The sequence below is a fragment of the Methylobacter tundripaludum genome, assembly GCF_002934365.1.
GTDB classification, from domain to species: domain Bacteria; phylum Pseudomonadota; class Gammaproteobacteria; order Methylococcales; family Methylomonadaceae; genus Methylobacter_A; species Methylobacter_A tundripaludum_A.
The window spans coordinates 1-115343 of record NZ_PTIY01000003.1 but is presented as its reverse complement, the minus strand read 5'-3'; the positions used below and the strand labels follow the sequence as shown (position 1 = coordinate 115343).

Annotated in this window: 116 protein-coding genes, 3 tRNA genes and 1 pseudogene (1 of these 120 running past the window's edge); 68 read left to right on the top strand and 52 right to left on the bottom strand. The window is 50.2% G+C overall.

What is annotated here, in order from left to right; genetic code table 11:
* A protein-coding gene (locus B0F88_RS04640; protein ID WP_104422785.1) for a phage tail tape measure protein crosses the window boundary here: on the bottom strand, positions 1–1263 show its 5' portion. It extends 1041 nt beyond the left edge of the window; only the first 1263 of its 2304 coding nucleotides appear in the window; the start codon lies at positions 1261–1263; the stop codon falls past the left edge of the window.
* 50 nt (positions 1264–1313) lie between these two features.
* Between B0F88_RS04640 and B0F88_RS04635 the strand changes: the two genes are divergently transcribed.
* Positions 1314–1592, top strand: a complete 279-nt coding sequence (locus tag B0F88_RS04635) for a hypothetical protein (protein ID WP_104422784.1) — start codon at positions 1314–1316, stop codon at positions 1590–1592.
* A 21-nt stretch (positions 1593–1613) separates the two neighbouring features.
* Here B0F88_RS04635 and B0F88_RS04630 read toward each other — a convergent pair whose 3' ends face one another.
* The 32 genes from B0F88_RS04630 to B0F88_RS19165 all read right to left on the bottom strand — a co-directional run bounded on the left by B0F88_RS04630 (position 1614) and on the right by B0F88_RS19165 (position 25094).
* The gene (locus B0F88_RS04630) at positions 1614–1913 is read right to left on the bottom strand and encodes a phage tail assembly protein (protein WP_104422783.1); all 300 of its coding nucleotides are present in this window, start codon (positions 1911–1913) and stop codon (positions 1614–1616) included.
* Positions 1914–2060, bottom strand: coding sequence for a hypothetical protein (locus B0F88_RS19310; RefSeq protein WP_181049835.1), 147 nt, complete (start codon positions 2058–2060; stop codon positions 1914–1916).
* Positions 2061–2567, bottom strand: a complete 507-nt coding sequence (locus B0F88_RS04625; protein ID WP_104422782.1) for a phage major tail tube protein — start codon at positions 2565–2567, stop codon at positions 2061–2063. It lies immediately after the preceding gene.
* Positions 2567–4066: a phage tail sheath subtilisin-like domain-containing protein gene (locus B0F88_RS04620; protein WP_104422781.1), complete on the bottom strand. Its 1500-nt coding sequence runs from the start codon at positions 4064–4066 to the stop codon at positions 2567–2569. The genes B0F88_RS04625 and B0F88_RS04620 overlap by 1 nt, the downstream gene beginning before the upstream one ends.
* 56 nt (positions 4067–4122) lie before the next feature.
* Positions 4123–4620 carry a DUF4376 domain-containing protein gene (locus tag B0F88_RS04615; protein ID WP_104422780.1) on the bottom strand — a complete coding sequence of 166 codons (498 nt, stop codon included), beginning with the start codon at positions 4618–4620 and terminating at the stop codon, positions 4123–4125.
* A 10-nt stretch (positions 4621–4630) separates the two neighbouring features.
* Positions 4631–5734 carry a hypothetical protein gene (locus tag B0F88_RS04610; RefSeq protein WP_104422779.1) on the bottom strand — a complete coding sequence of 368 codons (1104 nt, stop codon included), beginning with the start codon at positions 5732–5734 and terminating at the stop codon, positions 4631–4633.
* Complete coding sequence (locus B0F88_RS04605) at positions 5734–6297, bottom strand: phage tail protein I (RefSeq protein WP_104422778.1); 564 nt, start codon at positions 6295–6297, stop codon at positions 5734–5736. Before B0F88_RS04605 ends, B0F88_RS04610 begins: the two co-directional genes overlap by 1 nt.
* Positions 6290–7252, bottom strand: a complete 963-nt coding sequence (locus B0F88_RS04600) for a baseplate assembly protein (protein WP_104422777.1) — start codon at positions 7250–7252, stop codon at positions 6290–6292. Before B0F88_RS04600 ends, B0F88_RS04605 begins: the two co-directional genes overlap by 8 nt.
* Positions 7249–7587 (bottom strand): GPW/gp25 family protein, encoded by a 339-nt coding sequence (locus tag B0F88_RS04595; protein ID WP_104422776.1) that lies wholly within the window; start codon positions 7585–7587, stop codon positions 7249–7251. Before B0F88_RS04595 ends, B0F88_RS04600 begins: the two co-directional genes overlap by 4 nt.
* Positions 7584–7850 (bottom strand): hypothetical protein, encoded by a 267-nt coding sequence (locus B0F88_RS04590; RefSeq protein WP_104422775.1) that lies wholly within the window; start codon positions 7848–7850, stop codon positions 7584–7586. Before B0F88_RS04590 ends, B0F88_RS04595 begins: the two co-directional genes overlap by 4 nt.
* A complete protein-coding gene (locus B0F88_RS04585) occupies positions 7847–8338 on the bottom strand; it encodes a phage baseplate assembly protein V (RefSeq protein ID WP_104422774.1) in 492 nt (163 codons plus the stop codon). Before B0F88_RS04585 ends, B0F88_RS04590 begins: the two co-directional genes overlap by 4 nt.
* Positions 8335–8880 carry a hypothetical protein gene (locus B0F88_RS04580; RefSeq protein WP_104422773.1) on the bottom strand — a complete coding sequence of 182 codons (546 nt, stop codon included), beginning with the start codon at positions 8878–8880 and terminating at the stop codon, positions 8335–8337. Before B0F88_RS04580 ends, B0F88_RS04585 begins: the two co-directional genes overlap by 4 nt.
* On the bottom strand, positions 8877–9440 hold the full coding sequence (locus B0F88_RS04575; protein WP_104422772.1) for a hypothetical protein: 564 nt from the start codon (positions 9438–9440) through the stop codon (positions 8877–8879). Before B0F88_RS04575 ends, B0F88_RS04580 begins: the two co-directional genes overlap by 4 nt.
* 1 nt (position 9441) lies before the next feature.
* Positions 9442–9807, bottom strand: a complete 366-nt coding sequence (locus B0F88_RS04570; protein ID WP_104422771.1) for a head-tail joining protein — start codon at positions 9805–9807, stop codon at positions 9442–9444.
* The gene (locus B0F88_RS04565) at positions 9804–10001 is read right to left on the bottom strand and encodes a conjugal transfer protein TraR (protein ID WP_104422770.1); all 198 of its coding nucleotides are present in this window, start codon (positions 9999–10001) and stop codon (positions 9804–9806) included. Before B0F88_RS04565 ends, B0F88_RS04570 begins: the two co-directional genes overlap by 4 nt.
* Positions 9998–10330, bottom strand: coding sequence for a phage holin family protein (locus tag B0F88_RS04560; RefSeq protein ID WP_258076558.1), 333 nt, complete (start codon positions 10328–10330; stop codon positions 9998–10000). The genes B0F88_RS04565 and B0F88_RS04560 overlap by 4 nt, the downstream gene beginning before the upstream one ends.
* 22 nt (positions 10331–10352) lie before the next feature.
* Positions 10353–10766 carry a 3TM-type holin gene (locus B0F88_RS04555; protein ID WP_104422769.1) on the bottom strand — a complete coding sequence of 138 codons (414 nt, stop codon included), beginning with the start codon at positions 10764–10766 and terminating at the stop codon, positions 10353–10355.
* Positions 10767–10769: 3 nt separating this feature from the next.
* On the bottom strand, positions 10770–11441 hold the full coding sequence (locus B0F88_RS04550; protein ID WP_104422768.1) for a DUF2190 family protein: 672 nt from the start codon (positions 11439–11441) through the stop codon (positions 10770–10772).
* A 71-nt stretch (positions 11442–11512) separates the two neighbouring features.
* Positions 11513–13447: a prohead protease/major capsid protein fusion protein gene (locus B0F88_RS04545; protein ID WP_146083315.1), complete on the bottom strand. Its 1935-nt coding sequence runs from the start codon at positions 13445–13447 to the stop codon at positions 11513–11515.
* Positions 13419–14819 (bottom strand): phage portal protein, encoded by a 1401-nt coding sequence (locus B0F88_RS04540; protein WP_104422766.1) that lies wholly within the window; start codon positions 14817–14819, stop codon positions 13419–13421. The genes B0F88_RS04545 and B0F88_RS04540 overlap by 29 nt, the downstream gene beginning before the upstream one ends.
* The gene (locus tag B0F88_RS04535; protein WP_104422765.1) at positions 14816–15025 is read right to left on the bottom strand and encodes a phage head-tail joining protein; all 210 of its coding nucleotides are present in this window, start codon (positions 15023–15025) and stop codon (positions 14816–14818) included. The genes B0F88_RS04540 and B0F88_RS04535 overlap by 4 nt, the downstream gene beginning before the upstream one ends.
* A 130-nt stretch (positions 15026–15155) precedes the next feature.
* Positions 15156–15905: a hypothetical protein gene (locus tag B0F88_RS04530; protein WP_104422764.1), complete on the bottom strand. Its 750-nt coding sequence runs from the start codon at positions 15903–15905 to the stop codon at positions 15156–15158.
* Between the two features lie 140 nt (positions 15906–16045).
* Entirely contained in the window at positions 16046–16927 is an 882-nt protein-coding gene (locus tag B0F88_RS04525) for a BRO-N domain-containing protein (protein WP_104422763.1), read from the bottom strand.
* A 10-nt stretch (positions 16928–16937) separates the two neighbouring features.
* Positions 16938–17753 carry a RadC family protein gene (gene radC / locus B0F88_RS04520; protein WP_374953570.1) on the bottom strand — a complete coding sequence of 272 codons (816 nt, stop codon included), beginning with the start codon at positions 17751–17753 and terminating at the stop codon, positions 16938–16940.
* Between the two features lie 21 nt (positions 17754–17774).
* Entirely contained in the window at positions 17775–18020 is a 246-nt protein-coding gene (locus tag B0F88_RS04515; RefSeq protein ID WP_104422761.1) for a Mor transcription activator family protein, read from the bottom strand.
* On the bottom strand, positions 18017–19945 hold the full coding sequence (locus B0F88_RS04510; RefSeq protein ID WP_104422760.1) for a phage terminase large subunit family protein: 1929 nt from the start codon (positions 19943–19945) through the stop codon (positions 18017–18019). Before B0F88_RS04510 ends, B0F88_RS04515 begins: the two co-directional genes overlap by 4 nt.
* Before the next feature lie 8 nt (positions 19946–19953).
* Entirely contained in the window at positions 19954–20193 is a 240-nt protein-coding gene (locus B0F88_RS04505; RefSeq protein WP_104422759.1) for a hypothetical protein, read from the bottom strand.
* Positions 20190–20726, bottom strand: a complete 537-nt coding sequence (locus B0F88_RS04500) for a terminase small subunit (RefSeq protein WP_104422758.1) — start codon at positions 20724–20726, stop codon at positions 20190–20192. Before B0F88_RS04500 ends, B0F88_RS04505 begins: the two co-directional genes overlap by 4 nt.
* Positions 20726–21064, bottom strand: a complete 339-nt coding sequence (locus B0F88_RS04495) for a hypothetical protein (protein WP_104422757.1) — start codon at positions 21062–21064, stop codon at positions 20726–20728. The genes B0F88_RS04500 and B0F88_RS04495 overlap by 1 nt, the downstream gene beginning before the upstream one ends.
* Positions 21065–21337: 273 nt before the next feature.
* Positions 21338–23746 (bottom strand): DUF5906 domain-containing protein, encoded by a 2409-nt coding sequence (locus B0F88_RS04490; protein WP_104422756.1) that lies wholly within the window; start codon positions 23744–23746, stop codon positions 21338–21340.
* 209 nt (positions 23747–23955) lie between these two features.
* The gene (locus B0F88_RS04480) at positions 23956–24561 is read right to left on the bottom strand and encodes a hypothetical protein (RefSeq protein WP_104422754.1); all 606 of its coding nucleotides are present in this window, start codon (positions 24559–24561) and stop codon (positions 23956–23958) included.
* A 44-nt stretch (positions 24562–24605) separates the two neighbouring features.
* Positions 24606–25094 (bottom strand): hypothetical protein, encoded by a 489-nt coding sequence (locus tag B0F88_RS19165; protein WP_146083314.1) that lies wholly within the window; start codon positions 25092–25094, stop codon positions 24606–24608.
* Between the two features lie 243 nt (positions 25095–25337).
* Here B0F88_RS19165 and B0F88_RS04470 point away from each other — a divergent pair, with 243 nt between their 5' ends.
* A complete protein-coding gene (locus B0F88_RS04470; protein ID WP_104422752.1) occupies positions 25338–26003 on the top strand; it encodes a DUF2026 family protein in 666 nt (221 codons plus the stop codon).
* A gap of 67 nt (positions 26004–26070) precedes the next feature.
* Here the strand turns inward: B0F88_RS04470 and B0F88_RS04465 are convergent, their stop codons facing one another.
* Positions 26071–26358: a transcriptional regulator gene (locus tag B0F88_RS04465; protein WP_104422751.1), complete on the bottom strand. Its 288-nt coding sequence runs from the start codon at positions 26356–26358 to the stop codon at positions 26071–26073.
* 36 nt (positions 26359–26394) lie between these two features.
* Here B0F88_RS04465 and B0F88_RS04460 point away from each other — a divergent pair, with 36 nt between their 5' ends.
* From B0F88_RS04460 to B0F88_RS04390, 15 genes are all read left to right on the top strand, one after another.
* The gene (locus tag B0F88_RS04460) at positions 26395–26838 is read left to right on the top strand and encodes a helix-turn-helix domain-containing protein (RefSeq protein WP_104422750.1); all 444 of its coding nucleotides are present in this window, start codon (positions 26395–26397) and stop codon (positions 26836–26838) included.
* Positions 26839–26929: 91 nt separating this feature from the next.
* Positions 26930–27241 (top strand): hypothetical protein, encoded by a 312-nt coding sequence (locus B0F88_RS04455; protein WP_104422749.1) that lies wholly within the window; start codon positions 26930–26932, stop codon positions 27239–27241.
* A 4-nt stretch (positions 27242–27245) separates the two neighbouring features.
* Complete coding sequence (locus B0F88_RS04450) at positions 27246–27572, top strand: hypothetical protein (protein WP_104422748.1); 327 nt, start codon at positions 27246–27248, stop codon at positions 27570–27572.
* A 36-nt stretch (positions 27573–27608) separates the two neighbouring features.
* A complete protein-coding gene (locus B0F88_RS04445) occupies positions 27609–28181 on the top strand; it encodes a hypothetical protein (protein WP_104422747.1) in 573 nt (190 codons plus the stop codon).
* A gap of 227 nt (positions 28182–28408) precedes the next feature.
* On the top strand, positions 28409–28654 hold the full coding sequence (locus B0F88_RS04440) for a hypothetical protein (protein WP_104422746.1): 246 nt from the start codon (positions 28409–28411) through the stop codon (positions 28652–28654).
* A 645-nt stretch (positions 28655–29299) separates the two neighbouring features.
* Positions 29300–29653 carry a hypothetical protein gene (locus tag B0F88_RS04435; protein ID WP_146083312.1) on the top strand — a complete coding sequence of 118 codons (354 nt, stop codon included), beginning with the start codon at positions 29300–29302 and terminating at the stop codon, positions 29651–29653.
* Between the two features lie 8 nt (positions 29654–29661).
* Complete coding sequence (locus B0F88_RS04430; RefSeq protein WP_181049834.1) at positions 29662–30495, top strand: DUF2303 family protein; 834 nt, start codon at positions 29662–29664, stop codon at positions 30493–30495.
* 68 nt (positions 30496–30563) lie between these two features.
* Positions 30564–30797, top strand: a complete 234-nt coding sequence (locus tag B0F88_RS04425) for a hypothetical protein (protein ID WP_104422743.1) — start codon at positions 30564–30566, stop codon at positions 30795–30797.
* Between the two features lie 2 nt (positions 30798–30799).
* Complete coding sequence (locus B0F88_RS04420) at positions 30800–31036, top strand: hypothetical protein (RefSeq protein ID WP_104422742.1); 237 nt, start codon at positions 30800–30802, stop codon at positions 31034–31036.
* 14 nt (positions 31037–31050) lie between these two features.
* Positions 31051–31602 (top strand): hypothetical protein, encoded by a 552-nt coding sequence (locus B0F88_RS04415; RefSeq protein ID WP_146083311.1) that lies wholly within the window; start codon positions 31051–31053, stop codon positions 31600–31602.
* Positions 31599–32024: a M15 family metallopeptidase gene (locus B0F88_RS04410; protein WP_104422740.1), complete on the top strand. Its 426-nt coding sequence runs from the start codon at positions 31599–31601 to the stop codon at positions 32022–32024. Before B0F88_RS04415 ends, B0F88_RS04410 begins: the two co-directional genes overlap by 4 nt.
* Positions 32025–32126: 102 nt before the next feature.
* Positions 32127–32588 carry a hypothetical protein gene (locus tag B0F88_RS04405; RefSeq protein WP_104422739.1) on the top strand — a complete coding sequence of 154 codons (462 nt, stop codon included), beginning with the start codon at positions 32127–32129 and terminating at the stop codon, positions 32586–32588.
* Positions 32588–32995 carry a hypothetical protein gene (locus B0F88_RS04400; RefSeq protein WP_104422738.1) on the top strand — a complete coding sequence of 136 codons (408 nt, stop codon included), beginning with the start codon at positions 32588–32590 and terminating at the stop codon, positions 32993–32995. The genes B0F88_RS04405 and B0F88_RS04400 overlap by 1 nt, the downstream gene beginning before the upstream one ends.
* 3 nt (positions 32996–32998) lie before the next feature.
* Positions 32999–33256, top strand: a complete 258-nt coding sequence (locus B0F88_RS04395) for a pyocin activator PrtN family protein (RefSeq protein WP_104422737.1) — start codon at positions 32999–33001, stop codon at positions 33254–33256.
* 520 nt (positions 33257–33776) lie between these two features.
* Complete coding sequence (locus B0F88_RS04390) at positions 33777–34262, top strand: YchJ family protein (RefSeq protein WP_104422736.1); 486 nt, start codon at positions 33777–33779, stop codon at positions 34260–34262.
* 63 nt (positions 34263–34325) lie between these two features.
* Here B0F88_RS04390 and B0F88_RS04385 read toward each other — a convergent pair whose 3' ends face one another.
* From B0F88_RS04385 to glyQ, 5 genes and pseudogenes are all read right to left on the bottom strand, one after another.
* Entirely contained in the window at positions 34326–34742 is a 417-nt protein-coding gene (locus tag B0F88_RS04385) for a hypothetical protein (RefSeq protein ID WP_104422735.1), read from the bottom strand.
* A 133-nt stretch (positions 34743–34875) separates the two neighbouring features.
* On the bottom strand, positions 34876–35622 hold the full coding sequence (locus B0F88_RS04380; protein WP_104422734.1) for a lysophospholipid acyltransferase family protein: 747 nt from the start codon (positions 35620–35622) through the stop codon (positions 34876–34878).
* Positions 35588–36120 (bottom strand): annotated as a pseudogene (gene gmhB, locus B0F88_RS04375) (D-glycero-beta-D-manno-heptose 1,7-bisphosphate 7-phosphatase). The gene B0F88_RS04380 and the pseudogene gmhB overlap by 35 nt, the downstream one beginning before the upstream one ends.
* Positions 36121–36210: 90 nt before the next feature.
* Complete coding sequence (gene glyS / locus B0F88_RS04370) at positions 36211–38286, bottom strand: glycine--tRNA ligase subunit beta (RefSeq protein WP_104422733.1); 2076 nt, start codon at positions 38284–38286, stop codon at positions 36211–36213.
* 1 nt (position 38287) lies between these two features.
* A complete protein-coding gene (gene glyQ / locus B0F88_RS04365; protein ID WP_104422732.1) occupies positions 38288–39202 on the bottom strand; it encodes a glycine--tRNA ligase subunit alpha in 915 nt (304 codons plus the stop codon).
* A gap of 259 nt (positions 39203–39461) precedes the next feature.
* Here glyQ and B0F88_RS04360 point away from each other — a divergent pair, with 259 nt between their 5' ends.
* Positions 39462–39917 carry a ferritin-like domain-containing protein gene (locus tag B0F88_RS04360; protein ID WP_104422999.1) on the top strand — a complete coding sequence of 152 codons (456 nt, stop codon included), beginning with the start codon at positions 39462–39464 and terminating at the stop codon, positions 39915–39917.
* A 61-nt stretch (positions 39918–39978) separates the two neighbouring features.
* On the opposite strand, the gene B0F88_RS04355 is transcribed toward B0F88_RS04360, so the two are convergent.
* The 6 genes from B0F88_RS04355 to B0F88_RS04330 are packed head-to-tail and all read right to left on the bottom strand — an operon-like array spanning position 39979 to position 47249.
* Positions 39979–41133, bottom strand: a complete 1155-nt coding sequence (locus B0F88_RS04355; RefSeq protein ID WP_104422731.1) for an ABC transporter permease — start codon at positions 41131–41133, stop codon at positions 39979–39981.
* Positions 41130–42284, bottom strand: coding sequence for an ABC transporter permease (locus B0F88_RS04350; RefSeq protein ID WP_104422730.1), 1155 nt, complete (start codon positions 42282–42284; stop codon positions 41130–41132). The genes B0F88_RS04355 and B0F88_RS04350 overlap by 4 nt, the downstream gene beginning before the upstream one ends.
* On the bottom strand, positions 42281–44242 hold the full coding sequence (locus tag B0F88_RS04345; protein ID WP_104422729.1) for an ATP-binding cassette domain-containing protein: 1962 nt from the start codon (positions 44240–44242) through the stop codon (positions 42281–42283). The genes B0F88_RS04350 and B0F88_RS04345 overlap by 4 nt, the downstream gene beginning before the upstream one ends.
* Positions 44221–45330 (bottom strand): HlyD family secretion protein, encoded by a 1110-nt coding sequence (locus tag B0F88_RS04340; RefSeq protein ID WP_104422728.1) that lies wholly within the window; start codon positions 45328–45330, stop codon positions 44221–44223. Before B0F88_RS04340 ends, B0F88_RS04345 begins: the two co-directional genes overlap by 22 nt.
* A gap of 40 nt (positions 45331–45370) precedes the next feature.
* Positions 45371–46648: a TolC family protein gene (locus B0F88_RS04335; protein ID WP_104422727.1), complete on the bottom strand. Its 1278-nt coding sequence runs from the start codon at positions 46646–46648 to the stop codon at positions 45371–45373.
* Positions 46635–47249, bottom strand: a complete 615-nt coding sequence (locus tag B0F88_RS04330) for a TetR/AcrR family transcriptional regulator (RefSeq protein ID WP_104422726.1) — start codon at positions 47247–47249, stop codon at positions 46635–46637. Before B0F88_RS04330 ends, B0F88_RS04335 begins: the two co-directional genes overlap by 14 nt.
* Positions 47250–47320: 71 nt before the next feature.
* Between B0F88_RS04330 and B0F88_RS04325 the strand changes: the two genes are divergently transcribed.
* The 11 genes from B0F88_RS04325 to B0F88_RS04270 all read left to right on the top strand — a co-directional run bounded on the left by B0F88_RS04325 (position 47321) and on the right by B0F88_RS04270 (position 60947).
* Complete coding sequence (locus B0F88_RS04325) at positions 47321–48337, top strand: HlyD family secretion protein (RefSeq protein ID WP_104422725.1); 1017 nt, start codon at positions 47321–47323, stop codon at positions 48335–48337.
* A 73-nt stretch (positions 48338–48410) separates the two neighbouring features.
* The gene (locus B0F88_RS04320) at positions 48411–49907 is read left to right on the top strand and encodes a DHA2 family efflux MFS transporter permease subunit (protein WP_104422998.1); all 1497 of its coding nucleotides are present in this window, start codon (positions 48411–48413) and stop codon (positions 49905–49907) included.
* Positions 49908–50108: 201 nt separating this feature from the next.
* Positions 50109–50717, top strand: coding sequence for a glutathione transferase GstA (gstA, locus tag B0F88_RS04315; RefSeq protein WP_104422724.1), 609 nt, complete (start codon positions 50109–50111; stop codon positions 50715–50717).
* 164 nt (positions 50718–50881) lie between these two features.
* Complete coding sequence (locus tag B0F88_RS04310; RefSeq protein ID WP_104422723.1) at positions 50882–51082, top strand: hypothetical protein; 201 nt, start codon at positions 50882–50884, stop codon at positions 51080–51082.
* Positions 51083–51277: 195 nt separating this feature from the next.
* Complete coding sequence (locus tag B0F88_RS04305; protein ID WP_104422722.1) at positions 51278–52114, top strand: metallophosphoesterase; 837 nt, start codon at positions 51278–51280, stop codon at positions 52112–52114.
* Between the two features lie 54 nt (positions 52115–52168).
* The gene (locus tag B0F88_RS04300; protein WP_104422721.1) at positions 52169–52954 is read left to right on the top strand and encodes a glycerophosphodiester phosphodiesterase; all 786 of its coding nucleotides are present in this window, start codon (positions 52169–52171) and stop codon (positions 52952–52954) included.
* Entirely contained in the window at positions 52951–54507 is a 1557-nt protein-coding gene (locus B0F88_RS04295) for a glycerol-3-phosphate dehydrogenase/oxidase (protein WP_104422720.1), read from the top strand. The genes B0F88_RS04300 and B0F88_RS04295 overlap by 4 nt, the downstream gene beginning before the upstream one ends.
* Before the next feature lie 315 nt (positions 54508–54822).
* Positions 54823–56853: a carbamoyltransferase family protein gene (locus B0F88_RS04285; RefSeq protein ID WP_104422718.1), complete on the top strand. Its 2031-nt coding sequence runs from the start codon at positions 54823–54825 to the stop codon at positions 56851–56853.
* A gap of 309 nt (positions 56854–57162) precedes the next feature.
* The gene (locus B0F88_RS04280) at positions 57163–57951 is read left to right on the top strand and encodes a hypothetical protein (RefSeq protein WP_104422717.1); all 789 of its coding nucleotides are present in this window, start codon (positions 57163–57165) and stop codon (positions 57949–57951) included.
* Between the two features lie 49 nt (positions 57952–58000).
* Entirely contained in the window at positions 58001–58942 is a 942-nt protein-coding gene (locus B0F88_RS04275) for an ABC transporter substrate-binding protein (RefSeq protein ID WP_104422716.1), read from the top strand.
* Positions 58943–59081: 139 nt separating this feature from the next.
* Positions 59082–60947: a TonB-dependent receptor plug domain-containing protein gene (locus B0F88_RS04270; protein WP_258076557.1), complete on the top strand. Its 1866-nt coding sequence runs from the start codon at positions 59082–59084 to the stop codon at positions 60945–60947.
* 190 nt (positions 60948–61137) lie between these two features.
* On the opposite strand, the gene B0F88_RS04265 is transcribed toward B0F88_RS04270, so the two are convergent.
* A complete protein-coding gene (locus B0F88_RS04265) occupies positions 61138–62451 on the bottom strand; it encodes an S-methyl thiohydantoin desulfurase domain-containing protein (protein ID WP_104422714.1) in 1314 nt (437 codons plus the stop codon).
* Between the two features lie 430 nt (positions 62452–62881).
* Here B0F88_RS04265 and B0F88_RS04260 point away from each other — a divergent pair, with 430 nt between their 5' ends.
* From B0F88_RS04260 to B0F88_RS04205, 11 genes are all read left to right on the top strand, one after another.
* Positions 62882–65284 (top strand): alpha/beta fold hydrolase, encoded by a 2403-nt coding sequence (locus tag B0F88_RS04260; protein WP_104422713.1) that lies wholly within the window; start codon positions 62882–62884, stop codon positions 65282–65284.
* 65 nt (positions 65285–65349) lie between these two features.
* Positions 65350–66489 carry a thiolase family protein gene (locus B0F88_RS04255; RefSeq protein WP_104422712.1) on the top strand — a complete coding sequence of 380 codons (1140 nt, stop codon included), beginning with the start codon at positions 65350–65352 and terminating at the stop codon, positions 66487–66489.
* Positions 66489–68804: a 3-hydroxyacyl-CoA dehydrogenase/enoyl-CoA hydratase family protein gene (locus tag B0F88_RS04250; protein ID WP_104422711.1), complete on the top strand. Its 2316-nt coding sequence runs from the start codon at positions 66489–66491 to the stop codon at positions 68802–68804. Before B0F88_RS04255 ends, B0F88_RS04250 begins: the two co-directional genes overlap by 1 nt.
* Before the next feature lie 333 nt (positions 68805–69137).
* Positions 69138–71576, top strand: coding sequence for an acyl-CoA dehydrogenase (locus tag B0F88_RS04245; protein WP_104422710.1), 2439 nt, complete (start codon positions 69138–69140; stop codon positions 71574–71576).
* A gap of 225 nt (positions 71577–71801) precedes the next feature.
* The gene (locus B0F88_RS04240) at positions 71802–73061 is read left to right on the top strand and encodes a formylmethanofuran dehydrogenase subunit B (protein WP_104422709.1); all 1260 of its coding nucleotides are present in this window, start codon (positions 71802–71804) and stop codon (positions 73059–73061) included.
* A 9-nt stretch (positions 73062–73070) separates the two neighbouring features.
* Positions 73071–74738, top strand: a complete 1668-nt coding sequence (locus B0F88_RS04235; protein WP_104422708.1) for a formylmethanofuran dehydrogenase subunit A — start codon at positions 73071–73073, stop codon at positions 74736–74738.
* A 257-nt stretch (positions 74739–74995) separates the two neighbouring features.
* Positions 74996–75841, top strand: coding sequence for a hypothetical protein (locus B0F88_RS04225; protein ID WP_104422707.1), 846 nt, complete (start codon positions 74996–74998; stop codon positions 75839–75841).
* 30 nt (positions 75842–75871) lie between these two features.
* A complete protein-coding gene (locus B0F88_RS04220) occupies positions 75872–76102 on the top strand; it encodes a type II toxin-antitoxin system VapB family antitoxin (RefSeq protein WP_104422706.1) in 231 nt (76 codons plus the stop codon).
* Positions 76090–76494 (top strand): type II toxin-antitoxin system VapC family toxin, encoded by a 405-nt coding sequence (locus B0F88_RS04215; RefSeq protein ID WP_104422705.1) that lies wholly within the window; start codon positions 76090–76092, stop codon positions 76492–76494. The genes B0F88_RS04220 and B0F88_RS04215 overlap by 13 nt, the downstream gene beginning before the upstream one ends.
* A 61-nt stretch (positions 76495–76555) precedes the next feature.
* Positions 76556–77452, top strand: coding sequence for a formylmethanofuran--tetrahydromethanopterin N-formyltransferase (gene fhcD, locus B0F88_RS04210; RefSeq protein WP_104422704.1), 897 nt, complete (start codon positions 76556–76558; stop codon positions 77450–77452).
* Positions 77449–78264 carry a formylmethanofuran dehydrogenase subunit C gene (locus B0F88_RS04205; protein ID WP_104422703.1) on the top strand — a complete coding sequence of 272 codons (816 nt, stop codon included), beginning with the start codon at positions 77449–77451 and terminating at the stop codon, positions 78262–78264. The genes fhcD and B0F88_RS04205 overlap by 4 nt, the downstream gene beginning before the upstream one ends.
* 71 nt (positions 78265–78335) lie before the next feature.
* On the opposite strand, the gene fae is transcribed toward B0F88_RS04205, so the two are convergent.
* Positions 78336–78884 carry a formaldehyde-activating enzyme gene (gene fae / locus B0F88_RS04200; protein WP_104422702.1) on the bottom strand — a complete coding sequence of 183 codons (549 nt, stop codon included), beginning with the start codon at positions 78882–78884 and terminating at the stop codon, positions 78336–78338.
* Between the two features lie 73 nt (positions 78885–78957).
* Here fae and B0F88_RS04195 point away from each other — a divergent pair, with 73 nt between their 5' ends.
* Positions 78958–79812 (top strand): radical SAM protein, encoded by an 855-nt coding sequence (locus B0F88_RS04195; protein WP_104422701.1) that lies wholly within the window; start codon positions 78958–78960, stop codon positions 79810–79812.
* 8 nt (positions 79813–79820) lie between these two features.
* Here B0F88_RS04195 and B0F88_RS04190 read toward each other — a convergent pair whose 3' ends face one another.
* Complete coding sequence (locus B0F88_RS04190) at positions 79821–80072, bottom strand: hypothetical protein (RefSeq protein WP_104422700.1); 252 nt, start codon at positions 80070–80072, stop codon at positions 79821–79823.
* A gap of 207 nt (positions 80073–80279) precedes the next feature.
* Here B0F88_RS04190 and B0F88_RS04185 point away from each other — a divergent pair.
* The 9 genes from B0F88_RS04185 to B0F88_RS04145 all read left to right on the top strand — a co-directional run bounded on the left by B0F88_RS04185 (position 80280) and on the right by B0F88_RS04145 (position 88955).
* Positions 80280–80364, top strand: a tRNA-Leu gene (locus tag B0F88_RS04185).
* Positions 80365–80469: 105 nt separating this feature from the next.
* The gene (gene tig / locus B0F88_RS04180; RefSeq protein WP_104422699.1) at positions 80470–81765 is read left to right on the top strand and encodes a trigger factor; all 1296 of its coding nucleotides are present in this window, start codon (positions 80470–80472) and stop codon (positions 81763–81765) included.
* 39 nt (positions 81766–81804) lie between these two features.
* The gene (clpP, locus tag B0F88_RS04175) at positions 81805–82422 is read left to right on the top strand and encodes an ATP-dependent Clp endopeptidase proteolytic subunit ClpP (protein WP_104422997.1); all 618 of its coding nucleotides are present in this window, start codon (positions 81805–81807) and stop codon (positions 82420–82422) included.
* 87 nt (positions 82423–82509) lie between these two features.
* The gene (gene clpX, locus B0F88_RS04170) at positions 82510–83784 is read left to right on the top strand and encodes an ATP-dependent Clp protease ATP-binding subunit ClpX (protein WP_104422698.1); all 1275 of its coding nucleotides are present in this window, start codon (positions 82510–82512) and stop codon (positions 83782–83784) included.
* A 163-nt stretch (positions 83785–83947) separates the two neighbouring features.
* Complete coding sequence (gene lon, locus B0F88_RS04165) at positions 83948–86380, top strand: endopeptidase La (RefSeq protein WP_104422697.1); 2433 nt, start codon at positions 83948–83950, stop codon at positions 86378–86380.
* A 194-nt stretch (positions 86381–86574) separates the two neighbouring features.
* The gene (locus B0F88_RS04160) at positions 86575–86847 is read left to right on the top strand and encodes an HU family DNA-binding protein (RefSeq protein WP_104422696.1); all 273 of its coding nucleotides are present in this window, start codon (positions 86575–86577) and stop codon (positions 86845–86847) included.
* 13 nt (positions 86848–86860) lie between these two features.
* Positions 86861–86936, top strand: a tRNA-Val gene (locus B0F88_RS04155).
* Positions 86937–86942: 6 nt separating this feature from the next.
* Positions 86943–87019, top strand: a tRNA-Asp gene (locus B0F88_RS04150).
* A 79-nt stretch (positions 87020–87098) separates the two neighbouring features.
* Entirely contained in the window at positions 87099–88955 is a 1857-nt protein-coding gene (locus B0F88_RS04145; protein WP_104422695.1) for a SurA N-terminal domain-containing protein, read from the top strand.
* 103 nt (positions 88956–89058) lie between these two features.
* Here B0F88_RS04145 and B0F88_RS04140 read toward each other — a convergent pair whose 3' ends face one another.
* Positions 89059–89841: an enoyl-ACP reductase FabI gene (locus tag B0F88_RS04140; protein WP_104422694.1), complete on the bottom strand. Its 783-nt coding sequence runs from the start codon at positions 89839–89841 to the stop codon at positions 89059–89061.
* 47 nt (positions 89842–89888) lie between these two features.
* On the opposite strand from B0F88_RS04140, the gene B0F88_RS04135 reads away from it, so the two are divergent.
* The 5 genes from B0F88_RS04135 to B0F88_RS04115 are packed head-to-tail and all read left to right on the top strand — an operon-like array spanning position 89889 to position 96600.
* Entirely contained in the window at positions 89889–92123 is a 2235-nt protein-coding gene (locus B0F88_RS04135; protein WP_104422693.1) for an ABC transporter substrate-binding protein, read from the top strand.
* The gene (locus B0F88_RS04130; protein WP_104422692.1) at positions 92120–93148 is read left to right on the top strand and encodes an ABC transporter permease; all 1029 of its coding nucleotides are present in this window, start codon (positions 92120–92122) and stop codon (positions 93146–93148) included. Before B0F88_RS04135 ends, B0F88_RS04130 begins: the two co-directional genes overlap by 4 nt.
* A complete protein-coding gene (locus B0F88_RS04125) occupies positions 93148–94491 on the top strand; it encodes an ABC transporter permease (RefSeq protein WP_104422691.1) in 1344 nt (447 codons plus the stop codon). Before B0F88_RS04130 ends, B0F88_RS04125 begins: the two co-directional genes overlap by 1 nt.
* Entirely contained in the window at positions 94484–96088 is a 1605-nt protein-coding gene (locus B0F88_RS04120) for an ABC transporter ATP-binding protein (protein ID WP_104422690.1), read from the top strand. The genes B0F88_RS04125 and B0F88_RS04120 overlap by 8 nt, the downstream gene beginning before the upstream one ends.
* A 44-nt stretch (positions 96089–96132) precedes the next feature.
* Positions 96133–96600 carry a CreA family protein gene (locus B0F88_RS04115; RefSeq protein ID WP_104422689.1) on the top strand — a complete coding sequence of 156 codons (468 nt, stop codon included), beginning with the start codon at positions 96133–96135 and terminating at the stop codon, positions 96598–96600.
* Positions 96601–96681: 81 nt separating this feature from the next.
* Here B0F88_RS04115 and B0F88_RS04110 read toward each other — a convergent pair whose 3' ends face one another.
* Both B0F88_RS04110 and B0F88_RS04105 read right to left on the bottom strand, forming a co-directional pair.
* On the bottom strand, positions 96682–97269 hold the full coding sequence (locus tag B0F88_RS04110) for a hypothetical protein (protein WP_104422688.1): 588 nt from the start codon (positions 97267–97269) through the stop codon (positions 96682–96684).
* Positions 97270–97631: 362 nt separating this feature from the next.
* Positions 97632–98945: a TRZ/ATZ family hydrolase gene (locus B0F88_RS04105; protein WP_104422687.1), complete on the bottom strand. Its 1314-nt coding sequence runs from the start codon at positions 98943–98945 to the stop codon at positions 97632–97634.
* 73 nt (positions 98946–99018) lie between these two features.
* Here B0F88_RS04105 and mtnA point away from each other — a divergent pair, with 73 nt between their 5' ends.
* The 12 genes from mtnA (at position 99019) to tusC (ending at position 111752) form a co-directional block, all read left to right on the top strand.
* Complete coding sequence (gene mtnA / locus B0F88_RS04100) at positions 99019–100059, top strand: S-methyl-5-thioribose-1-phosphate isomerase (RefSeq protein WP_104422686.1); 1041 nt, start codon at positions 99019–99021, stop codon at positions 100057–100059.
* Positions 100049–100768, top strand: a complete 720-nt coding sequence (gene cysZ / locus B0F88_RS04095) for a sulfate transporter CysZ (RefSeq protein WP_104422685.1) — start codon at positions 100049–100051, stop codon at positions 100766–100768. Before mtnA ends, cysZ begins: the two co-directional genes overlap by 11 nt.
* Before the next feature lie 333 nt (positions 100769–101101).
* On the top strand, positions 101102–101485 hold the full coding sequence (locus B0F88_RS04090; protein ID WP_219820780.1) for a response regulator transcription factor: 384 nt from the start codon (positions 101102–101104) through the stop codon (positions 101483–101485).
* On the top strand, positions 101482–102723 hold the full coding sequence (locus tag B0F88_RS04085; protein ID WP_104422683.1) for a YaiO family outer membrane beta-barrel protein: 1242 nt from the start codon (positions 101482–101484) through the stop codon (positions 102721–102723). Before B0F88_RS04090 ends, B0F88_RS04085 begins: the two co-directional genes overlap by 4 nt.
* Positions 102713–103762, top strand: coding sequence for a HEAT repeat domain-containing protein (locus B0F88_RS04080; RefSeq protein ID WP_104422682.1), 1050 nt, complete (start codon positions 102713–102715; stop codon positions 103760–103762). Before B0F88_RS04085 ends, B0F88_RS04080 begins: the two co-directional genes overlap by 11 nt.
* Positions 103759–105180: a glycosyltransferase family 2 protein gene (locus tag B0F88_RS04075; protein ID WP_219820778.1), complete on the top strand. Its 1422-nt coding sequence runs from the start codon at positions 103759–103761 to the stop codon at positions 105178–105180. Before B0F88_RS04080 ends, B0F88_RS04075 begins: the two co-directional genes overlap by 4 nt.
* Positions 105177–106883 (top strand): hypothetical protein, encoded by a 1707-nt coding sequence (locus B0F88_RS04070; protein WP_146083310.1) that lies wholly within the window; start codon positions 105177–105179, stop codon positions 106881–106883. Before B0F88_RS04075 ends, B0F88_RS04070 begins: the two co-directional genes overlap by 4 nt.
* Positions 106884–107020: 137 nt before the next feature.
* On the top strand, positions 107021–109975 hold the full coding sequence (locus B0F88_RS04065; protein ID WP_104422680.1) for a PAS domain S-box protein: 2955 nt from the start codon (positions 107021–107023) through the stop codon (positions 109973–109975).
* A gap of 55 nt (positions 109976–110030) precedes the next feature.
* The gene (locus B0F88_RS04060) at positions 110031–110411 is read left to right on the top strand and encodes a response regulator (protein ID WP_104422679.1); all 381 of its coding nucleotides are present in this window, start codon (positions 110031–110033) and stop codon (positions 110409–110411) included.
* Positions 110401–110754: an Hpt domain-containing protein gene (locus tag B0F88_RS04055; RefSeq protein ID WP_104422678.1), complete on the top strand. Its 354-nt coding sequence runs from the start codon at positions 110401–110403 to the stop codon at positions 110752–110754. Before B0F88_RS04060 ends, B0F88_RS04055 begins: the two co-directional genes overlap by 11 nt.
* Before the next feature lie 140 nt (positions 110755–110894).
* Positions 110895–111284, top strand: a complete 390-nt coding sequence (tusD, locus tag B0F88_RS04045; protein WP_104422677.1) for a sulfurtransferase complex subunit TusD — start codon at positions 110895–110897, stop codon at positions 111282–111284.
* 111 nt (positions 111285–111395) lie between these two features.
* Positions 111396–111752: a sulfurtransferase complex subunit TusC gene (gene tusC, locus B0F88_RS04040; protein ID WP_104422676.1), complete on the top strand. Its 357-nt coding sequence runs from the start codon at positions 111396–111398 to the stop codon at positions 111750–111752.
* A 146-nt stretch (positions 111753–111898) separates the two neighbouring features.
* Here tusC and ettA read toward each other — a convergent pair whose 3' ends face one another.
* Positions 111899–113566 carry an energy-dependent translational throttle protein EttA gene (gene ettA / locus B0F88_RS04035; RefSeq protein WP_104422675.1) on the bottom strand — a complete coding sequence of 556 codons (1668 nt, stop codon included), beginning with the start codon at positions 113564–113566 and terminating at the stop codon, positions 111899–111901.
* 416 nt (positions 113567–113982) lie between these two features.
* Between ettA and B0F88_RS04030 the strand changes: the two genes are divergently transcribed.
* On the top strand, positions 113983–115343 hold a 1361-nt coding region (locus B0F88_RS04030; protein ID WP_445641276.1), incomplete at its 3' end, for a flagellin N-terminal helical domain-containing protein.

Below are 115343 nucleotides of genomic sequence, written 5' to 3'. Positions count from 1 at the left end.
GGCCGCTTCGCTATTCGCCATTTTGATTTGCGATCGATACTCCTCAATACCGCCGACCAATTTTGCCATAGTATCGGAATGCTCCATGCCAACAAGATCCGCCATAATCCCTAACCGCTGACCTTTAGGCATGCTGCGTATCGCTTCAAGCACTTTCAGGAACGTACCCTCTCCGTCAATTTGCATGCCTTTTTGCACATCATAAAGGCTTAGGCCAATGCTACCCATCGCCTCTTTAAAGTCCTTTGTGCCGCCCTCGGCATTTGCTAGCTTTTGGAACATCGCATTAGTCGCTGTGCCTGCCGTATCGGTAGTCTCGCCGAGGGTTAAAAGCGTTGAACCCAAAGCAGCCATGCTCTTGTCGCCAATTTTTACCGATGCCGCAACACCGCCGACCCGCGACAGAAAGCTGATAATATCCCCGCCTTTGGCGATAGCATTATCATCAAGATAGTTTATGGTATCGGCGAGGCCTTCAATGTTTTTGATGGGGATATTGTAAAGCTTGGCGATTTTCCCCATGTTATCGGCCAACTCACCCTCCGGCAGCTCGAACGCCGTTGCCATCATCCCCGTAACTTTTGCGAAGCCTATTAAATTCTCTTTTTCGACACCCATTCGAGCGCCGGCCGTCACCATATCGGCAATACCGTTCGTGGCGACAGGCATTTCACGGCCCAGCATTTGGATTTGCTTTCGCATATCCGCGTAGACGCCGGTCAACTGACCGGATGGATCGCGCGCGCCGCTAACTTGCTTTGAGACGCCTACCATTGCTGTTTCGAATTTGACGGCCTCACTAATCGGAGCTGATGCCGCATAGGCCATGCCGATAGTCCCGACCATTTGCCCGCCCAGCTCGCTACGCCGGTCGCGGTTGGCTTTTAGCGCATTGGTACGCGCCAGCTGCCTCGACAGCGCTTGCTCTGACTGTATCAGCTTGCGGTTTTCGCCAACGATGCTGCCGACATCGATGCCGTATTTTCTGGCCTTTTCCGATGCTTTGCCCAACGCCAATTCAGTTCTTGCAATCTGCCCGACCAGGTTCGTATTGCTTGAGCCAAACTGGTGCTGCGCAGCTGTCAGATTAGCCAGTTTTGTCCGATACTGCATCACATCATCAGACGCAGCACGGCCCAGCCGAACGCTTTGCAGACTCTTACCGAGCCCGACGGCTTTGGCATCCAGCGTCTGGAACGTGCGCCCCACGGTGCCGGACAGCGCAGCGCCGATAATGATGCCTAACGATATGTTATTTGCCATGACAATGTCCGGTATTATTGATTATACTTAAGGCTCACACAGGAGGTTTTATGCCTAAATCCATCTTCGACCGCATTATGAGTTGGCCGTATCATCCGCAGGCGATCATGGCGCTCAGTTTTTCCGGTTGCTTTATTGTCATGATCCAAGGCGATAATCCGGCGTGGGCGGCGCTGGTTGTTGCGGCTATTGCCGCACCCCTTGCCGCTCTGCTGTTATTACTGCCGTATCTTTGCGCGGTCATCCTATTAGCCGCCGTTCTCTCGCTTCTTTCACTGACTCATACCATTCAAGCAAATCATCACAAGTCCAATCCTGCATCTCGCTAAGCCGCCAACCGGTACTAGCGGCTACGACGATGCAGGCGATTCTGATGTCTTTTTCCGACCAGACAAAAAACTTTTATACACCTTCTGAATCGCGCCGTAATCAGCCATATCCATGTTGTTTATGTCTTCGGGCGCTACTTCGCATAGATTAGCGAACATAGCGATTTCCACCTCAACATCGCCCCCCTCAACCTTACTTGCTGCGCGTATGTCCCGGACTTTCGGGCGGCGCATGGTCAATTTGCTAAGGCCGTTTTCCAGCGGGAACAGCAGTTCTATCGCCTCACTGCCCGGTAATGTTTGTGCCGTTTCTGCGCTCATTTACTTAACCTCTGTTTTGGGCTTTTCAGCCGGTTTTAATTCAATGTGACCAGACAACAACAGGTATTTAGCCTGCCTGCTGTTCAGCTTGATAGTGTCGCCTTCGGCATTGCCTTCAATCGCTTTTTTTACAATGTATTCGCTCATTTACATCCCCAGGTTTTTACGCGTGACTGCTAATTGATCTACGCCGTTGACGATGCGGATCATGTTCGGCACGTCGATTTCATGTACCACCTCGTTGCCGATCGTATGTTTGTAATAGCGCAGTGCCAACGATCCCTTCAGGCTCGCCTTATCACCCGGTTTCCAGCTGCCAGGGTCCATTTCTTTCAACATGCCTTGCATCTGGATAATGACCGGCTTTTCTATGCCGTCCTCGCTGCTGAGGGAGCCACGGAAAGTCAGCGGCTTGATGTTGCCGGGAGCCAGTCCAAATATCTTTAACACCTCGGCATCGTATTTAGTCAGAGAGAAGCTCGCCTCCAGTTTGTCCATGCCCATTTCAACTTCAACCGGCGCATCCATGCCGCCGTTTCGGAATTCTTCGGTTTTCATGGTCAGTTTGGGCGGCGACAATTCTTCGACGTTACCGGCATAGCCGCGACCATCAACAAACAGGTTTAAATTCTTTAAAATATCGTTCAGTGCCATTAGAATAATTCCTTAATGTAATCGTTGACCAAATGACTGCGGAAAGTGACATGCTCAGCAGGATAAGGAGGGGTAAAGTCGAAATCGAAATACACCTTGCCCTGGCTGATTTGATCCGGCGTATTCAAAGCTTCATCAGCCCAGCAAGAACCGCCCAAAATAGCGCCGACAGTAACCAGGTGCCGTAAATAGGCGTTCACACCCTCAACGACATCCTCAATGTAGGTTTTAGTGATGTTGCGATCTACTGCCCACATGTGAGCAACTAACAACGATTCCTCGATCATGTCGGCAGTTCTTACCACTGACAAAAACGCCCACTTTGGATCGGCTGAACAAGTGCGGTTGCCCCATAAACGGTAGCCGTCCTTTTGAATGATGGTAGCTACTTCATTTTCGTTGAGATAATTAGCTCGAGAGTTAACATCGCCTAAAGTGAAGTCGATTGCCCGGCCCGTTCCAATAATACCGTAGACCTCCCGATTGGATGGGCTCCACCAAAAACCACGCTCGTTGTCCGATTTGGCTATTATCCCGGCCACACGGCCCGAATTTGGCCGACTTACTTCAGAGTTAGAAATGGTATCCCAGACCTTGACAGGAGGATCGACAACATACACTCGCTTGCTGCCGAAATTCTCGCGAAAACTAATCGCGGCGGCGTCATCCGTTCCAGGTCCCTCGGTAGGGACAACCGCTTTCATCCTGTCAGCAATGCCCAGCAATTCGGAAACCACTGCAACATCGTTGGTAAATCCAGGCGCAATCAGGATGCGAGGCCGCACCTTGACGACAGACTCGGCATTTAAAAACACCTGCACACCTGCATTGATGCCGCCAATAATGTTGGATTTGGTCGCGGCGGCATCAATGCCTTCCGCAACCCTGACCACAACAACCATTGCGCCGACCTGATCGAAAATATCGTCCATCGCATCAGGCAATGTGCCCTGCTTGTCACCTACCGTATCAAGCCCTGCGGCCTCGTTGCGGCTACCAGTTACCAGCACCGGAGTGTTGAGCGGGAAAGCCTCGTTTACGCCGCCCGACAACGGCTGCGCCTTAACCGATGCCCCTACCGCACTAGCGCCTGTCGATGCGCCGGTGTTCGCTGAAGTAACTAATAAAGCAGCCGCTGCACTGGCGGTAACTGCGGCAATAACTTGCGCTGCGGTTGATGTAATTGCCCCGGTAACGCCGGTGGCAAGATTAACCGTAATCACCGTGCCGCTGACAGATACGCTGAGCGCCTGACTGTTGCCCTTCGGGTCTTTATGATGCACAGTGATGTCGTTACCCGCTTTGCCGGGCGTAACGGCTGTGTATGTGATGGCGTTATTGCTTGCGACTACGCCGGTCAACAGACTGGCCGTCGCTGCCGGAGCGCTGTTGGGGGCCGTCCCAATCAATCCGATAACAGATGCTTTGACGGTACTAATGGGGCGCTGTCCATCGTCTACCTCAACGATTTCGACGCCGTGTAAGAATTGTTCGGACATCTTTTTAAACTCCGGGTGATAAAATTAAGTTATTACAATTAACGATCTCCGTGTCATTACCAGACAACACAGTCAAAATCGGTGTAAGCAGGTGACGGCGAATTAACTATGACGTCGATCTCTGCCAATTTGGTTTCATAGTGGTCGAACTGAGCGGAGATATGCGCCTCAATGTCGTGCGCCAGCGCCAGCAGCTGAGCGTGCGTATGCAGCCTACGGGCTTTAATCCCATCAACATCGGTGCAGGTGAATTTGCCGCCGTTGCCCAGCGAGATCAAGTTATTTAAGTAATTCCTGTTTTCCGCCTGCGTCCCGTAAGCATGTGGTGATCCAAGCGCGGCACTTGTTAAGCCGCTCCCCACCGCAGCATCCCGCGCGTTCTTTATTTCAGCTATTTTCGCTATTATGTGATCGGCGAACGGAAATCGAATCTCATCCGCCTCAGCTTTGGAGCAAGGGATCAGACCCGGCAGGATGAAATCATCTTGTGATCCATCCGCATCGTAGGCGTATATTTCCGTTCCAGCGGGATCTTTGAAATATTTATGTGTCATAAAAGCGATCCTAATAAAGTTCTGACCAATTGATTAACGAGGCCGTCCCTATATTCGTGAGCCCCCTATACGTGTGAAACGGCGGCACTATCGCCGATACCGTGCATGCCTGGTCATAGCCCAGGTAAGAGCCGCTGCCTATAATTTCACATATTTCGCCGGTGTACGGGTTCGTGACGCGTATAATCGCATGCGCCTGCACCGAGTTAGTGATCGACATTGTCACAGCTATGGGTGAATATGAGCTGTTGGTATACGTCGTATTCATAGCGCGTTCTGCTGTTTTGTCTCTGTTTGTTTGACCGACGCCGATCGCCAGTGTTAATCCACCGATGTTCCAGTTCTGTGCATCATTACCGCTGACAAAACATGATTCGCCTACCGCTAATATCAGCGTATTCCCGGCCCCTCGTGGGGATATAATTGTTTCATTTTCCCATCCTTTAAGCATAACGGGCTGACCGGAAATATTGCAAAGCCATAATCCGGGGGACATCGTTGCATCCAATGTGCTGGACAATCCCGGTAACGTATATATTTGATTGGGCGTGTTCCCCCCCAGATTTATGAAACCTCCCAAATGTGTTACCGATAATTCGGTCGAAGCGTCTAAATAATAATACCCGGAAAAATTACCCAGCACTTTTTTAACGAACGCCGTGCTGGCGACAGATCCGCCATTATTAAATAGAGATGGAGTTGGCGTCGTCGGATCTCCGGCAAACGCCGGGCTTGAAATCGGCGCTTTTAGCGCCAGCGCGTTAGCTACGTTTGCGGCAAAACTGGCATCGTTACCCAGCGCGGCGGCTAATTCGGACAGAGTATCAAGCACCGCAGGCGCCGAATTAACGACGCTCGCAACGGCTACATTAATCGCCTGCCTGACGCGTAGCGCATTCCACGCTCTCACTATTGTAGCCGTTCCGGCCTCCGCTTCGGCTTGAGGAACGATAGTCTCCAAAGAATCCAGATGCTGCTTTAGATATGCAGTACGATTTGCTAAATTTCTGATTCCCGCGTTCGCTTTCCCGTCGGGACCGCCCATTGCAATATCGTTAGTTTCTTTTTGATAGACACCTACATCATATGTAGCCGTTTCCGGTAGATCAGCCATTACAGTACTCCGCCATTGTATTTTTTTGTCCCATCATAAGCCCACGTTCCGTCATAAAATAAGTTCGCAAATATCAAATTACGCAGCACCGATCTGGCGTTTTTATAACGCATAATGCGGTCGCGTATTTTTTGAATCATAGCCTCATCGGGAGTCGACCCGATATTTAACACGACATCGAACATCGGCCACGCACTGTCAGCTCCATACGTCCAGCTGCCGTCATAGGTATGCGCACCGTTGTAGTAATTGACAGTGCCTTCATTGATCGTAACATTGTCATAACCCAGCGCCGATAATGCTGTGTGGATCGCAAACGGCGTACCTTTATGGCTATGCACTTCGTAGCTGACGGCAATCGTGTTGCGTTTTTGCGTTTCGGTCCAGGTTTCGTCCCACTCATCAACTGACAACGCCCAAGCCAGCCAGGGAAGAAACGCCACGGGACAAGTTTGAGGGTTCCATAATTTAACGATGTCCACAGGAACGCTGCCCACGCGGGAAATCGCATCATCCAGCGCATGCTCTTGCTGATTAGCATTGGGCGGTAGCAGATTAGACACTTACGCCGCCATTGGTGATTGTTATTCCCGTGCAATATCCAACTTGGTGCTTACTGATCACTACATCGGAAACAGGACTCGCCAAAACGACGTTTTGCACGCCAGGCTGCTTAAGCGCCGCATAGATGCCCGCTAATGTGATGTCATCGCCCACTTTACGGGCTGAGGCTTTATAGGCATTAAGCGCATCATCAGCAGCCTGCAATGCAGTCGCACTGCTGGGGCCGTCATAAAAGTACAGGGTAGCGTCAATGACGTAATCGATGACTTCCACGGAGCGCACGGTTAGCCTATCCGTCAACGGCCGAACTTTATCCGCCCTCAAGGCAGTATCGACTAACGCTAGCAGCGGCGCATCGGCAGAACCATTGCCCAGCCTGGATAATACGGTAATTGCCACCATGCCAGGCTCCGGCGTGATCAAATTGGCGGCATAATCAATCACGACTAAACCTGTGCCATCTAAATGGAACTCCACGGCATCAACGGCAATGTCCTCGACATCGCCGCTGGCGCTCAGTCCGTGGAAAATGTAACTGCCGATACTGCCGGCCGTGGTTATGCCTTCGAATGCCAGTTGAATGCGTCGACGAAATGGCTCATCTTGCTCGTAGACTGCGGCGACCGGAGGGATAGCATTCGGATCAGCCGGGGTTATTAATAACCGCTGAACGTTGTAAATAGGATTAGCCCCGAACTGATCCAATTGCGGGCCTTTAGCCTTAGCCAGCATCACAGCCAGCGCCGCATCGTTGACGCGCTGGCGCAACAGCAGTTCACGGTACGCTGCAATCTCCAAAATTTTATAGGCTGGGTCTGACTCCAATAAGGCGCTAAATGCACTGTCGCGCACCTGCAAATCGGCGAGCATATCGGCGACTATCGCCTCGAAACTCAGTGTCTCGACTATATCGGGGGCCGGTATCAGCGATAAATCAATCTGAGTAAAATTCATAAAATAATCCCATCTAACCGAATCTGGTTGCCTTCAGGTCTATATTTTCCGTACAGTGTCAACTCCACGCTACCTGTATCGGTTACGCCATTCAGCTCGACCCGCTCCAATTTTATGCGCGGTTCCCACTTATCCAGCGCCTCAGCGGTGGCCGCGACAATATCGATAATCGTTGTTCCGTTCAGAGGAGCATCGATCAGCTCGAACAATCGCGATCCGTAATCGCGGCGCATGACTCGTGTGCCGATAGGCGTTGTCAAAATGTCGCGGATGGACTGCTTGAGGTGATCAATGCCACCCAACGCCGTTCCGGTTTGGTTGTTGATTCCGATCATGAGATCAAAAACCAATTGCGCCCGCTGGACGCATGACCGCACGAAGCAAGATGCCCTTGCCTACATACAGGAACGCCGCCCAGCGTCATCCATGCCGAGCCCTCAGCCATAACCGGCGCAGCATGTGCGCCTGTGCCATGCCCCTGAACTGGATCGCCCAAAAGAATGACTTTTTGGGACTCGACAAAAAACCAGGACTGCCCACCGTTTAATTGTTCGCCACCGGCAGAATCTGTCGTATTTACCGCTATACCGAAACTCATGATTGTAGCCCCTCGAATTTCGGCGTTGTCAGCGTCGTTGCTCCGTCTTTTAGCTCCAGAGTTGTCCTGCCGACAGTGATAACAACTGACCCGTCGGAAGGAATATTTATTTTGTAGGCATGAGCAACCCGATCATATTCGACTACTGCGCCATCTTTGTAAGTGGTGTTGTGCTTGTCGGGTGACGTGACCGGGTAAGGGTGCGCGGTCTGGAATATCCCAGCCAACGCGACGCCCTGATTCATCTCGCCGCTGGGCGAGAAAATCATAACCTGCTCGCCTACGTCGAGCGGGTCGCAACTTCTATCCTCGCCCGCGCTCAGTCCAAACCACGGCAGCCATTCCGTTAAAAATCCACGCTCTTTAGAGTCCTCGCCTATCCAAATTCTGGCCTTGGGCGGGCTAATGCCATAATTAACCTGATCCACTTTGCCGATGCGAATCAGGTTACTGATGCGGCGGTCTATTTCAGTTACATCAAAGCTCATGGCGCTACCTGTATGTACTGATCTTCATTGCCAGTGCCGATCAATGGCGACTGCCCTAAATATACGGTAGACGGCACAATGCCTGACGGCGCCCAAATGCTGTCGCCTAAATAAAATGTCTGGTCCCACGACACGAACCACGACTCGTAGCCGTTTTTTTCAGGGTCGAACTTGCCAGGCCCAGCAGTAAAACTACTAGGGAAACTTGCATCACGCGCAAGGCCCCATTTATTATTCCTGGCGTTTGATAGAAATTGCGCCGCAAAGTTGCTAGTCTGTATCTGCAAATCGGGGGTTGACCTTCCAAGGATACAATTCGCCGTAATTTGACAGTCCAACGGCGTTCTGCCGTCGCCAACATCGTCGCCTGGACTAAATGACTCCAACTCCAGAATAATGGCCGGCGTTTTTATCGGTTTTGGCTGTCCGCTTGCCTCATCACCCTGCTCGTACCATTCAACCGTATTGACGTTAGCGCCGAAATGCGCGGCAATGGTGGCTTTGATAGCTGCATGAAAACTGGGAACTGTAAGCGCGGTCATCGCGTCGCCCTCTCTAACTCAAATCCGATTAAGCGCTGGGTCCGGCTGGATAGCTGCTGCTCAGCTTGGGGGATTAGGCGGCGGACGACTTCATTGGCAAAACTGTCGATCCTGACGTTTTGGCGTCTGATAGGCAACCGGGCCTTTGATTTGCGTGCAAAAATTCCGGTATGCCCGGATTTTGTCACAGCCTTAAATCCGCCCTTAAAATAAAAACCGCCCGCCATATAACCGCTATCGATTGCGCCTTCGTCTTTTAACGCCATCGCATCAATTGGCTTTATCCCTAGCCAGACTTTGCCGGTAATAATGGCATTCAGATTTGCCGAAGCCATACCTTGCCTTACCCTGCCTAATAAATTCTTTCTCGGGAGACCTGTTGCAGAGGGTAGCTCTCGCAGCAACCGGCTTTTTATCCATGCCGTAGTTTCATTAATAGCCCGCGACTGGATGCGTTTTATTGCGGCGGGCGATAAAACGCTTAGCTCTAACCGATCAAGGTCGCTGGTATTTAGCTCAACATCGAGCCAGCCAAAATCTGAGCCACCGGTGATCGCCATCTTATTTCCACCCGTTGGCTGTGGCCGTGGTGTTGCCCGGCTGATTTAAAATAACGACCAACACGCCATCGCCTTTTGGCAGGGCTTCTGAAACGTCATAGATTTTACCAAAATACAGCGCTGACCAACCCTTACAGATCCCTGGCACATCATTGTCTAGCACCTCAACGATCACGCTGTAAACATCCACTTTAGCAATGATGTTATCCAGCCACGAATAGCCGTCCTGATTGTTTTTTCCGGGACGGGATGCTAGCACGCACTTAACCGGCAGAGCCGCGCCAACAGGCGGCGTCAGCACGATGTCGTCACCCAGCGCTGACATAATCACAGCATCGGCCGAAGCAAAGGCGGTTGCAAAACTCATGATCTGCCCCCACGAGGCTGATACTTATCGCGGCACGGCACGCAAGCGCCATCGACAAGCCGCCCAAACCACTCGCCGCAGAAATCGCAGTCGCCAGGTTTGCCCGCATCCAGCGTAAACGGAATACGGTTAGCTATAGCGATTTCGCGCTCTTTCTCGGCGTAATCGTTGGCTTGGTCGATGATGTCGGTCATAACTTTCCTGTTGTTGTGAATCGTGCAAACGCGCGATCTGCCGCCGTCTCAAATATAAATATCGCCCGGCTACCCATGTGCGCTGAAATGCCGATAAAAGCCGCAGACAGCGGACCTGGGAGCTGCGCGTACTCGCACAAGTAAAAGGTGATTACCCCGACAAATGCACTGATCAACAATTCTCCCAACAATTCATGGATACTAAACCGGCTGATAATTCCGGCCTTAACCTTACGCAAGTATCCAACACACCCGCCGAATAACGACAGAGCGAATACCCAGGCATAGGTCAACAGCGTGTATGAAAGCGGGTCTTTTTCTGGCATCATCTTGTCCATAGTCAAAAGAAGATTAACGGGCGACGCCTTTTGTTTTCTCAAAAGACCGCATCCCTGATAGTCCCAACAACCCCATCAGGATTTGCAACGTAATATTAGTGTCAATAACCGGGAAAATACCGGCGTAACCAAAGGCAACTACTGCGACAAATCGCGCGAATGGCTCAATCAACGCCGAGTACGCCAATGCTGCCCCACATATCCAGCCAATCGCGGGACGCCAACCCGACACAAACACCGAGCTACTACCCGCCTCGATTTTATTAATGTCGAGCTGGCCCATAACCAAATTAAACTGGTTCTGCATCTCTTGTGATAGCTCTGCCAGTTTAGCTTTTTCAATTTCTGTGGCATCCGGCCAAATACGCTTAATTGCGCTATCGGCCAGCGTGGTTACAGCTGTTATGGCGTCATCAATACCGAGCATGGCTTAAGCTGCAATAACTGAATTAATCAACACCCAGGCCGCGCCGGTAGACACGAACTGGCCTAAATCATTAGCCGCATCAAGCGTGGCAAACGTGGCACCGCCTGCAATTGTTTCGGACGCGGCTGGATCGAGCGTCACTGCAAAAGCATCGGCTGAGGTCTTTTTTACAATCAACTTGGCGCCGGGCGGAATAGTTGCTACGCTGGGGATGTTGACCGTCTGCGCAGCGGTATTAGTTGCCAGCAAGGTCAAATCGCCGCTGCCGAAGTCGCCTACATTCAGGGTTTGTGCACCGGTTGCCGCCAGGGTTAAAGTACGCGGGCCTTCTTCGCTGAATTCTTCCAGATCGACATGCACGGTTGCTGTTGCGGCCAGCTCTGCTTTGTCTGCATAGCCGATAAAGTAGGAGTTAAGCGCCGGGGCGTTAACGACCTCGTTGGCCGTTGCGTCCCACCAGAGTTTCTGACCTTGCACGACTGCATCGCTGGTGTTTTTAGCCAGGACAAAAACGCCTTCCTTTTTTACCGTACCGGTTGCGCCGATGGCGATATTAACCAAGGCAATGCCAATTTGCGCGTTACCGATAACGATTGGATCGCCACTTTTAATGATGGCACCGGTGCCATTGACGTAATCAATATTTTCACCGGAATGTTTAAAATTTATAGCCATGTTGTTGCCTACTATTCTGTTTCAACTGGTAAGTAAAATGTTAGGTTCAGCTAACGCCAAACCCAACCATATTAAGCGCCGGCGTTTTTGTATGCGCCACGGTAGTCGTTTAACCCCACACCATAATCAAGGCGCACTTTCCATTGCAGACCATCAACTTCAAAGCCTTGCTCGCTTTCTAAAAACGGTTCTTGCTCGCCATTCAGGAAGGCGACTTCGATAACGGGAGACTCGGCAGGATCGGCGAATACATACCATTCATTTCCAGAAATGCGCGGTGAGTCGATTACATCTCTAAACAATCCGCGCACCCTGTTAGGGCTTTGCAGCTTGTTTGCGGTATCAGGATCATATTGCGCTTCGTTGACAACACGGGCGCTGCCGCCTGCACCCATTCCGCCAAGCCATAACGCTGGGCGCAAATCCAGGAAGTCATTACCGCTTACGTCCATTTGTTTCGCCATTGCGACCCGCGCGGCCTCAATAGATGCAACAGAAACAACCGCCGCAGTGCCTGCAAGGTTGTCATGCGCTGCGTCGAATAAAGCAATGCCGTCAGACATAAGCGGGTTGCTGGCAAGCAGAGCATAGACATCAGCCTCTATAGTCCTGCGCGCGGCACGTCCCAGCATTTTCGATAGGCCGATAAAAGCGGACAAGTCGTCATTGATGATGGTTTGGCGACTGATATTGATCACGTTGCCTTTAGTGGTCGCAGTGATGGTTGATTTTTCTCCATCCGGGATCGATTTATTCTTGAACTCTGAGTTTTCGCCCAGCGCATCCAGATTGCCAAATGACCCTAAGCGGTAACGGTTGTGAGCGCGAAAATCTGTCACTGACCCGACGGAGCAAAAGCGGCTCCAGGTATCAGGCGCTGTTGCATAAGCTCCTTGCAAGGTCTTATGCATGGCGTTTTCAAGCAATACCGGGAAGTCGCTGGTGCTGGTGGTGAATGCACGTTTTACCATTTCCAGTTCACCCATACCTCTGGACGACACGCCTGCACGATCAAGGCACAACTTGGCGATTTCCGTCATACGCATGCCACGGAATTCGTTGCCAGCATCCATCTTATCGACACCGGCACGGCCACGGATGGCGTTAACGCCCGCTTCGATAAATTTGTCTTTTTCGTCGGTGGTTACTGATGCATCGCCGCGAGTTGCTTCTGAGTCAACTTTTTCAGACCATTTTTTAAGCATTTGCTCTTTTGCAACTTCAAAGCTATCGCCGCGCTCAATGAAACCATTAACAACAGCATCATCAGCACGGGACATCTGGGCAAATTTACGAATGTCCACCTGACGCTGACGCTCTTGCTTTGCTGCATCTGCACGGATAGCAGATTCATCGATTCTGGCTTCTGGTTTAACCGATACAGCCGGAGCGTTATCCGCCCGTGTTTCGGTCGTTTTTTCTTCGACTGTTTTAGGCATTGCCTTAACCTCTTTGTTAATAATTGTTACGGAACTTGTATTCCCTTCGCTGCGGATTTTTGCACCGCCTTCAATAGGGATTGGAACTATTGATATTTCTTTAGGCTCCCAGTCAGTTGCCAGATAAATGGGCAGTCCGCTTTGCGTTTCTGTTTGCGGCTGCTTTTCCATCTTGTATATCTTGTAGCCAACGCTGATATTTTTTAAAATTCCCGCTTTTACGTCCTTAAAAATGACTTCAACATCATCACGCTCGCTAAACCTGACCACGGCATGACCGACGCCATCTTTAATCCACGCCCTTTCAACTACACCAATCACGCCGCCAAGGCCATAATTGTTGTGATCTGCCAGCAGCGGCGCCGATCCAGAGTTAAGAAAATCCATGCGGACATCAGCCGGATTCATACTCAGCTCTTCTATCCAGTCGTCCCAGTCGTCAAATCTTCTGGATTGTGCTCCAGTTGACCAGGTAAGCTCTACCGTTCTCGCTGCTTCGTTTAGCGTTGCTGGGGCGAAATCTGCCCGCGTATGTAAATCAGGCAGCTGTCTTGTTTGTTTTGGCATCACTAGCCCCTATTGTTTGTATTTGTCCTAATCCGGCGACATTTCGTGGATCGCTGTCAAGAATCAGCCCCAACTGATCCAGATAATCGTTACTGAGTTTTATCTCCTCCATCGTGGCATGAAAATCGTAGCCCAATGACCTGATCGCCTCTGGCAACGGACAAAGCCCCGCCCTGACCATCGCAATAATCGGCGGAATCTCGCGGGCTGGATCGACCATCATTCTTGCTGGCGGAGTCCATTCTTGCGATAGGTCGGGAATGCCAGCATAATCAGAAAACCAGCGGGCAACACCGCCGCAGACGCGCGGAATAAACAACTGCCAGCGCCAGGCATCAATGCTGCGGCCAAATTCTTGCCAGCCCATGCGCGCGGATGAAAAATTAACCTCGGATAAATTTCCGGTTAATGACTCGAAAGTGATGCCAAGACCGGCAGCAACGCCGCGCTGCACCTCGACCGTATAAGGGCCGTAATCGTCAGCTTTTGGCGGGATGGTAAATTCTATGCGCCGGTTTGGCTTCATGGTGTACATGGAGCCGGGGGTTAATTCTGAAACGTCGCTGAACTCTTCTTCTGTCTCGGCGGGTTCGTCGGTATAGATGAATGCCGCGAACAGGTTGGCGAGTTTCTGGCGGTTTAAATAGGCATCCTCGTAAATGTCCAGCTCTCGCAAGCGGATCATTACCGGAGCAAGCCACGATACCCCGCGCTCTTGTCCTGGGCGGTCGCTGCGGAATAAATGGATGACTTCATAAGCCGGGACGCGGGAATAACCGAAGCTAAAAGTGCCGTAAAAACGGCCTGTTGCGCCGGGATGGGCTTTATACAACAGATAGGCAACACGCCGACCGATAGCATCGTATTCGATGCCGCGCTGGACATAGCCACCGTTTTGCAAAGGGCCGTCGGCGAACTCGTAAAGATAATCTGCTTCAAGCAGCTGCAATTGAAACGGTACAGCCAACCCGTCAGAGGCAAGGCGAGGTCGCAGCCGGATAAAGCATTCGCCGGACTCAACCATCGCCCGCATAGCTAACTGCTGGATGCCGTAGAAGTCGGTCAGCCCATAGGCGTCGCACTGGGTTGATTCGGCCCAAGCCTTCCACAAATCCTGAGCGCGTTTGGTGTTGGCCTTAGTTTTTGCTTTCCACTGCGCCAGGATGCCGTAGCCGACCACGTTGTTAGTGATGACGGACACGCCCTTATTCGCCCACGGGTTGTTGCGAACTAAATCGCGCGCCCGGTTGCGGATAATGGAGGGATTTGAAATTGCCGAATTGGCGTCTGTTGCTGGCGTTAGCCAGTTGCTGGTGCGCGTAGTTTTGCTGGCGGCATCGTAGCGGCGTTTAAAAGGGACGACGTTGGTCATAGCCCCTTCCCTGTCGGAATATTGATAATGCGCGCTCTTGCAGTGGCAGGTGTTGCCACGCCCAACTCTGAACGCATAGTATTACGCAACCGTTCCATCTCAGCGAGAGAATGATAGGTGATGCGCCGCTCGCCGAATTGCACGGACAAAGCGCCCTGTGCGATTGCGGTTTCTAATGCGTTGAGTTGAGTTTGTGTGTATGCCATGGTGCTATCATGGCTGATATGTTGTGACAAAAACTAGGCAGAAAATGTCACTTTTTAAAAAAGTCTATAGGGTTGATTACCTAGTTAAGACATTGGGCAACGAAAAGCTGCTGCCCAACCTGGGAACTTACTAATCAATATCTGGCGCTTTAATGATTTCACCGTCATCAAACGCAATTGCTTCCGGCTCAAAAATAGCTGTCATTGAACTAAGCTCTGTTCTTGCAATTTTCTCAACATCCCCAGCAAGGAACGGATTAATCTTCCATCCAATGCCGGTTGTAGTGTTTAGAGTTTTTCCAGCCGCTACCGGTTCGTTAATATCAACATATAATTCCCCTATCTGATCTCCTGTAGCGTCTTTAAATACAGCTATTCCTTTGATTTGCTGGATAGCCTTAGTTGATTTATTTTCGATTACATATCTTAATGAGAGCATCTCACCAAAACGCTTTACCGAAAAATCCTCTGGCAGCACTTTCTTTTCAATAATAGTAACAACGGCACTCGACGAAATTTTATCAGCAATAATCTGGCGCTCAGCGACTATCTTTGCCCTTAGCGCTTCAGCTTCAGCCTCTCTCTTTTTCGCCTCTACTTCTCGGGCTTGCATTTTTTCTTTCCAGGCTTGCGCATCCGCAAGGACTTCACCGATCGTCATGCCGGTAACAGCTTTTGCTTGTCCGCCAAATAAATTACCTATTGCGTTTGCCGTGAGATACGCAGCTAAAAGCGTCCTTTCTTCCTCGGGCAATTTCTTGATCTGCTCCCCTTGATCTGCAAGTTGCTTTAAAGGCTCAGGGCCTAAAACAATATCTTTAGGATCGCTACACCCGAACAGTAAAAGCAACACAGCCGCCATCATTATTTTATTTTTCATATCACACCTCATTAGTTGACCCCTTACAATACCGTATATGCGTCGGTATGAATATTGGGAAAAAGCTTACAAGGTTTAAACAATACTGAGCAACAAAAAGACGCGGCCAGACCTGTAACACTCGGCGCTAGAGGTTTAGGTTAAGAAACCCCCATTTGCGTAAGCGCCATTTCCATTTCAGCAACGCAACCACCCAGCCAGTTGGTGTAATCAACATCATCAGGCGCTTTTAAACCGTCAATCATGAGCAGCGCTCTTGGCGCAGAGCCGCGCGATATTCTGACTCGCTTGCTGTATAGATCAGGATGACGAGCTAAAGCCGGAATAATGTGATTATCGCCCATGCGCAACGGGATATTTTTTCCATCTGCCCAGGCATGAAACAAGCGCAAGGCTTGTGTGCTTAAGCAGTGCGCATAAGGCGCAGCGATCACCATGCCAACGCCTTTCCAATCTTCAACGAAACGCTCCACCAAAACATCAAGGCTATTTGATGTTTTTTCACCATAGATGGCTGAATGATGGCCTACCTGACCGATCTGTTGTTGAACATAATCCGGCGTGATGCCGCATTCCAATAAGTAAGCTTGCGCCAGCGATCTTGACGTTTTTCGCAATGTGTCGAATTTTGCGGTATTGAGGCGCTGGAATGGCAGGTTGCCGGTGACTTCGTCAAGACCTGGGTTAGCCAAATCAGGGCTTAGGTAATAACCATGCTTTCTAATAGAAGGCAAAACTTCATGCGTTACCCAGCGCTTGAAGGTTTTTGCCTCTGGCTTGCTGCTACGGATAACTAGAGAGTAAAGTCCAGACTCATTAACACAGATATAATTGTTTGATTTAACTGGGATATACATATTTTGTATATCCTCATCATCAACATTTGTACGAATATCGCGAGCTGGATTCTGATAACCAAGAAATTCAGCTAATGGACTGGCAATAAACCAAGGCTCGCCTTCACTTTCTATAATTTCCAATGTGAAGGTGTAAAATTGAAATTGTTGCAATGCATTCGACATGGTACTACCTCTAAATAAGATTATGCTCTGAAAATGAAAAAACGCTTTTCTTGCCCAGGATAAAGTGATCAAGCGCCCGTATATCCAGCAATCCCAATGATTCTTTTAGCAAGCGGGTTATTTTTTCGTCTGCCGGGCTAGGTTCTGTAGCGCCTGACGGGTGATTATGAGCAAAGATGACCGCCCCGGCATTCAGTTGCAAAGCCCGCTTGACCACCTCTCGTGGGTAAACGCTGGCCCCGTCAATCGTGCCGCGAAACAAAACCTCATGAGAAATAACGCGGTTCCGGGTATCCAGGAAAACACAAACGAATACCTCGTGCTCCATATCTTGATAATGAACTTGTAGCCAGGTCTTGGCGTCGCCAGGGTTAACCAGTAATGTGCCAGGGCTAAAGCTGTTATCTAAAATAGACTTAGCGGCCTTGATGATTTGCTTATCGGTGAGAGGCTTTGAGGCGCGGTACTTGCCGCGTTCGTCGCAGACAAAGTGGGGTATTTTGGTTGTTTTTGCTGGGCGGATTTCGCCTGTAACTTGAGTGTTCATGATGTAACTCCAGAGCAGTAGCTTTAAACCACCAACCGAAGCGACCAAACTTAGGGTGGTGGATGATGTATCGGGTTGGTCGACCGGGCTCTGGGTCCGGCAGGCTTCGCAGCCTCCCAATACACCACCCACCATAACTGTGAGGGCATAAAAAAAGCCACGAACCTGACGGCGCGAAGCTTCTGCGCCAGAACCATACGGGCGACCAAACCCGCCTGCCCAATAAGGGGCAGTACGAGCAAGGATAAGGCCGTTTTCGTTATGAGTCAATAGGTTCATGGCTGTGCGGGGCTTATCTTCTTAGTCCAAAATTCTATAGACGGTTCTTGGCGATAGCCGGTAACGCCTAGCCAGCTGCTCAACCGTAGCGCCGGAATCGTGCAGGTCTTTTATTTCCTGATTGCGCTTATCATAATCATTAGCCGGCATGGTTAAGCGTTCGCCGCCAAAGTTTGTGATCAGTGCATAAACCACGTCGCTGGCCTTTTGGTCATCACCCACCACGCTGGCAACCACGCGGCGCATCTCTTGAATTATTCCGGTCATAATAGTTGGCTATTCCGTTTAGGTTTTTTGGTTATGGGTGCTTTGGGCAATACCGGCAATAGCGGTTGCCGGGCGGCTTTTGCCGCCTGGTCTTGCAATCGCCTATATTCATCGCTCGACACCGTCGCCAGTTTTGTGCCCAATTCATCCCACTTAGCAGCGGTATGCAGGTGCAGCCGCAATTCATGGTGATGAGCGGCGGCGTAGGCGTAAACCAGCGTGTCCAGCGATTCGTTACGTGCGCCTCGCTTGGTCTCGAAGCGGTTGGTGCGTGGGTTAAAGGTTTCCGAGACAATGCCGGTGAAGTATTCGCGCGGCAAATCTTCGGAAAAATGCAGCAGCCGGGAGGCGTTGTCTTTATCGCCGTCGGTGCTCATGCGGCCGAACAGGACGTTTTTAACCGCTACGGTGCCGACGTGCTGGATCATGACACCGCGTTTGTTGTATTGGCCTTTCCAGTTGACATCTTGGGCTTTGGGCCGGGACAGTACCGGGGCGTTGTTGGGTACAGCGCCGAAGATGACCATCGGGCGGCGGATCATGCGGCGGCGCACGAAGTCTTTGACGGCTTCGGTGCGGTGTCCGCCTGCGTCAATGGCGGTGGCTTGGATCGGCAGGGCGTGGCCGTTGATGTGTTCGATTGGGCGGTTGAGCAGGTCGGTTAAAGCTATCCAAACGGCATCATCGGCGGGATCACCCATCAGTTCGATGTAGTCCAGCACCCAGCAAGCCATACCCTTGCCCCAGCCGACAATTTGCACAGCCAGGCGGTTGTCTTGGGTATCGACTCCGGCGGTAACGGCGCAAACGCCAAGCGGGGCGACACGCAGGCGGTAGGGTTCGGCGCGGTCGGCGATGACGTTGAGCTTGACCGAGCGCATGGAGGGATCTTCCCAGGCTTCGGCCAAGCGGCTATTGATGAAGGTTTTTAGTTTGGCCGGGTCGTTGATGCATTTTAAAAACATCTTTACCAGGGATTTCCAGCTTGGGCCCAGGCCTATCTGATAATACAGGCAGTTGATGGTATAGCCGCGCACTTTTGACTCGGGGTTTTGCGGTACCCAGCGACCCGCTTTGATCATATCGGTTTTTTGATACTCTTCAATCTCGCAGGCGCATTCCGGGCAGACGTAGCGGACACGGTCGCCGCCTTTATCCCAGTGCAGTCCGGACCATTCGAAAGTGATCATGTCGCCGCAATGCGGACAAGGCATGTGGTATTTACGCTGATCGGATTCTTGATACGCTTCGTCTGTCCGGCAAATGCCTTTTATCCCCGGCGAGGAGATATAGAGTTTTTTGTAGGTGGATGGGTACGATGAGCAGCGATCCTCCAACATTTGCATAGGATCATCAAGGCCGAGCTGATTAGCGACTGCCGTTAATTCGTCGACCGCGATAAAGCGGGTACTGACCATCTTCAGGTTTGACGGCGTTGCGGCATGGCCGAGCCGCAATGAGCCGCCGATGAAGGATTTGAATTCTTTGGTGTTGCGCGAGTTCCGGCTGGACTGTGTTTTGAATGCGCCGGCAACGGTGGGGTTGCATTCGATTAACGGGTCCAGTTTGTCGTCGCTGAAAATATCTAACAGTTTTTCGGTCGGGAAAACCACCAATAAGCCGCCGTAGCCGTTGACGATGATGTAGGAGAGCCAATTCAGCAAAACTGCTGTTTTGCCGAATTGTACGGGGAACATCATAACAACGTCTTGGATCGGCGAGCGAATGCTGAGGCAGTCCATCGGCTCCTGGAGCGGCGGATTTCTGCTGGTGCGCCAGCGCCCGGCCTCGTTGTTGTTTGCCGCCGAGAGTTGGATGTTTTGATCGGAAAACTCGGACACGGTTTGCTTTTTGCGCGGGGCATAGGCTCGGGCGCGGGCGGCGTTGATGATGAGGGCGGCGTCTGGGTATTTTGTTGCCAGCATAGCTGCCTCTAATTTTTAGCTGCGAATGAATCAGTTATTGGGTTTTCAGTCGTTCTTGAGGCGCATGGAATATCCCCACCTCCTTTGTAATAGGGCTTACGATCTACCGAACAACCTAAAGCGAACTCAAGCGCCTGATAGTCCAGATCACCCCACATTTCATCACCCGGCCATGTACCTGTGAACAATTTGGCTAACGCTATTGATACTTGTGTGCGCGTAATTTCGTTATTATTCGAGGTGTTCATAGCTGTTCTTTCTCCTTACCTAGATCATAAAAACTGCGCGACAAGTCGCCGAGCAGGGATTCTATGTGATCCATCAGCATGGACCGGATTCTTTGTTCGTCGGTTTCAGCGGCCAATTGCGGGGCCAGGATGTCGGGCAGTGATTCCAGCCGGTTGCGGATGATGGTGTCGCCGTCGGCTACGGCCAGTCTGACTTCGTCGGCTACCAGTAATTGACCACGACGGGTTTGTAGTTCGATTTCGGTTAGTTCGGCGTTGGCTTCTTCGCGGCGGGCTTTGGCTGATTGGAAGCGGCTGCCGGTGCCTGACACGGGTTGCGCCTTGTCTGTTTGGCCCTGCCCTTTTTGGCTGCGCTCTTGCTGATGACGCTTTGCTACGCCTTCTTTAGCCGGGTCTTTGGTGTCTTCTATGCGTTTAATGGAGGCTTCGACGTCGACTTTGCCATCTTCCATAACCAAGCGGTCGGCGTTTTTAAGCTGGGTTACGTGGCTGCGATTGACGCCGATGTGAGCGGCAAAAGCGGATTGGCTCATTAACATCCCGCCCCCTCAAATTGCTTACAGGCATTTGCATTAAATTTCGTAGTCCTTGGATAACCTGACGTTACGAAACAGTGACCGGATTTAGAGGCCGGATACATACGATGCCAGCTAACGCACTCTTCGCAAAAGTGGCCTTCATGGGGCAATGGCAGCTGATCTTCAATCGCCTCTACGTCGATAATTGAAAAATCCAGGGTAGCACCAGCCAGACCGCGTATTAAGCCGGCAGCGTGGAGCTGTTTGGCAAAGTCATGAAATTCAGGCGCTAAGGCTTTCATTTGCCGGTTAAACTCTCTTACGTTTTCTGTACCACAAACTATCTTTTTCATTTTTTTTAATAAAATAAAGGTTGTGCAGGGTGTGCAGGCGCGAGTGCAGGGTACGAAAAATCGCGAGGCGTTGGCGTTCGTGATCTGTGCAGGGTGTGCAGGGTGTGCAGGGTGCCTATATACGCGAGGGCGGTTTTATTTTTGGTGGTGGCGGTGGTTTGTTTCTCGCGTGTCACGTAAAGGGCGGTACTGCACACCCTGCACAGGCCACGCACGGCGCGGCTTTGACTCTGCACAATACCCTGCACAACTGCCTGCACACCCTGCACAATGTTAAGCATTACTCGCCTCCCTATAGCTATCGACTGATTTTTTGAAGTCGCTGATACAAAATCCCAGCCATCCTGTCTCTGAATTGCCGGGCGACATTTCTTCGGCGTTAGCGGGGATGATGATGGTTTTCGGGTTTTCGACCATTGATACTCCGATCATGAAACGCTTTCGTTCTTTTCTGACGCCGGGGCGCTTGGCTATGGCGTCGATGGCTTTGTTTTTGGGTGCGGCTCTGACGCCTTCTCGTCTGCACCAGTGGACGTATAGGGTGTAGACGTCTTCCGACAGCGCCGGAATAGGCGGGACGCCGCTGATTTCTTTGGTATTCCACTCGTCGTAAAAGCGAATAATGCTGTCTTTGCTCAGATCCTGAAGGTCTTGTTTAGCAGTGGTCATCAGCGGTTTGGTATGCGGGTTGAAGTCGCCCAGCGGTAGGTTGACCAGGTAATAATGCAGGGCTTCCGCACCGCCGTTGTCGATTTCCAGCGCTATTTCTTTGTAAAAGTCGGGGCCGAGCTTGGCGGGCGTCCAGATGACTTGGTGCCGCCGGTCGTCTTGGTCGAGGACGACCGGCATTCGCTCATTGGATAGGAAAACGAGGTTGACGTGGTTGGCTTCTTCGTAGGCGGCCATGTTTTTCGGATTGATGCGGATGCGGTCGCCGGTGATCAGTCCCTTGAGTTTGTTTTTGATGTGGTAAAGGTCGGATCGTGCCACCACTTCATCGGCAAGCATGAACAGTTTGCCGCCGAAACAGTCGTTGAATTTATCTTCAATGGCCGACTGGTCGATGATGCGGCCGTATTTGCCGTAGATGCCGAGGATGACGTCGAAAAATAGGTTTTTGCCGGTGCCTTGCGGGCCGTGAATGACGATGGTGGTTTTCATCTTTGCGCCGGGATGTTGCAGCGGGTAGGCCAGCCAGCGCAGTACCCAGTTGTAAACGGCGTCGCTGTGTTTTTCTTCGGCGCACATGTACATGAGCAGGTCTAGCAGGCGCTCGCAGTTACCCTCAATCGGCGTGGTCGGGAAGCCGTCCCAGACGTTACAGGTGATGTTTTTGTCTTTTCCGGTGGGATCGAAGCCGACTTCGTCGGGGCGGACAATGCGCCGCTGTTTGCTTTCTTGCCAGCGCTTGGGTATGTCTGAGTGAATGCAAGCCTGTTTGAAGTCGTTGAGGGCTATGCGCATATGCTCCTGTCCGTCGAATAGCATGCCGCCCATGCCGTAGACGAGTGAGAATCGCCCCAATGCATGGTCGTAGCAGTCGATGGGTTTTAGTGCGGCTTTCTTATCTTCCCCGCCCCCCTGTAGTTGCGCTTCCCGCGCTTTGACCGCGGCGGTGAATCCTGCTTGCTTAATGGCTTGCTCGATCTGAATCCTTACCAGGTGGAGCCCATCGGTCTGGTGTAGGTCGTTAAAGTCGGTCAGTTTGCCTTGGTTTCGGCAGTAGTGGTCGAACCGGGCGGCTTCGTCTTCAAATTTTGGCGATACTACACGACCATTGACGGCTAGTGCCGCCAGTTCTGCGTATTCTTTGCCGGCGTTTTTCTTGCCGTGTGGCTCGTTGCAGTGGGGACAGGTCGCTGATAGGTTGACTTGTACCGGTTTTTGGCAGTGTTTGCAGCGGGAAAAAGCATCGTCGTCGGCACAGATTAGGATCTGTGCTTCGCGGTAGTATTTTTTAAGCGCTTGGGCGACGGATGGCAGGTTCCCGGCATCGAAAGCGATCGCTACCGGGAAGCCGGTGGCTTCGTATAAGGTCGCACCGGTGGCGTAGCCTTCGGCAACCAGTATCAGGGTGGTTGGGCTGTCGATCAAGTGGTAGTGGGCTTTTTTGATTGCGCCCGCTGGCCAGTATTGTTTGTCTCGGCCATGTTTTTCGATCAGGTCTTTTTGCTTGACCTTGTCGAGGATGAATTGCAGGCCGTGGATGCGGCCCATTGTGTCCAGCATCGGCACGGCCAATGCGCCTTTTTCGGTGAATCTTACGCCGTGGGCGATGACGCCTTTGCGGTGCAGGTAGTCGCAGTCGCCGTCTGTTTCGAGTTTGCGCCAGGCGGCGCTGGCTTTGGCGGCGGATTGTTCGGCTTTGCGTTTTTGCTCTGCATCCGCCCGCTTTTTATCATCGGCGATACGCTGCTTGATGGCGGCTTTTTGGTCGGCGCTGAGGTCGTTTCGGGTGATTTCTATCTTTTGTGCGTTGTTGTCCGCACCCTGCCAGATGCCATACGAGCCGATAAAGACGATGTCGCCGCCTGATAGGGTAATTTCATGCAGGATATACCAGCCGCGTTTCTCTCGATCGCCCTCAACCCGGCAGCGGATCATGCGCCCGGTCGTCAGTCGGTCTACTTGGAGACCGAACCCAATCAGCTGCAATCTTACATCATCGTAATTAGACGCCATTGTTTAGTAACTCACAACGCCACTACCTACACCAAAAACGAGGCCATTCATACCCGCAGGGGAGGATGCTAGGAAGTACCTTTTACCTGGCTGCTGACTGTTAATCGCTAACTTAACAAGTGATAGCACTTGCTTTAAAAACGCTTTACCCACTAAGGGGGAGCGGGGGCAAGCTATATGGCTCGGCTTGAGTAAGGGTGATACTTTCATCAGTCAACCGCCCTAAGATCAACACCAACGACGGGCGGCTGTCCAACGGCCCTAGATACATGAGCCTTCATCGCAAACAAAACAGCAATCGCCTCATCGACCTGAAGCATAAACTCGGGGGCCTTGTCCTTATCCCTACTATCGATCACCCCATCCTCCAGCAGAGTAGCACCTGCAATCAGCACATCACCAACCTCCTTGGCTACACTACCCAAAAACACACCATCATCAGACGGATAACCACTCGGCATGGGGAAGGTAACCATCCCCTGCCACGCAGCCAGCTCAATTTGCAAACGAAAACGAAGATCAGGCGGGAAAGCAGCGATGACCGATCCCAACAGATCAATAGACAAAGGCTTTAAAATATTATCTCCCAGCCATCGGTTTAACTGCGCCGCGTCACGCGTCATACGCGCATAAGCATCTGGCGCTTGGCTCCACTCAATAGCCCTTGATTGCGGCAAATGCGTACGCTCGTAATGCTCGCGCACTGTTGTGGCAAACGTCCCGTCAGTCACGCCCGTCTCCCGCTTATAAGTGTCGATGTACTTATTCAACAACTGCGTCGCCGAACAATGTTGCTGTTGCGTTTCGTTACGCATGCTATATCCCCTCAACCTCATTAAAATTTAACCGACTGCTATGATTAAGCATTTAACCAACCCTTAAACAAAGCCCATGACCGAGCCCGAAACCACAACACCGCTAACCATCGAAGACAGACTCCTAATCCAGGAATTCCTAATGCGCGCCGTAATCTGGGGGCCATATCTGGATGACCCTGCACACCGCCGCAATATTGCCGCCTGCTTAAATACAGAGATCGAAGCCGTTGAGCGGCATCAATCTCTCCCAGCGCATCTAGTAGCCGCACTAAAGCACCAAGCTGATTGTCTGGCAGATATTGATGCAATCCCGGATCGACTAAAGAGCTTAAAGCCGATCTTAAGGCCGTGACTGCCGACTGGCGGCATGCTTGACAATGATCAGCCTGAATCACCCTAATACTGACGTAAATATCCCGCATAGAAATCCGGTATTTTTGCATCAGCTCCCGGTGATTCATGCCGTTGAATTCTTGGGCGACCGCCTGCTTAATGGCGTCATCAATGTTATTGGAGGTATTAGCTTGCATCAGTAGCTACTTAAATAAAGACCCATTACAAAAACCTCAGCCACCCTAAAAACGAGCGACCAAGCCAAATAGCAAAACAATGAAACAACTACTATCCTTTTTAACGTCCACCCCTTCTTACAACCAGGCGGATAATAAAAAATTGCTCTTTTGCCAAAGATCAAACCAGCGACCTCATTACATGACGTATAAGAAATGACCGCCCCACCTAACAACCCCTTAAACCTAAGACCTAGAAAAACCATGACCTACACCTATAAAACCCGTGCTTTGAATATGACCCCATCTAAAACACCTCCTGTACCATTACGTGATTTCGAGAGAATCTCACAATCAATTCTCGGAATCCTTATCGCAGAGAATGCGAACATAACAGCCAGTTGCTTATTTTTTGGAATCATCGGCGAATCAATCCTCAATCGACATTACAAGCTAAAAGCGAGAGCCGTTGTTGGCACTGCCGCCTTTAACCTTACCGGGGCAGAAGCCATTGCGTTTGCAACCCCGGAAGAAGATTTCGTCGCCATCGACAAAACCAACTTTCACTGCTGGGTTGAGGCGAATGGTTGGTTCCTTGATTTTTCCTCGTTGGTATTCCCTGAAATCGTTGCCTCCCTTGGGCACCAGCCGTGTCCACGACTGATGTTTCAAAAGCCATTGTCGAAATCCGCGCTGTCCCTGCTTGAACTTCAATCGCAAGGTGCGTTCTACTGTCTTCCTAACGACATGCTCACCCTCGAAAAGATTGCCGGTTTTCGATCCTTGCAGGCATACGTTGATCTCATCGACATATGCACCAATTGGTACAGAAAACCCTCGAAACCTATGGCTCAAATCGGCTTGGAAGACCAACATGGGAACGCGAAACCGGCGTTCCTTTCTTCCAAAAAATTCAAGGGGGTCTGGTGAACCGCTGGCGTAAATTATCGTGTTCATAGGTAAACTCACTTAAGTATTAGTATTTACACCGCGGCGGTCATCGGAGCGCATTCTGCCCGGATGCCTGAGCGGTATCTGTGTTTGATTGGGTTGATTCAACGCCTTCTTTTTTCAGGAAGGCGCCGCTATCTATGGACGGAGACCAAATGTCTGGGCGCAATTCTTGCTTAGAGACTTTGCCGTTGGTTATGTTATCTACGAGCACGGCCAGAGCTGGCGAACATTTTCGTTTGCCACTCTTAATCATGCTGATGTAGCTGGGACTGACCCCGATTGCATTAGCCGCTTCAACACGTCCGCCAAAAAATAAAATAAGTTTATCCATGGGCGAGACAATAACAGTTTGTTACTTGGCGGTCAAATGATTTTAAAAACTGATTGTTACTCGCGTATCGGTCATGCTGTAAGCATGACTGACAAAGAAGCACTACTTATTGAATTCTCCCATCGCTTCAGGCGATTAATGAATGAAAAAGGATGGGCACAGGATCGGCGTGAAGACGTAGGTAAACGCCTAGGAGTTACAGGTCCCGCAGTAACCTACTGGTGGAACGGTGATCGCTTGCCCACTATGAACCAAGCCATTGTTATATCCTCAGAAATGGGCTGCTGTGTAGAATGGCTACTGACCGGTAGAGGGCCAATGCGCCCCCGTCCAAGTGACATGGATTGCCTTGATATATCGGAATTGCCAGATGTAGAAAAGGCAATTTTTAAAGCGCATGTTGACACGCGCACTCAGCAAATCATTAGAGAGAAAAAAGGATCTTACGACGCCTTACCAAAAACATCAAAAGGGACGTGATGATGAACAAAAGAAAAAATAGCGCATCAACTACGGCGTAAGTAATCACCTACAGAGTTAAAAACTATAAACTTAAGCATAAGGAGCCATCATGGCCGAACAAAAGAGCAGCGCATCACAATTCATCTTTAGCATTATATGTGCTGCGGCAGCAGTCTGGTATTTTTGGGGAGGCGGCATTGAAAACCAAGCGGCGAGTAACATGCAAGAAATTACCAACCAGGTCGCTAATGATGCGGTGACACAATACGGAATCGCCAAGCGTAACGGAACAGCAATAGATATTTGCGTACAAGCGGGCATGGTTACAGCTGCCTACCTGCAAGCGAAGGATGAAGCCAATTATCAAAAATGGAAGCAAACACAACAAGCCGACTGCGATAGCGCGGGTATGCCGGGGTAAGTGAATGGACTTCGACAAAATCAACCAACAAAACCTTACAAGCCCAGCGAAACACCTACTTGATAGTACTGGTAGCCCAATGGACTCAGCAACCTTATTCAAGGCTTTAAGTATAGCTGGGCTAGTTGAGCAACTAACCTATCTATCCTCGACCGGCAGCGGTGAAATAAAAAAATACTGGGCCTTCACGCCATCAGGATTGAAATACGGCGTAAACCAATCAACTATGAGCCCAACAAAAACAGAACTTCGATTTTACGATACACATTTCAGCAATGTACTCATCGCCGCAGCAGAAGCGATTATTAGTCATGCGCGTAATTTATCCTAGAGCTACCAACTACCAATATTTGTACTTTTAACTCTAATGGAAGATCAAGATAGCCATTATCAGAGAATGTGCCGGCTGGATTTTAATGACGGCGCTTTTTTATCGAGATCAATTGATGATATTGACTTTAAATCCATTAAGCACTCATTTAAACCCAGAGCCAAAGGCTTTCAGTTACCGCGTATCGCCTTTTTAGGACTATATTCGCATTTATCCATGACTGACCAACGGCACATCTGCAAAGCCTTGGGTTTTGAGTATATTCCTGAGATAAAGTTCGGCATCACGGATGAAGATGCCATGAATAAGTTGACCGCAAAATGGCGTGATATTACAAAGGAATACACTAAATTGATCGTGATTGGCAACGCCTCGGACGAGGATATAACTGAGTTGCTGTATAAACGCTATATAGACCTAACAATACCCAAAGACCCACAAATAGAACAAAGGCCAAGAAGACCATTGCCAATTTTCATTGAACATAAAATCCCTATATTGTTTGAGTCTGAATTAATAAAAACACATCCAGATTACCCCCTACTAAGTAACTCTACCTCTTGGGGAAACTTAGTTTTTAACCCCGCAAATGGTAAATTTTCCAGGTAAGTCTACCCAATAAACAATATTAAGCAACAACCCTATACATAACCCCCGACACTTAATTAAACCTGCGCATGCAGGTTTTTTTGTGCCTTACAAAAAATAAATAACAATTTGTTATTGACTTCAAAGTAACAAGTTGTTATTGTGTGTTCCAGTCAAGTAGCCAAGTAGGCCAGGCAAAATCTTTTAGTTGCCCGACATTAAAAACAACAAAAAAAAGGGGGCCGACCATGACCACAACATTAGACAAAAACCAACAATCATTTGATCAATCATCTGCACTACTCCATCAGGCAAATAAGTTGCATTTCAAACTGATTCAGTTAGAGCTAAAGCACGAAGATGATGGACAGGAATTTTGCTGGCGCTTATCAAACCTCATACAACGCGCTTACGCCCGTTGTAATAGGCGGTTTGAGAAAGCCATGCAGTACGCAAACGAGATATTAAAAGCAGCACGCCCGAGTGCAACATAAGATTTACCAAGCAGCGGCCTCTACCTCGCCCTGGCAACAGGGCATTTTTTGAGACCACCGCTTAACCGAATTTCGACAGCGAGAAATCGCCGAGAAAGATGAGTTGCCGGACTCCAAAACCGGATAGACCGAGAGTGTAGCCGTCCCGAACAGGACCAGTCAATAAACCAGCGCACTGACATGCTGGAAAGACAAGCATCAACCGGTGTGGTTACCGGTGCAACCAGACGCCTCTCCCTGGGACAGTAAGGAGAGGCAACAATAGTGGGTACTGGATTTAAAAGGTTAAATTCAGAACGGCCAATGGCGGCCAATGGCCGGTTATCCATCAGTGCCCACTATTGTGCAGCGGTGTTGAAAGTAGAAACACATGGGAACGGGGATCATATCCCAAAAGCCTAGACGGGGCCGATGCTGGTCTTACCTATCCTTGACCGGACGGGAAGCTGCGATTTAAACAGTCCGTCGAGCCGGATTAACGCCCGGCCTGCACAGCATTAACAAATACGAGCAGCCCAACTCGTCTCAAGCCGGGCAAAGATGCGGAAACGCCAACAACATCAGTCGCACGGACGCGGCTTTAAACCCTTTAAACCACTGGATGCGCCCCATGCGCACCTTTTTAAAACCAACCGGAGAGCCACAATGGCAAAACCAACCTTAGACGAAACACTCGGCGAACTAGACGCCGGGATATTTGCCCAAAAAACCCACGAAGCCCTAAAGCAAGTAGCCATGGGCGTAATCGCCACAGGCAAAAAAGGCCAAGTCAGCATCACGCTCGACCTTGATCGGATCGGCGACAGCAGCAGCGTGCAAATAAAACATACGCTGAAATTTTCCAGGCCGACCAAAAACGGAAAAACCAGTGAGGAAAACACCACCTCAACCCCAATGTACGCCGACAACCTCGGCTATTTAACCATCAGCCCGCAAACACAAGACGATCTTTTTAAAGAGTCTGAAAAGCGCGGCAACGTAACCAAAATAGGCGGCTAACAATGTCAATGGACAAATCAGCAATAGAAGCAATCGCAGGTCTATCTGCGGCCAAAGCGGCGCAACATGAAATAAGCCAACACCCACCCATAACCGCTATCGTTATTCCAAAAGACTACTCGGTCGAAAATCTGGAACGGCTGTTGCCGAATCCTGATCAGTTTCGCGGAACATTCAGAACCGCCGTATTGTCCGAATTCGTCGGCTACATAGACGGAAATGCCACCTCGGATACTGGTGTATTTATCGATCAGAACAAAATGACGGCGGCGGCCATTATCGATATGGGCAGTCACGAAGCGCCCAACTGGGGCAAGCATAAAGCCAACGTAGCTCTGGATAGAACACCCGCCTATGCCGCGTTAATCCGCCTTCACGACGAACGGATGAACCAGCAAAGCTTTATCGATTTTGCCGAAGATTGGCAAGATAACGTGTCTTTTTACTACGGATCTAGCGATCAAAATATTGCAGATTTCAAATCCACCATCAGAACCTTGCGCAAACTAAAAACTTCCGCAACGAACACATCGGAAACCGAAGTCGGCAACTTTGCCGCAAATCGCTCCGCAATGGAGTCAATCGAAGTCACTGCCGGGGCAGAGCAACCGCCTGCCGGGTTTCTCTTCAAAACCATCCCCCACGACGGCTTTGAAAAAGTCGTTTTCGACTGCCAACTTCGTGCCATGCCAGACACAAAAGAAGTGTTTCTGAAATATCGCATCGTTCAGCTGGCGCAACATCAAGAAAAAATCGCCGAGCAATTCCGCGACAAGATCCAAAGCAGCATTACTGTTGATGGTATCAGCATCTATATCGGCAATATGGAGTATCAATCATAACTGGAACCTAACCATGGCGCAGAAATGCGCCATGCAACCCGGATATTTTTACATCACGAGGCGACACCATGAAAATATTCATGTTTGATCAAATCCATTTGCATCGCAGATACCTTGAGCAAGAGCAGTCAGAAAACAAACGAGAAAAAATAGAAACCTGGCTGTGCATAATAGGACTCACCGTTGTTATATCTGCATTAATAGCCACAGTTATCGATGTTGTTTGCGCTCCAGATAACTCGCAGTTCGATAATTCGGCGTACTTGCATGATCCCGGCGACCACAACAACCCGGAGCAATAATTATGTGCAAAATAACACCACGCGACACGTCAGAAACCATCACGCACGGAAAAAACACGGTTGATGAGTGGAACCTAAAGCACCCCGTAGGCACATTAGTACAAGTATCCAACAGCCTCGGCGTTGTAACCAAAGCGCCGACATCGGCGCCGGCTATGCTGTTAATGAAATCGACGCCAATTATCTGGCTAAAGGGCATCCATAACTATATAGCGCTGTCCAGAGTGGAGGTGATCTAGTGGGCTGGAAAAACATGAAAGAGCATTACCGCATAGCGCACATCGTCCAGGTCACTGAAGAAGGCATCTGCATCGGATCGGCCTATTTCCACAACATTATCGTAATCGGACTCGATGGAACCATAAAAAAACGCATCCATAGCCTGAACAATGAAGACCTTAGCCGCTATCTGCGCGAAATGGATGCCGATCCAGCGATGCTACGCAAACTTATTCAGTCGCCTGACACGTTTACGGCATCGGTAATAGTCTATACCTACAACGGCGCCGACATCATCGAAAAGCAATGCGAAATGCCGGGCTGGCCGAACGTCACACACGACGGCTACATAATGTATGACAATACGTTTTCAACCGACATAAACACAGTCATCGCCTGGGCCAAGAATACCGCCGACTGCAAAATAATAGGACTTACCAGTAGGATAGCAGAACTCGAAGAGCAAATTAATAAAATGGAGTTGCAATTAATAAATCATAAGAACGATCGGGAGAAACTGGAGACCCGCGTATCCGAGTTCCCCTTCACCAGAATTAACAAATCTCCAATAGGAAAATCAACATGACCGTCTCACACAAAACCTGCCTTGCAAAATACGGACCAGCCGAAAAAGAAGCCGCAATGACACTATGGGATGTACCGCACCACCTTGAGATCGGCGCAATCCCTAAACGTTTATATTGCAACAGAGACATCATCCCGCCGTTAGAGCGGGCATTTGCCAATATCATCGACCGCGGACTGATCCAGCAGCTAAAAACCTTTGACGGCTGCTTCAACATCCGCAAAAAAGCGCAGGGCACAACACCGTCATTGCATTCGTGGGGTGTAGCTATTGACATAAACGCCGCCTGGAACGGCTATGGGAAAAAACCAACTATGCCGAAGGAATTGGTCGCCTGCTTCACCGACGCTGACTTCGATTGGGGCGGCAACTGGTCAATGCCGGACGGCATGCACTTTCAATTATCCCGCCTGCCGGAGTAATTCGCTGATGAAACCCAATAAACCAACGCCCTGGAAATCAAAACAACGCCTAAGCGAAGAACTGGCGCAACAACTGATGAGCAACCAACAGCAGGCCGCAGCATGAGCAAAGTAATTACAGCACCGATAGACCCGGAAACCGAAGTTACCCGTGAGGACATAGCCAAAATGGCAGGCTGCTCACTGGCAAAAGTCGGATTTGTCACCATTCGTGACAAATGGGGCTTTCCAAAACCCTCCAGGCCGGGGCCAAAAGGCAAGCTAATCTACCCGAGATTGGCCGTTCTGGAATGGCTACGACTTAATAACCTCAAATCGATGGTCTTTGTTGCAGCCGATCGCGCCCCCGTTGGGACATATAAACAGCCAATGGCTCGCCTCGACAGCAGCGCCATTTCGAAAATACACATTGGTATTAGGCCCGCTCATAAATTCACCGGCACCGGAAAATCAAAACGCGTTCATGTTCCCGTGCGTAATGAATGCGAACCGCAACAACTACGCCCAGAACTATCCAGATTCAGCAACAGCATATCGGAATATCCGATTGCAGTGAGCTACTGATGAATCCGATACGCGTATTAAGCCTGGGCGCTGGCGTTCAAAGTTCGACATTAGCGCCAATGGCCGCACACGGCGAGATCGATATGCCAGACTGCGCAATTTTTGCAGATACCCAATCGGAGCCGGATTCGGTGTACAAATGGCTACACTGGCTTGAACAGCAATTGCCGTACCCTATCCACCGAGTTACCACGGGTAATATTTCAGAAATCGCTTTGGTCGTGCGTACCTCGAAAAATGGCAATAATTATCAACAATCAGCCCCACCCGCCTGGATTACTGAAGGCGATGGACGGATAAACTTACTAAGAAGACAATGCACCGTTGACTTTAAAATAGACCCCATACGCCGAAAATTACGAGAATTGCCAGAACACCATCAACCAAAACTTAAAATCAAGGCGTGAAGAATGAAGACATCAACATTTTTTGCACTGATGGCCGAATACTCAACGGCCAGCGTTGAGCTTGACAAGGTTTGCGAGAAATATTTCGGCTTAAAGCCGCCGGAGGCTGCAAAACGGGCCAACCTAAACAGATTGCCCGTGCCGACGTTTCGCTGTGGAACGCAGAAATCCGCGTTTATGGTCCACGTTGAAGACCTAGCCAACCTTATCGACGCCCAGCGCGAAAAGGCGCTTGAGCAATGGCAAAAAATGAACGGCTGACCTACATATGTCCTACATGCATAATATAAATCATATAAGATGTTGTTATTTAATGCTTAAATTAAACAATGTATCCAATCGAGCATCGGCGCAATGCAGAATTTTCTGCTGGGATGATGGGCTTTAATTTTGTCAGAGATCAATGTGTTATCGGGGGCTGGTTAAGGGTTAGCGATGGGCGCGAACGTAACGGTTGAGCATTATAACCTATGGACATTTTTATGCAGTTAAGCCCAGATGGATGGGTTCTTTGCAATATCAGATGGAGCCGGCGCAAAATGAGGGCTGATTACAGAAATTGTCATTTATTTTTACCATGAAGACCATGAAGATTGCGCTCCTTATGGTATGAACGGGTAACTTCTCGTCCCTTCATTATCTTCATGCCCTTCATGGTGAAAAAACAAGCCATAAATAGTTATGCCGCATCAACATCAGCGTTTGTCTGTGAAAATCCGCGGCTAAGCAAATAAACAGGAATCAAGGTAAAATAAGCCAAAATTTTAACAAGGAATTTCTGTTGGATACCCCCGCCTTCTGTCGTTGCGGCTCGGGCGTTGCATACGCCCAATGCTGCGGTTTATTTCATTCCGGCGAAAAAAAGCCGCTAACTGCCGAAGCCTTGATGCGCTCGCGCTTTACCGCTTACGCCCTGCATAACGCCGAGTATTTGCTGGAGACTTGGGATGCCACTGTGCGCCCGGAGTCGATCGACTTTTCCAAGGAAAAAGTCGAGTGGCGACGTCTGGAAATCGGCAACACTAAAAAAGGCGGAGCCAAGGATACGAAAGGCGTGGTGGAGTTTAAGGCGTATTATTCGCAGGATGGCGAAGAGTACGTGATGAATGAAATCAGCCAGTTTGTTAAACGGGCGGGCGGCTGGCTTTATCTGGACGGGCTGGTTAAGTCCATCGGCAAGGTCGGATTACAGACCAATCAGGGCAAGAATGCGCCGTGTTCATGCGGTAGCGGCAAGAAATTTAAGCGCTGTTGCGGGGCTGGATGATGTTTATGTCGGCGGCGGCCGGAAAGAGGCCGCCGCCGGTTGCGTTGCCGAACGACAACAGCGTTATTTTGCTTCTTTTGCAGGCTCTATAGTTTCTTCCGATTCCGCAATCAGGACGGCTAAACAGTCCATCAGGCTTTCGGTATAGTTTGAATGAGCGTCTGCGAGTTCTTTTGGCGAGCCGAACTCAGTACGCAGTTCTTCAAGGGTTTTTTTAGGGTCTTGAGACGATGACAGCATCAACATTCTTGTATAGTTGCGGTAAGCGGTCAAGCGCTTGGGGTCCAGAACAAAAATGCCGGGCATGTTTTTTGAAGTTGTCTCAACAACGCATTTAGCCATGCGTTCGGGGGACAGCTTGTAATCCTTAATGTCTTTTTCCAGCTGCATTTGCTCCAGTACAGTCTGTTCGTATTGGGTTTTATCTGCGCAGGCAGGGAGCAATAATGCCGATAGGGAAATGAGCAGTAGTTTTTTCATGTGAGCGTTACCATTATTAAATTGAAATGCAATGTGCGGCATTATACGCATATGTGAAGAGTAAAAGGCGAAAGGCAAAGGGCAAAGGGCAAAAGAGAGCGTTTGCCCTTTGTCTTTCGCCATTGGCCTGCAATTAATCCATCTCCTTAATTGCCTGAGCTATCCAGGCTTCCGCGTCGGCGTTGATGTCGGCGGCTTTGCGTCCCTTAGTCGCTATCAGCGGACCGATTTTTACCTTGATGACGCCGGGATATTTTAAAAAGCTGTAGCGCGGCCAAAAATCGCCGGCGTTATGCGCGAGCGGCATGACCGGAACGCCGGTTTTTTGCGCCAGCATGGCCCCGCCTGCACTGAACTTTCTGACTTCGCCCGCTGCGGTCCGGGTGCCTTCAGGGAAAATAACTATCCATAAACCCTGGCTTAAATAAAGCGCCCCCTTTTCCAGCAAGATGCGCAATGCGGCGCGCTGGTTGTTCCTGTCTATGGCGATGGACTTGACGACGCCGAGCGCCCAGCCCCAAATCGGGAACATCAGCAACGAGCGTTTCAATAAAACGCTTTGCATCGGAAGAATATGCCGTAACGCCAGCGTTTCCCATGCGGATTGATGATTGCTTAACACAATCACAGCTTGTTGCGGATTAATCCGCTCGAGTCCTTCGACTTCATAACGGAGACCGCAAAAAGCCTTGGACATCCATAACACAACCGTACACCAGGCCTTTGAGATGTTGTAGCGGATTACAAACGGAAACGGCGTGGTCAACAGAATCAATAGCCCGGCAATGGTAGCGGTCGAGAAGATTCCGACAAATAACAGCGCCGAGCCTATATAGTTTTTAGGTCTATTGTCTGGTTGTGATGAATTTTGCTGCGTCATATAAGTTCTCAAAAACGGGGATGTTGAGATTAGGGTTTTCGTTCAGGGTTTTGCGGCCCTTGCCGGTTTTGACCGGTATCGGGCTGGCGCCGATTGCAGGTCGCGGAGCGAATCGCCGATAACCGCCATACCGGTTAAGCTGGCATGGTGCTCGGCTGCAAATGCTTCAAGCAATCCCGGCTTGGGTTTGCGGCAGTTGCAGCCGTCGTCCGGCCCGTGCGGGCAGAAATAGATCGCATCGATTTTTCCGCCTTTTTCAGCAGCCATGCGTTGCATTTTTGCATGGATTTTTTCCAGCGTGGCGGTATCGAACAAGCCGCGGGCTACGCCGGACTGGTTAGTGACCACCACGACTTTATAGTTATGCTCGTTGAATAGCGCAATGGCCTCAAGACGGCCTTCAATCGGCAGCCACTCTTCCGGGGATTTTATGAAATCATCGGAGTCGCGGTTAATGACGCCGTCACGATCCAGTAACACGTAGCGGTTTTCGGGCATGATTTATCGTGTGTTCCCGCACCGCTGGAGCGGTAGCATCCGCGTTCCCATGCCGGAGCGCGGGAACGATGAATCATGTGATCTGTTCATTTACGATTGCAATTTGGAAATGTCGGCACAAGTCAAAAACTGCTCGGACAACAGGTTCAGCAATGCCAGCCTGTTGGCGCGCAAGTCGAGATCGTCGGTCATCACCATCACATGATCGAAAAACGCATCGACGTCATTGCGCAAACCGGCCAGGCGGTTAAGCGTGGCTTGGTAATTGCGTTGCGCCAGCAGCGGTTGAATGTCGCTTTCGGATTGCAGTGCGGCTTGCAATAACTGTTTTTCTTGCGCTTCGACCAATGCGCCGACGCTGGCTGCCGGTTGGGTGTCCGACTTTTTCAGGATATTGCGGATGCGTTTATTCGCCGCGGCCAGGCTTTCGGCTTCCGGCAGTTGCCTGAAGGCTTTAACCGCCTGCAAACGCTGCATGAAATCCAAAGGTTCCGCCGGAATCACGGTAAGGACGGCGTCGAATTCATCGGCTGTGTAGCCGTGGTCGAGGCAATAGCCTTTCAAGCGGTCGAAAATGAAATCGATCACCCGGTCGGCCGTTTCGGCTTGATCGCGGGTTTGCCCGGAAACGGTTTTGATCTGGGCGCTGGCGAATTCGGTTAATTCGACAATGTTGATGTTGAGCTTGTTCTCTATGATGGTGCGGAGGATGCCTAATGCGGCGCGGCGCAATGCATAAGGGTCTTTGTCGCCGGTAGGGATTAGGCCGACCGCAAAAATGCCGACCAGGGTGTCTATTTTTTCGGCAATCGCCAGAATTTGCCCGATTGTGCTGCCGGCAGTCGGACTGCCTGATTGTTTGGGGAAATACTGTTCTTCAATCGCCAGCGCGACCGATTTCGGTTCATGCTCCGCCAGCGCATAGTAGCGTCCCATAATGCCTTGCAGGTTGCCGAATTCGCCGACCATTTCGGTCATCAGGTCGGTTTTGGCCAACAACGCGGCGCGTTCGGCCAGTTCAACATCGGCGCCCAGGTGTCCGGCAATGAATTTCGCGAGGTTTTTAACCCGCATGGTTTTGTCGTAAACCGTGCCCAAATTCTCCTGGAAAATAACGCTGGACAGGCTTTCCACTCGATCTTCCAGCATCTTTTTCCGGTCCTGGTTCCAGAAAAATTCCGCATCGGAAAGGCGCGGGGTCACCACGCGCTCATTACCCTGTTGTATGGACTTGGGGTTGCTGCTTTCGATATTGCTGAAGGTAATAAAGTTCGCCAGCAAACCGCCTTCGGCATTTTTAACCGGAAAATATTTTTGGTTGGTTTGCATTGTGGTGATCAGCACTTCCGGCGGCAGTTCCAGGTAGCGCGGGTCGAAAGTCCCGGTAATCGGCACCGGCCATTCGTTCAAGGCGGCGATTTCTTCGAGCAAATCGTCCTCGATGTGCGCAATACCGTTCACTGCGGCGGCGGCTTTCTGCGCCGCGTCGCGGATGATGGTTTTCCGTTGCTCAAAATCGGCAATGACATGGCCTTGTTTGTACAAGGCATCGGCGTAGTCTTCCGGCTTGGTCAGGGTGATTTTTTGCGGCGCGTGAAAGCGGTGGCCTTGTGTAGCCGCGCCGGTTTTGAGGCCCAGAATTTCGGTGTCGATGACGTTGTCGCCGAAAAGCAGGACGGCCCAGTGGACGGGTCTGACGAACTCGGTAGTGAAGCTGCCCCAGCGCATGCGCTTGGCAATCGGCAATCCGGCGATGCTCTGGCGGATGATGTCGGGAATCAGGCTTTCCGTCGCTTGGCCTTTGACGGCTTGAGTAAAGCTGAGCCATTCGCCCTTGTCGGTTTTCAGGCGTTCCAGTTGGTCGAAAGTAGTGCCGCAGCTGAGCGCAAAGCCTAAAGCCGCTTTGCTGGGGGTGCCGTCGGGCGCAAAAGCCGCTTGCAGCGCAGGGCCGCGCTTTTCTACGGTTTTGTCCGGTTGCGCGCTAGCTAGGTTTTCGATGAAAACGGCCAGACGTCTGGGGGTTGCGTAAGCCTTGCTGCCGGTAAAGCTTAACTCGGCGGCGTTAAGCCCCTGGATGATGTTATTCAACAGGGCATTGCTCAGTTTTAACAAGGTCTTGGGCGGCAGTTCTTCCGAACCCAGCTCGAATAGTAAATGTTTGCTCATGTTATGCTCCCTGCTCGGTTAACATCGGAAACCCTAGCGATTCACGGCGTTGGTAATAGGCTTCGGCAACGGACTTGGCCAAATTCCTGACTCTTAACAGATAGCGTTGGCGCTCGGTCACTGAAATGGCGTGGCGCGCATCCAGCAGATTGAACGCATGCGAGGCTTTCAGCACCATTTCATAGGCCGGTAGCGGCAAGTTCAATTCGATCAGCTTGGTGCATTCCTGCTCGTAGGTGTTGAAACACTCGAACATGAACTCGACGTTGGCGTGTTCGAAGTTGTAAGCGGACATTTCCACTTCGTTTTGATGGAACACGTCGCCGTAAGTGACCGTGCCGAACGGGCCGTTAGTCCAGACCAGGTCGTAAACGCTTTTAACGCCCTGCAGGTACATCGCGATGCGCTCCAGGCCGTAAGTGATTTCGCCGGTGATCGGCCTGCATTCAAGGCCGCCGACTTGCTGGAAGTAGGTGAACTGGGTCACTTCCATGCCGTTCAGCCAGACTTCCCAGCCCAAGCCCCATGCGCCGAGAGTGGGCGATTCCCAATTGTCTTCGACGAAGCGCACGTCGTGTTCGAGCAAATCCAGGCCTAAATGGCGTAACGAACCCAGGTACAGTTCCTGGATATTGTCCGGCGACGGTTTTAACACCACCTGGAACTGGTAGTAATGTTGCAGGCGGTTGGGGTTTTCGCCAAAGCGGCCGTCGGTCGGTCTGCGCGAAGGCTGCACATAGGCTGCATTCCAAGGCTCGGGGCCTATGGCGCGCAAGAATGTGGCGGGATGAAACGTCCCTGCGCCCACTTCCTGATCCAGCGGCTGCAATAAAATACAACCTTGATCTGACCAGTATTTCTGTAAGGCCAGGATGAGTCCCTGAAAAGTAGATAAGTCGTTGTTTATGCTGGACACGGTTTAATGCTCTTGGGCAATAAAAATGGGGGATTATAACTGAAAAGGCGGTATCAGGCATACCGTTAGATTGGGGATTTATGCCTGCGAATCCTGCAAGCGTTTGTACTAAGTAGTATTGCCGATTTTGCAGGATTGCTTATCTATCCGAAATAGATAGGTTTATACTCGAATATCAAGGATAAGCGGTGTCGTGTACATCGCTATCAGGGCTTTGATGATTAGGCGGCGTATTTTTTTCAACAAAAGGGGAATCGATATGAACGATCAACAAAAGCAACAGGCTGTAGACATTCTTAATAAAATTATGGAGCTTGAATTGGCGGGGGTTGTTCGCTACACGCATTACTCTCTGATGGTGTACGGCTATAACCGCATTCCGATTGTTTCCTGGCTTAAGGGCAATGCTGACGAGAGCCTCGCCCATGCGCATAAAGCGGGCGAGCTGGTGACCTTATTGGGTGGACATCCTTCGCTGAAGATCGGCCCATTATTGGAAACGGCCAAGCACGATATTGGCGATATTCTAAGGGAAAGTCTGGAGCACGAAAAAACGGCGATAGCGGCCTATTTTGAACTGCTGAAAGCGTCCGAGGGCGTTTCAGTGTTGCTGGAGGAATATGCCAGAGACATGATTGTCGGGGAAGAACTGCATCTTGACGAAGTGAATAAAATGCTGCGTAAGCCGGGCGATGTTCAGCCCTTTAACCCGTAAGGCCGATCGGCGGAGAAGTGCGCATCACGTAATTTATCTGCGTACTTCTCTCTCACGCGGATTATCCAAACTGCCGCCGGAAACGCCACACGCCGAAACTGAAGAAGGCAATGCCCAATAGCGTTAAACCCAACAGCAAATCCTTCAAAATATACATGTCCGCTCCTTTGAGCAAAATGGCATAGCTCATTTCGGTCAAGTAATACAACGGTGAAAAAGTCATGGCCCAGCGCAGACCTTGCGGCATGGCTTCCGGCGGCGTCCATACGCCGGAAAGCAGCAATATCGGCATCATCAGTAAAACCACCAGCATCGTCACCTGGCCCAAGGTACGGCTGGCGGTGGCTATGAACAAACCTATCCCCGAGGTGGCGAATACATACAAAGCCGTTACCGCAAAGAACAGCGGGATGCTGCCTTTAACCGGCAAATGGAAAGCCGGGATGATAATCAGAAATAAACATACCGCAGTGCCCAGAAGAATCACCAGACTCATCGCGATGACTTTGGGCAGCAGAATCTGTAACGGCGTCAGCGGAGACACCGCGAGCTGCTCAATGGTTCCGCGCTCCTTTTCCCGAACCGCAGCGGCAGCGGGCAGCAGCATCGACAGTATCGTGATCACGGTCAACAGCTCCGAGATCGACATAAACCAGCCGTCAATCTGGTTGGGGTTGTACAGCACTCGGTGCCGGTCCTCAATAACGGGCAGGTTATCCGTCTGCCCGGTGACCGGCCCAAGCTCTTGCATCGCAAAGTCCTGGCCGAAGTCCGCGGTAATTTGCGCTGCATACGAGGTTGCCAGTGTGCCCAGTACCGTATCGCTGGTATCCACCTGCAATTGAACAGCGACTTGCTTTCCCCGCAACAGGTTCCGTTGGAAATGTTCCGGTATATCCAGTACAGCCAGGACTTTTCCTTTATTTAACAAATTTTCAGCTTCTTTCTTGCCGGAAATTTCCCCCTTCAAATCAAAATAAGGCGGGCGAAAGCGGTAAATCAATTCACGGGACGCGGCGCTATGATCGTGATCGATGACCATCACCGATGCGTTGTGAAGATTCAGCTTGATGCCTTCGCCTGCGAGATAGACGTCGGCGGTAAAAAAATAAACAATGATCGCAAGCAGGACCGGATCGCGGAAAAGCTGTTTCAGCTCTTTAACGGTCATGGCTATCACGCGGTCCCACCATAACAGGAAACGGTTGCTGTTCATCGCCTCGGCCTTTTGTGGAAATTAAGGTAACCGACAACCCACAGGATAACCGCGTAGAGCATTAGCGCGGCCACCTCGAACCAAAGTTCGGCCCAGCCCAATCCTTTAAGAAAACTGCCCCATGAGATACGCAGATAATAAAGCGTCGGGAACAAATGCGCCTCGAATCGGGTTCCCGGCTCCATTGATTCAATAGGCACCAGCAGACCCGAGTACAGCATAGCCGGAACAAAGGAAATCACCATCGTCAGCGTTATCGCGGCAACCTGGGTTTGAACCAGCAACGATACCAGCAGGCCGACACCGGCCGTACAGATCACATAAATCACCGACGCGGCATAATAAAACAGCGGGTCGCCCTTGAATGGGGTGCCGAACACGTTCATGACCACCCACCAGAGAACAAGAATGTTCAAGCAGGAAATCAGCAGATAAGGCAGGAATTTACCCAGAATAAATTCGCTGCGGCTGATAGTGGAGGCGTAAATATTGTAAATGGAGCCGTTTTCCTTTTCCCGCACCACGCCCAACGCGGTAAGAAACGGCGGCGTCACCATCAACACCAGCATCATCAATCCTGACGCCATAGACCACTGACTGCGCAGGGCCTGGTTGTACAAATAACGGGGTTCAAGCAACACGGGGGCTACCCGGCTAAGGGCTTGTTCCTGGGAAAGGCCCCGGGCGCCGGTTAAATAACCGGCCAAAGACTGACGATTAAAATTGGCGATAATACCCGATACATAACTTCGGGTTACCTGTCCCCGGTAAGGGAAAACGCCATCGATAAGGCTTTGCACCGATGTCGATTGTCCGGCCAGCAGACGCTCCTGAAATTTGGGCGGGATGACAATCGCAAAGCGTATGTCGCTATGCGCGAGCAGCGCGTCGAATTCGCGTTCGCTGCGGACATCGCCTTTGTAGTTGAAATAACGGGAGTCGATAAACCGGTGCAGAAAGTCCCGGCTCATCGCCGTCCTATCCTGATCGAGTACGGCGAACGGGATCTTTTCCACGTCGAAGGAAATTCCCCAGCCCAGCACCAGAAAGATGCATAAAGGCAGCACAAAAGCCATGGTGAAAAACAGCCGGTCGCGCAAAACTTCACGCCATTCTTTATAGGCCACCGCCCAGACCCGGCTTAAGTTCATAACCGCTCCTTATTTTCCAGGGCCAGAACCCGGTAAACAAAAACATCCTCCAGCGTAGGTGCGTGGATCGTTGAATCAATCAGCCGGATAGCCTGCCGATCCAGCAACGCGCGAATCTGTTTTTCCGCGGCTGCAATATCCAGCGCCAGCAGATGGATATGTTTGCCGAATAAAGCGGCGCCGTTGAACCCGGCCTGTTTAAGCAAAGCCAGCGTTTCCAGCGGACGGTCGGTGGTGATTTCAAGCAATTGTCCCGCCTCCTGTTGCAAGGACTGGATCATGTTTGTCGGCGACTCATCGCTTATGACCCGGCCCGCATACATCAGCGCCAGATGATCGCAATGCTCGGCCTCGCTCATGTAATGCGTCGTCACCAAAATAGCGACCTGTTCCACGCGGGCAAGATGCACCAGAATATCCCAGAAACGGCGTCGCCCGACAGGATCGACGCCTGAGGTGGGCTCATCCAGAAAAAGCACGCCGGGCTGGTGGACCAACGCGCAACCCAATGCCAGCCGTTGGCGGATGCCCATCGGCAGACCGGCTGTCATCTGTCCGGTGACATCGGTTAACCCGGCAATATCGATGACCCAGGCTATGCGCTGCTTGATGATGTCTCTGTTGACGCCGTAAATGCGGGCATAAAGCCGGATGTTCTCGATCACCGTCAGGTCCAGATAAAGGGAAAACGCCTGCGACATATAACCGATGCGCTCCTTGATGGTCTGCCCGGCATAGCGCATATCGGCGCCCGCAACCTGGCCCTCGCCGCCGGTCGGCGGCAGTATGCCGGTCAGCATTTTAATCGCGGTCGTCTTGCCTGCGCCGTTGGCTCCGAGCAGGCCGAATATCTCGCCCTGCCGAACCGTGAAATCGATTTGATCGACCGCGCGAAACCGGCCGAAATCGCGGGTTAATTGCCGCGCCGCAATAGCGATGCCCTGATTTTCAAGCAAGGGCTTATCGAAGCGGGGAACGGTATGCGAGTTTGTCTTCTGCTCGGACAGCCGCTGCCTGCGCAACAAGGCGATAAAAGCATCTTCCAGCTCGGGTTGGGACGCGTGAATGGCTTTAATATCGACGCCAACCAGCAAGTTGGAGACGGTTTTTGCCGCCTGATCCGAAGATTGATTATCGATAAAAACCCGCAAGCGGGAGCCGATGGCTTCGACCTGCGAATAATGATTTTTAAGTTGGTCCAGCGCCTGAATCTGCGGTTCGGCCGACAGCTCCACCAGACTTCCTTGCGCCTGACGGCAAATGAATTCCGGTTCCCCTGCGGCCAGTATGTGCCCGTCATACATCAAGGAAAGTCGATGGAAACGGGCCGCTTCATCCATATATGCGGTCGCAACCAGGGCCGTAACGCCCTGTTCGCGCAGCAGTTCGGCCAGTATGGCCCAGAAGTCGCCGCGCGAAACCGGATCGACCCCGGTCGTGGGTTCATCAAGGATGATCAGTTCGGGTTCATGAATCAGCGTGCAGACCAGACCCAGTTTTTGCTTCATGCCGCCGGAGAGATTTTTCATCGGCCGGTCGCGAAACTTGTCCAGCCGGGTGATGCCGAGCAGTTTCCGTTTGCGCTGGTCAAGTTGGGCGGGCGTTACCTGGCGCAGTTGCGCGAAGAAGTCGATATTTTCCTCTACCGACAAGTCAGCGTAGAGATTGAGCCCCAGCCCCTGGGGCATGAATCCCAACCGGGCCTTTATAAGCTCGGCAGCCGATTCGGAATCAACCTTGATGCCGAATACTTCCAACTCGCCTTGTTCAAAGGACAGCACCCCGGCAATCGCTTTCATCAGGCTGCTTTTGCCGGAGCCGTCCGGCCCGATCAGTCCGTAAATTTCGCCGCGCTCGACGCTCAGGTCTATCCCTTTTACGGCGGGCTGTTTTTTATAGCTTTTGCAAAATCCCTGTATTTTGATGACAGGTTCTTTTACCAGCGCGGTTTCGCCCATGGCGCATTCTCCTGCCAGCGTATCACCGCGTCGGCGGGCAGACCGGGAGTCAAGCGGTGATCCGGGTTTTCATCCAGATAAAGTTTGACGGCGTACACCAGTTTGACCCGTTCATCGGGCGTTTGCACCTCTTTAGGCGTGAATTCCGCCTGGGAAGCGATATAACGCAGCGTCGCGGGGAAAGGCCGGTCAGGAAATGCGTCGGTATAAATCCGGGCGGGCAGCCCCAGGCGAACCTTGCCGATTTCTTTTTCCGGCACATAGACTTTCAGATACAGACGATCCAGATCGACAATATCGAACAGCGGACTGCCGGCCGCGACCACTTCGCCGGCATCGACGATACGGGTGGTTATCATGCCGCTTGCAGGGGCTCGGACAACAAGATCATCCAGCACGCTTTGCGCCTCGGCCAGCGCGGCTTCCGCCTGCGTCACCTGAGCTTCCAGCGCCGCGACTTCATCCTCCTGCGCTTTAACCTGCTCCCAACCCAGACTCGCTTCGGCCAGCAGTTTTTCCGCCTGGGTGACGGCGGTTTGAGTCGTGGTGTGTTGGGCGCGCGCCACTTTCCAGCTTAGCTCGGCCTGTTCGCTGCGATGTTGTTCTACCGTCTGTCTTTTTAACAGTTCGCGAAAGCGCTCGGCATCCTTGCGTTCCTGTTCTTCAGTCGCATCGGCGGAAACCCGGCTTGCATTGGCATGGGTAAGCCCCGCTTTAGCCGTTTCTATCTTTAACGGGACATTTTTCTTGAACACTGACAGCGAGGTCCGGGCGGCCGTGAGTTTTGCTTTAATCGCATCCACGCCCGATTTGGCCTGATCTAGTCGGGCGCGGGTCTGGACATCATCCAGTGTGACCAGAGCCTGTCCTTTTTCGACCTGATCGCCTTCCCGGGCCAGCAATTCGGTGACGCGCCCGGACCATTTGCCGGCTGCGGTGTAATGATCGCCCTCGATGCGGCCATTGGCCTGAACCAGCCCCTCGGGGAAAGGCGGTTCGCGCCATGCCAGCCACCAGACGGCCGGCGCGATCAGCAACACGCCGGTCAGCAGCGCAATGACAACGGATGTTCGGTTTTTATTTTCCATATTCGATGTGCCTGCCAGCCTGATTTCAAGAACCCCGGTGTTACAAAATACCTAACGCGCGCCGCAAATGCAGCGCCGCTAGTGTCGCATCATAATTGGCATTATTGAAATTGCCATGACTGGTGGTGCGCAAATCTTCCGCCTTGAGCACGTCGGTATTGGTGGACAAGCCCTGCTGGTAGCGGTCGGCGGTGACTTTCATGTTTTCATCGGCTTGTGCTATGGCCTGCTGAGCCACGGCTATGCGCTTTTGCGTTTCCTGAATATCCAGCCAGGCCTGTCTTACCTGCAAGCCGATCATGCTGGACAAGTCGTCGCGTTGTTCTTTTAACGAAATCGCCTGCCGGGTAAGCGCATCGCTGCGATGGCCTGAACTGCCGTCAAAGATTTTCCAATCCATTCCGACATTGGCCGTCCACATGCCTTCAAAGGCCTGATAGCGGTTTTCCTGGTATTGGTAACCGCCATTGACGGCGACCTGCGGCAACAGCGCGGCTTTTACACTCTGCGCCTGTTGCTCCAGCGACTCTATTTGCTGGGCCAGCGTGACCAGTTCGGGACGCTGTTTTAATGCGTTGCCGCTCAGCTCGTTTAAGGTTCCCTGAGGCGTTTCAGGGAATTGATGGGCCAGCTTAACCTCGTCGGCAAGATTCCGGTCCAGCAACTGGTTATAGCGGGCCTTGGCAATGTCCAGTTGATTGCTCGCCTGCACGACCAGCTGCCGGGCGTTGGCCAATTCCACATTGACGGTCAATACGTCGTTGCGCGCGACCATGCCTTGATCGAACAGATTGTTCACATCCTTCATGTGCAGCTCCAGCGCATCGACATGGCTAAGGGCTACCTGCAAGGCGCTTTCCATGCGCAATACCGCGATATAGGCTTCCGCCACCTGCATTTTGATGTTTAATACCGAGGTGGTCTCATTGGATTGAACCGCCTGTAATGAGGCTTCGGCGGCATTAATAGTGTGACTGATGCGTCCGCTGGTAAAAATCGGCACCGAGGCCATCGCCTGGGCCTTGACGCTGCCGGGCTGGGACATGTTGAACGTCGTCGTTTGCCCGCTGATCTGTGTTTTGGCTGCCGGCGTTTCGCTGAGCTGGGTATAGCTGCTGCTGACGTTGAGGTCGGGCAAGCGCTGGCCCTCCGCCGAATGCAGCTGCTGTTCGGAGGCGCTGGTGTCGGCTTTCGCCGCTTTGATCTGGTGGTTGTTGTTAATGGCGCTGCTCCAGGCGTCTTCCAGCGTTTCCGCATTAGCCGCGGTGGCGGCAAGAAGCAGTAACGCGCCGATTAAATAATGGTTATGGCTTGGCATGGAGTATTCCCCGCATATAAAAAGCAATGACCTGTGAGATCAGGCGTTTTTTTTCGTCGGCGGAAGGCCGCAGCGTTTTCGACAACAGGCAACGCAAATGCAGGTCGCCTTTCAACATGCTGAAAAACGCGTCTGCCGCAAATACAGGATCAATAATGCTGAAATCTCCGGTGGCATTCAAGCGCCGAAAATAATTTTCCAGCTGCGTCAGTCCGGCTTGCGGCCCGCTTTGATAAAACAGTTGGCCCAGTTCCGGGAAATCCGGGCTTTCCGCCACCACCAGCCGGTAAATGGCCAGGGCGTCTTCGGAGAAAATCAAGTCCACGGCGGATGTCGCGATTTGGGTCAGGTTGTTTTCGACATCATCCGGTTCGATAGTGACCTGGGTCATGGTTTGCAGTAAAGATCTGCAACGGTCGGAAATGACCGCCGAGAGCAGGGCGCTTTTACTGTCGAAATGGTTGTACAGCGTCGCCTTGGAAACCGGTGCGGCCTGGGCGATTTTTTCCATGCTCGCGTTGCGGTAGCCGTGCGCCAGAAACATGCGGGTCGCGCCATCAAGGATGGCTTGCCGCTTAGGATCGATGGGTTCTGAAGTCATTGTTTTATTTTTGCGTAATGCCAAATGATAAGTTAGACTAAACTAAACCGTTTAGTTTATCAAGGTCGTTTATGCGCAGTTTCCGTTCTGTTTTACTGATTTTATTGATAGCCCTTCCTTTGGTCGCAGGAACAGGCTACTGGCTGCTGGATCGCCGGCAATACGAAACCACCGATGATGCCTATTTGCAAAGCAACATCGTACTGATCAGTCCCAGGGTGCAGGGTTATGTGACGCAGATAGCCGTCAACGACAATCAGGCGGTCAAGCAAAACGACGTACTGGTGATGATTGACGACCGAGATTATCAGGCCAGAGTCATTCAGGCCGAGGCCAATGTCAGCGCGGAAATAGCGCATATCCAGCGTTTGCGGGCGATGAAAGCCTCCCAGCGGGCGCATGTCGAAACCGCGGGCGCCAACATAGCGGCGGTGCAGGCCAGGCGGGAGCATATTCAGAAAGATCTGGAACGCTTTCAGAACCTGATTGACAGGGGATCGGCGGCCAGGCAATCCCTGGATAAGGTTGAATCGGAGTCCAAACAGGCCGCAGCCGAACTCAGAGGCTCGCAATCCGCAGCCAACGCGGAACATACCCAACTAGCGACGCTCGATATTGAAATCACCGAAACCGAAGCGCGGCTGGAAAACGCCAAGGCGCAATTGAGCCTGGCGAAAATCGACCTGGAACATACCCAGATCAAAGCGCCGGTAGACGGCATCATCGGCAATCGCGGCGTGCAGCTTGGGCAGTTGGTCCGCCCCGGCGTTGCGTTGGCCTCTCTGGTGCAAAACAGCAAAATTTGGGTGGAGGCGAATTTTAAGGAGACGCAACTCGAACACATGCGCTTGGGGCAGCCGGTCACGATTAAAGTGGACGCCTATCCCGACCTTGAATTGACCGGTAAAGTGGACAGTTTTTCACCGGCCAGCGGTTCCGAATTCAGCATCCTGCCCGAGGAAAACGCCACCGGCAACTTCACCAAGATTGTGCGCCGGGTGCCGGTCAAGATAGTCTTCGACGCGTCCGAGAACATCCAGCTGCTGCGACCGGGCTTGTCGGCTGAAGTTAAAGTCAAAGTGCATTAAGCCCGTGGTAAAGACGGAGCAGCAGGATGCCGAAGCGCCATTGACCCTGGGTCATTGGATCGGTTTTTTCAGCATGGCGATTGGCGTGTTCATGGCGGTGCTGGACATCCAGATCGTCGCCAGTTCCTTGCAGAAAATCCAGGCCGGGCTGTCCGCGACCAAGGATGAAATCGCCTGGGTGCAGACTTCTTACCTGATCGCCGAAGTCATCGTTATTCCGTTGTCGGGTTGGCTGGGCCGGGTGTTTTCGACCCGCTATTTATTCGTCATCTCGGCGGGCGGATTCACGCTGGCCAGCCTGCTTTGCGCATTCGCCTGGAACCTGCCGTCGATGATCGCGTTCCGCTGTTTGCAGGGCTTTGTCGGCGGCGCGATGATCCCGATGACCTTTACCGTGATCTTCATATTATTCCCCCCGCGGTTGCAACCGGCCATGAGCATCGTGCTCGGCTTGATTGTGACGATGGCCCCGACCGTCGGCCCGGTGCTGGGCGGTTATCTTACCGAAACCTACAACTGGGAATTGCTGTTTTTGATCAACGTCATCCCCGGCATCATCGTTTGCGTCCTGGTGTGGAAGTACCTCGATATTGACCGGCCGGACTGGTCGCTGCTGCAGAAAATCGATTTTGTCGGCATAGCGCTGATTGCCGTGTTCTTGGGCAGCATGCAGTTTGTGCTCGAAGAAGGCGCAAGCGAGCAGTGGTTTGAAGATCATCTGATTGTCGCGTTAAGTATTGTTGCGGTCGTTAGCGGCATCGGGATGCTGGTGTGGGAGTTAAAAACGCCTCACCCGATCATCGACCTTTACGCATTCCGCAATATCAATTTTGCGATAGGCTGCGGTTACAGTTTTGTACTGGGCGTGGGGCTTTATACGATCATTTATCTGACGCCGATTTATCTGTCCAGCGTTAAAGGCCTTAACAGTCTGCAAATCGGCCACTATTTGATGGTTGTCGGCATATTCCAGTTACTCTCCGCGTTTATCGCGGGGCCATTGGAGAAAAAAATGGATTTGCGCTGGATGCTGTGCCTGGGACTTGGCTTGTTTGCGCTGGGTTCGTGGTTGAATGGCAATTTAACCGTCGAATCCGGCTATTGGGAGTTTTTCTGGCCGCAGGCTATCCGGGGCAGCGCCTTGATGCTGTGCTTCCTGCCGATCAACACGCTGGCCTTAGGCCGGTTGCCAGTCGAAGAAGTTAAAAACGCCAGCGGGCTTTATAACCTGATGCGTAATTTGGGCGGTGCGATCGGGCTCGCGGTCGCCAATACGCAAATGATTTATTTAACCAAAGCGCATTATGCCGTGTTGCGCGACTCGGTTACCGCAACCAGCTACCAGGCGCAGCAAATACTGGAAGGATTAACCGAGTCGATGGGGCAAATGAATTTACCCGATCCCGATCTGGCCGCGTTAAAGCAAATCACCGGGCTTGCGATGAGGGAAGCGGAAGTGATGACCTTTAATAACCTGTTCCAGGTTATCGCCGTTATGTTCGCGGCTTCGCTGGTTGTTGCGCCTTTTTTACAGAAGGTGGAAAAAGGAAATGCGGTAATTCACGAGTGAAGTCAGGAAGTGCAAGCTTCGCCTAACGCGCCTACTTTGGGTGCCTGCACTCCGGTTGTTAGTAGCAACGATAAAGATCGACCCGTTGTCGTCGATAGCGCAAAACCTTGCATGGCGTGACCATGTGGTGTATTTAATGACAGATTATTTTCATTTGATCAGCCTTGTTTATTAATTTAATGCAACCCGGAGGAAAAAATCATGAAACTTTATTACAGCAAAGGGGCCTGTTCATTATCGCCCCATATCATAGCCTGCGAAGCGGAACTGCCGATTGAACTCATTGAAGTCGATTTGGCGACTAAGCGTACCAAATCTGGGGAGGATTTCCTGTCGATAAACCCTAACGGTTACGTGCCGGTGCTGGTACTGGACGACGGCAACCGGCTGACAGAAGGTCCGGCGATTGTTCAGTATCTTGCCGATCAGGCGCCGGGTAAGCACTTAGTCCCCTCAGCAGGCACGTTCGAGCGTTATCAGTTGCAGCAATGGCTGAATTTTATTGCAACCGAAATTCATAAAGGCGGATTCGGGCCGTTGTTTAACCCCGCCACGCCTGAAGCCGCTAAAAAAATGGCGATTGCGTCACTGACTTCGCGTCTGGGAACTGTTGCAGAGCAGCTTGCGAACCGGGCATTTTTGCTAGGCGAGCATTTTACCGTGGCAGATGCCTATTTGTTCGTCACGCTGGGTTGGGGCGCGTATGTCGATGTCGATATTTCCCGCTGGCCGGTGTTGGTGGACTATGTCGCTAAAATTTCCGCGCGTCCGGCGGTGCAAAAAGCGATGACGGAAGAAGGGCTTATTTGAATCGAACGTGGTTTCCTTAAGCCGTTCGTGGTGAGCCCTTCGGCTACGCTCAGGAGGGCCTTGTCGAACCATGAATGACTTAAGGATGTATTCGTTTGTACGCCATGTCCTGTTGTCTTATACTCGATCCCATCAAAACAGTCAGGCCGTCAGGAAATTAATTTATGAATACCGGCAACATGAGCAGCAAGGAAATTATCAAAGATTTGCTTTTGCGGCTGCCGGATGAAGTTTCTTTACACCAGATTGCGCAAGAAATTGAGTTTATTGCTGCTGTACGGCAAGGAGTGGCTGAGCTTGATCGCGGAGAAAGCGTTACAGTTGAGCAGCTGGAAAAAGAACTGCCCTCATGGATTATGAGGTAACGCTGTCATTGTCAGCCTGCCGCGATCTTGAAGATGTCGTGCGATATATCTCAGTTTTGCTTCTAGTTTAGAAATTCGGTTTTGGAGGCTGCTGCTTCCAGTTTCGCGAAGCTAGAGCTTAGGCCTTCGAGATTCCCTAATTATGCAAATCCCATAAAGGCTAGTGACTGCATTAACCTAATTCGAGATGCTCCTATGAACAGAAGATCCTTTCTTAAATCAGCGCTATCCTGCGGCGCACTTGCTTTTGCCGGGAGTTATCCGATATTGATCGAGCGAAACATCGTGCAGGTGAATCGGTATAAAATTCCTGTCGATAATCTGCCGCTTTCGTTCCACGGCTTTACGCTGGCGCACCTGACGGACATACATTTGGGTTTTCTGGTTTCACCGTCGTTTGTTGAAGAAATAGTTCACCGGACAAACAGCTTAAACACGGATGCGATCGTATGTACCGGCGATTATGTCCATAATCGGAACACGATTGAAGAAATCGATACGGTATGGCCTATTTTGTCCAAGCTAAGTGCAAGGTACGGCGTCTATTCGGTATTGGGTAATCATGATCATTGGGGCGATTCCAACAGATCCCTGTATTGGCTGGAACGATCGGGACAGAATATTCGGCATCAATGCAAGCCGATTTACAAAGGGCGCGACCGAATTTTGATCGGCGGGGCAGGGGACTTTTGGGGCGACGAACTAATGATCGACAGGGTATTTTCCAGTTCGGATCAAGGAGATTGTAGGATACTGTTGTCGCATAACCCGGATTCGGTCGATACGGGGTTTGAAACGCCGTTGTCTTTGGTGCTGAGCGGTCATACCCACGGCGGGCAGGTCGTAATACCTTTTTTGGGCGCGCCCAGATTGCCGGTAAAAAACAAAGACTATTCCAGCGGCCTTATCGCCACGCCAAGAACCCCGCTTTTTATAAGCCGAGGGATCGGTTGGGCAATTTTGCCGGTGAGGTTTAATTGCTACCCGGAAATCGCGGTGTTGGAACTGGTAAACCCAAGACTGGTGGCATAATAATTTGAGCTTGGGTATCAGCGAATAAAATTAAGGTTAATGAGGAATGAAGTAATGAGCAACCGGAACACATGCTTAATCTTTGCCCACCGCGGCGCTAGCAGGGAAGCCGCCGACGACATGGATGCAGGAGGTGGAGCAATTGCCGAAAACACCCGAGCCGCCTTCAACAAAGCCCTGCAATACCCGATTGACGGCATTGAAACGGATGTACAGCTGAGTCTGGACGAGGTGCCTGTGCTCTGGCATGACTGGGAGCTGGATAAATTGGGCCATCCGGGAAAATGCATCGACGATTTTAATTTCGCGCAGCTTGAACAAATGGATTTTGCCGGATACAGCTCGCCCGATGCGTTGCCTGAAGGCGCGTTGAGCCTTCAGGAGTTTATCGATAGTTTCCGGGGACGTTGCCGCCTGGATATTGAGCTTAAACGCCGCGACGGGGAATCGCGGCAACGGTTGGAAACTAAAATTCTGAAAATGCTGGCGATCATCGGCACATCCGCCGCCGATGACGTGTTTATTTCCTCATTCAGCCTGCCCGGCCTGATTTTTGCCCATCAACACGCGCCGGATTTACCGCTTTACTATCTGCTGTCCGGTCATCACACCCAGGCCGACATTGAGCAATTTATGGTAGAACACGGCTTCCTTGCCGGTTTTTGCCTGCCGATCGACATCCATAACGATTCTATTGCTAAGCTTTTGCGCGACAACGGCAAAGGCGTCGGGGTTTATACCTGCAACAGCGTCGAGGAGATTCAAAAGGCGCTGGCTCTGAAGGTCAATATCCTGATTACCGACGACCCGCAACTGGCATTGCAGATGCGCGATTCGTGAAACGGGACTTTGCGCAACTGGCCGACCGGCATTTTGATGTGCTGGTTTGCGGCGGCGGCATTTATGGTGCATGGACTGCGTATGATGCCGCTTTGCGCGGATTTAAGGTTGCCATTGTCGATCAGGGCGACTGGGCCTCGGGAACCTCGTCCGCTTCCAGCAAGCTGATACACGGCGGCCTGCGCTATCTGGAATCGCTGGACTTCAAGCTGGTTAAAAAAGCCTTGCGCGAACGCGAGATGTTGAAGAAAGCCGCTCCGCACCGCGTCTGGCCGCTGCGTTTCGGCATCCCGGTTTTTAAGGGCAGCCGGCTAAACGGCATTCGCCTGAAACTCGGATTGATGCTTTATGATTTTTTGGCCGGGACGCTTTACTCCGGGCAAGTTCATCGTCATTTCAGCCGGGCCGCATTCGCGGAGCGTTTTCCCCGTCTCAATTCCTCATTATTAACCGGCGGCTTTACTTATGCCGACGCACAGACCGACGATGCCCGCCTGGTTTTGGAATTGATTGACGGCGCGTTATCGGCCGGGGCGGTATGCGTGAATTACTGCAAAGTGACCGACTTTATCGAAGATAAGGGGCAAGTCTGCGGGGCCAAAGTTCAAGACCGGGTCAACGGCAAAACAGCAATCGTCTACGCCCGGCAAATCGTTAATGCCACCGGGCAATGGACGATTGAAAGCGGTTGCCGGTTGACCAAAGGCGTGCATCTGATCTTGCCCAAGGTGTTGGGCAATGAAGCGCTGTTGCTGACCGCGAAATCGGACGGGCGGGTGTTTTTTATGATTCCGTGGTACGGGTTGACGCTGTTGGGCACCACGGATACCGATTATACCGGCGATGTCGATCGGGTCTGTGTTGAAGCGGATGAAGTCGATTACCTGCTGACCGAAGCCAATCAAGTGCTTGATGTGAACTGGACTGAGGCCGACATTATCGGGCGTTACGCGGGATTGCGCGTTTTAAAACAGAGTTTAAAAACAGCGCCGTCTACGGTCAGTCGCGACTGGGAACTGAAAGTCGCCAAGAACGGCCTGTTGACTTCCATCGGCGGAAAAATCACGTCGGCGCGTGAGGACGCGGCTCAAATCGTCAATACGCTTTGTGAAAATTTAGGCCGCAATGAGCCTTGCCGTACCAACGGCAGGCCGTTTCCGTGGCTGCCGGATCAGGATTACCGGCTGTGGGAGGAGCAAGCTTTGGCCGAAGCCGTAACGCTGGGCATCGACGGCGAAAGCGCCCAATGGCTGGTACGGCGACACGCAAAACGCGTGTCGGCGATTTTTCAATTAATCGAGCGGGATGCTGAGTTGGCAAAGCGGATAACGCCCACGCTGCCTTTTATCTTCGCCGATTTGGTGTTCTGTGCCGAAAATGAAATGGTCGTGCATTTGGATGATTTGCTCAGACGGCGAATTCCGTTGCTAATCTTGGCCAAAATGACTGAGGCAGAACTGCGTTATCTCGCCGAAATGACGGCAAAAACGCGGGGTTGGGATGAGGCTACTTTAAATAACGAACTCGGCAATTGCAGCAGACAAAATATCTGATCAGGCAGTCGTCGAAATGTGCGTCAAAAAATATGAACGGGCGATAATCGGGTTCAATGCTTTTTGCGGCGGTATTTTTAAGGTGGCTATATGGAGTCCTGATTATAGCTTGGTCAATGGTCCTATTTTTTATGATAGCCAAGAAGTTTGTATATTAAATCCTGTCTGCGATAATGTTGTCTCTAACTTGTACAATTTGTCGGCAGGTTGTTTTTCTTTTTGGGCCATTCAAGCCATTAATTCCATATGTCTTAATGGATCTTATAATTGGCTCTATGGTTATTTAACTATTAACAATGTATTAAGGAAAGTTTAATGTTGGTTCTGGGCTTAAGTGGTGGCTGCGACGCAGTGTTTGATAAATATTTTAAATTATTTGAAGACGCCCACCATGATACTGCGGCGGTGTTAATGCAAGATGGTCATGTCATCGCTGGAATTGAAGAAGAACGATTAACTCGCATTAAACATACCGGTAAGATATGGAGATTTGCCGTGTTGTTTTGTTTGGAACAAGCAAATAAGACATTGGAGGATATAGATTATTTTGCTATCTACTCTAATGAAGATGTTTTAAATAAAGTATTAAAACAATATCAGATAAGCAATCCCTTACTCGCTGAAATTGGAGATGCACGTCAACTTTATCGGTATTTGTTTCAGAATGAGTTTGATTTTTGCTTAAAAGATAATCAGCTTGTATTTGTTGATCACCATATTACCCATGCGGCAACAGCCTATTATATGTCCGGGTTTAGTGACAGTCTGGTGTTGACCATTGATGCGCTTGGCGACACTTTATCGACCAATGTGATTGATGTGCGCAATGGTCGCTTTGATAATTTGTTGAGCAAGTCGGAATCCGACTCTTTAGGGATTTTATATTTGGATGTAATACGTTTTCTTGGCTATCGTATTTATGACGAATATAAAGTCATGGGGCTGGCGCCTTATGGTCGTAGTCATGTATATAGAGAGCAATTGCAGCGATTCTATACCTTGCTGCCAAACGGCGATTATGCGGTGCATCGAGAACGCAGGTTTGAATTGTTCAACATAACCAGTCCTCGGAAAAAAGATGCGCCGATTACCCAAGTTCACATGGACATTGCTGCGGCGTTACAAGAAGCGATAGAGACTATCGTTTTGCATATCCTGCGTCATTTTCAGCAAGTGACGGGACACGCTCGCTTAGTAATTAGCGGCGGTGTCGGACAGAGCAGCAGTATGAATGGCAAGATTCTTTATTCAGGCTTGTTTGAAGATGTTTTTGTGCCTTCTTTCGCTGGCGATTCGGGGTGTGCATATGGTGCGGCGGCTTATACGACTCATCAAATGCAACCGGAATTACCTTTGGCTCGAGTGACTCACGCCAATTGGGGAACGCCGATTCATGATGACGAAATCAGCGACACTTTAGAGGCTTGGCGCACCTTTCTGCATACCGAGAAAATGGATAACCGGTCGGAGCAGGTGTCCGATCTGATTATTGACGGTGCGGTGATAGGTTGGGTGCAAGGGCGTTCTGAATTCGGCCCTAGGGCTTTGGGCAACCGCAGTATTCTGGCCGATCCGCGTGTCGCTACTCATAAGGAAACGATCAATGCAATGATCAAAATGCGCGAAAGTTACCGCCCGTTTGCCCCATCGGTCGTGGAAGAACGGGTCCGGGATTTCTTTGAAGTGCCGGGAGAAAATTCCGATTTTCCTTTCATGTCTTTTGTGTTGAATGTCAAGCCGGAATGGCGCACACAACTACCCGCTATTACTCATGTAGATGGCAGTGCCCGGCTGCAAACTGTAAGCAGGGTGAGCAATCCGCGCTATTGGGAGTTAATTGACACATTCGGCAGAAAAACCGGCATTCCGATTTTGTTGAATACCTCGTTCAATAACAATGCGGAGCCAATTGTCGACAGTATAGACGACGCCGTCGTGTGCTATTTGACGTCCGGGTTGGACTATCTGGTCGTAGGCGATTATTTGGCTCGCAAAAAAGCTTGGCAACCTAAGGACATGGAGAACTTAATCATTAGCTTACCGAAAGCGGCTCGATTGCTAAGAGAGGATTGCTATATCAGTCATAGTGAACGAGGTTTCACTTACTCGTTGGTTTGGAATTACGATTCCGCCCGCGATTTTGATTTCGATCCTACACAACAGCCTCGTGCATTGTCTGAAGTATCGTACAAGGTTTTGCAAGCGGCGGATGGGGAGCACTCTGTAAGTCAGCTTATGTTTGCGTTGGGGTTTTCAAAGGAACAGCAATCGCAGGTTTTGGATGAATTGCCGGGGCTATGGTCCGAGCGATTGCTGGTGTTGCGGCCAGAATCCAAACGACGTTAATTTTGCCGGGTTATTGGGGTGTTAACCGTTATAGGCGTAGCGTGTCAGTATTATTGCCCCTTAATTAGGCAAGAATGGGCAAAATTTAACCCTTGTGCGAACAACACATGGCATTCGGCAGGGTAACAATGTTTTTGCCTTTGAGTACCTTTGTAGTGCGTTAAAGCACGATTCAGGCGTATTTTAACGGTGCTTTATTTCTCTTTAAAGGCTATTATTGCGATTTTACTAATTTAAAAAATATGCAATGACCAACCCAAAGACTTCTTTCTTGGTATTAATGTTCGGTCTTAACCAAAGATACTAGAAATGAAACGCATCTTGTCTGTCTTTTTTATATTTTTTGTATTTATTACAGGAGGTTACTGGTCTGCCTATTCAAATGTAGGATCGATTATTTATTTCTATAATCCAGAAACGAATATCAATAATTTTGCTACGTTAAAAACCGCTTTTGATACTTATTTGGTGAATCATGGCGGCTATTATTTCCAGCCTTTTGATGACAGAGAAAATTTTGAAGCGGTCATTCAGGAAAAAAAAGGCGATATCTATTTGTTATCCAGTTGGCATTTAAAGGCATTGCAGCAGAAGAAAGTGCCGCTGGAAATCGCTTTGGTCGGCACGTCAAAAGGTAACACTATGCAAAGGAAGGTCTTGAGCACGAAAAAAGACATTGCCAATGTCTCTATGCTTAAGAATACCGTGGTTGCAGGTGCGGGCAGTGAAGAATACATCCACAGCGTATTGAAGCAAATACTCGGCAAGGGGCAGGAAGCACTGCTTAAAGACATCAAGATACTGATCGTTCCGAAAGACATAGATGCGTTGATGGCGGTCGGTTTTGGCATGGCGACCGCCGCGATTTCCGCTGAGAGCAGTTTGGATAAGCTGGCGATGTTTAATCCCAATCAGTTTCGGGAATTGCATAGTCTCGGTTTTAGCGAAAAGGATTATTTGTTAATTGCGGCGACATTGAAGAAACCGGAGCCACAAGAGGTGGAATTGCTTGAGGTGTTACGCAAAATGTCGGAGGCGGATGCGGGTGGAGAAAATTTAAAGTTACTGGGCATAGATGGCTGGAGGACGTTGCAATGAAAAAATTCAATCGTCGCGGCGCATCCTGCAATGAATACAGGAGCCAACTATGAAAATGATAAATTTTTGTAAGCTCTTAGTCCTGTTGGCCGCCTTTTTTGCGACCCCCGGTTTCGCCGAGTCGAGTAAAGTGCTGATCGTTAATAGCGATAATACGGTTTACCGGTATGAAACAATTGCGACAGAATTTAAAAAGGTCTTACAGCAAAACGCCTATCAATGGACTGAATTTAACCTGGATCGCCATGCCAATGCCGAAGAGGAACTGAAGCGGCTTATCCAGCAAGAAAATCCTGAGCTGATTTACAGCATAGGAACCAAAGCCTATTCGTTAGCGCGTATCCATGCTCATAACAAAAAAATGTTATTTTCAGCAGTGATTAATTGGCGAAGGTTGGATATCGATGCAGGGACTTACGGGGTCGCTAATGAGTTATCTTCGGCACAAGAAATCTCGTTGTTACGTTATTTCTTTCCAACGATTAAAAAAATCGGTTTGCTCTACAACGATAAGTTCAGCCGTGAATATGTAGAAACCATCAAAAAAGATGCCTTGGCCTTAGGCATAAATATCGTTACCCAGTCCGTTAACGATGCGCAGGAGATTGGCGAGGCGCTCGATCAATTGCTGCCGAAAATAGATATGTTCTGGATTATTTCCGATCCGATTGTCTTAAGCGGTAAAGATTCGGTGCGGCAAATTTTTCAGGCGGCGGAACAACAAAAGAAACCCGTGTACGCTTACAGCGATGTGTTTATAGAACATGGCGCTGTTTTGGCTATTTCTGCGGATATTGCGACGATTGGGCGGCAATCGGCAAACTTAGCCATGATGATGGATAAGGATAAAGTGCCCGGCGGTACCGTACAGGTCCCTGCCGGATCAACGATTACTTTAAACAAGTGCGTTCTCGACGCATTGCAGCTCAAGTTCAACCAAGACGCCCTGGATTCGGTCAATAAAATTGTGGGGTGCGCTAAGAATGATTAACTATTTACGCACCCTGCTGGTTGGCGCCTTAGTCTTAAGTTCGAGCGCGTTTGCAAAATCATTGGAACCGAATGACGACCTGGAAAGGGAATTGGCTTATCTCGCCGCAGAAAGACAAGTCGTGGTCACCGCGTCGAAAATGGAAGAGCATGTGGACAAGACTATCGCCACAACTACAGTCATTACCCAAGACGATATTGCGCATATCGGCGCGCGCAATTTGATCGATGTGTTGCGATTGGTTCCGGGTATTGGTATTACGCAAACTCAGTTTGGCTGGCGTGAAATTGAGGTTCGCGGCGTTAAAACAGTGCTGTCTGAAAAAGTTCAGATTATGTTGAACGGTCATCCGCTGGATCATAACCTGCAAAATGCCGGCAGTGCCTGGGTTTACGATGATTTACCGGTTGATACGATCAAGCGTGTGGAAGTGGTGCGCGGTCCTGGCTCGGCTTTATACGGCGCTAATGCTTTTCTTGCCGTTATCAACATAATCACCCTAAATGCCAAGGATTTAAATGGGGTGCAAACTTCAGCGGGTTGGGGGAGTTTCGATACCCAGCAATATCGCGCATCCTGGGGCAAGCAATTTGATAATAGCGCTGAAGCGGCGGTGCATTTTAATTTTACCGATACCGACGGCATCAATTCGCCAATTCCTGCCGACAGCTTGAGCGCAAAAGGTCTCAATTCTTCGGCTCCCGGTAAGAGTCAGCTCACCGAAGGTCGCTACGATCTGGAATGGCAGTTAGGTTATCAGGACTTTAAGCTGGACGGGCGTTATATCAATAAAAAAGCCGGTACGTTTTTTGGACTAGCATCTATTCTTAGCGATGGCAGGACCCAACAGGATTATAACGATTATTTCCTGCGCTTAAGCAGAACGTGGAAGATTCAAAATAATTTCACGGTAGATACGCAGGTATTTCACGATTTTTTTAGTTACGATAATACGTGGCAAACCGCACCGAGCCAATTTAGTCGTAACGGCCTTCAAGATACGCGTACAGGGGGTGAGGTTCAAGCGAACTATCATATCAGTGACGTACAAACCCTGATCAGCGGGTTTTCTTATGCAAAAGAGCAACAGAGTAACCTTATTGATCAAGCGGGTCCCGACCCTGCTCACTTGACAGCGGCGCTGCCTTCTACCGAAGAAAGAATACGTGAACGCTGGGGTGTTTATGTGGAAGATGTGTGGGATCCGTTAAAAAACTTACGCTTGAGCTTGGGAGCCCGCTATGACCGATACAATGATTTTGGCGGTACCTTTAATCCTAGGATGGGCTTTAATTGGGAGTTTATTAAAAATTATTCGCTGAAGTTTTCTTACGGCACCGCTTATCGAGCGCCTGCTTTCGGTGAGCTTGGTCTGGTCAATAATCCTGTGTTATTGGGTAATCCAACTCTTAAGCCTGAGGAAGTTAAAACTTTTGAAACGGGTATTATTGCCCATCCTGTGTCGGGTTTGACGACTCAGGCCACCTATTATCATTCGGCAATCAATCAAATTATTTCACAAGTCCCCGTTCAAGTAGCTATTTCGCAATACGACAATAGCGGCAGTGTGATCGCCGAGGGTGTTGAATTGGAAATGCGTTATGAGTTTGACGGTAGTTTGCAAGGTTCCTATATCGGTGCCAATCATGTCTTACAGCATAGCATTCAGCTTGGACGGCAATTAGCGGATGTGCCGCGGCATCGCACCAACCTGACAGCCAATTGGGCTTTTGATAATACCTGGAGCAGCTTTGCGCATGTCCTTATCAAAGATAATACATCGCGCAATTTAGGCGATACGCGCAACGATGTACCGGGATACGCATTACTCGATCTGGGATTGCTGGGGAAAAATATGTTCGGTAAGAAAGTTGACGTCAGTTTTAATGTCTACAACTTATTGAATAAGCGTTATTACGATCCGGCTCCGGCTAGTTTGAATTTTATAGGTGACTATGAAATGGCTGGACGGACGTTTTTTGGGCATGTCAGCTTGAGATTTTAATTAAGGAGCGAGTCATGTAGTGTGGTGGATTGCCTTTCGGCGAATCCACCACGGGTCAGTATCTTACAAATACATGTTGTCTCTCCATTCAAAAAATATGTGAAAACTCATTATTTAAATGAGCATAGTTTTGCCCCATATCAAAAATGCAATCAGGCAGGGCGATCCTGAGTGTCTAGCAAGTTACTCCTTATTTTTTGTAATGCTGCATTAAGTCCGACAGTTGGATGTATCTTTCTGGAATTGGTACATGGTCTTCGGGAAACGCAGCCAGAGTTTCTTGAATATTGGTTAAAAACAAGTCTACAAGTACAGTATTTTGCAGCTTTTCAAAAGCACACAGTCCGATAATACCAATCTCTGTTCCTAATGGTATGTTTTTAGGATTTTTTGCAGAATCGCTGTTTATATCGGCATTTGACAATGGTTGAGCGTCGTTCTTGGCAAGAAAATTTATGGAATCAGGCCCCATAGCCACATAGCATTTTCTTGTTACATTCCATGCCAATAGGCTTTCATTTTTATAATAGATAAAAAGTGATTCTTTTTCATTTGATACGGTGATTTTCCCGGCGTCAAAACCGCTTATTTTTCGCTCTTCTTTGTTGGTGATTATGCCTTCAAATAATTTATAACTGGATAGTGAAAAGTCACCTAGAAAATCCAGGAATTCAGTGTAATTTCTGGATTCAACCATGTTGTGGCCCAGATTCCAGGCAAGACCCACTGACCATTGAATAAATTTAGCCCTGTTTTTGCCCGATAAAATTGAACAGTTTAAATCGGCACCCTGCATCGGATAGCATGCCATGCCAGCTAAGTAATTATGCGATTTGGCAAATTGCCGAGCTTGGTTTTCCGCATCATCCGCATTTTTTGCCTGTATAATTGTTTTTTTGTAATGTCCCGATTCGTCAGTATCGGAAGTCAAGATAACTGGATTTAGAGATAATTTATTAATGTTGAACAGATTCATGCTCATTTCCGGTGCTGCTCTGCCGCACGGATCACCATTAATTACCTCAATGCCTTTTCTCGCTGAAATTATAAATGGGATGAGAGTATTAATTGCCCCCAGTTCAACGGGTATCAGATAGCCTAATGGTTCCTGGCCGGATTGACTTAGATAATGATTCATTTCTGAAAATGCATTTAATGAAGCCGTTTGTCCGAAACCTTCAAACATTTTATCGGGTGAACCTAAAGTTGCTATAAAAGATATGTTTTTAGTTGCCTCAAGGTTATCGGGATTTACATAAAACATAACATCGGCATCGTTAATCATTTTGTCGATAAAAAGTAGGGCCAATCCAATTGATCCCCCGCCGCCTGAGCCTAAAAAACAAGCGCCATATGCAATATAATTAATATCTTTTTTCGTTAACCGATAATTGCCGGGGCCAAAATATTTTATTGAATGCTCATTTTGAGCGGTTTCTTTTACCGGCGTGTCTTCATTCAATGATGATTTTTTTATTGAAATATTATTAAAATCATTAAGCATAAAAACTCTTCCTTAAAATTAAATGAACTCTGTCTGTTTCGGTTGCAGCTCATCTGCGCTAAACACAGAAGTTTTTATTACGATAACCTTGATTAGCAAGGTGAGGTGATATTGTAAGCTATAACGCCAATAATGTGTGGCAAAAGCTGACATAAATTACCGTTACCATTTTTAGAGGCTGTATACCGTTGTTCCCCGTTCGTCGGATCGGTAGAAAGCCTTTGCCGCATTGATTCCAGCGCTGCTGTATCAATCTTGCAATCAGGGACGGCTGTCATGGTTTTCAATAGATGTACAGTCACGATCCAATATGGCTAACATTACCGATAAGGGGTATTATCAGGTTCGCCCGCAGAGCGGGGCATACTGACAGTGTAAATTTTGCACAATGATGTTTTTTTGGATTTCTACCTTAAGACATACAGCGGACATGAATAACACACCATACCCTGATGATTGGCCCGATATAAGCACCAAGCTCTACAACAGGTCGGTCAAGCTGTTTAACGCCGTCAAAAACATGTTGAGCGTCAGGTTGGATCTGCATGCCGACCCGCAGTTTTTGGAAGGCGACATCTTCTTATTCAATCATTTTTCCCGGTTCGAAACGTTCATACCGCAATTCCTTATTTACGAAAAAACCGGGGCTTACAGTTGTGCAATTGCTTCCGGGGAGTTTTTTAACGAAGACAACGTGCTGTCGCGGTATTTAAAGCATGTCGGTGTTTTTCCCCACGATCATGATCGCCTGTTCCCACTGCTGGCCGGACAGATTTTGCGCGGCCGCAAAGTCATTATTTTTCCTGAAGGCGGCATGGTAAAAGATCGCCGGGTTATCGACAAACGCGGTCATTACAGTATTTACTCCCGGGTTACCGGCAACCGGCGCAAGCTGCACACAGGGCCGGCTGTTTTGGGGCAGGGCGTGGAAACCTTTAAGGCGGCTATCCGCCACGCCTATAGTCAAAACAATGTGACGCTGCTTCGGCAATGGCAAGATGCTTTGCAAATCGACAGCATTGATCAGCTGATAGCGGTAGCGAATAAACTGACGCTGATGGTGCCGGCCAATATCACTTTTTATCCGATTCGTTCTTCTGAAAACTTGTTGTTTAAAGGCGTTGAGCTGTTTTCTGACAATCTGAGTTTGCGCCAATCCGAGGAATTGCTGATTGAAGGCAATATCATGCTGAAGAATACCGATATGGACATACGCCTGGGTACTCCTGTCGATCCTTGCTGTATCTGGGATTGGCGCACCCGTTATCTGATGGGTATGGTCGTTCCTGAAATTAATACGATAGACGATGTTTTTACGCTGAATTCCAGGCCTAAAAACTGGCGGCAACGTTTACTGGGTTCGTATTTTATAAAAAATGCCCAATGTTCCCGCGATCGATACATGGAAGGCATTTATGCCAATGTCACGATCAATTTAAGCCATCTGGCGGCAACGCTAATCATGCATTACATCGGCGAAGGTCAGACGCATATTGAGAAAAATCAGTTCTACAGCATTCTTTATATCGCCATCAAGCATCTGCAAAACAATACCGCGATTCATCTGCACCGGAGCCTGCTTAATCCCGATGATTACAGTGATCTGCTTAAATCAACGAACAAGCGCTTCGATTATTTTATCTGTGCCGCCAAAGAAGCGGGTTTGATCCAGGACCGGGCGAATAGTTACCAATTCTTGCCCAAACTTTTGGCCGAGTATGACTTTGACAGCATCCGTTTGGAGAATCCGATTGCGGTTTATAATAACGAAGCAGCGCCTTTGCGCACGGTTCGCGATACTCTGATCGGGGCTATCAACGAATTCGCCGGCATCGATACCAACAAACTGGCAGCCTGGCATTTTGAAGATGAATGCCGCGCTCTGGCATGGGAAAAACAAGTTTATTCAAGCTCCCTCTTTGCCGAGATCAATCAAATGGAAGATACGGTCGCCGACCCATCGCCGTTTTTTCTTCAACCGCCTGTCCTGAGCTCTGTCGAAGGAGAGCAAGCCAACGGCACCGGCATATTACTGATACACGGTTTGCTGGCCAGCCCGGCTGAATTGAAGGATTATGGCGAATACCTGGTTAAACAGGGCTACACGGTATTGGGTATCCGACTGAAAGGCCACGGTACGTCACCGCATGCGTTACGCGACCAAAGCTGGGAAGACTGGTTCGGCTGCGTACAAAGAGGTTTCAGCATCCTCAAAGCGCATTGCCGACGCATAGCCGTCGCCGGATTTTCTACCGGCGGCGCATTGGCGTTGAAACTGGCCGCCGAGCAACACCATGAAATAATCGGCGTCATTGCGGTTTCCGTGCCGCTAAAATTCGTCAATTCCGCTTTCATGCTGGTGCCGTTACTGCACGGAACCAACAAATTGGTCGGCTGGGTTTCGGCCTTTGAAGGCGTAAAGCCCTTTATCGAGAATGCCACTGAACACCCTCATATCAATTACCGCAATGTGCCGGTCAGGGCTCTATATGAATTGAGACTGCTGATAGCGCACATCGATGAACTGTTGCCGCGTATCAGCACACCGACCCTGATTATTTACGCCGATCAGGACCCGGTTGTCTCGGCTAAAAGCGCACCGGCTATCTTCGATAAACTGGGCTCAAAAAACAAAAAACTCCAGGTCATTACATCTAATCGCCACGGTATTTTGATGGAAAATATCGGCGGTGCCTGGCGCGCCATTGATGATTTTTTAAATGAGTTGCGCACTGCCAATAGAGTCGATCACGGTCTTGAAGAGATGTACGATTGCATACCCTTAGCGGCACAAGGAGTAAAGCAGGGAAAAGTCAGCAAAAAACATCTTTAAATCCCGTTATGTCCCGTTGAACGTATTTAATCAGTGGAAATGCATAACATAAGGAGGGCAGCATCATGAAAAATGTAGTTATCGCAGGGTATTGCAGATCACCCTTTACACCCGCGCAAAAAGGCCAGTTGGCTAAAGTACGGCCGGATGAGCTCGCCGCACAGGTCATCAAAGGCTTAATCAATGATACCGGCGTTGCCCCCGAAGATATTGAGGATTTGATTTTAGGCTGCGCTTTTCCTGAAGGGGAGCAGGGCATGAACCTGGCGCGGTTAATCGTTCATCTTGCCGGGTTGCCTGTTACCGTCTCCGGTACCACCATTAACCGCTTCTGCGGTTCCTCAATGCAGGCGATACATAATGCGGCGGGCGCGATTCAAATGAATGCCGGTCGGGCGATTATCTGCGCCGGTGTCGAATCGATGAGCCGCGTGCCGATGGGCGGTTTCAATTACCTGCCCCATCCGGGCCTTTATAAAAGCTATCCCCAAGCCTATATCGGCATGGGCGAGACGGCGGAAAACCTGGCCCTGCAATATCATATCGACCGTCTGGCGCAGGAGGCTTTCGCCTTGGCGAGCCAGCAAAAAGCGGGAGCCGCCCAGAAAAACGGTTTGTTCGCCGGCGAAATCATTCCGATTAAACGCGCTGACGGCGAAACCGTCCAGCATGACGGCTGCATCAGGGCTGGCACCACGTTACAGGCGCTTGCCGGTCTGCAACCCGCCTTCCTTAAAAACGGCAGCGTGACTGCCGGAACCTCCTCGCCGTTAACCGACGGCGCGGCAGCGGTGCTGGTATGCAGCGAGGACTACGCAGACGCCCACGGATTGGAAAAACTTGCCCGCATCAGGTCCATCGCAGTATCCGCTTGCGCGCCGGAAATCATGGGCATAGGCCCGGTCAGCGCAACCCATAAGGCCTTGCAACGCGCCGGTCTGACGTTGCAGGACATCGACATCGTCGAACTGAATGAGGCCTTTGCCGCGCAATCTTTGGCGGTACTAAAAGACCTCCCGATACCGTTCGAAAAGTTGAATCTGGATGGCGGCGCGATTGCCTTGGGCCATCCGCTGGGCGCGTCAGGCGCCAGAATTACCGGTAAAGCCGCCAGCCTGCTGAAACGGGAAAACAAGCAGTTTGCGCTTGCCACCCAATGCATCGGCGGCGGCCAGGGCATTGCGACTATTTTGGAGGCGATCTGATGGGCATCCAAAAAGTTGCAGTGATTGGCGCCGGGGTTATGGGCGCGGGTATTGCCGCCCATATCGCCAATGCCGGTATTCCTGTCTGTTTGCTGGATATAGTTCCTGAAAATGGCGATAACCGGAACAGCATTGCCGAATCGGCGGTTGCCAAGATGCTCAAAGCCGAACCTGCGCCGTTCATGCATAAAAATAACGCCCGATTGGTCACGCCCGGCAATATTGAAGACCATCTTGAATGGTTAAAGGAAGTGGACTGGGTGATTGAAGCAGTGATTGAAAATCCGGCCGTCAAGCAGGAACTTTACCGGAAACTTGAGAACATTTGCCGCCCCGATACCCTGATTTCATCGAACACCTCGACATTGCCGTTGAAGCTGCTGGCCCGCGATATGCCGGACAGCTTCAAACAGCGCTTCATGATCACCCATTTTTTTAATCCGCCCCGTTATATGCGGCTGCTGGAACGGGTTTCAGGCCCTCAAACCCGGCCGGAACTGGTTGCCGCCGTCAGCCGTTTTGCCGACACCCATCTGGGTAAGGAGAGCGTAAGCTGCAAGGATACGCCGGGATTTATCGGCAACCACATCGGTATTTACTGGCTGCAATGCGGATTGCTGGAAGCGATCAAGCTGGGTTTGACCGTCGAGCAGGCCGATGCGGCGATGACGGTTTTCGGCATACCCAAAACCGGTGTTTTCGGCCTGCTGGATTTGGTCGGGCTGGATCTGATCCCGCATATTCTGGGCAGCATGGAACGAGCCTTAGCCAAGGAAGATGCGTTTCATCAAGTCAATACCTTGCCCGAACTGGTTCAGACCATGATAGCCGACGGTTACACCGGCAGAAAAGGCAAGGGCGGGTTTTATCGTCTACAGGAAACAGGCGGAAAGCGCGTCAAGGAATCGATTAGCCTGCAAACCGGCGCTTATCGTGTTAGCGAAAAATTCGCCTTGCCGAGTTTGCCTAAGACGCAGGACGAGATCAGGGCTTTTTTGTTGGGCGAAGACGCAATCAGTCGTTTTTCCTGGCAGGTGTTGTCCAATACTCTGGCTTATAGCGCGAGCCTGATTCCCGAGATTGCCGATGACATCACCGCCGTCGATACTGCGATGCGGCTGGGTTACAACTGGAAATACGGGCCGTTCGAGCTGCTGGATCGGATCGGCGTAGATTGGTTCGTTGACCGCTTGCTTGCCGACAACCGCGAGGTGCCGTCGCTGCTGGCAAATCGTCACGACCTATACAAGGTCGATTCAGGCAAATGCTTGTATGCCGATTTATCCGGCAATTACCATCCTGTGCATCGCCCGGACGGTATGCTGCTGTTGGCGGATATTAAATTACAGGCTCCGGCGGTATTGGAAAACCCGTCGGCCAGTCTGTGGGATATTGGCGACGGCGTTGCCTGCCTGGAATTCCACAGCAAAATGAATACGCTGGACATGGATAGTCTGGCAGTGGTCCGGCAAAGCGTCGAAAAGGTCAAAACCGACTTTTCCGCATTGGTTATCCACAACGATGCCGACAATTTCTCCGCCGGGGCTAATTTAACTTTGCTGGTGCAAGCCATCCAAGCCCAAGACTGGCTGGCGGTAGAGCAGTTGATAAAACAGGGGCAACAGTCTTACATGGCTTTGAAGTATGCGCCGTTCCCGGTGGTCGGCGCGCCTTCCGGCTTGGCTTTGGGCGGCGGCTGCGAAATCCTGCTGCATTGCGATGCGATTCAGGCTCATGCCGAACTGTATATCGGTCTGGTCGAAGTGGGCGTGGGACTGGTGCCGGGTTGGGGCGGCTGCAAGGAATATCTGCGCCGCCGGCTGGAATTTGCAAGACGTCCCGGCGGTCCGATGCCTGCGATTGCGCAGGCTTTCGAAACGATCGGCATGGCCAAGGTGTCAAAATCGGCGGCCGAAGCAAAGGAACTGCTGTTTTTGTCCACCACCGACGGCATTACCATGAATAAAGACCGCTTATTGGCCGATGCGAAGGCTAAAGCGTTGCTGTTGGTATCGGGTTATACGCCGCCTGAGCCGGTCAGTTTCAGCCTGCCCGGCGCCAGCGCCAGAGCGGCAATGGATATTGCGATCAATAACTTAAAACTGGCCGGCAAAATAACGGACTATGATGTGGAAATCTCACGGCAACTGGCAGACGTGCTCAGCGGCGGCCAGTGCGACATCACCGAGCCGCTGACCGAAGACGATTTGTTAAATCTGGAGCTGACCGCGTTTTTACATTTAGTCCAACAACCGGGCACTCTGGCCAGGCTGGAACACCTTTTTAAAACAGGTAAGCCGTTACGCAATGATTAAGAAATTTTCACCACGAAGGCACGAAGAACACGAAGGATTGAATAATAAGGGACGGCATGAAACAACTTGAGCAAGTTTTATTTTTCATTTTTTAACCATGAAGGACATGAAGCGGCATGAAAGGTTTAAGTCTTCATGTCCTTCATGGTAATTGCCTAAATTAATTTATGCATGATCCTAAGTTTAAAAAAATAGTTGGATTTGAAATGCGTAGGGGTGTCTATCATTTTTCAATGGCTGAATATTACTGCTAAATAACTTTGTGTTCTTCGTGCCTTCGCGGTGTCTTTATTTTGTTTGTGTAACATCAGTAATTAACTTAAGGACCACCCCATGATCTGGTTAATCGCATCACTCATTATCGTCGGCGTCCTGGCTTATGGCCGGGTACCTCTACGCAGGGCCACGTTGGTTTTGGCCGGATGGTTGGGGCTTTATTCGCTGGCGCAGGGCGGCAATTTAGTATTCCTGCTCTGGGTCGTTTTCGATGCGATTTTTATCCCGCTGAATGTTCCGGCTATCCGCAAACGGCTATTCAGTAGCGTAGTTTTCAAGGTCATGAAACAGATGTTGCCGCCAATGTCGCAAACCGAACGCGAAGCGCTGGAAGCGGGCAATACCTGGTGGGATGCCGAGCTGTTTTCCGGTCATCCCGACTGGAAAATATTGCTCGATTTGCCCGCCCCGAAATTGACTGCCGAAGAACTGGCCTTTATCGACGGCCCGGTAGAGACCTTGTGCGGCATGCTGGATGACTGGGACATTACCCACAATCGCCGGGATTTGCCTGTCGAAGTCTGGGACTATATCAAACAGCACAAATTCTGCGGCATGATTATACCTAAGCGCTACGGCGGCCTGGAGTTTAGCGAGTACGCGCATTCCGAAGTGGTTATGAAGATTTCCAGCCGCAGCACCACCGCAGCCGTCACGGTCATGGTGCCCAACTCCTTGGGTCCGGCCAAATTATTGCTGGCTTACGGTGCCGAGCAGCAGAAAAATCATTATCTGCCGCGCTTGGCAAAAGGCGAGGAAATTCCCGCGTTTGCGCTGACCGGCCCCCTTGCAGGCAGCGATGCCGGTGCCATGCCCGATACCGGCGTGGTCTGTTACGGCTGGTTCCCAAGCTCGAGCTTGGGAACCAGTGGCAAGGACAAGGTGCTGGGCATACGGCTCAACTGGGAAAAACGCTATATTACCTTGGGCCCGGTCGCCACGGTGCTGGGTCTGGCGTTCAAGCTTTATGACCCGGAGCACCTGATCGGCGATCAGGAAAACATCGGCATTACCGTTGCGCTGATTCCGACCGATACTGCTGGCGTTTCGATCGGCAGGCGTCATTTTCCGCTGGACTCGGCGTTCCAGAACGGCCCGAACTGGGGCAAAGACGTGTTTATCCCGATGGACTGGATCATCGGAGGCAAAGAGCAAGTCGGCAACGGCTGGAAGATGCTGATGCAATGCCTCGCGACCGGTCGCGCGGTGTCCTTGCCCGCACTCAGCACCGGCGCGTCGAAAATGGTCAGCCGCAATTCCGGCGCTTACGCGCGCATCCGTAAGCAGTTCAATCTGCCGATAGGCGAGTTTGAAGGCATCGAAGAGCCGCTGTCGCGCATAGCCGGTGAGACTTATATTATCGACGCCGCGCGCAAGGTGACCGCCGCAGCGCTGGACGACGGGCAAAAACCGTCGGTCATTTCAGCGATCATCAAATACGAACTCACCGAAAGAATGCGCCGCGTGGTTAACGACGGCATGGATATACAGGGCGGTTCCGGTATTTGCATGGGGCCTAAGAACTATCTTGGCCGGATGTACCAAGTGATTCCGGTCAGCATTACCGTCGAGGGCGCCAATATCCTGACCCGCACGATGATGATTTTCGGCCAGGGCGCGGTGCGTTGTCATCCGTACATCCAGCGGGAAATGGAAGCTTTAGGTCATGATAATCTTGATCGGTTTGATCAAGTGCTGTTCGAGCATATCGGTTCCGTGCTGCATAATCTGGCCGCGGGTTTTTGGCTGGGATTGACCGGGGGCCGATTTGTCGAGGTGCCGGGCGATCAACATACCCGGCGATATTTCCGCCAGATTGCCCGGCTTAGCGTCGGCTTTGCGTTGGTCGCAGATTTTGCGCTGCTGACGCTGGGTGGCTCGCTTAAACGCAAGGAACGCATCTCCGGGCGCTTTGCCGACGTCTTGAGCAACCTGTATCTATGTTCCTGTGTGCTGAAAAACTTTCAGGATCAGGGCAGTCCCGAAGATGATTTGCCGTTGTTGGATTGGGCCTGCCAGCAAACCCTGCACCGGGCCCAGCAATCGCTGCTGGCTATTTTTCATGCCTTGCCGATGCGGATCCCTGCTTATCTGTTAAGAGCCGTATTGTTCCCCGGCGGCAAACCGTATTCGCCGCCCGCCGATCATTTGATCCACCAGACTGCGGCGCTGCTGCTGAAAAATTCACCGGTTCGCGACAGTTTAACCCACGGTATTTACATTAACTATAAGCCCGATGACGTGACCGGCAGGATTGAAGTCGCCTTCCAGGCGGTGCTGGCCGCAGCGCCTGTGGAAGCCAAGATCCATGCCGCACAAAAGCAGAAAAAGTTGCCGAAAGGCTCGATTGTCGATGTGCTGGATGCGGCGATAAGCAATTCAATTATCAGTAAAAAAGAAGCCGAGTTGATAGTGGCCGCTGAAAAGGCCCGCTTTGCAGCGATCGGCGTCGATGATTTTAGTCCTGAACAATTAAGCAACACCGGCAAAATATAAAACAGCCGAATCAGGGGCATCAAGGGGCGGCTTAGGCCGCCTTTTGTTTCATTGAGCAGGAGAAAGCGGTTGATCTTCTAAACGCGTCATCAACTTTATGTCGTTTTAAAAGACTCATCAATTTAAGGACGGATAAAGGCTTGACTGGGTGAGATGCCAAGGTTGTACGAATAGAGGTCATCTGTCACAATAACCTTATATTGTGACTAACAAAAGGATAGCTCCATGGCTGAGATAACTGAAGTACCCAGCCCTTTTTGCGGTATCGGCACGGACGACCTGTGCATTCAGGTTGACGGCGTATCGCTTAAGGTGGTTGAAAACGGCTGCGCGGTTAATACGCCCGCTTTTGAACAGGCTATTACCGATACCCGTCCAAGAGTTGATGGCAAGGACGTCAGTCTGGATGAGGCTGTAGCCAGGGCGGCGGCGTTGTTAAAAAACACCAATCAACCGGTTATCGGCGGCTGTGCAACCGATGTTAACGGCATGCGGGCGTTGTTGGCGTTGGCGGATCGTAGCGGCGCTGTGGTCGATAATATGAATTTTACCGGCGCGCGGAACAATTTTCTGGCCTTACAGGATTCCGGCTGGATGAATACGACGCTGGCGGAAGTCAAAAACCGCTGCGATTTATTGCTGGTAGTCGGCGTCGATCTGGAAAGCTTTTCGCCGCGCTTTTTCGAGCGTTACCTGTGGAATGAAGAATCCATGTTCCTGGACGATACCGGCAAGCGCGAGGTTATCTATTTGGGCAAAACGCCTTCCGGTAACGCGTCCACGTCGCCTAGCGGCCAAAAAGCGCAGGTTTTCGAATGCGCCAATGAAGATTTGCCTGATGTTGTCGCGGTATTGCGGGCATTGGTTAAAGGCAATCCGATACGGGTCGATTCGGTCGGCGGCATTGCGGTAGTTGATTTGCAGGGTATTGCCGATAAATTAAAAGCGGCAAGCTACAGCGTAGTGACTTGGGCGGCCGGTGCGTTGGCCTATAGTCAGGCCGAATTGACGGTGCAAACCATTTCAGAAATGGTAAAGGATATTAACAACCAAAATACCCGTAGCTCCGGCTTGCCGTTAGGCGGCAAAGAAGGTGATCAGACGGCCAATCAGGTTTGCGGCTGGACGACCGGTTACCCGGCGCGTACCCGTTTTTCCAGCGGCTATCCCGAATACGATCCCTATTTGAACGATACGAATGCCTTGCTGGCTAATGGCGAGGCAGATGCTTTGGTCTGGGTGCAGGCGTTTAATGCTAAAGCCGTCCCACCGGTGACAACCTTGCCGACAATCGTGGTGGGCCGTTCCGGGATGACGTTTGCAAAAGAACCGGATGTATTTATCCCTGTCGGTACGCCGGGTATCGACCATGCCGGTCATGCTTACCGTATGGATAACGTGGTCGCGATACGGCTGAAAAAATTACGCGAATCCGCTTTGCCTAGTACGTTTGACGTACTTAATGCCATTGAACAAGCTCTGTAGGAAAATAGTATGTTGATAAAGTTAACAGGTGGAGCGGTCTACGATCCTGCCAGCGGGATTGATGGCGCGAAACAGGATATTTACATTCAGGACGGACGCATCGTCAATAAGCCCGTCGGCGATTTTAAGGTCGATAAAGAATACGATTTAAATGGCAAGGTGGTGATGTCCGGTGCGATTGATATGCACACACATATCGGCGGCGGCAAGGGCAATATCGCCAGAACCTTGTTGCCGGAAGATCATCGTCAGGATCCCGTTCATCGTACCGACATTTGCCGTTCCGGCTGCGGCCATGCGATGCCCAGCACCTTTGTGACTGGCTATCGTTACGCGGAAATGGGCTATACCGCCGGTTTTGAACCCGCCGTATTGCCGATTAATGCGCGCCAGGCGCATATGGAAATGGCCGACATTCCGATCCTGGATAAAGGCGGTTATGTGTTGATGGGCAGCGATGATTATTTGCTGCGTATGCTGACGGCCAAAAAAGACCAAAAAGCTATCAATGATTATGTCGCTTTTACCATGCAAGCCGCTAAAGCGATCGGCGTTAAAGTCGTTAATCCGGGCGGCATCAGTGCATTTAAATTTAATCAGCGCAAACTGGACCTGGACGAGCAAAACAGCCATTACGGCGTAACCCCGCGCGAGATTCTGCGCGTATTGGCAACGGCCGTTAAAGAGCTGGGCATTACGCATCCGCTGCATGTGCATGGTTGTAATCTGGGTGTGCCCGGCAACATGAATACTACGCTGGATACCATTCAGGGCATAGGCGGCTTGCCGATGCATTTGACCCATATTCAGTTCCATAGTTATGGTACGGAAGGGGATTTCAAGTTTTCGTCCGGTGCGGCCCAGATTGCCGAAGCGGTTAACCTTAACAAGAACATCACGATTGATGTCGGGCAGATCCTGTTCGGTCAAACCGTAACAGCATCCGGCGACAACATGCGCCAACACGCCAATCATAAGCATGCCAGCCCGAATAAATGGGTGACGATGGATATTGAATGCGATGCGGGCTGCGGCGTTGTACCGTTCAAATACAAGGACCAGAACTTCGTTAACGCGCTGCAATGGGCGATTGGCCTGGAAACCTTCCTGCTGGTTGATGACCCGTGGCGTATTTTCCTGACCACGGACCATCCGAATGGCGCACCATTCACCAGCTATCCGCATTTGATCCGCTTGCTGATGGATAGAAGTTTCCGTAACGATGTGCTGGCTACGATTCATCCCGAAGCGCAAAAGATGACCACCTTGGCATCGATTGAGCGTGAATACAGTTTGCAGGAAATTGCGATTATGACCCGCGCCGGTGCGGCCAGACTGATCGGTCTGCAAGATCGCGGCGCTTTAAGCGCCGGTAACTGGGCGGATATTACCGTTTATACCGACAACGCCGACCGGCAGCTTATGTTCGAAAAACCGGATTATGTGTTTAAAGACGGTGAGCTGGTGGTGGTAGACGGCAAGGTTGTTCACACCAAATGGGGTACGACCCATGTCGTTAAGCCTGATTTTGATGCGTCGGTAGAAAAGGATTTGCAGAAATATTTTGACCGGTTCCTGACCATGAAACTGGGCAACTTTAAAATCAGCGATGACGAGATTACCGAAGATGGGCGCGGCAGTTTGACGGTGCATCCGCTTAAAGGGACTGTGGCATGATTGTTACGGGTTTAGAAAAATAACTGCGTTAACCTTGTCAGCTACCAAGCAGGATGTTAGAGAGGTTGAATTAAAGCTGGAGTTGAAAATTGCCGAATTTAAAGACGAATTGATATGCTGGATTGTTGGAGTTGGATTTTTACAAACGATTTTGACTGCGGCATTGTTAATTAAGTTCAGTGTTGGAATGTAGTGGAAAACAAAGTGCTGCATGTGAATGTGCTCTTCCCGCCAGTCTGTGACTCGATTAAGATTCTATGAATAATAATGACATCAATTCGGCATGGGCTGCTGTTGCTCCGATACTTAGAAAATTTGATTTCTATGATATTAAGGATATTGTGGGGCTTGCTGGATTTGATTTAGAAATTCTCAAGGGACTAGGTTTTGATGCTAATAATTGGGGGAATCCAAATACGAGCCAGCTTGTGTCAGAAATAGGAGATTGTTTTCTGAGTTTTGCTGATGAAACGAAGCTTCGCTTTTTGAACACCGTCATAGAAGAAATATTCAGTGATCGATATAGGGTATTTTCATATGGCAATGAGATAGAGGAACCTGAAGGAAGAAAAGAAAGATTGCAATACTGCCTTGACAGATTAGGTTGGCAACTCATTGATAATAAGATATTGCCGATTGAAGTTTTAGATAGGTCAGATTTGGAAGAACTAGAGCCGTCTGCACGGGAAGAATTGATTAAAGCCGCAACAAAATTTCGCGACGGTGATTTAAATGAAGCAATCTTATCTGCGTATGCCGCTGTTGAAAGCGTAATTGCGCGAGTATATCGAGATAAGAGTCTTGGCGAGGTAGATTACAGTAAATCCTTTCAGCATCGATGTAAAAAAGCACTAGAGGCAACTGGTGTATATACTGCTATTGATGGTCAATTAACTGACATTGAATGGAAGGAAGGCGATATCAAAGTATTTAGGGCAAACCTTGAAGGGTCGCTCAAACAAGCTGCTTATGTGCTGCAATTGTTAAGAAATAATATGTCAAACGCCCACGGCTCAAAGCCGGTAATAAAACCTTTGGTTTTTGATAGCATCAAATGGTCGCAAATAATTGTTCGATTACTAAGTGAAAAATATGATGCTTAGTGCACTAGGCTTCAATAGCAGGATTTAGTCATGCAACAAACCATTACCATAAACGACACCTTGTTGAAAAATGCCTCGCAATGTGTGGGCGTTGATGATTTTAATGAAATAATTAATATTGCTCTGCGCGAGTTAATCAAAAATCATCAAGCCGTTGATAAACGCCGCCAGCCGCCCGCATCTATCGCCGGTAAAGGCAAGATAATCGGCGATTTAATAGAGCCCAGTGTGACGAGTGAGGATTTTGAGTGTCTCAAATAGTCGTATTGGATACGCATATTTGGGTATGGTGGCTAAATGATAAGTTTAGTTACTTATCAGCGCAGCAAATTGACTGCATAGAACAAACCGAGCGGGTAGCTGTTTCGGTTATTTCGTGTTTTGAAATAGCGCAATTGGTAAAAGGTGGTCGTTTGGTTTTGCCTTTACCGGTTAGTGAATGGTTGCAAGAGGCTTTAGCTCCGGCCGGTATTGAGCTATTGCCGTTGTCACCCGCTATTACTTGCTGTGCTGTTGATTTAACCGATATTCATAAGGATCCGTTTGATCGGATGATTATCGGCACAGCTTTAAACTATCATGCTAAGTTAATGAGCGTCGATGGTCATTTTAAAAATTATCCCGAATTGCAAGGGCATTTGCTTGATATTTAGGTTAGAGATTTACCAATCAAGCTACGATACTGAAAAATAGTTCAATAATGAGTTTAACAATATGATTATTAACGGTGTAACCATAGACGCTACGTTTGCCGAAGCGTTTCCGATGAAAGCCACTCGCGCCATCATCACCGCACAAAATGAAAAGTGGGCGATGATCTCGGCCCAAGCCATGACCGGTTTTGCAACGTCGGTGATTGCCTGCGGTTGCGAGGCGGGAATTGAGCGGGTTCTTGATCCTTCCGAAACGCCTGACGGCCGCCCCGGCGTGTCGATCATGATTTTTGCGATGGGCGGCAAAGGTTTGGCCAAGCAGCTTGAAACACGCGCGGGTCAGTGCGTATTGACGTCGCCGACCTCAGCCTTGTTTGCCGGTATTGATGGCGGCACACGCATAGCCTTGGGTAAAAACCTGCGTTATTTCGGCGACGGTTTTCAAGTGGCTAAATTAATCGACGGCAAGCGTTACTGGCGTATTCCGGTCATGGACGGCGAGTTTTTGGCCGAAGCAACTACCGGGCAGGTTGATGCAGTCGGCGGCGGCAATTTCTTGGTGTTGGCCGAATCGCAACCGCAAGCTTTGGCGGCCTGTGAGGCGGCGATTGAAGAAATGCGCAAGATCCCGAATGTGATTATGCCGTTCCCCGGCGGCGTAGTGCGCTCCGGTTCCAAGGTGGGTTCAAAATATGCGGCTTTGGGCGCGTCAACCAATGATGCTTTCTGCCCGACTTTAAAGGGGATGACCAAAACCGACCTGTCGCCGGAAATCGAATCGGTCATGGAAATCGTTATCGACGGTTTAACCAAAGAAGACATTGATAAAGCCATGCGTGTGGGCATTCAGGCGGTCTGCGATTTAGGCGCTACGAACGGCATCAAACGCATTAGTGCGGGTAATTACGGTGGCAAGTTAGGGCCGTTCCACTTTCACTTACAGGAGATTATGGCATGAGCGCTTTAACCTTTACGCTGAAACTTAAGCCTGATCAGCGCGTGGATATGTCACCGCTGGTTTGCCATAAACTGGATGGTATGCAGGCGGCTGAAATTGCCGCTCTTACGTTACAGAATGGCAAGCGCAAGATTCGTGTCGACGAGTTATTCGATATTGCAGGTTCCGACGCGCAAAACATCGTCATAAAAAACAGTTTCGGTAAGCTTGATTTTATCGGCAAAGAACTGGATGGCGGACGCATAACGGTTGAAGGCGATGCGGGCGCTTATCTCGGTTTAGGCATGAAATCTGGCGAGATTGAAGTGTCCGGTGATGTAGGGATTTATGCGGCCTGCGAAATGAAGAAAGGCTTCCTAACGATTAACGGTAATGCCGGCGATTTTTTGGGCGCGGCTCTGCCCGGCAATAAAATGGGCATGAAAGGCGGAACCGTTCTGGTTAAAGGCAATGTCGGCGAGCGCGCCGGCGATCACATGCGGCGCGGCAACATTCTGATCGAGGGCAATGCCGGCGATTATTGCGGTTCCAGAATGACGGCGGGCACTATTGCGGTCATGGGGCAGACCGGAAAATACCTAGGGTTTGCGATGCGCCGGGGCACGTTATTGTTATGGAATCAGCCGCAGGCGTCGGCAAGATTCAATGATTGCGGTGCGCACACCTTGGCGTTTTTGCCGATACTGTTTGCCTCATTTAAGAAATTTAATTCCAAATTTGCAGACGGCTCTGCGGCTTTTAACCGGGTGCAGCGTTATGCTGGCGATATGTCGGAAATGGGGCGTGGCGAAGTATTGGTTAAAATAGGGTAGCGTACTTACATCATTCGACTTGCTTGTGGCTACAAAAAAGCCCCGTTTATCGGGGCTTTTTTGTATGGACTTTAAATCTTTCCGTCCAGGCCCATCTGGAAATATTTGTGGGTGATTTTATCCTGATTTTCCAGCAGCCAGTCGATATCCGGTGTGTTGGTCATGGCTTTGTGGATCGCTTGCGTCATGGCTTTACGGTGTATATCGAACAGGATTTGATGATCCAGATTGTCGTCCGTCGCAACACTCGGATTTAACCAGACTGAACAGATAATGCCTAAATCATTGGCTTTTTCCTTGGGAATGTCGCCGGCGCGCACTGCGTCAAGCACGCCGTTGGCAATGGCCGCTTGTACGGTACCCATCAGGATATTGGTGTAGCGGCTGTTTTTTACCGTTACCTTGCTAACCATCAGCGTTACCGGACGCACTTGAATGTCGGTGTTTAAAATGGCAAAGACTTTGGAATGGCCTTTAGACTGATTGCCGGTCAGTGTTGCGAGAGCAATGCCGACCGGGCCGTCCAGTTCTCCGATAATGATTTCAGGTTCTGCCGCGGTACCCGGCGGACCGCCTGCAACCAGCGCTTCGCCGGTGCGCAATATAATTCTTTCGCTCATGACTTAAAAACTCCAAATTAAAAATAGAGAAGATCGTAGAATAGCATGATTTGGATTATTTCTGAGTAGGGTCATGGCTTCGACATTAACAGTAAACAATCATAATCGGGATGTTGCCGGGTTGAAATATGTGTATCCGGTGTTTTCCAGGCGGGCGGGCGGCTTGTCGATCGGCATCAATTTTAATCCTAACAATGCCTGTAACTGGCGTTGCATTTATTGCCAGGTTCCCAATCTTAAAGTGGGCGCGGCGCCGGATATGGATTTTCAATTGCTGGGGCAAGAGTTGAGATTTTTTCTTGATGATGTTCTCAACGGCAATTTTTATCAGCGTTTCCAGGTCGATGAAGATAAACGGGTAATTAAGGATGTTGCTATTTCCGGCAATGGCGAACCGACCAGTCTAAAGGATTTCGATAAGGCCGTAGCTTTGATTGGCGAGGTGGCAGCAGAGGCCGGGATTTTGCCGCAGTGTAATTTTGTGCTGATTACCAATGGCAGTTTGGTGCATCGGCCCTGCGTCCAGGCGGGCCTGAAAAAGTTAAAGGAATATGGCGGCGAAGTATGGTTCAAGTTGGATAGCGCCACGGAAGAGGGCCGGGCTTTAATCAATAATACCGGACAGAGCTGTCAGGCGAGCGTGGAAAATCTGTTGCTTTCGGCAAGGCTTTGTCCGACCAAGCTGCAAACCTGTTTACTCGATTACGATAAACAAGGCTTGTCCTTAAAGGAAAAAAACGCATACCTGGATTTGCTTAAGGAGATTAAAGCAAAGGGTTGTGTGCTGAAGGGGGTGATGTTGTATACGATAGCAAGGCCGTCTCTCCAGCCTGAATCCAGTCGGCTGGAGAAGTTGTCGGTAGCGGTGTTGAATGCTTTTGCTGATGAAATCAGGCTTTTTGGTTTTGAGGTCTTAGTGTCTGGCTGAGCGATGTGTTAACTTTTGATATCCAGTAGGGATCCAAGTGTTTTTTTATCGGCTTCGAGTAATTTAACTGCGGCGGAGGTTTCCAGTTCGGCTTCTTTTAAGCTGAGTACCGGTTTGATAATATCGCCGGAATTGAACTCTGGACTGCCGACTTCATCGTTTTGTATGGGCAATTTAGCGATTACTTGGGCGGCATCCGCTGATTTATGCTGGGCTGTGTTGAGTAGATTCATTGCGCTGGTCGTTGGTGTAATGTTCATGTCGTACCCCCTAATACATTGAATTGGCATCAGGCTAATACTACATCTATATGGGGAATATGCAACGATAGAATCGTAATTTTAGGATGGAACTGTGAGAAATGGGGTATTTCTTTGAGCGACGAACGGTTATGTAGAATAAATGCTTTAATTTATAGCTTGTCGTCTTCGGATGATTCCAGGTACAATTACAAGTTCATTTAAAGTGCGAATGTGGCGGAACTGGTAGACGCGCTGGATTTAGGTTCCAGTAGGTTATCCTGTGAGAGTTCGAGTCTCTCCATTCGCACCACCCAATTCATAAGAGTCAGCCCTCATCGCTAACTTTTCAGTTCTTTTAAGCCGTCTACCGGTATTCTATAAAAAATCTTATTTTAAATTTAATTGAGGTAAAGAAATGCAAGTTTCTGTCGAAAAGACATCAGAATTAAGCAGAAAAATGACTGTTAGCGTGCCTGAGGAAGTTGTTCAGGAAAAAATGGCGGCACGTTTAAAATCGTTAGCGCGCGAAGTTAAAATTGATGGCTTTCGGCCGGGTAAAGCGCCCCAGCATGTTATCAAGAAAATGTATGGAGACCGGGTTCGTGGTGAAATAGCTGGAGATCTGGTTGAGACTACTTATTTTGAAGCATTAAAGGAACAGGATTTAAGACCTGCAGGTTATCCGCATATTCAGTCATCAGATGAATCTGATGGTTTCAAATATACTGCCGAGTTTGAAGTTTACCCTGAAATCTCACTGGAAGGCATTGATCAAATTGAAGTGGTGCGTCCTGTTGCGACCGTTCAAGATGTCGATGTGGACGGCATGATTGAGAAACTAAGAGCGCAAAAGAAAAGCTGGGCTACGGTCGAGCGCGCATCCCAGGAACCTGATCGCGTGACGATTAGTTTTTCCGGCGTTTCCGAGGGTGAGAACTTTACCGATGGAAAGGTAGAAAATTATTCAGTTGAAATCGGCGCGAAACAAATGATTCCGGGGTTTGAAGAAAATCTGGTTGGTCTCAGCGTTGGTGAGAAGAAAACCTTTGAGGTGTCTTTTCCTGAAGAATATGGCAATGAAAAATTGGCCGGTAAAGTGGCTGAGTTTGAAGTTGAAGTGATTAGTGTTGAAGAGCCTGTGCTGCCTGAAATCGATGATGCTTTTATTAAAGCGTATGGTATTGATGGTTCAGTGGATGCTTTCCGTGAAGATATCAAAAGCAATCTGGAAAATGAGCTTGAGCAGGCGTTGCGCAACAAGCTGAAAAACGCAGTGATGAATGCGTTAGCTGAAAAGATTCAGATCAGTGTTCCAAATACACTGGTTGACCAGGAAGTCGAAAGTATGATGAAGCCATACATCGAAACCGCCAAAAGACAGAAAATGAAGCTGGAAGATTTGAAGTTGCCCAGAGATGCTTTTGAAGAACAGGCAAAACGTCGTGTTGCGTTGGGTTTGATCTTAAGTGAAATTATTCATGAAAATGGTATTAAGGTGGACGACAATAAGGTACGCTCTACTATTGAAGACATGGCGAAAAGCTATGAGCGTCCCAAAGACGTGGTTGAATGGTATTATTCCGATGAAAACCGCTTGAACGATGTGCGGCAGATGGTTTTGGAAAATCAGACCATTGACTGGCTGGTTGCTCAAGCAAAAGTGACTGACGAGACTATAAGTTTTAGCGATGCTATGAACAAGCAAGGGTAAGGGGTTTAAATGTATAACCAGTACATAAGAAATCAAATGATGGCTCCAGAGGCAGCGGGTGGCTTGGTTCCTATCGTTATCGAGCAAACTGCTCGGGGCGAGCGTTCTTTCGATATTTATTCGAGATTATTAAAAGAGCGGGTGATCTTTCTGGTAGGGCAGGTTGAAGATTACATGGCTAATCTGGTTGTTGCCCAGTTGCTTTTTCTGGAATCGGAAAACCCCGATAAGGATATTCATTTATATATTAATTCGCCAGGCGGTTCGGTGACGGCGGGTATGTCGATCTATGACACCATGCAGTTCATTAAGCCCGATGTCAGCACCATGTGTATCGGCCAAGCCGCAAGTATGGGGGCCTTGCTGTTGACTGGCGGAGCCAAAGGCAAACGTTATTGCTTGCCTCACTCCAGAATGATGATTCATCAGCCATTGGGTGGCTTTCAGGGCCAAGCTTCGGATATTGATATTCATGCCAGAGAAATCCTGTCGATCAGGGAAAAGCTGAATAAAATTCTTTCTGATCATACTGGGCAACCGATAGAAAAGGTTCAGCAAGATACTGACAGAGACAACTTCTTGAGTGCAAACGATGCGGTTAGTTACGGTCTGATTGATCAAGTATTGTCGAGCCGAGCAGCGATTGCGAATAAATAATGGTTGGAATTTTTTTGTATTTCGATCTATTCTTCGCCCTATCGAAAATAAAAACATCATCTCCGGATGTTTGCGGGAGCCTAATTTATGAGTAATGACAAAAACAGCAAAGACGACGATAAACTGCTTTATTGTTCTTTTTGCGGTAAAAGTCAGCATGAGGTCAGAAAGCTTATTGCAGGGCCGTCAGTTTATGTCTGTGATGAATGTGTGGATCTTTGTAATGATATTATCAAAGACGAATTACAGGATGATTCATCTTCTTTTAGCGGCGGTGAATTGCCCAAGCCGAAAGAGATAAAAGAAGAACTTGATAATTACGTTATCGGTCAGGAAAATGCGAAAAAGATTTTGGCGGTGGCTGTTTATAATCATTATAAGCGGCTGCGCAGTAAGTCTAAAAAAGATGCGGTTGAATTAGCAAAAAGTAATATTTTGTTGATTGGGCCTACCGGTTCAGGGAAAACCTTGCTGGCTGAGACCTTGGCGCGTTTACTGGACGTGCCGTTTACTATCGCCGATGCAACTACGTTGACAGAAGCCGGTTATGTAGGTGAGGACGTAGAAAACATTATTCAGAAGATTCTACAGAAATGTGATTATGATGTAGAAAAAGCGGAAACCGGCATCGTTTATATCGATGAGATCGATAAGATTTCCAGAAAATCCGATAATCCGTCGATTACCCGCGATGTTTCAGGCGAGGGTGTGCAGCAGGCTTTGTTGAAGCTGATTGAAGGCACCATCGCTTCGGTTCCGCCTCAAGGTGGACGCAAGCACCCGCAACAGGAGTTTTTGCAAGTTAATACGGCTAATATCCTGTTTATAGTCGGAGGCGCTTTTGCCGGTTTGGATCGGGTTATTAAGGATCGTTCCGAGAAAGGCGGGATTGGTTTCGCAGCCGAAATAAAGACCAAAGACGAGTCTAAAAATATTGGTCAGCTGTTTGCCGAAGTCGAAGCTGAGGATCTGATTAAATATGGTTTGATTCCTGAATTCGTTGGCCGTCTGCCGGTTGTTGCTACATTAGAGGAACTGGACGAGAAAGCTTTAGTGCAGATACTAACTGAGCCCAAAAATGCACTAATCAAACAATACAAGCACTTATTTGAGATGGAAGGCGCCGAGCTGGAGTTTCGCGATGATTCCTTGGTTGCAATCGCCCGTAAAGCCATGGAAAGAAAAACCGGCGCGAGAGGATTAAGGACGATTGTTGAAAATGTCCTGTTGAACACCATGTATGAGTTGCCGTCTGCGGATAATATTTGCAAGGTTGTTGTCGATGGCAGTGTCATTTTAGGTGAATCGGAACCTATTCTGGTTTATGAAGCCGAAAAGAAAAAAGCTTCTGCCGAATCTTAAAAGAAATTTTTGCCGGTTGATAAAAAGGGAGTCTTTATTTTAAAGCTCCCTTTTTTTATGCAGTAGATAGTTTAAAAAATACTATTTTGAGCCGGCAAGCTTGCTATTTAAATTAACATCCCCATAATTTCTCTTTCTAAGAAAAATTGGTAAGGTTCCATTTATGGAAACGCACAAAATGACAGAGTTACAACAAATAAATGTACTGATTCCGGTTTTGCCGCTCAGAGATGTGGTCGTTTATCCGCATATGGTCATTCCCTTGTTTGTCGGTAGGGAAAGGTCGATTGATGCTTTAGATGCCGCCATGAAAGACAATAAACAGATTTTATTGGTCGCGCAAAAAGAGGCTGAAGTCGATGAGCCGGATATTGCTGATCTTTATGAGATCGGCACCCTGGCTAATATCTTACAGATGCTGAAATTACCTGATGGAACTGTCAAGGTTTTGGTTGAAGGGATTCAGCGCAGCAAAGTGTTGCGTTACAAAGAAACGGGGGATTATTTTTCTGCCGAGGTGACGGAAATTCACGATATTTTAAAACTCACTGAGCAAGAGCAGGATGTGTTACAGCGGACGGTGATTAATTCGTTCGATCAATACGTTAAGCTGAATAATAAGATTCCGCCGGAAGTCTTGAATTCATTGTCCGGTATTGACGATCCAAGCCGTCTTGCCGATACGATGGCGGCTCATATGACTTTAAAGGTTAATGAAAAGCAGGCTATTCTTGAAACAGCAGACATTGAAAAGCGGTTGGAAGATTTAATGACCTTAATGGAAGGGGAGGTTGACCTTCTGGAGATGGAGAAAAGAATCCGGGTGCGCGTTAAGCAGCAAATGGAGAAGAACCAAAGGGAATACTATCTGAATGAACAGATGAAGGCGATTCAAAAAGAATTGGGGGACATGGATGATGTACCCAATGAAATTGAAGAGCTGGCGAAGAAAATTGAGAGCGCCGGTATGTCTAAAGAAGCCCGGGCAAAAGCGGATGCAGAGCTTAACAAGCTTAAGCAGATGTCGCCTATGTCAGCCGAGGCAACCGTGGTGCGCAATTATATTGACTGGATGGTCAATGTACCCTGGAAGAAAAAAACCAAAGTACGTCATGATTTAAAGCTTGCCGAGCAGGTTTTGGAGGCCGAGCATTACGGGTTGGAGAAGGTTAAAGAGCGTATTCTTGAATATCTTGCCGTTCAGCAACGGGTGAGGCAGCTCAAAGGGCCTATTTTGTGTTTGGTGGGACCTCCGGGTGTAGGTAAAACCTCGTTGGGTGAGTCCATTGCCAGGGCAACCAATCGCAAATATGTGCGTATGGCTCTGGGCGGCGTGCGCGATGAGGCTGAAATCCGCGGGCATCGTCGAACTTATATAGGTTCTATGCCGGGTAAAATTTTGCAGAATCTGGCCAAAGTGAAAACGCGGAACCCTATGTTTTTGCTCGATGAAATCGATAAAATGGCGGCCGATTTTCGGGGAGATCCGGCGTCGGCTTTATTAGAGGTGCTGGATCCCGAGCAGAATCACACTTTTTCAGATCATTATCTGGAAGTGGATTTCGATTTGTCGGATGTGATGTTTGTTGCGACTGCCAATACTATGAATATACCTCCGGCGCTGCTGGACAGAATGGAAGTTATACGCATTGCCGGTTATACGGAAGACGAAAAAATCAATATCGCAATCCGGTATTTGATCCCGAAGCAAGTTAATAATAACGGTCTTAAGGATCGGGACATTCAGATCACGGAAGAGGCTGTCAGGGATATGATCCGTTATTACTCTCGGGAAGCGGGGGTGCGGAGTCTTGAGCGTGAAATCTCGAAAATTTGCCGTAAAGTGGTTAAGGATTTGCTGTTAAAGCCAAGAAAAAGCAAAGTCGTGGTTAATTCGGGAAATTTGGATAAATATCTAGGGGTTAGGCGTTTTCATTACGGTTTGGCTGAAGAGAAAGATCAGATTGGACAAGTGACCGGTTTGGCCTGGACCGAAGTAGGGGGCGAATTGCTGACTATTGAGACAGCGGTAATTCCGGGAAAAGGCAAGCATTCGGCAACCGGTAAGCTCGGTGATGTCATGAAGGAGTCAATTGAAGCCGCGATGACGGTGGTCAGGAGCCGGTCGGAAATCCTGGGTATTGATAATGAGCTGTTTCAGAAAAATGATATACATATCCATGTGCCGGAAGGCGCGACTCCCAAAGATGGTCCGAGTGCCGGGGTGGGTATGTGTACCGCTATCATCTCAGCTTTGACCAAAATACCTGTTCGCGCCTGTGTAGCTATGACAGGTGAAATTACCTTGCGAGGAGAGGTGTTGCCTATCGGGGGATTGAAAGAAAAACTCCTGGCGGCTCACCGCGGAGGGATAACAACAGTTTTGATTCCAGCTGAGAATGAAAAAGATTTGGCAGAGATACCGGAAAATATCAAGCAAAATCTTAAGATCAAACCCGTCCATTGGATTGACGAGGTATTGGAAGTCGCTTTGCAATATATGCCCATGCCTGTTGAAAAGATAGAAGCGGAAGAGCAAGGAAAAAATGAAGCTGACGCAGTTAAAATAATAAAACAGGGTTTAACAGCACATTGACTAATGCTAAGTTTTGTTAAGGAATTGGCAAAACCGCAAAAATCAGGGCTTCCGGGGTGGTAATGCTTGACACTGCGCAAGCCCAGTTGTTATAAATACCGGTGTTTTTTGTGCTGCCGAGGATGGGGCATCAAGAATTATCACGCTGAGCTTTTAGAATATAACTTTAAAAAATGACTTCCTAAGGGGGAATAATGAATAAATCGGAACTTATTGACGCTATAGCAGAATCTGCTGAATTAACTAAAGCGGATGCGGGTCGTGCATTAGATGGCTTTATTGGTGCAGTTACAAAAGCCTTAAGCAACGGTGATTCAGTTGCTTTAGTTGGATTTGGAACATACGCTGTAAAAGAAAGAGCGGAGCGCAAAGGACGTAATCCACAGACTGGGGCTGAGATTACTATTAAGGCTGCAAAAATTCCTTCATTTAAAGCTGGTAAATCTTTAAAAGATGCTGTAAACTAGGATTTCTTTAGTCGGGTGCTTAGCTCAGCTGGGAGAGCATCGCCCTTACAAGGCGAGGGTCGGGGGTTCGAACCCCTCAGCACCCACCAGACTTTGGAGTGGTAGTTCAGTTGGTTAGAATACCGGCCTGTCACGCCGGTGGTCGCGGGTTCGAGCCCCGTCCACTCCGCCAAAATCAAAAAAGCCCCGGATCGATTGGTTCGGGGCTTTTTTTTTGATTAAAATTAAGTTGTTTCTTTAGGACAGAGCATATGCTGACAAAAATTAGAGAAAAAGCACAAGGTGCTTTTGCATGGGGTATTTTGATAGTAATTTGTGTGCCCTTTGCTTTATGGGGGATTCAGAACTATTTGGATACCGGAAAAGAAGCACCTGTCGCTTCCGTAGGCGATAAGGATTTTTTTCAGCGCGATGTTAACAAGGCTTATGAGCAGTATAGCCAGAATCTTCAAGGGATGACCATTGACGAACAAAGCTTGAAGGCGCAGGCGTTGGAGAAGCTGATAAAGGATGAAGTTTTATTGCAATATGTGCATGCCAAAGGCTTGGTTACAACGGATGATACCGCGCGCGAATTTATACAATCGCTGCCTTATTTTCAGGTAGATGGTAAGTTTGATGACAAGCGGTATAAAACAATGCTTAATTTACAAAAAATGTCCTCAGCGGAATTTGTAAACAGGATCAAGAGCGCACTGATCATGGAGCAGTTTCAGCGCAGCATTATAGATAGCAGTTTTGCAACGAAATATGATGTGGAAAGTTTTTTCAAAATCCAGAATCAGCAACGTGATGTAGATTATGTCACTGTTGCGGTGCAAAAAACGGCAGAGCAACCCACAGAGGAAGAAATCACAGCCTATTATCAACAGCATCAGGATGCCTATCAAACGCCTGAGCAAGTCTCTATAGAATATATAGAATTATCGCTTGAAGATATAGCCAAGACGATAGCGGTAACTGATGACAAATTGAAAGCTTATTATGAGGAGCAAAAAGATCAATACACTACCGCAGAACGAAGGAAAATCAGTCATATCCTGTTTGCAATTAATGACAAAACCGACGAGAAAACGGCTTTGGAAAAAGCCTTGAACGCAAAAAAAGAATTGGCTAATAAAGATTTTGCGGCTGTTGCGGCGGAAGTTTCCGACGATAAGTTAACCGCTAAAACAGGCGGGGATTTAGGCCTGTTTAATGTCGGCGTCATGGAAAAATCATTTGAGGATGCGGCGAGCGCTCTAAAGCTGGGTGAAGTTTCAAATCCCGTTAAGTCGGCATTCGGTTATCATCTGATTAAAGTAACCGAGTTGGCGCCGGGAGAAGTCAAACCGTTCGATTCAGTGAAAAACGAAGTGACCAAGGCTTATCAGAAAGCCCAAGCGGAAAATGCCTTTTATGAGGCGGGTGAAACCTTGACCGAAATGAGTTATGAAAATCCCGACAACCTGAAAACAGTTGCAGACGCTTTAGGCGTCACCATTAAGAAATCGGCCTTATTCACCAAAGACAAGGGCGAGAGCATTGCCGCTGAAGAGAAAGTTCGGAGTGCAGCCTTCACTGAAGAAGTTCTGCATGGTAACAATAGCGCACCGATAGAATTGGGAACCGACAGCCTGGTTGTGTTGCGGCTGTTGGAACACAAAGCGGCGGCTGCGCGTGAGCAAAAAGATGTTAAGCCGGAGATAGTTGCGGTATTACAGTCCGATAAAGCCAGGCGGCAGGCTGCTGAAACAGCTAAAAAGATCAAGGCTAAATTACAGGCGGGCGATTCTATTCAGGCTGTAGCGGCTGAGAACAAGCTGCAAGTTAAAACAGTGGCGGGTTTAACACGCAGCAAAGATGGTTTGCCATTGGTGCTGAGTGATGCGATTTTTAGGGCGGCTAAACCAGTGGGCGGAAAATCCACTGTTTTTATTGCTGAATTACCCGCCGGAGAACAAGCGGTTGTGAGTTTGTCGAAAGTAAAGGAAGGCGTAATGACTGAAGACGATAAAAAGCAGCTGGAACTGGCGACGAAGAATATTGCCAAGGCTTTCGGGCAGACTGAGTTTAATGCGTTGATAAACAGCTTGCAGGCCGATGCCGATATATCGGTGAAGCGGTAGAGCGGAGCCCATCACATAGTTGAGTGATGGGGTTGGATACTACCGAGCCGGAAATAAAAAAGGGAGCTTTAAGCTCCCTTTTTTTGCGTCAAGATTTTTGCTTTTAAGACGCTGCTAAGCCGGCAATATTATAGCCGCAATCGACAAAAGTAATTTCGCCGGTAATACCCGAAGCCAGGTCGGAACACATGAAAGCCGCCGCGTTGCCGACTTCTTCAATGCTGACGTTTCTCTTTAAAGGCGCGGTATCGGCCGCTTTGCTGAGCATGGATTTAAAATCATTAATACCCGAGGCGGCAAGCGTTCTGATCGGGCCGGCGGAAATCGCATTAACGCGCGTACCTTCCGCGCCTAACGCAACAGCCATATAGCGGACATTGGCTTCCAGGCTGGCTTTGGCGACACCCATTACGTTGTAATTAGGGATCGCGCGGTCGGCGCCTAAATAAGACAGGGTTAACAGTGAGCCGTTGCGGCCCGCCATCATTGCGCGTCCGGCTTTTGCCAATGCAGTAAAGCTGTAAGAACTCACATCATGAGCGATTTTAAAGTTTTCGCGGGTGGTGACATCAACATAATCGCCGTTTAGCGCGTCGCGGGGGGCGTAAGCGACCGAGTGCACGATGCAATCCAGGCCGTCCCAATGCTCGCCCAGTTTTTTAAAGACATTGTCGATATGCTCATCAATGCTGACATCGCATTCAATGGTAATGTTGGAATCACATTGCCCTGCCATTTCTTCGACGCGACTTTGCAGTTTTTCATTTTGAAAGGTAAAGGCCAATTCAGCTCCTTCGCGGTGCATGGCTTGGGCAATGCCCCATGCAATTGAACGGTTACTGGCTAAGCCTACAATCAAGACACGTTTGCCCTGCATAAAACCCATTATCATCTCCCCATGTTTTTGTTGTTACAATAGAGTTTCAAGTATCTATGACCCTTATATTGATGTCCAGTCTTTTGTCCATGAAGATGCAAACCTTCAAAGCTCGTGCGTTAGTTCCGATATTGACGGCCATGTTTTTGGCCGCGACGTTTTCGTGTGCGGCATCGGCGCAACTGAACAATCCCTATACCGAAGACGAGAGCGGGCAAGCGGTTTTGTACGAATCGTTTTCGGAGCGACCCAAGCACATGGATCCGGCTGTCGCCTACAGTTCCAACGAATATGCCTTTATCTCGCAGATTTACGAACCGCCGTTTCAATATCATTATCTGAAGCGGCCTTATCAAGTGGTGCCGCTAACCGCCGTCCGTATGCCGGAAGTTATTTATCTGAACCCCAAAGGCGAAAAGCTGGAGCAGGGTGCAAATGACCGCGATATTGGGTTTACCGATTATATTATTGATATTCAATCCGGTATTCGCTACCAGCCGCACCCGGCGCTGGCTAAAAATCCTCAGGGCAATTATGAATATCACCGGTTAAGCGCAGCGCAAATCGAGGCAGCTACGTCGCTTAATGACTTTAACGCGACCGGTTCGCGCGAATTGACTGCCGAGGATTATGTCTACCAGATCAAGCGTTTGGCGCATCCCAAAATTCAGTCGCCGATAGCCGAAATCATGAAGAATTATATCGTCGGCTTTGACGATTTTTCCAAACAGGTCAAAGACAAGCCCAAGACGGCGATCAGGGACCTGGCGATAGAAGGCGCAACAGCGCTCAGCCCTTACCAGTACCGCATCCGCATTAAAGGCAAATATCCGCAATTTATCTACTGGCTGGCCATGCCGTTTTTCTCGCCGATGCCGTGGGAAGCGGATGTGTTTTACGATCAGCCGGGACTTGCCGATAAAAACATTACCCTGGACTGGTTCCCGATAGGCACCGGGCCTTACCTGTTGGCGGAGAATAACCCGAACCGACGCATGATCCTGCTGAAAAATCCGCTGTTTCATGTTGAAACCTATCCGAGCGAAGGCGAGCCTGACGACCGGCAAAAAGGCCTGCTGGCCGACGCCGGAAAACAGCTGCCGTTTATCGATAAAGTGGTTTTCATGCTGGAAAAAGAAACCATCCCCTACTGGACAAAATTCCTGCAAGGCTATTACGATGCCTCGGGCATCGCCTCGGACAGTTTCGACCAAGCCATACAATTTACCGGCAGCGGCGGCGTGGCGCTGACGCCTTCCTTGTTGGAAAAAGGCATCCAGTTGCAAACTTCAGTGACGACCACCAGTTTTTACATGGGCTTTAATATGCTGGACGCGACCGTAGGCGGAGCGACCGAGCAGGCTCGAAAGTTGCGGCAGGCTATCTCCATTGCGGTCGACTATGAAGAGTTTATCTCCATTTTCATGAACGGGCGCGGCGTTGCGGCGCAAGGCGTTTTGCCGCCCGGCACCTACGGGGTTGATGATAAAAGCGGCTTCAATCCCTATGTTTACGATAGTCTGAATGACAAAGCTTCCGCTCCTGCTCACGCCCCTTACCTACATCCTGTAGGTAAAGCTCAGCGTAAAAAAATCGATGCCGCGCGGCAACTGATGACCGAAGCCGGTTATGCAGGCGGCATAGATCCCAAAACCAAAGAAGCGCTGATTTTGTATTTCGATACCACGGCCACCAGCGTTGACGACCGCCCCAGGATGAACTGGTATCGCAAGCAATTTGAAAAACTGGGTATAAAACTGGTGATACGCGCTACCGACTACAATCGTTTCCAGGAAAAGATGCGCACCGGCAACGCCCAGTTGTTTTTCTGGGGCTGGAATGCCGATTATCCCGATCCCGAGAATTTCTTTTTCCTGCTGTACGGTCCGAATTCCAAAGTGCAGTACGGCGGCGAAAACGCCGCAAATTACCATAACCCCGAATTCGACCGTTTATTCGAGCAAATGCGTAACATGGATAACGGCGAGCAACGTTACCGGATTATTCAGCAAATGCAGGAGATCGTGCGCCGTGACGCGCCGTGGATTTTCGGCTTTCACCCGAAGAATTTTTCACTGTTTCACGGCTGGTATAAAAACCTCAAACCGAACCTGATGGCGAACAACCAGCTTAAATACACCCGCATCGATACGGCCGACCGAGCTGAAAAAAGACGGCAATGGAACCAACCGGTATTTTGGCCTTTGGTGCTCGGCGGCGCGGTGTTTGTGCTGATGTTGATTCCGGCGGTTAATGCCTATCGCCGCCGCGGCAGGGAGACCGTGCAATGACCCAATATATTATCCGGCGGCTTTTATACAGCTTACCGCTGTTGATGGGCGTCAATATTTTAACCTTCGTCCTGTTCTTCGTCGTGAACAGCCCGGATGACATGGCACGCATGCAGCTTGGGCAAAAGCACGTTACCGAACAAGCCATCGCCAACTGGAAACAGCAACACGGCTACGATGTGCCGCTGCTCTGGAATGATTCCGCGCAAGGCGGGGGGAAAATAACCGACACCGTTTTTTACCAAAAATCGGTCGGCTTGTTTTTGTTTCGTTTCGGCGTGTCCGATAGCGGCCGGAATATCGGCGCGGACATTAAAGAACGCGCCTGGCCCAGCCTTGCCGTAGCTTTGCCGACGTTGATGATCGGCTTGCTGGTGAATATTTGCTTTGCGCTGATGATGGTGTTGTTCCGCAACAGTTATATCTCCAAGGATGGTGTGTATGCCGCAGGCCAGTCGGGAGCTGGCGCGGCGCTGGAACATGCGGGCATCGTGTTGTGCGTGATTTTGATGTCGATTTCCTCGCTGTTTTACATTATCGGCGGCCAGTTTGTGATCGGCAAAGTCTTAAGGCTGGTGCCTATTTCCGGCTACGACGACGGCATGGCGGCGGTTAAATTCCTGATTTTGCCGGTGCTGATCGGCGTGTTTTCAGGCATAGGTTCGGGTACGCGTTGGTATAGAACCCTGTTTTTGGAAGAAGTCGGAAAAGACTATGTGCGCACCGCAAGGGCCAAGGGCCTGAGCGAAACCCAAACCCTGTTCCGGCATGTATTGCCCAACGCGATGATTCCCATTTTGACCGGCGTCGTGGTGGTGCTGCCGCTGTTGTTCATGGGCAGCCTGATCATGGAATCGTTTTTCAGTATCCCCGGTTTGGGCAGTTACACTATAGACGCGATCAACAGTCAGGATTTTGCCATCGTTCGCGCGATGGTTTTCTTAGGTTCGGTGCTCTATGTGATCGGGCTGTTGTTGACCGACATTTCCTATACCCTGGTTGACCCGCGCGTGAGGTTATCGTAATGGTGGTGTTATGGACAGACGCGCTGATCTATTTGCTGATTGTCGTGATATTGGCGCTGGGCTTGCACCTGCGCGGCAAAGAACACATCAAGCGCCCGCTGCAACAGATTGGCCGCAGCAAAATCGGCATGGTGTCGCTGGTAGTGCTGCTGTTTTTTGTATTGATCGGTTTGCTCGATTCCGTGCATTTTAAGCCCACCGATGACACAAAAAACGAGATTATCAGCCTGCTGGACTATTGGGCGACGCCGCTACGGGAACATGGCGAAAAAACCTATTCCGCGCCTTTTGCGACTAAGCTGTACAGTAAGGAAATGATCGCGATGCCGGACGGCTCCATGCAATGGGGCTATCCGCGCCTGGAGTTCGGCGGCAGGCATTTGAATAATCCCGAGACGGAAAAAATCCCCGATATTTTACAAAAAGCACTTTACGGCCTGGCTCAAGGCGCGAGCCTGATTGTTTTTTTTATGTTGCTGATGTGGGGGTTATTAGCTGAGCAACATAAACGCTTGATGCTCAGCTCAACGGCGAAAACGGTTTTGGCTGTCGTATTTGTGATCGTATCGTTTAGTTATGCTTTAATTTATCTATCCCCTTATTACCATGTGTTCGGCACCGACAAAGTCGGAGAAGACGTGTTTTATCAAGCCGTAAAAAGCATCCGCACCGGGCTGGTCATCGGCACGTTAACCACGTTAATCATGCTGCCGATGGCGATCATCTTCGGCATCCTGGCCGGATTTTTTCGCGGCTGGGTGGACGATGTGATCCAATACATCTACACCACGCTCAATTCCATCCCCGGCGTATTGCTGATCGCCGCTTCGATCCTGATGGTGCAGGTATACATGGCCAGCCATGAGTCGGACTTTACCAGCGTTATCGTCAGGGCCGATACGCGTTTATTGTTCCTGTGCATGATACTCGGCGTGACCAGTTGGACAGGCTTGTGCCGGTTGCTCAGGGCGGAAACCCTCAAGCTCAGGGAAATGGAATACGTCCAGGCCGCCTCGGCCTTGGGCGTCAAGCAAGGTGCGATTTTACTGCGCCATATCCTGCCTAACGTGATGCACATCGTGCTGATCTCGGTGGTGCTGGATTTCAGTTCTCTGGTGCTGGCCGAAGCGGTGTTGTCGTATATCAATATCGGCGTCGATCCGACCAGTTACAGCTGGGGCAATATGATTAACGGCGCAAGGCTGGAAATGGCGCGTGAGCCTGTCGTGTGGTGGTCGCTGACGGCCGCCTTTGTGTTTATGTTTGCGCTGGTGCTGGCAGCCAATCTGTTTGCCGACGTGGTGCAGGATGCGTTCGACCCGAGACGGAGCGGCAATGAATAATCCTCTATTGGTCGTCGATCATCTTAACGTCGCCTTCAACCATAAGCAGACGGTCGTCGACGACATCAGTTTTGAAATCCATGCGGGCGAAACCTTCGCATTGGTCGGCGAGTCCGGTTCAGGCAAATCGATCACTGCCTTGTCGGTGCTCAGGTTATTGCCGAACAATGCAAGGCTTAACGCCGAAGCGATTAGTTTGCACGGCGATAATTTACTTGGCCGCTCTGAATTCGAGCTGTGCAAAATTCGCGGCCGTCGCATCGGCTTTATTTTCCAGGACCCGATGTCCTCGCTGAACCCGGTGATGACCATCGGCAGCCAGATCGAGGAAGTCATCAAGCTGCATTTCAACCTGCCCAGGGACGCAGTAAAACAACGGGCGCTGGAATTATTGCATCAGGTTGAACTGCCCGAGCCTCAGCAACGCATTAACGATTATCCGCATCAACTTTCCGGCGGCCAGCGGCAACGGGTCATGATTGCGATCGCGTTGGCGGGACAGCCGGATTTGTTAATCGCCGATGAGCCGACTACATCGCTGGACGTGACCATCCAGGCGCAAATCCTGGCGTTGCTGAAAAACATCCAGCAACAGACCGGCATGGCCTTGTGGCTGATCAGCCACGACTTGGCGCTGGTGTCCACCATCGCTGACCGGGTTGCGGTTATGCAGCAGGGTAAAATCGTCGAAACCGGTTTAACCTCCGAGTTTTTTAACCGGCCCAAACACCCTTACACCCGCAAGCTGCTTAACGCGCTGCCGTCGATGCAAAGCTGCCTGACGCACAGCGTCGAGGAAAAACCTCCGTTACTCCAGGTCAGCGATTTTTATTGCCATTACCCGATACGGAAAGGCCTATTCAAGCGGGTTGTCGATTATGTGCGGGCGGTCGACGGCGTCAGTTTCGACATCCAGCAAGGCAAAACGCTGGCCCTGGTCGGCGAGTCCGGCTGCGGCAAGACCACGCTGGGCAAGAGCCTGCTGAACCTGATACCCGGCAGCGGGCGGGTCGTGATCAACGGCGTCGAGTTGAATGCTTTAACCGGCGAAGCATTGCGGCGACAACGCGCCAATATCCAGATCGTGTTCCAGGACCCGTTTTCGTCGATGAACCCGCGCATGCTGGTCGGCGACATCATCGCAGAAGGCATCAGGGCCTTGCATCCCGAGGTGAGTTCAGAGCAGCGCAAGGCCAGGGTCCGGCAACTTTTGCAGCAAGTCGATTTGCCCGAGGATTCGGCGCTGCGTTATCCGCATGAATTTTCCGGCGGGCAGCGCCAGCGTATCTGCATTGCCCGCGCCTTGGCGGTCGATCCCAAGCTGATCGTCTGCGACGAGCCGACCAGCGCGCTGGATGTGTCGGTGCAGGCGCAGATTATCCAATTGCTCAAAACCTTGCAGCGGGAAAAGGGCGTCAGCTATTTGTTCATCACCCACGATCTTGCCGTCGTCGCGGAAATCGCCGATGACGTGGCGGTGATGTACCGGGGCAAGATCGTAGAGCAGGGCAGTGTGGCCGATGTTTTGACCCGGCCGAAACAGGCTTATACCCAAAAGCTGCTGGCGGCTGTGCCGGTTTTGAAAACAGATCATTGAAGGCGCAACCAATCAACTTTACCTTTTAACTTTGTGGATAAACTATGAAAAAACAAATCCTGCTTGCCGTAACAATAGTTCTCGGCACCTTAGCCTTGACTGCGTCAGCCGAAGAAATCGGTGATGTAACCACGACATTCAAACTGCTGGGGGCCAATCATAAAATTGTGATCGAAGCCTTCGACGACCCCGATGTTCCGGGTGTGGCCTGCCATGTATCGCGCGCTAAAACAGGCGGAATGAAAGGCGCGGTGGGTCTGGCTGAAGATCCATCGGAAGCGTCAATTGCATGCCGGCAAATAGGCCCAATCGATACGGGCAAACTGGATAAATTGAAAAATGGCGATGTGGTATTTAAGGAAAACCTGTCGCTGGTTTTTAAGACGCTGCAAGTCGTGCGTTTCTACGATAAAAAACGCAATGTCCTGGTCTATTTGGCTTACAGCGACAAGGTGATTGAGGGCTCTCCAAAGAACTCTATTTCATCGGTGCCGGTTATGAAGTGGCAGTAGTAAAGCTGGCGTAGGACGCAACACGCTGAAGTTATTGCGTCCTACAGGAGTACAGCTTTGGACATCGGACGTTCGTTTCAATTACGCTAAAAACACAAAAATAAAAGCCACTGAAAAACTTAACGTGCCGAAAAACATCGGGTCTTTCAAAAATCGATTAAAAATCCCGATCAATATGGCCCCGCCCAGAAGATAAAAAGGGAATACAAAAACAGTGGTGAAATGCCCCATATCTCCAGGGACATAATAAAATATGAACGTGTTAAGGAAGTAATTGCTTGAAATATTGACGAATATTTCAAGCAACAACGCTTCTATCGCGAGAAAAACAGCAAAAATATATGCCTCATATTTAATTTTATAGGACTGAAGCTTTTTTCGGACAAAATAAAGGTGATAACCGTAAAGTGACCACTGAAAAAACGCAAAAATCGAGGTATCGCCATGATGTACGGGCGCTACCTGGTATGTCCAAAGAGACGAGTCGAAAGCGGCTCTATAGAAGTTATTGATAGCCACCTCGCTGATGCATCCTATCAGGGCGAGTGTTCCCGAAAACATGTAGACTTCTTTGACGCTTATCGGCGTTGATCTCTCGGTCAGCGCGACGCCGGTAACACAAATAACCGCAACCAAATACAAGAAAAAAAGTGTAAGGTTTGTATCCATAAGGTAGTTCTCTAAACAGATTTAATGGGGCATGTCGCCCTTGTTCGAAACGTAAGGCGTTGCTTAGGGAAGCGCAGAACAAATCGATTCCGCTCATGGTTCGACAAGCTCACCACGAACGGAATCAATAATTTACCGTTCGTCCTGAGTTTGTCGAAGGACTTAATCAGCGCTTCCTTAGGAACGTGCATGAAATAACTTGAGCAAGTTTTATTTTTCATTTTTTAACCATGAAGGACATGAAGCGGCATGAAAGGTTTAAGTCTTCATGTCCTTCATGTCCTTCATGCTCTTCATGGTAATTGCCTAAATTAATTTATGCACGACCCTTAGCGCAGGTTACAGCGCTCTTTCTTAACAAATCAACCCGCCAACCGCTGCCGCCATTCGGCGACTTTCAGCCTCAACTCATCGTCATTAATCGTCGTCAGATGGCGCTGCTTTAGCAGGCGTTTGCCGGCCACCCAGACATCGGTCACCTGCTGACGGCTGGCGGCGTAGACAATCTGCGAAACCGGGCAATAGACCGGCTGGGTCTCCAGGTGCGATAAATCAACCGCAATCACGTCGGCGGCTTTGCCGATGCTTAACGAGCCGATTTCATTTTCCAAGCCCAAGGCCTTGGCGCCATTGATAGTCGCCATACGCAACGCAGTCATCGCCGGAATGGCGCTGGGGTCACCGGCAATGGCCTTGCCGAGCAGCGCCGCGGTGCGCATTTCGCCGAACATGTCCAGGTCATTGTTACTGGCCGCGCCGTCGGTGCCCAACGCCACATTGATGCCTGCCGCGATGCATTTGGCGACCGGGCAAAAGCCGCTGGCCAGTTTTAAATTGGATTCCGGGCAATGCACGATATGAGCGCCTGATTCCGCAAACCGGGCGATTTCGTCATCGGTCAATTGGGTCATGTGTACCGCAATGAACGACGGATCGATCAGGCCGAGGTCATACAAGCGTTGCAATGGCCGCTGTCCGGTTTTTTCCTGCTGCTGTTCGATTTCGTGCAGCGTTTCATGCACATGAATATGGATCGGCAGCTCCAGTTCATCGGCCAGGGTTTTGATTTTTTGCAGCGGTTCGTCCGACACCGTGTACGGCGCATGCGGAGCAAACGGCGTCGAAATCAGCGGGTGGTGCCGCAGACGGTCATGTACAGCGAGGCCCTTTTCAATATAGGCTTCGCAGTTTTCGGCCCAGACAGTCGGAAGGTCAGTGACGATCAAACCGACGCAGGCGCGTATGCCGTGATGGTTCGCCTGCGCCGCGGTAATTTCAGGGAAAAAATACATGTCGTTGAAGCAGGTCGTACCGCCCCGGATCATCTCGGCTATCGCCAGATCGGAACCGTCTTTGACAAACGCCTCGTTCACCCATTTTTGTTCCAGCGGCCAGATATGGTTTTCCAGCCAGTCCATCAGATGCAAATCGTCGGCAATGCCGCGCATTAACGTCATTGCCGCATGCGTGTGGCTGTTGATTAAGCCGGGCAGCAGGGCGTGGTTTTCCAGGTTTTCGGTCGTCGTACCCCGGTATTGTTGTTTGGCCAGTTCGGTCGGCAGCAGATCGACAATCCGGCCGTTATCGACGACCAGCGTATGGTGTTCATAGGTTACGGATTCGGGCTCAACGGGTATAATCCAACGAGCGTGGATGAGGGTATCGACAACTGTCATAAGGCATTCCTGTGTGGGTTGCCGAATTATAACTTTTTACCATTAATATTTTGATAAAAATGGCCTGGGAAAAATGACTATGCGAAACAACGAAACCGTACAAGCCTTGGAATGGACCGGCAATGCTTTAAAAGTGCTGGACCAGCGGCAATTACCCGAAACAATCGTTTACGATGAATACAAAGACGCCGCCGGCGTAACCGAAGCGATTGCAACCATGCGCGTCCGCGGCGCGCCGGCCATCGGCATAGCCGCTGCTTACGGCGTGGTGCTGTCAGTCCGTAAACAATATGCCCAGTCCAATCAATGGCGGCAAAAAGTGACGGCCGATATAGATAGGTTGGCAAAGTCCAGGCCGACGGCGGTCAATCTGTTTTGGGCCTTGAATCAGATGAAGGCCGTACTGGCCAAACAGCTGGATAATCCATTGGCGGCTATCCTGGCTTGTGCGGAAAAAATCCATCGTGACGATATTGCCGCGAATCATAAAATGGGCGAGTTGGGGGCCGATATTCTGGCAGGCGCCAAAGGCGTAATGACGCACTGCAACGCCGGAGCCTTGGCGACAGGCGGTTACGGCACGGCGTTGGGCGTCATCCGCAGCGCTTATCAACGGGAACGGATTAACGTCTATGCGGGCGAAACCCGCCCCTGGCTGCAAGGCGCAAGATTGACCGTTTGGGAATTGGCGCAAGACGGCATCCCGACGACGCTGATTGCCGATTCGGCGGCGGCATGGCTGATGAAATCCGGCGCGATCGATTGGATCGTGGTCGGCGCGGACCGCATTGCCGCCAATGGCGATGCGGCAAACAAAATCGGCACCTATTCCCTGGCCGTGTTAGCTAAACGGCACGGCGTAAAGTTGATGGTGGTAGCGCCGACTTCGACGATAGACTGGAGTATCGACAACGGCGATCAGATAGAGATTGAACAACGCAGTCAGAACGAATTATTGCCTGCCTGTTATCTCGAAGAGGATTCGCTGGTCAGTGCCTGGAACCCTGTTTTTGACGTGACCCCGGCGGAACTGATTTCGGCGATCGTGACCGAACGTGGTGTGGTATTGAATCCTGCCGAGCAGGGCGTGAGAGGTTTAAAAAATGCAATTTGATAAAAAAGGCAACAACCCGGTACTGGCGGTAGGCTATCTGTTTAAAGGTCTTGCATTACTAAGCAGACCGGAATTACGCAAATTCATCGTTATCCCGATGCTGATCAACGTGGTGCTGTACAGCGTAGCCTTAACCTTGGGCTACTTTTACATTTCGGATTTGATCGATCAATTCATCCCCGGCTGGCTGCATTGGCTGAGTTGGATATTATGGCCGTTATTCTTTATCAGCTTTTTTATAGGCGGATTTTTCACCTTTACGGTATTGGCGAATCTGCTGGCTGCGCCTTTTTACGGCAAGTTATCGGCAAAAACGCTGGCAATGGTAACCGGGGCGAGCGTGGCAACCGCCGAACAGCCGTTGCCCAAAGTCCTTGTTGCGGAAACCAAGCGTATCGGCTATCTGGCGACCAGAGCCCTGCCGCTGCTGATATTGTCGATTATTCCCGGCATCAATGTAATCGCGCCTTTGTTATGGGCGCTGTTCGGGGCCTGGGGCATGGCGCTGGAATATCTGGCTTATCCGCTGGAAAACCAGGGGGTGTTGTTTTCCGAGCAGAAAGAGCTGGTCAAAAGCGTCAGGCTGGGCGCGTTGAGCTTTGGCGGACTGGCGGTGCTGGGGCTTACCGTTCCGGTGTTGAATATCATCGTCGCACCGGCTGCGGTGATTGGAGCGACTATTTACCTTAATGAGATAAAGCGGGATTAAACTGTAGTAGTATAATAAAAATGGGCGCCCGGATAAGCTATCAAGCATGGCGTACTTGAGAAAGAATTGAAGCCAAGCGCCTCTGTTAACGGGTTATGTTATTGGTATGGACTTTTAAGAGGCGCTTGAAATCTCCCTCGACGCGTTTAAAGCCGCTTATTTGGTTCGTTATCGATGTGGGGCATTTGTGTAGTGATAACAATAGTTCCCGGCAGCGATAGAATATGCGTTCCACGTAGCGTTTTTATGCAGTAACCAAGCCAGGTTACATTAAGCAGCGTTATGATTAATCCCGTTCAACCAATGTTTATCTACTGATTCATAGGACACATGATGCCTGGAAATATTTTAGTAGTGGAAGACGACGAAGAGATTTCTCTGCTGCTGGAGTTTCTGCTGAGCAGGGAAGGGTACCAGGTGTCCCTGGCAAAGGACGGACATGTCGCCCAACACTTTATTGAACACAGCGACCCGCCGGATTTGGTGCTGCTGGATGTCATGCTGCCTTATGTGAGTGGTGCGCATTTGCTGGAGCAAATGCGCACCATGCCCACCTGGGCGAAAACGAAAATCATCATGTTAACTGCTAAGTCCGGGGAAAAAGGCGTGGCGGACGCCTTGAGTTTAGGCGCGGACGATTTTATTGCCAAGCCGTTTAAACCCTTGGAGTTGGTCGCTAGGGTTAAGCACCAACTGAAGTTTAAAAGGCAGCAATGACATCCAAATTTGTTGCCGCCGTTTTTATGGCTTGTTTGATTGGGTTGTCGTCAGCGCCTGTGGCGGCTGACGATGCATGGCAAAAAGCTCAGGCGGCAGTAGAGCTGAAACAATGGGGCGATGCAGAGGCGCAATTGAAAACATGGCTGGGCCAACGCCCGCAGGATAACGAAGCCCGTTTTTTATTGGCGCGGGTGCTGGCCTGGCAGGCCAAGTATGAGGAAAGCGTTGGGCAATACACGTTTTTGCTGCGGCTCGAGCCGAACAATGCCGATTATCTGCTGGGCTTGGGGCAAGTATATTTTTGGCAGAGTAGGCCGCGTGTAGCCATCCCTTTCCTAAAACGCGCTCAAAAAAGTGCACCTCAGTATGCAGAGGTTTGGGAGCTGCTGATACGTTGTCTTTACGCCGCCGATGAGCGGAGAGAAGCAGAAAATATCCAGCGCCAAGCCGCCCAACGTTTTCCTGATCGCCACTGGCAGCGTCTGACGCCTGAGCCACCGGTTATGCAAGCGCCGGCAGAAAGCATATCCCCTGCATCTGAACGCAACACCATTTTTGATGTCGGCGGCAGTTATGAAAAACTGGATCGTGGCTATGACAGTTGGAACAGCGCTTACCTTGGTGCAAACCACCGTCTCGGTGATCGACGTAACATCTATGGCCGGGCCACTCAGGTAGACCGCTTCGCCTTGCAAGATGCTTCGATCATGGCGGGCTTCACTCTTCCCGTATCGGAGCGCTGGACTGTCGGCTTGGAAACTGACGAAAGCCCTACCAATCTTTTTTTACCAAAATGGTCGCTGTTAGGCAACGCTCATTACAAAATGGACTACGGCTTTGGGGCGTTGTTCAGTTTTCGCCATATCAGCTATCGAATAGAGAACAACGAAATCGGTACTGTGGGCTTAGAGCGCTATTGGGGTAATTGGCATTTGGCTTATACGCTTTATGTCAGTCAGTTGGAAGCGGCTCCCAGGCCTACTTTCAGCCATCTTGGACAGGTGGCTTATTATTACGGGGACCATGATTATATTGGCGTTTCTATCAGCAACGGCCAGGAGGTGGTGCGTATTGACCCCAGCCGTCTGGTCAATGCCGATACGGAAAGCTACTCTCTGCGAGGACAACACTGGCTAACACCGGCTTTGGCAGTGGTCTATGATGTGAGCCTCAACCTGCAAGGCACCAGTTACACGCGGCGCGGGGCTGTTTTTGGTTTGCGTTATGCCTTCTGACGCCGTTGCTTGGGCATACTGGCTGGGTCTTGGCGCCATTGCACTGGCGTTGTTGCAGTTGTTGTGCATACTTTTGTTGCGCGGTTGGTTGGGGCTGAGAGAGCGGCGTCGACAGCGGCTATGGCAATTGTGGCGGGCTTTGTGCATGGACGCGGCCTGCGGCTTGGCTCCCAGCGTACCGCCGCTGTATTTGTCTGATAGCAACTGGCTGCTCTTTTTCCAGTTGTGGCATCATTATCTGCTTAATGTAGGTGGCGAAGCGCCTAGTAATCTGCAACGTTTAGGCCGAAGCATGGGGCTGCACCATATCGCGATTAAAATACTTAACCGCGCACCGTCCGACCGAGAGTTAATCGCGGCGACCGTGGCTGCAGGCTGGTTACGGGATGTTCGTGCGTGGGAGCCATTATTACAGCGGTTGCATGATGAAGATCCTGTACGGTCTTTTTCCGCTGCTCGTGCTTTAACGCGTATAGATATCCGAGCAGCACTGCGCGAGGTCATTCCGCTTCTCGTCACGCACCCGGACTGGCCCAGACACCTCGTTGCCGGGTTGCTGCTGGAAGCGGGGCCGGTGATGGTGTCGCCGCCATTACTGAATGCCATTCTCAATACTCCTGATGAGCAAGTGACCGCTTTAGTGCGCTACCTGCCTTTTGCCGATGTCGGCACTGCGAATATCGTCTTGAACCGGTATATGGTTACGGGACAAAATCATGAACTACTCTGCGCTTGCCTGAAAGCCGCATGTAGTCCAAAGGTGTTGCCTTTGGTTCTTAACAGTTTGAGTGACGCCCATTGGGAGGTACGGGTGGGCGCGGCTAACGCTTTATGTCGATTGGGGGACAGTAGCGATGTTGCCAGTTTGCAGCCGCTGTTATCGGATCGGCAATGGTGGGTGCGTTACCGCGCGGCTCAGGCTATCGGTGAGCTGTTGCGTCGTGACAAAGCCCAAATGATGCTCATCTGCCAGGCGCAAACGGATCGCTACGCTGCCGATATGCTGGCGCAGGTGATGGCTGAATGGGAGGAGGCATGATGCTGCTTGATCTTATATCTGTCTCGGAGTGGTTTTTCCTGCTTTATTTCGTCGGCCTGACCGCCATTTATCTATCGCTTAATCTAGTCGCTTTTAGTTTCATTTCCCGCAATATGCTTTATCAGGATATTAGCGAAGGCGTTTCTTTATACACCGGCTTTGAATTTCCTATTACCTTGCTGGCCCCGGCTTACAATGAAGAAGCCACTATCGCAAGTTCAGTCCATTCACTGCTGCAACTGAGTTACCCTGAATATGAAATCATCGTTATCAACGACGGCTCCAAAGATGCCACGCTGGACGTGCTGATTAAGGAATTTTCCCTGCAACCCATTCCCGAAGCTTACCGGATACGAATTCCAACCCAGCCGGTCAAGACTGTTTACCGCTCCACCCGTTATCATAATCTGAGGGTGGTGGACAAAGAAAACGGCGGCAAGGCGGATGCGCTTAATGTCGGTATTAACTGCGCTCGCTACCCTTTATTCTGCGGCATGGATGCGGACTCTATTTTGCCTAGAGACAGCTTGTTCCGTATCGTCCGGCCATTTCTGGAAGATCCCAGTACCGTGGCGGTTGGTGGAATTGTGCGGATTGTCAACGGTTGCGAAGTGCGCGATGGACATCTGATTAATACGGCTCTACCCGGCAACTGGCTGGCGCGATTTCAGATTGTCGAATACCTGCGCGCTTTCCTGTTTGGCCGTATGGGCTGGCAGCCGCTCAAGGCAGTGTTGATTATTTCCGGCGCATTTGGGCTGTTTCGCAAGGAAGCCGTTGTCGCCGTCGGCGGTTATCGCAGTGATACTATGGGTGAAGATATGGAATTGGTAGTGCGTATGCACCGGATTTTCAGCAGGCAACGACGGCCTTACCGGGTGCATTTTATCCCTGATCCTATATGCTGGACAGAAGCCCCGGAAGACCTGCGCACGCTCAAAAATCAGCGCATCCGCTGGCAACGCGGTCTGGCGGAAAGCCTTTGGCTTAACAAAAGCATGATGTTCGCTAAAAACAGCGGTGTAGCCGGCTGGCTGGCGTTTCCGTTCATGTTTTTTTTTGAAATGCTCGGCCCGTTGCTGGAATTAGCCGGATTGATTATGATGATTGCCGCATTTTGTTTGGACCTTATTGATTACCACGCCGCCATTGCTATGCTGATCCTGGTATTCGGCATGGGTTTTTTGTTGTCCGGCTCGGCCTTGCTGTTGGAAGAAATGTCCTACCGCATTTATCGCCGCCCCTGCGACTTATGCATCTTATGCTTGACTTTGATAGCGGAAAATTTCGGCTACCGTCAGCTAAACAGTTACTGGAGGGTGCTCGGAATGCTACGCTGGCTGTTCAAAAGCAAATCCACCTGGGGTGTCATGAAGCGTACCGCAAAATGGAACATTGCCAAAACAAAATTGCCATGATCAGATTGCTGCTAACGCTGGTGCTGGTTTGTTTTACCGCTCCACTGCAAGCGGCGTGGCTGGGTTTGTGCGATGACCAGATACAAGCGTCAACACCCGGCGATTTTCGCTTTAACACAGCGGATGGCGCGGCAAAAGTCCTGCGTTTGGTGGAGCATTCTCCACCCGAATCCTGCGTCGCAACGGTCCTGCCCGTAACAGCCGATGCGGTGCAGTGGTTTGCTCTGTTGAATGCCGGCCAGGCCGCACAAATCGGGAAAAGCCGCGCTGTGGTGTTGCAGGGCAAGCAAAACGGCAAGCACTTTGCCGGAGAAGTTTCTCTGGACAATGGCGTTACCGCACCGCCCAAACCGCTGCCTTGGCCCTTATACCTGGATTTGCGCGAGCATCTGGATATAACGCCTTTCGGTCAGGAAGAGCGGGCAAGCTTGGAGCGGAACGTAACGGGGCTCGCCTTTCGTTGTCTGGCAGGCCGGCGACCGGCCGGGTTTGTGTTGAGCGCGGGTCAAGACCTGCTGCCGCAATTACCCGGATTGGGTTTAAGCCTGTCTTTACGGGGCGATAGCGGTTTTATCTGGAGCGCTTCTTACACAGCTGGATCAGACCATCGCGACCCTTTGCCTTTAGCTGAGTTACAGGCCGGTAAAGAATGGCGAACCCAGAATATTGATCTTACCCCGGTGCTGAATCCGCAAAACAAATCGGATAGCTGGACATTGCTATGTCCGTACACTCCGGCCAATCTAACCGTGAACAGCATGCAACTGACCGCTCCGGAGGCCGTTCAGCGCGGGCGAGCTACCTGGTTATGGCGTGAAGCAATATGGCAACAAGCTAAGCCCGCGCTATGGAAGCAGTTGCACGATCTGAATATAACCACGCTTTACATCACGATTCCTCTTACCGCCAATTTGTCCGGCGTTTCTGATCCGCAAGCTTTACGAACCTTTGTGACTCATGCCGGAAAACAAGGGATAGCTGTATGGGGGGTGGCCGGCGACCCCCTGGCCGTGCTGGCCTCTGAACGGGAATCCTGGCTGAAGCGGGCCAAAGCTTATGCCGCTTATAACAGAGATGTGGAGGAAGCCGCCCGGCTCAAAGGCATGCAATACGACATTGAGCCTTATCTGGCTCCCGGCTACGCACAAGCCCCGGAAGCCTGGAAACAAGCTTATATAGATACCCTGGCAGCCCTGCGGAAAGTTTCGGCCATGGCGCTGGAAGCCGCTGTGCCGGTATGGTGGGCGGAAGAAACGCTTGGGGACAAGCCGTTGCTGGAGGCCGTGGCGGACTGGGTGGATGGCGTTGCAGTCATGGATTACCGCACCGATCCTTGGCGTATCCAACAACAAACCCTGCCATTTCTGATTTGGGGCGCGCACCATCGTAAACCTGTACGCATTGCTCTGGAAGCTGGCCCAGTGGCCGAAGAAACGCGGTTAGTGTTCCACCGTACAGAAACCGGCGAGCTGTGGGCCACCCGTGTAGGCGAAATTACCTTGCTGCTGCGCCTAGCTAGGCCTGGAGTCAACGCCGGCGGCATTACCTTTGGCCTGACCCAGGAAATCACGGTTTCGGGTGAAGCTGTCAGCTTTCATGGCCGCCTGGATGAAATGGAAACGCGCTTGCCGCAACTGGAACGCGCATTGGGCGCTTGGCCGACATTTGCCGGTTTAGCGCTGCATGAGGTATTGTCGCCCTAAACCGGGCCAGGCAGGCGCTTAAAATGGCCGGCAAAAATCATGGCGGATGGGGATTATTAGATTAATAATTTCATCTGGCATTTTCCCCGGGCTAGGTGAATATTTAATAAACTATAATTAACAATACGTTATTACCCATGAACATACGCCTGAAAGTTATCTGTACACTTGCGCTGATTATTCCCGTTACGGTCGTTTTTTTTACACTGTTTCATTTGGCACAGAACAAAAACGAAGAGCAGAGAAACTGGATTGACCACAGTTACCAAGTAATGGAGCAAATTAACATACTGTTTTTCGATATACAGGATGCAAAGCTCGGTGAGCGCGGTTTTGTTATTACCGGTGATAAAAGTTTTCTCGAACCTTTTTCCAGAAGCCTTAAGAAAATAGACGCGGACCTGCTGCAGTTACGCACACTGACCCAGGATAATGTTAATCAGCAACAGCGCCTCAATGAATTCGAGCCCGTTATGCGGAACCCGTTGAGCTATTTATCCCAAACTATTGCGCTCAGAGATGAACAAGGCCTACAGGCGGCGGTCAATAGGGTTTCCACCAAAACCGGTAAAAATTTAATGGATCGTATGCGGGTTATTATGGGGGACATGAGCAGCGAGGAGCGGCGATTATTAAATGAGCGGACAAAAACCCACAACCAAGATATTGCTACATTTTATAAAATCGAAGTGGTATTCGTAGTTGCAATGGGTTTTATGCTTCTTATCATTGGCTTATTGCTGATACGAAACATTATGAGGCCGCTGCGTGCGCTTAGCCTGAGTACTGAACAATTGGCCGCCGGCAACTATGCAACAAGAATAAACTTTTCTTCTCAGGATGAATTCAGCCAGTTGGCAAAAGCGTTTAACCTGATGGCCGAAGCCATTCAGAGTAGGACACAAGAGCTGAACAGTATCGTTTCCACCATGGTAGACGGACTAATCATTCTGGATAGTCATGGTGGCATACGGTCTTTAAATCCTGCCGCCGAACGATTGTTCGGTTATACGGCCGAGGAGCTTGTAAGCAAGCACATCAGGCAGTTACTGCCGCAACTGCCTGATGATATTGAGCGCCATGTTCTGGCTGCCAATACAGGCTACCGATGTGAAATAAATGCCGAGCGCAAAGACGGCTTTTCATTTCCTTTGGAGCTGACAGTCAGCGAAATGGCAGTTGAGGGCATTCGCATGTTCACCTGCCTGCTGCGAGACATCAGTGCGCAAAAAAATGCTCAAATGGCTTTGAGTAATAATGAAGCCAGGCTTCGGGCGGTTATTGAAGCCGTGGTTGAAGGCATCATCACTATAGACGGCAATGGCATAATTGAAACCATAAATTCCGCCGGTGAAAAAATTTTCGGGTACCAACATAGCGAGGTGGTCGGACAAAATGTCAGCATGCTGATGCCGGAACCGTATCACAGCGAGCACGACGATTATTTACGGCATTATATGGCTACCGGTGAGTCGAAAATTATCGGCATTGTCCGCGAGATTGTTGGCAAGCGGAAGGATGGTTCCGTGTTTCCTATGGAGCTGGCGGTTAGTGAAATGTTGATTGACGGCAGACGCATGTTCACAGGCCTGGCGCGCGACATCTCCGAACGCAAAGCCATGGAACAGTTGAAGAATGAATTCATTTCCACAGTCAGCCATGAATTGCGTACGCCTCTCACTTCCATTCAAGGCGCATTAGGACTGATTTTGGGTGGCGCAACCGGCGATTTGCCAGAGAAAAGCATCAAGCTGTTAAGCATTGCCAACAATAACTGCAAGCGCCTGGTGCGGCTGATTAATGATATTCTGGATCTTGAAAAATTTGAATCCGGCAAAATGACTTTCGATATAAAACCCATAGAAATTATGCCGCTTGTGGAGCATTGCATTGAGATCAATCAAGCCTATGCTGATGAATTTGGTGTTACATTTGCTGTCACTCATGAACAGGCCGGGGCTGTGGTATTGGCCGATAGCGACCGTTTAACCCAAGTGCTGACCAATTTATTATCCAATGCGGCAAAATTTTCGCATCGCGGAGGGCGGGTTGATGTGGCGACATCAATTACAAATCAGCGCTTGCGCTTGAGCGTGACGGATTACGGCACCGGCATCAAGGAAGAATTTAGAGACCGGATATTTAAACAATTTACCCAGGAAGATAGCACCAATACCCGGCAAAAAGGTGGTACAGGACTGGGGCTAAGCATCTCTAAGGCCATTATTGAAAGACTGGGCGGCATCATCGATTATGAAAGTGAACCCAATAAAAAAACCACTTTTTTTATCGAGCTACCGCTTTGCTGTGCTGGGGAAACGCTGTCCACTACAAGCAGTGAACATAACAAACAATACCTGTTAATTCTGGAAGATGATCCGGATGTCGCTGCCCTGCTTAGGATGATGCTGGCAAAACGCTGCTATGCCGCTGATATTGCCTGTACTGCGGAACAGGCAAAACAAATGCTCAACAGCAAGTCCTATGATGCCATGACGCTCGATCTGATTCTGCCGGGACAAAGCGGGATTGATTTTTTTCGGGAGTTGCGGGAACAAGAGCTTTTTAAACAGTTACCGGTTATCGTTGTGTCTGCGTTTGCCGACCAAGTCAAGCAAGAGCTTAAGGGCGAGGCTTTGGCAATCGTTGACTGGTTGAGCAAACCCATTGATGAAGGCAGGCTCGATCAGGCCTTAACGCATGCATTGCGGAGTAATGGCTTTATGACTCGCATATTACATGTTGAAGATGATCCTGATATTGTGCATATTGTCGCCACCCTGCTGCAAAATACAGCGGAAATCGATGTCGCTATGGATATGGCTACAGCCAGGAGGAAATTGGAGCAAGACTATGATTTGGTTATTCTGGACATGGAGTTGCCCGATGGGTCGGGTGAAACTTTGTTGCCATTATTGTCGAATCGTGACAAACCTATTCCCGTCGTTATTTTTTCCGCCAGTGAAGTTGAAACAGCTGATAGTCAACAGATTCTGGCCAACTTTATAAAATCGAAAACCAGTAACGAAGAACTGATGAATAAAATAGAATCCATACTTAAAAGCAGGCGTAAATTAAGCGGTCGGGCTTAATCTACACCACCACCACAACAACCTGAAATTTGATGATCGCAATGAGTTTTAATTGATGACAAAAATTCTTTATGTGGAAGATGAACATGATATCCAAGTCATCGCCCAGATGGCCCTGGAAACCGTTGGCGGCTTTGAAGTAACGACTTGCGGTTCCGGCATGGAGGCATTGCAAACCGTTGCCGGTTTTGCGCCGGATATTATTTTGCTGGATGTGATGATGCCGGGCATGGACGGCATCCAGACTTATCAGGCTTTACGCCGGATGCCTGAATGTGCGGCGACACCGGTCGTATTTATGACGGCCAAGGTGCAAGCCAACGAAGTGCGGCACTACCTTGATTTGGGCGCTGCGGGAGTTATCCCCAAACCGTTCGATCCCATGACCTTGGCAGATGATGTGAAAGCGATCTTGAGCAACAGTGATGGACGATAAAGAGCAACGGCTTAGCCAACAGCTTGATGCCATGAATCTGGCTTATGCCCAAAAGTTGCCGGACAAGATAGCGGCGATTAAAGCCGATTGGCAGCAACTCAGATTGCAGCCCGCTGAGCAAACTCTTTATGCACTGAATCGCAAAGTCCACGGACTCATAGGTTCGGGCGCAACCTTTGGTTTTGCCGAAGTTAGCAAGGCGGCTCAAGCCCTGGAAGATGCACTCAGCACCTATAACCATGTTCTGGATACAGAATCAGCGTTATCCACAGCTACGGTAGATTTACTGCTCGCCGAGTTGGAAAACGCTGTTAACGCTGACCCAGGACATGGGAAGCCTTGAATAACAGCGCATTGATGTATTTGACGAGCAGCAAACCAAGGTTTGCCAATGGCGTAAACGCAATCATCAGATTCAACACGAATTTTTACACCGGCCTTCTGCCAATATAATGAAGTTCTCCCTGCACGAATGAAAATCAAATGAAATTTGCCATACAAATTAACGCCAGCCCCTATCGCTCCAATGCCGGGTATACCGCGTATCAATTTATCAATGCCGCGTTGGCAGCAGGACACCAAGTGTTCCGGGTGTTTTTTTATCAAGACGGCATTTACCATGCGTTCAAATACGCGACGCCGCCGGATGACGAACTCCAGTTCACTGCGCAATGGAGCGAGCTGGCAAGGCTGCATCAGATAGACTTGGTAGTGTGCATTTCCGCAGCCCAACGGCGCGGCTTGTTATGCAGCGACGAGGCCAAGCGGCAGGGCAAGCAGGATAATGATTTGGCAGAGGGTTTTCGCATTTCCGGTTTGGGGCAGCTGGTCGAGGCTACGCTGGAAGCCGATCGCTTTATCGTATTCGGGTGAGAGCATGAACCTAAAAACAGCCCATTCTCCGAAATTATTCCCAAATTCAGCTCCCCCTTCGACAAGCTCAGGGCGAACGGGATTTGGGAGTGCTCAACTGTAGTTTTTAATATGAAACGTTATTTATTCGTATTGCGCAAGCCGCCGCACAGCGGAGCCCAGGTTCAGGAAATGCTCGACATTATTTTGACTACCGCCGCGTTTGACCAGCACGTCAGCATCTTGTTGCTCGACGACGGCGTGTTTCAGCTGAAAAACGGGCAGAATCCTGAAAGCGCGGGCATGAAAGATACCGCAGCCATTTTTAAAGCGCTGGAAATCTACGATGTTAACGACATCTACGTCGAAGTGGAGTCGCTGCAGGAACGCGGCTTAAAGCCGGGCGGCTTGTGTTTGCCGGTGCAGGAGTTTTATCGGAAAGATATTGCCGGGTTGATGAAGCGGTTTGATGTGGTGTTTGCGGGGTAATTTTAATTCACCACGAAAGCACGAAGAAAAAACAGGAACGTGCTGCTGCGAAATAATTTTATTTTTAAACCATGAAGAACATGAAGAACATGAAGAGCATGAAGGATTTAGCTCTTTATGCTCTTCATGGTGATTGTTTAAATTTTTTACCCAGTCAGCTTCTTATACTTCAACCGATGTGGGTTATCCGCATCGCTACCCAAGCGGCGATGACGGTCGGCCTCGTAATCTTCATAGTTGCCTTCAAACCAGACCACGTTACTGTCGCCTTCAAACGCCAGCATGTGCGTGGCGATCCGATCCAGAAACCAACGGTCATGCGAAATAACCACCGCGCAACCGGGGAAGGCCAACAGCGCTTCTTCCAACGCGCGCAGGGTTTCAACGTCCAGATCGTTGGTCGGCTCGTCAAGCAACAGCACGTTGCCGCCGGTTTTAAGCAGCTTGGCTAAATGCACGCGGTTGCGTTCGCCGCCGGAAAGATCGCCGATACGTTTACCCTGGTCTGCGCCCTTAAAGTTGAAACGGCCGACATAAGCCCGTGACGGCGTTTCGTACTTGCCGACGGTAATCAAGTCCAGCCCGTCGGAAATTTCATCGAACACGGTTTTCTTTGGGTCCAGGTCGTCGCGCAACTGGTCAACATAGGCGAGTTGAACGGTTTGCCCCAGCGTTAGGGTACCCGAATCGGGCTTGTCAACACCGGCCATCATGCGGAACAGCGTGGTTTTACCCGCGCCGTTCGGGCCGATAATGCCGACGATGCCGCCGGGCGGCAGTTTGAAACTCAAGCCGTTGAATAACAGCTTGTCGCCGAAAGCCTTGCTGATGTTGTCGGCCTCGATCACCACGTCGCCCAAACGAGGTCCGGGCGGAATATAAATTTCCTGGGTCTCGTTGCGTTTTTGCACATCGGATGACGCCAGCTCTTCAAAGCGCGCCAAGCGTGCCTTGCTTTTGGCATGGCGGCCTTTGGGGCTGGAGCGTACCCATTCCAACTCTTCTTTCATGGCTTTTTGGCGGGAAGATTCCTGTTTTTCTTCCTGCAACAAGCGGTTGCTCTTTTGTTCCAGCCAGCTGGAGTAGTTGCCTTCCCACGGAATGCCGGAGCCTCTGTCCAATTCCAGAATCCAGCCGGCCACATTGTCCAGGAAGTAACGGTCATGGGTTACCGCAACCACGGTGCCGGGGTAATCGTGCAGGAATCTTTCCAGCCAGGCGACCGATTCCGCGTCCAAATGGTTGGTCGGCTCGTCCAGCAGCAGCATGTCGGGGTTGGACAGCAATAACCGGCATAGCGCCACTCGGCGCTTTTCACCGCCCGACAATTTTGTGACATCGGCGTCCCAATCCGGCAGTCGCAACGCGTCGGCGGCGACTTCGAGCTTGCGATCCAGATTATGGCCGTCGCAGGCGTTGATAATGTCTTCCAGGCGCGCCTGATCGGCGGCCAACTTGTCGAAATCGGCATCGGGCAGCGCGTAAGCCGCATAGACCTCATTCAGCTGGTCCAAGGCGGTTTTGATTTCCGCGACCGCTTCCTCGACATTGCCGCGCACGGTTTTGTTGGGGTCGAGTTGCGGCTCCTGCGGCAGGTAGCCGATCTTGATGCCTTTGAGCGGGATAGCCTCGCCTTCGATTTCCTTGTCGATGCCCGCCATGATGCGCAGCAGCGTCGATTTACCCGAGCCGTTTAGGCCCAGTACGCCGATTTTTGCGCCGGGAAAAAAAGACAGCGAGATGTCCTTGAGGATGTATTTTTTGGGCGGAACAATCTTGCCGACCCGGTTCATTGAATAGATGTATTGCGCCATGGTGTTTAGTCAGTCAGTTTAAGGTTGCTAGTGCCCGCTATTATTCCATGTTATCCGGTAATTTTTAAGCTTTGATGCCGAGTGGATTTATTCGGCCGTGCCAAAAAAATGACAAAACGTCATGAAGCAAGTCGCTTGGATTTTAATATTGAAATAACTCATTGTTAAATAATATAAATAAATAAATGGCATTCTTTGTGCTGCAAGGTAGGCAAGCTGGATGACTTTTTTAAAAAATACAGAAGACAGTAATTCGGCAAAACGTAACTATTTCGAATACTTCTGAATATAGCGTTTTGTCCGACTGATTTTTTAGGGTAAGCCATGCTGGTAATAAAAAGGTAATTTCTGTTAGTGGGGGACAAAATCCTTCATTGCACTAAAAATAAAGTCAATATTATTTTAGGAGAAGCTTCATGGCTCAATATATCAATACCAATATGAGTGCGCTGACCGCGCAACGTAATTTAAACAAATCACAAGCCGCCGGTATGCAGGCTATGGAACGCTTATCTTCCGGTTTGCGTATCAACAGCGCGAAAGATGACTCGGCCGGTCTGTCGATTGTCGAACGTATGTCGGCGCAGATCAAAGGCCTTAATCAGGCGGTGCGTAACGCCAACGACGGTATTTCCATCGCCCAGGTGGCTGAAGGCGGTTTGGGCGAAATGAGCACCATTCTGCAACGGATGCGCGAGTTGGCCGTACAGTCCGCCAACGACTCCAACAGCGACACCGACCGCACCTCTATCCAGAACGAAGTCAAATCGCTTTACGATGAAATTGACCGGATTTCCGCCACTACCGACTTCAACGGCGTCAAGCTGTTTTCCGGGGCCGGCGCCAATCAAAGCCGCAGCATTCAGGTCGGCGCTTACGCAGGCCAAAGCATTAACTTCACCATCGGCCAGACCGACACCAAAACCTTGGCGCTGAACAGCTCGGTGGCGGCAGGACAAACCTACTCGGGACGCGTCTCCAATACCTCAACGACGGCAGGCGATATGACCATTAACGGCGTATCCGTGGGCGGCGTAGCCGCCGGTGCGTCTGTTGCCAATATAGCAGGCCTGGAAACAGCGATTAACGCCACGTCCTCAACATCGGGCGTGACCGCGGACGCCTTTAACAAAGTCACCGGCTCGCGCGCTTCAGTGGCTGCCGACAAAGCGGTTACCGGCTTGACCATCACCGTAGCCACAGCCGCCGGCGCCGCAGGCACTGCGGTAACCATAGACACCGCCGTTTCATTATCGCAATTGGCCGACAATATCAACCGGCAGGTCGGCGGCGTCGACGCGTCCATCGGCAAGGACGGCAATCTGATATTGACCAACGATAACGGCGCGGCAATAACGATTGGCGGCACCACTTCTAACTCCGGCTTGACCGCAGGAACCTATAACGGTTTTCTGGGCCTTACCAGCGGGGACGGCTCCGATATTAAAATCGGCACGTTGACAGCCAACGATCCAAGTGCAATCAACACCTTCGGATTCAACCAAGGCACCGGCAACGGCAACGTGGTCGGCGACGGCGACATGTCCGGCTCAGTCGCCACCGGTGCAGCAGCCACCACTGCCCTGAACGTACTGGCCGGCGTTTACGACACTGTAGCCACTTCGACCGACGTGGTAAAAATCAACGGCATACTGGTCGGCTCCACCGCAACCGGCAGCGCTGCGGATAAAGCCGCTGCGATCAACGCGATCGGCGATCAAACCAACGTCACCGCGACAGCGAAAACGACAGCTTATGTCACCGTAGCCGGATCGAC

Coding starts and splice junctions, on each gene's coding strand:
- B0F88_RS04635 (WP_104422784.1), top strand. CDS start 1,314: ATGCCTAAATCCATCTTCGACCGCATTATGAGTTGGCCGTATCATCCG.
- B0F88_RS04630 (WP_104422783.1), bottom strand. CDS start 1,913: ATGAGCGCAGAAACGGCACAAACATTACCGGGCAGTGAGGCGATAGAA.
- B0F88_RS19310 (WP_181049835.1), bottom strand. CDS start 2,060: ATGAGCGAATACATTGTAAAAAAAGCGATTGAAGGCAATGCCGAAGGC.
- B0F88_RS04625 (WP_104422782.1), bottom strand. CDS start 2,567: ATGGCACTGAACGATATTTTAAAGAATTTAAACCTGTTTGTTGATGGT.
- B0F88_RS04620 (WP_104422781.1), bottom strand. CDS start 4,066: ATGTCCGAACAATTCTTACACGGCGTCGAAATCGTTGAGGTAGACGAT.
- B0F88_RS04615 (WP_104422780.1), bottom strand. CDS start 4,620: ATGACACATAAATATTTCAAAGATCCCGCTGGAACGGAAATATACGCC.
- B0F88_RS04610 (WP_104422779.1), bottom strand. CDS start 5,734: ATGGCTGATCTACCGGAAACGGCTACATATGATGTAGGTGTCTATCAA.
- B0F88_RS04600 (WP_104422777.1), bottom strand. CDS start 7,252: ATGAATTTTACTCAGATTGATTTATCGCTGATACCGGCCCCCGATATA.
- B0F88_RS04595 (WP_104422776.1), bottom strand. CDS start 7,587: ATGATCGGAATCAACAACCAAACCGGAACGGCGTTGGGTGGCATTGAT.
- B0F88_RS04590 (WP_104422775.1), bottom strand. CDS start 7,850: ATGAGTTTCGGTATAGCGGTAAATACGACAGATTCTGCCGGTGGCGAA.
- B0F88_RS04585 (WP_104422774.1), bottom strand. CDS start 8,338: ATGAGCTTTGATGTAACTGAAATAGACCGCCGCATCAGTAACCTGATT.
- B0F88_RS04580 (WP_104422773.1), bottom strand. CDS start 8,880: ATGACCGCGCTTACAGTTCCCAGTTTTCATGCAGCTATCAAAGCCACC.
- B0F88_RS04575 (WP_104422772.1), bottom strand. CDS start 9,440: ATGGCGATCACCGGTGGCTCAGATTTTGGCTGGCTCGATGTTGAGCTA.
- B0F88_RS04570 (WP_104422771.1), bottom strand. CDS start 9,807: ATGAGTTTTGCAACCGCCTTTGCTTCGGCCGATGCTGTGATTATGTCA.
- B0F88_RS04565 (WP_104422770.1), bottom strand. CDS start 10,001: ATGACCGACATCATCGACCAAGCCAACGATTACGCCGAGAAAGAGCGC.
- B0F88_RS04560 (WP_258076558.1), bottom strand. CDS start 10,330: ATGATGCCAGAAAAAGACCCGCTTTCATACACGCTGTTGACCTATGCC.
- B0F88_RS04555 (WP_104422769.1), bottom strand. CDS start 10,766: ATGCTCGGTATTGATGACGCCATAACAGCTGTAACCACGCTGGCCGAT.
- B0F88_RS04550 (WP_104422768.1), bottom strand. CDS start 11,441: ATGGCTATAAATTTTAAACATTCCGGTGAAAATATTGATTACGTCAAT.
- B0F88_RS04545 (WP_146083315.1), bottom strand. CDS start 13,447: ATGCCAAAACAAACAAGACAGCTGCCTGATTTACATACGCGGGCAGAT.
- B0F88_RS04540 (WP_104422766.1), bottom strand. CDS start 14,819: ATGACCAACGTCGTCCCTTTTAAACGCCGCTACGATGCCGCCAGCAAA.
- B0F88_RS04535 (WP_104422765.1), bottom strand. CDS start 15,025: ATGGCATACACACAAACTCAACTCAACGCATTAGAAACCGCAATCGCA.
- B0F88_RS04530 (WP_104422764.1), bottom strand. CDS start 15,905: ATGAAAAATAAAATAATGATGGCGGCTGTGTTGCTTTTACTGTTCGGG.
- B0F88_RS04525 (WP_104422763.1), bottom strand. CDS start 16,927: ATGTCGAATGCATTGCAACAATTTCAATTTTACACCTTCACATTGGAA.
- radC (WP_374953570.1), bottom strand. CDS start 17,753: ATGAACCTATTGACTCATAACGAAAACGGCCTTATCCTTGCTCGTACT.
- B0F88_RS04515 (WP_104422761.1), bottom strand. CDS start 18,020: ATGACCGGAATAATTCAAGAGATGCGCCGCGTGGTTGCCAGCGTGGTG.
- B0F88_RS04510 (WP_104422760.1), bottom strand. CDS start 19,945: ATGCTGGCAACAAAATACCCAGACGCCGCCCTCATCATCAACGCCGCC.
- B0F88_RS04505 (WP_104422759.1), bottom strand. CDS start 20,193: ATGAACACCTCGAATAATAACGAAATTACGCGCACACAAGTATCAATA.
- B0F88_RS04500 (WP_104422758.1), bottom strand. CDS start 20,726: ATGAGCCAATCCGCTTTTGCCGCTCACATCGGCGTCAATCGCAGCCAC.
- B0F88_RS04495 (WP_104422757.1), bottom strand. CDS start 21,064: ATGAAAAAGATAGTTTGTGGTACAGAAAACGTAAGAGAGTTTAACCGG.
- B0F88_RS04490 (WP_104422756.1), bottom strand. CDS start 23,746: ATGGCGTCTAATTACGATGATGTAAGATTGCAGCTGATTGGGTTCGGT.
- B0F88_RS04480 (WP_104422754.1), bottom strand. CDS start 24,561: ATGCGTAACGAAACGCAACAGCAACATTGTTCGGCGACGCAGTTGTTG.
- B0F88_RS19165 (WP_146083314.1), bottom strand. CDS start 25,094: ATGCAAGCTAATACCTCCAATAACATTGATGACGCCATTAAGCAGGCG.
- B0F88_RS04470 (WP_104422752.1), top strand. CDS start 25,338: ATGACCTACACCTATAAAACCCGTGCTTTGAATATGACCCCATCTAAA.
- B0F88_RS04465 (WP_104422751.1), bottom strand. CDS start 26,358: ATGGATAAACTTATTTTATTTTTTGGCGGACGTGTTGAAGCGGCTAAT.
- B0F88_RS04460 (WP_104422750.1), top strand. CDS start 26,395: ATGATTTTAAAAACTGATTGTTACTCGCGTATCGGTCATGCTGTAAGC.
- B0F88_RS04455 (WP_104422749.1), top strand. CDS start 26,930: ATGGCCGAACAAAAGAGCAGCGCATCACAATTCATCTTTAGCATTATA.
- B0F88_RS04450 (WP_104422748.1), top strand. CDS start 27,246: ATGGACTTCGACAAAATCAACCAACAAAACCTTACAAGCCCAGCGAAA.
- B0F88_RS04445 (WP_104422747.1), top strand. CDS start 27,609: ATGGAAGATCAAGATAGCCATTATCAGAGAATGTGCCGGCTGGATTTT.
- B0F88_RS04440 (WP_104422746.1), top strand. CDS start 28,409: ATGACCACAACATTAGACAAAAACCAACAATCATTTGATCAATCATCT.
- B0F88_RS04435 (WP_146083312.1), top strand. CDS start 29,300: ATGGCAAAACCAACCTTAGACGAAACACTCGGCGAACTAGACGCCGGG.
- B0F88_RS04430 (WP_181049834.1), top strand. CDS start 29,662: ATGGACAAATCAGCAATAGAAGCAATCGCAGGTCTATCTGCGGCCAAA.
- B0F88_RS04425 (WP_104422743.1), top strand. CDS start 30,564: ATGAAAATATTCATGTTTGATCAAATCCATTTGCATCGCAGATACCTT.
- B0F88_RS04420 (WP_104422742.1), top strand. CDS start 30,800: ATGTGCAAAATAACACCACGCGACACGTCAGAAACCATCACGCACGGA.
- B0F88_RS04415 (WP_146083311.1), top strand. CDS start 31,051: ATGAAAGAGCATTACCGCATAGCGCACATCGTCCAGGTCACTGAAGAA.
- B0F88_RS04410 (WP_104422740.1), top strand. CDS start 31,599: ATGACCGTCTCACACAAAACCTGCCTTGCAAAATACGGACCAGCCGAA.
- B0F88_RS04405 (WP_104422739.1), top strand. CDS start 32,127: ATGAGCAAAGTAATTACAGCACCGATAGACCCGGAAACCGAAGTTACC.
- B0F88_RS04400 (WP_104422738.1), top strand. CDS start 32,588: ATGAATCCGATACGCGTATTAAGCCTGGGCGCTGGCGTTCAAAGTTCG.
- B0F88_RS04395 (WP_104422737.1), top strand. CDS start 32,999: ATGAAGACATCAACATTTTTTGCACTGATGGCCGAATACTCAACGGCC.
- B0F88_RS04385 (WP_104422735.1), bottom strand. CDS start 34,742: ATGAAAAAACTACTGCTCATTTCCCTATCGGCATTATTGCTCCCTGCC.
- B0F88_RS04380 (WP_104422734.1), bottom strand. CDS start 35,622: ATGACGCAGCAAAATTCATCACAACCAGACAATAGACCTAAAAACTAT.
- glyS (WP_104422733.1), bottom strand. CDS start 38,286: ATGAGCAAACATTTACTATTCGAGCTGGGTTCGGAAGAACTGCCGCCC.
- B0F88_RS04360 (WP_104422999.1), top strand. CDS start 39,462: ATGAACGATCAACAAAAGCAACAGGCTGTAGACATTCTTAATAAAATT.
- B0F88_RS04355 (WP_104422731.1), bottom strand. CDS start 41,133: ATGAACAGCAACCGTTTCCTGTTATGGTGGGACCGCGTGATAGCCATG.
- B0F88_RS04350 (WP_104422730.1), bottom strand. CDS start 42,284: ATGAACTTAAGCCGGGTCTGGGCGGTGGCCTATAAAGAATGGCGTGAA.
- B0F88_RS04345 (WP_104422729.1), bottom strand. CDS start 44,242: ATGGGCGAAACCGCGCTGGTAAAAGAACCTGTCATCAAAATACAGGGA.
- B0F88_RS04340 (WP_104422728.1), bottom strand. CDS start 45,330: ATGGAAAATAAAAACCGAACATCCGTTGTCATTGCGCTGCTGACCGGC.
- B0F88_RS04335 (WP_104422727.1), bottom strand. CDS start 46,648: ATGCCAAGCCATAACCATTATTTAATCGGCGCGTTACTGCTTCTTGCC.
- B0F88_RS04330 (WP_104422726.1), bottom strand. CDS start 47,249: ATGACTTCAGAACCCATCGATCCTAAGCGGCAAGCCATCCTTGATGGC.
- B0F88_RS04325 (WP_104422725.1), top strand. CDS start 47,321: ATGCGCAGTTTCCGTTCTGTTTTACTGATTTTATTGATAGCCCTTCCT.
- B0F88_RS04320 (WP_104422998.1), top strand. CDS start 48,411: ATGGCGATTGGCGTGTTCATGGCGGTGCTGGACATCCAGATCGTCGCC.
- gstA (WP_104422724.1), top strand. CDS start 50,109: ATGAAACTTTATTACAGCAAAGGGGCCTGTTCATTATCGCCCCATATC.
- B0F88_RS04310 (WP_104422723.1), top strand. CDS start 50,882: ATGAATACCGGCAACATGAGCAGCAAGGAAATTATCAAAGATTTGCTT.
- B0F88_RS04305 (WP_104422722.1), top strand. CDS start 51,278: ATGAACAGAAGATCCTTTCTTAAATCAGCGCTATCCTGCGGCGCACTT.
- B0F88_RS04300 (WP_104422721.1), top strand. CDS start 52,169: ATGAGCAACCGGAACACATGCTTAATCTTTGCCCACCGCGGCGCTAGC.
- B0F88_RS04285 (WP_104422718.1), top strand. CDS start 54,823: ATGTTGGTTCTGGGCTTAAGTGGTGGCTGCGACGCAGTGTTTGATAAA.
- B0F88_RS04280 (WP_104422717.1), top strand. CDS start 57,163: ATGAAACGCATCTTGTCTGTCTTTTTTATATTTTTTGTATTTATTACA.
- B0F88_RS04275 (WP_104422716.1), top strand. CDS start 58,001: ATGAAAATGATAAATTTTTGTAAGCTCTTAGTCCTGTTGGCCGCCTTT.
- B0F88_RS04270 (WP_258076557.1), top strand. CDS start 59,082: ATGGAAGAGCATGTGGACAAGACTATCGCCACAACTACAGTCATTACC.
- B0F88_RS04265 (WP_104422714.1), bottom strand. CDS start 62,451: ATGCTTAATGATTTTAATAATATTTCAATAAAAAAATCATCATTGAAT.
- B0F88_RS04260 (WP_104422713.1), top strand. CDS start 62,882: ATGAATAACACACCATACCCTGATGATTGGCCCGATATAAGCACCAAG.
- B0F88_RS04255 (WP_104422712.1), top strand. CDS start 65,350: ATGAAAAATGTAGTTATCGCAGGGTATTGCAGATCACCCTTTACACCC.
- B0F88_RS04250 (WP_104422711.1), top strand. CDS start 66,489: ATGGGCATCCAAAAAGTTGCAGTGATTGGCGCCGGGGTTATGGGCGCG.
- B0F88_RS04245 (WP_104422710.1), top strand. CDS start 69,138: ATGATCTGGTTAATCGCATCACTCATTATCGTCGGCGTCCTGGCTTAT.
- B0F88_RS04240 (WP_104422709.1), top strand. CDS start 71,802: ATGGCTGAGATAACTGAAGTACCCAGCCCTTTTTGCGGTATCGGCACG.
- B0F88_RS04235 (WP_104422708.1), top strand. CDS start 73,071: ATGTTGATAAAGTTAACAGGTGGAGCGGTCTACGATCCTGCCAGCGGG.
- B0F88_RS04225 (WP_104422707.1), top strand. CDS start 74,996: ATGAATAATAATGACATCAATTCGGCATGGGCTGCTGTTGCTCCGATA.
- B0F88_RS04220 (WP_104422706.1), top strand. CDS start 75,872: ATGCAACAAACCATTACCATAAACGACACCTTGTTGAAAAATGCCTCG.
- fhcD (WP_104422704.1), top strand. CDS start 76,556: ATGATTATTAACGGTGTAACCATAGACGCTACGTTTGCCGAAGCGTTT.
- B0F88_RS04205 (WP_104422703.1), top strand. CDS start 77,449: ATGAGCGCTTTAACCTTTACGCTGAAACTTAAGCCTGATCAGCGCGTG.
- fae (WP_104422702.1), bottom strand. CDS start 78,884: ATGAGCGAAAGAATTATATTGCGCACCGGCGAAGCGCTGGTTGCAGGC.
- B0F88_RS04195 (WP_104422701.1), top strand. CDS start 78,958: ATGGCTTCGACATTAACAGTAAACAATCATAATCGGGATGTTGCCGGG.
- B0F88_RS04190 (WP_104422700.1), bottom strand. CDS start 80,072: ATGAACATTACACCAACGACCAGCGCAATGAATCTACTCAACACAGCC.
- tig (WP_104422699.1), top strand. CDS start 80,470: ATGCAAGTTTCTGTCGAAAAGACATCAGAATTAAGCAGAAAAATGACT.
- clpP (WP_104422997.1), top strand. CDS start 81,805: ATGGCTCCAGAGGCAGCGGGTGGCTTGGTTCCTATCGTTATCGAGCAA.
- clpX (WP_104422698.1), top strand. CDS start 82,510: ATGAGTAATGACAAAAACAGCAAAGACGACGATAAACTGCTTTATTGT.
- lon (WP_104422697.1), top strand. CDS start 83,948: ATGGAAACGCACAAAATGACAGAGTTACAACAAATAAATGTACTGATT.
- B0F88_RS04160 (WP_104422696.1), top strand. CDS start 86,575: ATGAATAAATCGGAACTTATTGACGCTATAGCAGAATCTGCTGAATTA.
- B0F88_RS04145 (WP_104422695.1), top strand. CDS start 87,099: ATGCTGACAAAAATTAGAGAAAAAGCACAAGGTGCTTTTGCATGGGGT.
- B0F88_RS04140 (WP_104422694.1), bottom strand. CDS start 89,841: ATGGGTTTTATGCAGGGCAAACGTGTCTTGATTGTAGGCTTAGCCAGT.
- B0F88_RS04135 (WP_104422693.1), top strand. CDS start 89,889: ATGACCCTTATATTGATGTCCAGTCTTTTGTCCATGAAGATGCAAACC.
- B0F88_RS04130 (WP_104422692.1), top strand. CDS start 92,120: ATGACCCAATATATTATCCGGCGGCTTTTATACAGCTTACCGCTGTTG.
- B0F88_RS04125 (WP_104422691.1), top strand. CDS start 93,148: ATGGTGGTGTTATGGACAGACGCGCTGATCTATTTGCTGATTGTCGTG.
- B0F88_RS04120 (WP_104422690.1), top strand. CDS start 94,484: ATGAATAATCCTCTATTGGTCGTCGATCATCTTAACGTCGCCTTCAAC.
- B0F88_RS04115 (WP_104422689.1), top strand. CDS start 96,133: ATGAAAAAACAAATCCTGCTTGCCGTAACAATAGTTCTCGGCACCTTA.
- B0F88_RS04110 (WP_104422688.1), bottom strand. CDS start 97,269: ATGGATACAAACCTTACACTTTTTTTCTTGTATTTGGTTGCGGTTATT.
- B0F88_RS04105 (WP_104422687.1), bottom strand. CDS start 98,945: ATGACAGTTGTCGATACCCTCATCCACGCTCGTTGGATTATACCCGTT.
- mtnA (WP_104422686.1), top strand. CDS start 99,019: ATGACTATGCGAAACAACGAAACCGTACAAGCCTTGGAATGGACCGGC.
- cysZ (WP_104422685.1), top strand. CDS start 100,049: ATGCAATTTGATAAAAAAGGCAACAACCCGGTACTGGCGGTAGGCTAT.
- B0F88_RS04090 (WP_219820780.1), top strand. CDS start 101,102: ATGCCTGGAAATATTTTAGTAGTGGAAGACGACGAAGAGATTTCTCTG.
- B0F88_RS04085 (WP_104422683.1), top strand. CDS start 101,482: ATGACATCCAAATTTGTTGCCGCCGTTTTTATGGCTTGTTTGATTGGG.
- B0F88_RS04080 (WP_104422682.1), top strand. CDS start 102,713: ATGCCTTCTGACGCCGTTGCTTGGGCATACTGGCTGGGTCTTGGCGCC.
- B0F88_RS04075 (WP_219820778.1), top strand. CDS start 103,759: ATGATGCTGCTTGATCTTATATCTGTCTCGGAGTGGTTTTTCCTGCTT.
- B0F88_RS04070 (WP_146083310.1), top strand. CDS start 105,177: ATGATCAGATTGCTGCTAACGCTGGTGCTGGTTTGTTTTACCGCTCCA.
- B0F88_RS04065 (WP_104422680.1), top strand. CDS start 107,021: ATGAACATACGCCTGAAAGTTATCTGTACACTTGCGCTGATTATTCCC.
- B0F88_RS04060 (WP_104422679.1), top strand. CDS start 110,031: ATGACAAAAATTCTTTATGTGGAAGATGAACATGATATCCAAGTCATC.
- B0F88_RS04055 (WP_104422678.1), top strand. CDS start 110,401: ATGGACGATAAAGAGCAACGGCTTAGCCAACAGCTTGATGCCATGAAT.
- tusD (WP_104422677.1), top strand. CDS start 110,895: ATGAAATTTGCCATACAAATTAACGCCAGCCCCTATCGCTCCAATGCC.
- tusC (WP_104422676.1), top strand. CDS start 111,396: ATGAAACGTTATTTATTCGTATTGCGCAAGCCGCCGCACAGCGGAGCC.
- ettA (WP_104422675.1), bottom strand. CDS start 113,566: ATGGCGCAATACATCTATTCAATGAACCGGGTCGGCAAGATTGTTCCG.